General features: G+C 31.4%; 114 protein-coding genes (2 of these 114 cut by a window edge). 67 read left to right on the forward strand and 47 right to left on the reverse strand.

From position 1 onward, the window contains the following. The 5 genes in view from ACTTBI_RS00615 to msrB are tightly spaced (at most 2 nt apart) and all read left to right on the forward strand, a layout consistent with a single transcriptional unit that may run on beyond the window. Positions 1 to 1,240: the 3' portion of an NAD(P)/FAD-dependent oxidoreductase gene (locus ACTTBI_RS00615; protein ID WP_262590326.1), read on the forward strand. Its footprint begins 2 nt before the window's first position; only the last 1,240 of its 1,242 coding nucleotides appear in the window; only part of the start codon is in view: it crosses the left edge, with 1 base visible at position 1; it ends in the stop codon at positions 1,238 to 1,240. Next, entirely contained in the window at positions 1,241 to 2,137 is an 897-nt protein-coding gene (locus ACTTBI_RS00620) for a DMT family transporter (RefSeq protein WP_440652184.1), read from the forward strand. After that, the gene (locus ACTTBI_RS00625) at positions 2,130 to 3,080 is read left to right on the forward strand and encodes a D-2-hydroxyacid dehydrogenase family protein (RefSeq protein WP_262590328.1); all 951 of its coding nucleotides are present in this window, start codon (positions 2,130 to 2,132) and stop codon (positions 3,078 to 3,080) included. The genes ACTTBI_RS00620 and ACTTBI_RS00625 overlap by 8 nt, the downstream gene beginning before the upstream one ends. Before the next feature lie 2 nt (positions 3,081 to 3,082). Then, positions 3,083 to 3,976 (forward strand): histone deacetylase family protein, encoded by an 894-nt coding sequence (locus ACTTBI_RS00630; protein ID WP_440652185.1) that lies wholly within the window; start codon positions 3,083 to 3,085, stop codon positions 3,974 to 3,976. Positions 3,977 to 3,978: 2 nt separating this feature from the next. After that, a complete protein-coding gene (msrB, locus tag ACTTBI_RS00635; RefSeq protein ID WP_075506251.1) occupies positions 3,979 to 4,353 on the forward strand; it encodes a peptide-methionine (R)-S-oxide reductase MsrB in 375 nt (124 codons plus the stop codon). An 8-nt stretch (positions 4,354 to 4,361) separates the two neighbouring features. Here the strand turns inward: msrB and grxC are convergent, their stop codons facing one another. Together grxC and ACTTBI_RS00645 are read right to left on the reverse strand one after the other, a co-directional pair. Next, a complete protein-coding gene (gene grxC / locus ACTTBI_RS00640; protein ID WP_075506250.1) occupies positions 4,362 to 4,619 on the reverse strand; it encodes a glutaredoxin 3 in 258 nt (85 codons plus the stop codon). Between the two features lie 3 nt (positions 4,620 to 4,622). Next, the gene (locus ACTTBI_RS00645; RefSeq protein WP_075506249.1) at positions 4,623 to 4,919 is read right to left on the reverse strand and encodes a TIGR03643 family protein; all 297 of its coding nucleotides are present in this window, start codon (positions 4,917 to 4,919) and stop codon (positions 4,623 to 4,625) included. Between the two features lie 122 nt (positions 4,920 to 5,041). On the opposite strand from ACTTBI_RS00645, the gene ACTTBI_RS00650 reads away from it, so the two are divergent. The 16 genes from ACTTBI_RS00650 to ACTTBI_RS00725 all read left to right on the forward strand — a co-directional run bounded on the left by ACTTBI_RS00650 (position 5,042) and on the right by ACTTBI_RS00725 (position 18,572). Beyond that, a complete protein-coding gene (locus ACTTBI_RS00650; protein ID WP_440652186.1) occupies positions 5,042 to 5,656 on the forward strand; it encodes a LysE family translocator in 615 nt (204 codons plus the stop codon). 84 nt (positions 5,657 to 5,740) lie between these two features. Continuing rightward, complete coding sequence (locus ACTTBI_RS00655; RefSeq protein WP_440652187.1) at positions 5,741 to 6,979, forward strand: amino acid ABC transporter substrate-binding protein; 1,239 nt, start codon at positions 5,741 to 5,743, stop codon at positions 6,977 to 6,979. Positions 6,980 to 7,042: 63 nt separating this feature from the next. After that, entirely contained in the window at positions 7,043 to 7,936 is an 894-nt protein-coding gene (locus ACTTBI_RS00660) for a branched-chain amino acid ABC transporter permease (protein ID WP_075506246.1), read from the forward strand. Then, on the forward strand, positions 7,933 to 8,115 hold the full coding sequence (locus ACTTBI_RS00665) for a hypothetical protein (protein ID WP_440652188.1): 183 nt from the start codon (positions 7,933 to 7,935) through the stop codon (positions 8,113 to 8,115). The genes ACTTBI_RS00660 and ACTTBI_RS00665 overlap by 4 nt, the downstream gene beginning before the upstream one ends. Further along, positions 8,102 to 9,154, forward strand: coding sequence for a branched-chain amino acid ABC transporter permease (locus tag ACTTBI_RS00670; protein WP_075506244.1), 1,053 nt, complete (start codon positions 8,102 to 8,104; stop codon positions 9,152 to 9,154). Before ACTTBI_RS00665 ends, ACTTBI_RS00670 begins: the two co-directional genes overlap by 14 nt. Continuing rightward, positions 9,151 to 9,891 carry an ABC transporter ATP-binding protein gene (locus tag ACTTBI_RS00675; RefSeq protein WP_023854239.1) on the forward strand — a complete coding sequence of 247 codons (741 nt, stop codon included), beginning with the start codon at positions 9,151 to 9,153 and terminating at the stop codon, positions 9,889 to 9,891. Before ACTTBI_RS00670 ends, ACTTBI_RS00675 begins: the two co-directional genes overlap by 4 nt. Beyond that, on the forward strand, positions 9,891 to 10,676 hold the full coding sequence (locus ACTTBI_RS00680) for an ABC transporter ATP-binding protein (protein WP_440652189.1): 786 nt from the start codon (positions 9,891 to 9,893) through the stop codon (positions 10,674 to 10,676). Before ACTTBI_RS00675 ends, ACTTBI_RS00680 begins: the two co-directional genes overlap by 1 nt. Beyond that, positions 10,676 to 11,380 carry an AzlC family ABC transporter permease gene (locus ACTTBI_RS00685; protein ID WP_440652190.1) on the forward strand — a complete coding sequence of 235 codons (705 nt, stop codon included), beginning with the start codon at positions 10,676 to 10,678 and terminating at the stop codon, positions 11,378 to 11,380. Before ACTTBI_RS00680 ends, ACTTBI_RS00685 begins: the two co-directional genes overlap by 1 nt. Continuing rightward, the gene (locus tag ACTTBI_RS00690) at positions 11,370 to 11,693 is read left to right on the forward strand and encodes an AzlD domain-containing protein (protein ID WP_440652191.1); all 324 of its coding nucleotides are present in this window, start codon (positions 11,370 to 11,372) and stop codon (positions 11,691 to 11,693) included. Before ACTTBI_RS00685 ends, ACTTBI_RS00690 begins: the two co-directional genes overlap by 11 nt. Positions 11,694 to 11,733: 40 nt before the next feature. Then, the gene (glaH, locus tag ACTTBI_RS00695; RefSeq protein ID WP_440652192.1) at positions 11,734 to 12,645 is read left to right on the forward strand and encodes a glutarate dioxygenase GlaH; all 912 of its coding nucleotides are present in this window, start codon (positions 11,734 to 11,736) and stop codon (positions 12,643 to 12,645) included. A gap of 34 nt (positions 12,646 to 12,679) precedes the next feature. After that, positions 12,680 to 13,447 carry a pyrroline-5-carboxylate reductase gene (locus ACTTBI_RS00700; RefSeq protein WP_440652193.1) on the forward strand — a complete coding sequence of 256 codons (768 nt, stop codon included), beginning with the start codon at positions 12,680 to 12,682 and terminating at the stop codon, positions 13,445 to 13,447. After that, on the forward strand, positions 13,448 to 14,236 hold the full coding sequence (locus ACTTBI_RS00705; protein ID WP_262590336.1) for an ABC transporter ATP-binding protein: 789 nt from the start codon (positions 13,448 to 13,450) through the stop codon (positions 14,234 to 14,236). Beyond that, positions 14,236 to 14,943, forward strand: coding sequence for an ABC transporter ATP-binding protein (locus ACTTBI_RS00710; RefSeq protein ID WP_262590337.1), 708 nt, complete (start codon positions 14,236 to 14,238; stop codon positions 14,941 to 14,943). The genes ACTTBI_RS00705 and ACTTBI_RS00710 overlap by 1 nt, the downstream gene beginning before the upstream one ends. Before the next feature lies 1 nt (position 14,944). After that, a complete protein-coding gene (locus tag ACTTBI_RS00715) occupies positions 14,945 to 15,955 on the forward strand; it encodes a branched-chain amino acid ABC transporter permease (RefSeq protein ID WP_440652194.1) in 1,011 nt (336 codons plus the stop codon). Between the two features lie 35 nt (positions 15,956 to 15,990). Continuing rightward, complete coding sequence (locus ACTTBI_RS00720; RefSeq protein ID WP_440652759.1) at positions 15,991 to 17,322, forward strand: branched-chain amino acid ABC transporter permease; 1,332 nt, start codon at positions 15,991 to 15,993, stop codon at positions 17,320 to 17,322. A 74-nt stretch (positions 17,323 to 17,396) separates the two neighbouring features. After that, on the forward strand, positions 17,397 to 18,572 hold the full coding sequence (locus ACTTBI_RS00725) for an MFS transporter (RefSeq protein WP_440652195.1): 1,176 nt from the start codon (positions 17,397 to 17,399) through the stop codon (positions 18,570 to 18,572). Between the two features lie 31 nt (positions 18,573 to 18,603). Here ACTTBI_RS00725 and ACTTBI_RS00730 read toward each other — a convergent pair whose 3' ends face one another. From ACTTBI_RS00730 to ACTTBI_RS00770, 9 genes are all read right to left on the reverse strand, one after another. After that, entirely contained in the window at positions 18,604 to 19,794 is a 1,191-nt protein-coding gene (locus ACTTBI_RS00730) for an ABC transporter substrate-binding protein (protein ID WP_440652196.1), read from the reverse strand. Positions 19,795 to 19,886: 92 nt separating this feature from the next. Next, positions 19,887 to 21,368 (reverse strand): aldehyde dehydrogenase, encoded by a 1,482-nt coding sequence (locus ACTTBI_RS00735; RefSeq protein WP_440652197.1) that lies wholly within the window; start codon positions 21,366 to 21,368, stop codon positions 19,887 to 19,889. Then, positions 21,361 to 22,143 carry an alpha/beta fold hydrolase gene (locus tag ACTTBI_RS00740; protein ID WP_440652198.1) on the reverse strand — a complete coding sequence of 261 codons (783 nt, stop codon included), beginning with the start codon at positions 22,141 to 22,143 and terminating at the stop codon, positions 21,361 to 21,363. The genes ACTTBI_RS00735 and ACTTBI_RS00740 overlap by 8 nt, the downstream gene beginning before the upstream one ends. A 6-nt stretch (positions 22,144 to 22,149) precedes the next feature. After that, positions 22,150 to 22,737, reverse strand: a complete 588-nt coding sequence (locus tag ACTTBI_RS00745; RefSeq protein ID WP_440652199.1) for an amino acid synthesis family protein — start codon at positions 22,735 to 22,737, stop codon at positions 22,150 to 22,152. Continuing rightward, positions 22,734 to 24,437, reverse strand: coding sequence for a thiamine pyrophosphate-binding protein (locus ACTTBI_RS00750; RefSeq protein WP_440652200.1), 1,704 nt, complete (start codon positions 24,435 to 24,437; stop codon positions 22,734 to 22,736). The genes ACTTBI_RS00745 and ACTTBI_RS00750 overlap by 4 nt, the downstream gene beginning before the upstream one ends. Next, a complete protein-coding gene (locus tag ACTTBI_RS00755; protein ID WP_440652201.1) occupies positions 24,434 to 25,603 on the reverse strand; it encodes an LLM class flavin-dependent oxidoreductase in 1,170 nt (389 codons plus the stop codon). Before ACTTBI_RS00755 ends, ACTTBI_RS00750 begins: the two co-directional genes overlap by 4 nt. 292 nt (positions 25,604 to 25,895) lie before the next feature. Further along, positions 25,896 to 26,864, reverse strand: coding sequence for a 2OG-Fe(II) oxygenase family protein (locus tag ACTTBI_RS00760; RefSeq protein ID WP_440652202.1), 969 nt, complete (start codon positions 26,862 to 26,864; stop codon positions 25,896 to 25,898). Then, positions 26,861 to 27,814 carry a DMT family transporter gene (locus tag ACTTBI_RS00765; RefSeq protein ID WP_440652203.1) on the reverse strand — a complete coding sequence of 318 codons (954 nt, stop codon included), beginning with the start codon at positions 27,812 to 27,814 and terminating at the stop codon, positions 26,861 to 26,863. The genes ACTTBI_RS00760 and ACTTBI_RS00765 overlap by 4 nt, the downstream gene beginning before the upstream one ends. Before the next feature lie 40 nt (positions 27,815 to 27,854). Next, complete coding sequence (locus tag ACTTBI_RS00770; RefSeq protein WP_440652204.1) at positions 27,855 to 28,322, reverse strand: thioesterase family protein; 468 nt, start codon at positions 28,320 to 28,322, stop codon at positions 27,855 to 27,857. A 43-nt stretch (positions 28,323 to 28,365) separates the two neighbouring features. On the opposite strand from ACTTBI_RS00770, the gene ACTTBI_RS00775 reads away from it, so the two are divergent. Continuing rightward, complete coding sequence (locus ACTTBI_RS00775; protein WP_440652205.1) at positions 28,366 to 28,764, forward strand: GFA family protein; 399 nt, start codon at positions 28,366 to 28,368, stop codon at positions 28,762 to 28,764. 7 nt (positions 28,765 to 28,771) lie between these two features. Here the strand turns inward: ACTTBI_RS00775 and ACTTBI_RS00780 are convergent, their stop codons facing one another. Beyond that, complete coding sequence (locus tag ACTTBI_RS00780; RefSeq protein WP_440652206.1) at positions 28,772 to 29,797, reverse strand: quaternary amine ABC transporter ATP-binding protein; 1,026 nt, start codon at positions 29,795 to 29,797, stop codon at positions 28,772 to 28,774. 119 nt (positions 29,798 to 29,916) lie between these two features. Between ACTTBI_RS00780 and ACTTBI_RS00785 the strand changes: the two genes are divergently transcribed. Both ACTTBI_RS00785 and ACTTBI_RS00790 read left to right on the forward strand, forming a co-directional pair. Then, complete coding sequence (locus ACTTBI_RS00785; RefSeq protein ID WP_440652207.1) at positions 29,917 to 30,648, forward strand: class II aldolase/adducin family protein; 732 nt, start codon at positions 29,917 to 29,919, stop codon at positions 30,646 to 30,648. After that, positions 30,648 to 31,787, forward strand: a complete 1,140-nt coding sequence (locus ACTTBI_RS00790; RefSeq protein ID WP_440652208.1) for a TauD/TfdA family dioxygenase — start codon at positions 30,648 to 30,650, stop codon at positions 31,785 to 31,787. The genes ACTTBI_RS00785 and ACTTBI_RS00790 overlap by 1 nt, the downstream gene beginning before the upstream one ends. On the opposite strand, the gene ACTTBI_RS00795 is transcribed toward ACTTBI_RS00790, so the two are convergent. The 3 genes from ACTTBI_RS00795 to ACTTBI_RS00805 are packed head-to-tail and all read right to left on the reverse strand — an operon-like array spanning position 31,784 to position 35,046. Beyond that, on the reverse strand, positions 31,784 to 33,214 hold the full coding sequence (locus ACTTBI_RS00795; RefSeq protein ID WP_440652209.1) for an aldehyde dehydrogenase family protein: 1,431 nt from the start codon (positions 33,212 to 33,214) through the stop codon (positions 31,784 to 31,786). The genes ACTTBI_RS00790 and ACTTBI_RS00795 overlap by 4 nt on opposite strands. Before the next feature lie 21 nt (positions 33,215 to 33,235). Next, complete coding sequence (locus ACTTBI_RS00800) at positions 33,236 to 34,177, reverse strand: NAD(P)-dependent oxidoreductase (protein WP_440652210.1); 942 nt, start codon at positions 34,175 to 34,177, stop codon at positions 33,236 to 33,238. Then, positions 34,177 to 35,046: a DMT family transporter gene (locus tag ACTTBI_RS00805; protein ID WP_440618128.1), complete on the reverse strand. Its 870-nt coding sequence runs from the start codon at positions 35,044 to 35,046 to the stop codon at positions 34,177 to 34,179. The genes ACTTBI_RS00800 and ACTTBI_RS00805 overlap by 1 nt, the downstream gene beginning before the upstream one ends. 59 nt (positions 35,047 to 35,105) lie before the next feature. On the opposite strand from ACTTBI_RS00805, the gene ACTTBI_RS00810 reads away from it, so the two are divergent. The 6 genes from ACTTBI_RS00810 (at position 35,106) to ACTTBI_RS00835 (ending at position 41,576) form a co-directional block, all read left to right on the forward strand. Further along, positions 35,106 to 35,852: a maleate cis-trans isomerase family protein gene (locus tag ACTTBI_RS00810; RefSeq protein WP_440652211.1), complete on the forward strand. Its 747-nt coding sequence runs from the start codon at positions 35,106 to 35,108 to the stop codon at positions 35,850 to 35,852. Then, positions 35,852 to 37,021: a M24 family metallopeptidase gene (locus ACTTBI_RS00815; RefSeq protein ID WP_440652212.1), complete on the forward strand. Its 1,170-nt coding sequence runs from the start codon at positions 35,852 to 35,854 to the stop codon at positions 37,019 to 37,021. Before ACTTBI_RS00810 ends, ACTTBI_RS00815 begins: the two co-directional genes overlap by 1 nt. 45 nt (positions 37,022 to 37,066) lie before the next feature. After that, complete coding sequence (locus tag ACTTBI_RS00820; protein ID WP_440618131.1) at positions 37,067 to 38,152, forward strand: ABC transporter ATP-binding protein; 1,086 nt, start codon at positions 37,067 to 37,069, stop codon at positions 38,150 to 38,152. A gap of 116 nt (positions 38,153 to 38,268) precedes the next feature. Further along, on the forward strand, positions 38,269 to 39,387 hold the full coding sequence (locus tag ACTTBI_RS00825; RefSeq protein ID WP_440652213.1) for an extracellular solute-binding protein: 1,119 nt from the start codon (positions 38,269 to 38,271) through the stop codon (positions 39,385 to 39,387). A gap of 69 nt (positions 39,388 to 39,456) precedes the next feature. Beyond that, the gene (locus ACTTBI_RS00830) at positions 39,457 to 40,719 is read left to right on the forward strand and encodes an ABC transporter permease (protein WP_440652214.1); all 1,263 of its coding nucleotides are present in this window, start codon (positions 39,457 to 39,459) and stop codon (positions 40,717 to 40,719) included. 2 nt (positions 40,720 to 40,721) lie between these two features. Then, positions 40,722 to 41,576, forward strand: a complete 855-nt coding sequence (locus tag ACTTBI_RS00835; RefSeq protein ID WP_262590369.1) for an ABC transporter permease — start codon at positions 40,722 to 40,724, stop codon at positions 41,574 to 41,576. 2 nt (positions 41,577 to 41,578) lie between these two features. On the opposite strand, the gene ACTTBI_RS00840 is transcribed toward ACTTBI_RS00835, so the two are convergent. Next, the gene (locus tag ACTTBI_RS00840; protein ID WP_440652215.1) at positions 41,579 to 42,706 is read right to left on the reverse strand and encodes a thiolase family protein; all 1,128 of its coding nucleotides are present in this window, start codon (positions 42,704 to 42,706) and stop codon (positions 41,579 to 41,581) included. A gap of 105 nt (positions 42,707 to 42,811) precedes the next feature. Here ACTTBI_RS00840 and ACTTBI_RS00845 point away from each other — a divergent pair, with 105 nt between their 5' ends. Beyond that, positions 42,812 to 45,034, forward strand: coding sequence for a 3-hydroxyacyl-CoA dehydrogenase NAD-binding domain-containing protein (locus ACTTBI_RS00845; protein WP_440652216.1), 2,223 nt, complete (start codon positions 42,812 to 42,814; stop codon positions 45,032 to 45,034). Here the strand turns inward: ACTTBI_RS00845 and ACTTBI_RS00850 are convergent. Together ACTTBI_RS00850 and ACTTBI_RS00855 are read right to left on the reverse strand one after the other, a co-directional pair. After that, a complete protein-coding gene (locus ACTTBI_RS00850; protein ID WP_440652217.1) occupies positions 45,027 to 45,677 on the reverse strand; it encodes a peptidylprolyl isomerase in 651 nt (216 codons plus the stop codon). The two genes, ACTTBI_RS00845 and ACTTBI_RS00850, sit on opposite strands and share 8 nt — an antisense overlap. Beyond that, complete coding sequence (locus tag ACTTBI_RS00855; RefSeq protein WP_440652218.1) at positions 45,674 to 46,402, reverse strand: putative zinc-binding metallopeptidase; 729 nt, start codon at positions 46,400 to 46,402, stop codon at positions 45,674 to 45,676. The genes ACTTBI_RS00850 and ACTTBI_RS00855 overlap by 4 nt, the downstream gene beginning before the upstream one ends. Positions 46,403 to 46,455: 53 nt before the next feature. Here ACTTBI_RS00855 and speB point away from each other — a divergent pair, with 53 nt between their 5' ends. Next, positions 46,456 to 47,415 carry an agmatinase gene (gene speB, locus ACTTBI_RS00860; protein ID WP_440614075.1) on the forward strand — a complete coding sequence of 320 codons (960 nt, stop codon included), beginning with the start codon at positions 46,456 to 46,458 and terminating at the stop codon, positions 47,413 to 47,415. 20 nt (positions 47,416 to 47,435) lie between these two features. Beyond that, positions 47,436 to 48,869: an aldehyde dehydrogenase family protein gene (locus ACTTBI_RS00865; RefSeq protein WP_440652219.1), complete on the forward strand. Its 1,434-nt coding sequence runs from the start codon at positions 47,436 to 47,438 to the stop codon at positions 48,867 to 48,869. Here the strand turns inward: ACTTBI_RS00865 and argE are convergent. Next, positions 48,866 to 50,044, reverse strand: a complete 1,179-nt coding sequence (argE, locus tag ACTTBI_RS00870; RefSeq protein WP_440652220.1) for an acetylornithine deacetylase — start codon at positions 50,042 to 50,044, stop codon at positions 48,866 to 48,868. The genes ACTTBI_RS00865 and argE overlap by 4 nt on opposite strands. Positions 50,045 to 50,072: 28 nt before the next feature. Between argE and ACTTBI_RS00875 the strand changes: the two genes are divergently transcribed. The 8 genes from ACTTBI_RS00875 to ACTTBI_RS00910 are packed head-to-tail and all read left to right on the forward strand — an operon-like array spanning position 50,073 to position 57,525. After that, entirely contained in the window at positions 50,073 to 50,414 is a 342-nt protein-coding gene (locus ACTTBI_RS00875) for a tRNA-binding protein (RefSeq protein WP_440652760.1), read from the forward strand. A gap of 2 nt (positions 50,415 to 50,416) precedes the next feature. Further along, positions 50,417 to 51,010 carry a LysE family translocator gene (locus ACTTBI_RS00880; protein WP_440652221.1) on the forward strand — a complete coding sequence of 198 codons (594 nt, stop codon included), beginning with the start codon at positions 50,417 to 50,419 and terminating at the stop codon, positions 51,008 to 51,010. A gap of 3 nt (positions 51,011 to 51,013) precedes the next feature. Beyond that, positions 51,014 to 53,683 carry an aconitate hydratase AcnA gene (gene acnA, locus ACTTBI_RS00885; protein ID WP_440652222.1) on the forward strand — a complete coding sequence of 890 codons (2,670 nt, stop codon included), beginning with the start codon at positions 51,014 to 51,016 and terminating at the stop codon, positions 53,681 to 53,683. A gap of 1 nt (position 53,684) precedes the next feature. Next, positions 53,685 to 54,329, forward strand: coding sequence for a tetratricopeptide repeat protein (locus tag ACTTBI_RS00890; RefSeq protein WP_440652223.1), 645 nt, complete (start codon positions 53,685 to 53,687; stop codon positions 54,327 to 54,329). After that, the gene (locus ACTTBI_RS00895) at positions 54,322 to 55,620 is read left to right on the forward strand and encodes a PQQ-binding-like beta-propeller repeat protein (RefSeq protein WP_440652224.1); all 1,299 of its coding nucleotides are present in this window, start codon (positions 54,322 to 54,324) and stop codon (positions 55,618 to 55,620) included. Before ACTTBI_RS00890 ends, ACTTBI_RS00895 begins: the two co-directional genes overlap by 8 nt. 2 nt (positions 55,621 to 55,622) lie before the next feature. After that, positions 55,623 to 56,054, forward strand: a complete 432-nt coding sequence (locus ACTTBI_RS00900; RefSeq protein WP_262590382.1) for a hypothetical protein — start codon at positions 55,623 to 55,625, stop codon at positions 56,052 to 56,054. Beyond that, on the forward strand, positions 56,054 to 57,109 hold the full coding sequence (zapE, locus tag ACTTBI_RS00905) for a cell division protein ZapE (protein ID WP_440652225.1): 1,056 nt from the start codon (positions 56,054 to 56,056) through the stop codon (positions 57,107 to 57,109). The genes ACTTBI_RS00900 and zapE overlap by 1 nt, the downstream gene beginning before the upstream one ends. Then, entirely contained in the window at positions 57,106 to 57,525 is a 420-nt protein-coding gene (locus ACTTBI_RS00910) for a secondary thiamine-phosphate synthase enzyme YjbQ (RefSeq protein ID WP_440652226.1), read from the forward strand. The genes zapE and ACTTBI_RS00910 overlap by 4 nt, the downstream gene beginning before the upstream one ends. Before the next feature lies 1 nt (position 57,526). On the opposite strand, the gene ACTTBI_RS00915 is transcribed toward ACTTBI_RS00910, so the two are convergent. The 14 genes from ACTTBI_RS00915 to gcvT all read right to left on the reverse strand — a co-directional run bounded on the left by ACTTBI_RS00915 (position 57,527) and on the right by gcvT (position 72,726). After that, the gene (locus tag ACTTBI_RS00915; RefSeq protein WP_440614084.1) at positions 57,527 to 58,948 is read right to left on the reverse strand and encodes a cryptochrome/photolyase family protein; all 1,422 of its coding nucleotides are present in this window, start codon (positions 58,946 to 58,948) and stop codon (positions 57,527 to 57,529) included. A 5-nt stretch (positions 58,949 to 58,953) separates the two neighbouring features. Continuing rightward, positions 58,954 to 60,084 (reverse strand): diaminopropionate ammonia-lyase, encoded by a 1,131-nt coding sequence (locus ACTTBI_RS00920; protein ID WP_440614085.1) that lies wholly within the window; start codon positions 60,082 to 60,084, stop codon positions 58,954 to 58,956. A 3-nt stretch (positions 60,085 to 60,087) separates the two neighbouring features. Continuing rightward, positions 60,088 to 61,413 (reverse strand): type III glutamate--ammonia ligase, encoded by a 1,326-nt coding sequence (gene glnT, locus ACTTBI_RS00925; protein ID WP_440614086.1) that lies wholly within the window; start codon positions 61,411 to 61,413, stop codon positions 60,088 to 60,090. 17 nt (positions 61,414 to 61,430) lie between these two features. Then, positions 61,431 to 61,580 (reverse strand): hypothetical protein, encoded by a 150-nt coding sequence (locus ACTTBI_RS00930; RefSeq protein WP_428079744.1) that lies wholly within the window; start codon positions 61,578 to 61,580, stop codon positions 61,431 to 61,433. Between the two features lie 60 nt (positions 61,581 to 61,640). Then, positions 61,641 to 61,871, reverse strand: a complete 231-nt coding sequence (locus tag ACTTBI_RS00935; RefSeq protein WP_440614087.1) for a hypothetical protein — start codon at positions 61,869 to 61,871, stop codon at positions 61,641 to 61,643. Positions 61,872 to 61,882: 11 nt separating this feature from the next. Then, a complete protein-coding gene (locus ACTTBI_RS00940) occupies positions 61,883 to 63,283 on the reverse strand; it encodes an ammonium transporter (RefSeq protein ID WP_262590390.1) in 1,401 nt (466 codons plus the stop codon). Positions 63,284 to 63,410: 127 nt separating this feature from the next. Beyond that, entirely contained in the window at positions 63,411 to 63,824 is a 414-nt protein-coding gene (locus ACTTBI_RS00945) for a hypothetical protein (RefSeq protein WP_440614088.1), read from the reverse strand. A gap of 9 nt (positions 63,825 to 63,833) precedes the next feature. Beyond that, positions 63,834 to 65,237, reverse strand: a complete 1,404-nt coding sequence (locus ACTTBI_RS00950) for an FMN-binding glutamate synthase family protein (RefSeq protein WP_440652227.1) — start codon at positions 65,235 to 65,237, stop codon at positions 63,834 to 63,836. Next, a complete protein-coding gene (locus ACTTBI_RS00955; protein ID WP_428079748.1) occupies positions 65,237 to 66,091 on the reverse strand; it encodes a GXGXG motif-containing protein in 855 nt (284 codons plus the stop codon). Before ACTTBI_RS00955 ends, ACTTBI_RS00950 begins: the two co-directional genes overlap by 1 nt. Next, positions 66,079 to 67,023 carry a glutamine amidotransferase gene (locus ACTTBI_RS00960; protein WP_440647515.1) on the reverse strand — a complete coding sequence of 315 codons (945 nt, stop codon included), beginning with the start codon at positions 67,021 to 67,023 and terminating at the stop codon, positions 66,079 to 66,081. Before ACTTBI_RS00960 ends, ACTTBI_RS00955 begins: the two co-directional genes overlap by 13 nt. 37 nt (positions 67,024 to 67,060) lie before the next feature. Beyond that, on the reverse strand, positions 67,061 to 68,530 hold the full coding sequence (locus ACTTBI_RS00965) for a glutamine synthetase family protein (RefSeq protein WP_440652228.1): 1,470 nt from the start codon (positions 68,528 to 68,530) through the stop codon (positions 67,061 to 67,063). Between the two features lie 70 nt (positions 68,531 to 68,600). Continuing rightward, entirely contained in the window at positions 68,601 to 69,929 is a 1,329-nt protein-coding gene (locus ACTTBI_RS00970; protein WP_440652229.1) for an NAD(P)/FAD-dependent oxidoreductase, read from the reverse strand. A gap of 102 nt (positions 69,930 to 70,031) precedes the next feature. Next, positions 70,032 to 70,382 carry a hypothetical protein gene (locus ACTTBI_RS00975; RefSeq protein ID WP_440652230.1) on the reverse strand — a complete coding sequence of 117 codons (351 nt, stop codon included), beginning with the start codon at positions 70,380 to 70,382 and terminating at the stop codon, positions 70,032 to 70,034. A gap of 4 nt (positions 70,383 to 70,386) precedes the next feature. Beyond that, positions 70,387 to 72,726 (reverse strand): glycine cleavage system aminomethyltransferase GcvT, encoded by a 2,340-nt coding sequence (gene gcvT / locus ACTTBI_RS00980; protein WP_440652231.1) that lies wholly within the window; start codon positions 72,724 to 72,726, stop codon positions 70,387 to 70,389. 146 nt (positions 72,727 to 72,872) lie between these two features. Here gcvT and ACTTBI_RS00985 point away from each other — a divergent pair, with 146 nt between their 5' ends. From ACTTBI_RS00985 to ACTTBI_RS01015, 7 genes are all read left to right on the forward strand, one after another. Then, complete coding sequence (locus ACTTBI_RS00985; RefSeq protein ID WP_262590397.1) at positions 72,873 to 73,817, forward strand: ABC transporter substrate-binding protein; 945 nt, start codon at positions 72,873 to 72,875, stop codon at positions 73,815 to 73,817. A gap of 83 nt (positions 73,818 to 73,900) precedes the next feature. Further along, positions 73,901 to 74,278: an MORN repeat-containing protein gene (locus ACTTBI_RS00990; protein WP_440652232.1), complete on the forward strand. Its 378-nt coding sequence runs from the start codon at positions 73,901 to 73,903 to the stop codon at positions 74,276 to 74,278. Then, on the forward strand, positions 74,278 to 74,829 hold the full coding sequence (locus tag ACTTBI_RS00995) for a hypothetical protein (protein WP_440652233.1): 552 nt from the start codon (positions 74,278 to 74,280) through the stop codon (positions 74,827 to 74,829). Before ACTTBI_RS00990 ends, ACTTBI_RS00995 begins: the two co-directional genes overlap by 1 nt. 65 nt (positions 74,830 to 74,894) lie before the next feature. Beyond that, complete coding sequence (locus ACTTBI_RS01000) at positions 74,895 to 75,926, forward strand: quaternary amine ABC transporter ATP-binding protein (protein WP_440652234.1); 1,032 nt, start codon at positions 74,895 to 74,897, stop codon at positions 75,924 to 75,926. Positions 75,927 to 75,929: 3 nt separating this feature from the next. Continuing rightward, positions 75,930 to 78,083: an ABC transporter permease gene (locus tag ACTTBI_RS01005; protein WP_440652235.1), complete on the forward strand. Its 2,154-nt coding sequence runs from the start codon at positions 75,930 to 75,932 to the stop codon at positions 78,081 to 78,083. Between the two features lie 4 nt (positions 78,084 to 78,087). Beyond that, positions 78,088 to 79,566, forward strand: coding sequence for a glycerol kinase GlpK (gene glpK, locus ACTTBI_RS01010; protein WP_440652236.1), 1,479 nt, complete (start codon positions 78,088 to 78,090; stop codon positions 79,564 to 79,566). A gap of 8 nt (positions 79,567 to 79,574) precedes the next feature. Then, a complete protein-coding gene (locus ACTTBI_RS01015) occupies positions 79,575 to 80,537 on the forward strand; it encodes a 2-dehydropantoate 2-reductase N-terminal domain-containing protein (protein WP_440652237.1) in 963 nt (320 codons plus the stop codon). Here the strand turns inward: ACTTBI_RS01015 and ACTTBI_RS01020 are convergent, their stop codons facing one another. Next, on the reverse strand, positions 80,538 to 81,869 hold the full coding sequence (locus ACTTBI_RS01020; RefSeq protein WP_440652238.1) for an NAD(P)-binding domain-containing protein: 1,332 nt from the start codon (positions 81,867 to 81,869) through the stop codon (positions 80,538 to 80,540). Between the two features lie 81 nt (positions 81,870 to 81,950). Between ACTTBI_RS01020 and ACTTBI_RS01025 the strand changes: the two genes are divergently transcribed. The 7 genes from ACTTBI_RS01025 (at position 81,951) to ACTTBI_RS01055 (ending at position 90,209) form a co-directional block, all read left to right on the forward strand. Then, complete coding sequence (locus ACTTBI_RS01025) at positions 81,951 to 83,027, forward strand: ABC transporter ATP-binding protein (protein WP_440652239.1); 1,077 nt, start codon at positions 81,951 to 81,953, stop codon at positions 83,025 to 83,027. A gap of 113 nt (positions 83,028 to 83,140) precedes the next feature. Further along, on the forward strand, positions 83,141 to 84,472 hold the full coding sequence (locus ACTTBI_RS01030) for an ABC transporter substrate-binding protein (protein ID WP_440652240.1): 1,332 nt from the start codon (positions 83,141 to 83,143) through the stop codon (positions 84,470 to 84,472). 47 nt (positions 84,473 to 84,519) lie between these two features. Next, positions 84,520 to 85,779 carry a carbohydrate ABC transporter permease gene (locus ACTTBI_RS01035; RefSeq protein WP_440652241.1) on the forward strand — a complete coding sequence of 420 codons (1,260 nt, stop codon included), beginning with the start codon at positions 84,520 to 84,522 and terminating at the stop codon, positions 85,777 to 85,779. Then, entirely contained in the window at positions 85,769 to 86,962 is a 1,194-nt protein-coding gene (locus ACTTBI_RS01040) for a carbohydrate ABC transporter permease (protein WP_440652242.1), read from the forward strand. The genes ACTTBI_RS01035 and ACTTBI_RS01040 overlap by 11 nt, the downstream gene beginning before the upstream one ends. Further along, on the forward strand, positions 86,962 to 88,218 hold the full coding sequence (locus ACTTBI_RS01045) for an MGH1-like glycoside hydrolase domain-containing protein (RefSeq protein ID WP_440652243.1): 1,257 nt from the start codon (positions 86,962 to 86,964) through the stop codon (positions 88,216 to 88,218). Before ACTTBI_RS01040 ends, ACTTBI_RS01045 begins: the two co-directional genes overlap by 1 nt. Positions 88,219 to 88,269: 51 nt before the next feature. Next, positions 88,270 to 89,421, forward strand: a complete 1,152-nt coding sequence (locus ACTTBI_RS01050; RefSeq protein WP_440652244.1) for an iron-containing alcohol dehydrogenase — start codon at positions 88,270 to 88,272, stop codon at positions 89,419 to 89,421. Next, positions 89,421 to 90,209 (forward strand): type 1 glutamine amidotransferase, encoded by a 789-nt coding sequence (locus ACTTBI_RS01055; RefSeq protein ID WP_440618174.1) that lies wholly within the window; start codon positions 89,421 to 89,423, stop codon positions 90,207 to 90,209. The genes ACTTBI_RS01050 and ACTTBI_RS01055 overlap by 1 nt, the downstream gene beginning before the upstream one ends. Here the strand turns inward: ACTTBI_RS01055 and ACTTBI_RS01060 are convergent. Beyond that, entirely contained in the window at positions 90,201 to 91,886 is a 1,686-nt protein-coding gene (locus ACTTBI_RS01060; RefSeq protein ID WP_440614111.1) for a formate--tetrahydrofolate ligase, read from the reverse strand. The two genes, ACTTBI_RS01055 and ACTTBI_RS01060, sit on opposite strands and share 9 nt — an antisense overlap. Before the next feature lie 124 nt (positions 91,887 to 92,010). Between ACTTBI_RS01060 and ACTTBI_RS01065 the strand changes: the two genes are divergently transcribed. From ACTTBI_RS01065 to ACTTBI_RS01080, 4 genes are read left to right on the forward strand one after another with little or no spacing between them, the layout of a single operon-like run. After that, positions 92,011 to 93,267 (forward strand): sarcosine oxidase subunit beta family protein, encoded by a 1,257-nt coding sequence (locus ACTTBI_RS01065; RefSeq protein WP_440652245.1) that lies wholly within the window; start codon positions 92,011 to 92,013, stop codon positions 93,265 to 93,267. Beyond that, positions 93,268 to 93,537, forward strand: coding sequence for a sarcosine oxidase subunit delta (locus ACTTBI_RS01070; protein ID WP_440652246.1), 270 nt, complete (start codon positions 93,268 to 93,270; stop codon positions 93,535 to 93,537). Further along, entirely contained in the window at positions 93,537 to 96,533 is a 2,997-nt protein-coding gene (locus tag ACTTBI_RS01075; RefSeq protein WP_440652247.1) for a sarcosine oxidase subunit alpha family protein, read from the forward strand. The genes ACTTBI_RS01070 and ACTTBI_RS01075 overlap by 1 nt, the downstream gene beginning before the upstream one ends. Beyond that, a complete protein-coding gene (locus ACTTBI_RS01080) occupies positions 96,530 to 97,117 on the forward strand; it encodes a sarcosine oxidase (protein ID WP_440652248.1) in 588 nt (195 codons plus the stop codon). Before ACTTBI_RS01075 ends, ACTTBI_RS01080 begins: the two co-directional genes overlap by 4 nt. Here the strand turns inward: ACTTBI_RS01080 and ACTTBI_RS01085 are convergent, their stop codons facing one another. The 7 genes from ACTTBI_RS01085 to purE all read right to left on the reverse strand — a co-directional run bounded on the left by ACTTBI_RS01085 (position 97,118) and on the right by purE (position 101,657). Continuing rightward, on the reverse strand, positions 97,118 to 97,969 hold the full coding sequence (locus ACTTBI_RS01085; protein WP_440652249.1) for a DMT family transporter: 852 nt from the start codon (positions 97,967 to 97,969) through the stop codon (positions 97,118 to 97,120). Between the two features lie 20 nt (positions 97,970 to 97,989). After that, the gene (locus tag ACTTBI_RS01090; RefSeq protein WP_440634377.1) at positions 97,990 to 98,430 is read right to left on the reverse strand and encodes a hypothetical protein; all 441 of its coding nucleotides are present in this window, start codon (positions 98,428 to 98,430) and stop codon (positions 97,990 to 97,992) included. A 3-nt stretch (positions 98,431 to 98,433) separates the two neighbouring features. Further along, positions 98,434 to 99,180 carry an aspartate/glutamate racemase family protein gene (locus ACTTBI_RS01095; protein WP_440652250.1) on the reverse strand — a complete coding sequence of 249 codons (747 nt, stop codon included), beginning with the start codon at positions 99,178 to 99,180 and terminating at the stop codon, positions 98,434 to 98,436. Between the two features lie 137 nt (positions 99,181 to 99,317). Continuing rightward, the gene (locus tag ACTTBI_RS01100; protein WP_075506166.1) at positions 99,318 to 99,524 is read right to left on the reverse strand and encodes a cold-shock protein; all 207 of its coding nucleotides are present in this window, start codon (positions 99,522 to 99,524) and stop codon (positions 99,318 to 99,320) included. A gap of 123 nt (positions 99,525 to 99,647) precedes the next feature. Beyond that, the gene (locus tag ACTTBI_RS01105) at positions 99,648 to 100,115 is read right to left on the reverse strand and encodes a GNAT family N-acetyltransferase (RefSeq protein ID WP_440614119.1); all 468 of its coding nucleotides are present in this window, start codon (positions 100,113 to 100,115) and stop codon (positions 99,648 to 99,650) included. Position 100,116: 1 nt separating this feature from the next. Beyond that, positions 100,117 to 101,163, reverse strand: coding sequence for a 5-(carboxyamino)imidazole ribonucleotide synthase (locus tag ACTTBI_RS01110; protein WP_440614120.1), 1,047 nt, complete (start codon positions 101,161 to 101,163; stop codon positions 100,117 to 100,119). A 2-nt stretch (positions 101,164 to 101,165) separates the two neighbouring features. Next, the gene (gene purE / locus ACTTBI_RS01115; protein ID WP_440652251.1) at positions 101,166 to 101,657 is read right to left on the reverse strand and encodes a 5-(carboxyamino)imidazole ribonucleotide mutase; all 492 of its coding nucleotides are present in this window, start codon (positions 101,655 to 101,657) and stop codon (positions 101,166 to 101,168) included. Positions 101,658 to 101,748: 91 nt separating this feature from the next. Between purE and ACTTBI_RS01120 the strand changes: the two genes are divergently transcribed. Genes ACTTBI_RS01120 through ACTTBI_RS01135 form a run of 4 tightly spaced genes read left to right on the forward strand, consistent with a single transcriptional unit; the run spans position 101,749 to position 105,152 of the window. After that, positions 101,749 to 102,714, forward strand: coding sequence for a membrane dipeptidase (locus ACTTBI_RS01120; RefSeq protein ID WP_440652252.1), 966 nt, complete (start codon positions 101,749 to 101,751; stop codon positions 102,712 to 102,714). A 3-nt stretch (positions 102,715 to 102,717) separates the two neighbouring features. Next, complete coding sequence (locus ACTTBI_RS01125) at positions 102,718 to 104,379, forward strand: hypothetical protein (RefSeq protein WP_440652253.1); 1,662 nt, start codon at positions 102,718 to 102,720, stop codon at positions 104,377 to 104,379. Between the two features lies 1 nt (position 104,380). Then, the gene (locus tag ACTTBI_RS01130) at positions 104,381 to 104,992 is read left to right on the forward strand and encodes a DUF3726 domain-containing protein (protein ID WP_440652254.1); all 612 of its coding nucleotides are present in this window, start codon (positions 104,381 to 104,383) and stop codon (positions 104,990 to 104,992) included. After that, positions 104,985 to 105,152, forward strand: a complete 168-nt coding sequence (locus ACTTBI_RS01135) for a hypothetical protein (protein WP_440652255.1) — start codon at positions 104,985 to 104,987, stop codon at positions 105,150 to 105,152. Before ACTTBI_RS01130 ends, ACTTBI_RS01135 begins: the two co-directional genes overlap by 8 nt. Here ACTTBI_RS01135 and ACTTBI_RS01140 read toward each other — a convergent pair. The 5 genes from ACTTBI_RS01140 to ACTTBI_RS01160 all read right to left on the reverse strand — a co-directional run bounded on the left by ACTTBI_RS01140 (position 105,149) and on the right by ACTTBI_RS01160 (position 109,937). Beyond that, the gene (locus tag ACTTBI_RS01140) at positions 105,149 to 105,694 is read right to left on the reverse strand and encodes a hypothetical protein (RefSeq protein WP_075506159.1); all 546 of its coding nucleotides are present in this window, start codon (positions 105,692 to 105,694) and stop codon (positions 105,149 to 105,151) included. The genes ACTTBI_RS01135 and ACTTBI_RS01140 overlap by 4 nt on opposite strands. A gap of 150 nt (positions 105,695 to 105,844) precedes the next feature. After that, positions 105,845 to 107,203, reverse strand: a complete 1,359-nt coding sequence (locus ACTTBI_RS01145; RefSeq protein ID WP_440652256.1) for an aminomethyl transferase family protein — start codon at positions 107,201 to 107,203, stop codon at positions 105,845 to 105,847. Next, on the reverse strand, positions 107,196 to 107,924 hold the full coding sequence (locus tag ACTTBI_RS01150; protein ID WP_440652257.1) for a methylenetetrahydrofolate reductase: 729 nt from the start codon (positions 107,922 to 107,924) through the stop codon (positions 107,196 to 107,198). The genes ACTTBI_RS01145 and ACTTBI_RS01150 overlap by 8 nt, the downstream gene beginning before the upstream one ends. 57 nt (positions 107,925 to 107,981) lie before the next feature. Then, the gene (locus tag ACTTBI_RS01155; protein WP_440652258.1) at positions 107,982 to 108,869 is read right to left on the reverse strand and encodes an ABC transporter permease; all 888 of its coding nucleotides are present in this window, start codon (positions 108,867 to 108,869) and stop codon (positions 107,982 to 107,984) included. Between the two features lie 57 nt (positions 108,870 to 108,926). Continuing rightward, on the reverse strand, positions 108,927 to 109,937 hold the full coding sequence (locus tag ACTTBI_RS01160) for a glycine betaine ABC transporter substrate-binding protein (protein WP_440647566.1): 1,011 nt from the start codon (positions 109,935 to 109,937) through the stop codon (positions 108,927 to 108,929). A gap of 273 nt (positions 109,938 to 110,210) precedes the next feature. Here ACTTBI_RS01160 and ACTTBI_RS01165 point away from each other — a divergent pair, with 273 nt between their 5' ends. The 4 genes in view from ACTTBI_RS01165 to ACTTBI_RS01180 are tightly spaced (at most 11 nt apart) and all read left to right on the forward strand, a layout consistent with a single transcriptional unit that may run on beyond the window. Beyond that, positions 110,211 to 111,398: an aromatic ring-hydroxylating oxygenase subunit alpha gene (locus tag ACTTBI_RS01165; protein WP_440652259.1), complete on the forward strand. Its 1,188-nt coding sequence runs from the start codon at positions 110,211 to 110,213 to the stop codon at positions 111,396 to 111,398. An 11-nt stretch (positions 111,399 to 111,409) separates the two neighbouring features. Then, on the forward strand, positions 111,410 to 112,450 hold the full coding sequence (locus ACTTBI_RS01170) for a homocysteine S-methyltransferase family protein (RefSeq protein WP_440652260.1): 1,041 nt from the start codon (positions 111,410 to 111,412) through the stop codon (positions 112,448 to 112,450). Continuing rightward, a complete protein-coding gene (locus tag ACTTBI_RS01175) occupies positions 112,450 to 114,855 on the forward strand; it encodes a GcvT family protein (protein ID WP_440652261.1) in 2,406 nt (801 codons plus the stop codon). The genes ACTTBI_RS01170 and ACTTBI_RS01175 overlap by 1 nt, the downstream gene beginning before the upstream one ends. Beyond that, positions 114,855 to 115,343 carry the 5' portion of a class I SAM-dependent DNA methyltransferase gene (locus tag ACTTBI_RS01180; protein WP_440614132.1) on the forward strand. Its footprint extends 147 nt past the window's final position, so 489 of the gene's 636 nt are visible here — the first part of the coding sequence; it begins with the start codon at positions 114,855 to 114,857; the stop codon falls past the right edge of the window. Before ACTTBI_RS01175 ends, ACTTBI_RS01180 begins: the two co-directional genes overlap by 1 nt.

The following is a 115,343-nucleotide window of genomic DNA, read 5'->3' on the forward strand; positions in this document are numbered from 1 at the left end:
GAATAAGAACATTAAGGTTGGAATAGTTGGTGCAGGTATCCAAGGTGTTTCAAATGCATTGTTCCTTCAAAAAAAGGGATTTAATGTAACAATATTTGATAGAGATAATCCTGGAAGCCAAGCAGCCTCGTATGGAAATGCAGGACATTTCTCGCCTTATGCTTCACTTTCTTTAAATAGAACTGATGTCTTAGCGGATGTTCCGGCTATGTTATTAAGTTCAACAGGTCCTCTAGCTTTAAAATGGAATTATGTTCCAAAAATGATTCCATGGTTCATGAAATTTATCATGAACACCACAAAAACTAAGATGATGCACACAGCAAAAAATATGCATCAAATTTTAGATTTAGCTCTACCGGCGTATGATGAATTATTTGATGAAATAGATCTTGAAGGATTAGTGGAAAACAAAGGAATACTTTATATCTGGAATGATCAAGATTTAAAAAGTAGGGAATTAGAAATTAGAGTTAGAGATGAATTGGGAGTAAAGCAGCAACTAGTTAATAAAGCTGAAATTCATGATTTAGAACCCCATATTAAACCTTTCTATCATGCTGGAGTTTACTATCCTTATGCAAGACATGCTCGAAATCCAAAAAGAATCCTTTTAAAATTATTTGATCTATTTTTACAAAAAGGTGGAAAGTTTAACAAAGTAAATATTAAAGATATAAAATTTGATGATGAAAAACCTATTTTTAAAACTGAAACACAAAGTTATGTTTTTGATAAAGCAGTAATTGCTTGTGGCGCTTTTTCTAAAAAATTGACTGACAATTTAGATGAACAAATTCCTCTAGATACTGAAAGAGGATATCATGTTCATTTTAAAAACTGTGATCATTTATTAAGCCGACCAGTAATATTTTCAAACCGTGGTTTTGGAATTACACCAATGGAACAAGGATTAAGAGTAGTGGGTACAGTTGAATTTGGTGGATTAGAAAATCCTTTGTCAAAATCTAGAGTTAAAAATTTAATTAATAATGCAAAATATATGCTTGGTGATTTACCCGAGCATGAGGATGAGTGGTTAGGATTTAGACCAACTTTACCAGACTTTTTACCTGTCATGGGGCCATCAAAAAATTATAAAAATGTTTATTATTGTTTTGGACATCATCATTTAGGATGGACTTTAGGCCCAATTTCTGGAAAGATTGTTTCAGGAATGATTGCGAACGAAAATACAAACTTAGATTTAAAACCTTACAGTTCGTTAAGATTTAGTTAAGTGGGTCAGAACGCCAAAGCATATTTAATGTTGGTTTGTGCAACATTATTTTGGGCAGGCAATTTTACAATTGCGAAGTTTGCATACTTGCAAAACATACCACCAAATACTCTTTCATTTTTAAGATGGTGTCTTGTATGGATAATTTTATTTCCCTTTACGTATCAGGAAATATTTAAATTAAAGTATAAAATTAAAGAAAATTTATATTTATTTTTTATCCTTGGTTTTACCAGTGTTTGTATATTTACTTCATTTACTTATAATGCTTTAAATCATACCCAGGTAATCAATGCATCTCTTTTTAATACTGCAATACCAGTTACAATAATTTTAGTTTGTTTTTTGTTAAAAATTGAAAAAACAAATATTTTTCAATTATCAGGCCTGTTTATTTCTGTATTAGGTATTTTAGCTATTATCACACGATTGGATCTTAATATTTTGCTTTCTTTAAATTTTAATAAAGGAGATTTATTTATGATAGGTGCGATAATTGCATGGGGAGTTTATTCAGCATATTTAAGAAAAAGAAATTTTGATGTTTCTTTACTTGCCCTTGTACAAATCATATGCACGTTTGGCCTAATATTTCTTTTGCCTTTATTTTTTATCGATATAATTCAAGATAAAGTTGTAGAGATAAATAGTAACTTTTTTTATATTTTATTTTATATTGCTTTGTTTCCAAGTATTGGCTCTTACTATTGTTGGGCAGGTGCTGTGGCGATTATTGGAGCCAATCGGGCAGGAATTTTTTTATCATTAATTCCTTTATTCAGTACAATTTTTGCAATCATACTTTTTAATGAAAAATTTTTATTTTTTCATTTAATTGGGTCTATTTTAATTATATTAGGTCTATTTTTATCAAACAAAAAAATTAAAAATGCTTAAAGTAGCTATATTAGATGATTACCAAAATGTTGCTCAACAATTTGTTGATTTAGAAAAATTATCTGGAAAATATGAATTTAAAATTTTCAGTGAACCTTTCGTAGATGAGGCAGATGCTATTGATCAATTAGCTGATTTTGAGGCTCTTTTGATAATGAGGGAAAGAACCCCAATTACAAAAAATCTAATTGATAATTTAAGTGATTTAAAATTTGTTATCACGAGTGGATTAAGAAATAGATCTATAGACCTAGAAGCTGCTAAAAAAAGAAAAATTATAGTTTGTGGGACAGATATTAATATCAATCCTACTCCTGAACTAACTTGGGCATTAATTCTTGGCTTAGCTAGAAATTTTAAAGAAGAGTTTGATAATATGTATCAAGGATACTGGCAAACTACTATTGGTGTTGAGCTAAAAGGAAAAATATTAGGATTAATTGGATTGGGAAGAGTAGGAAGTGAAGTTGCAAAAATTGGAAAAGCTTTTGGAATGCAAGTTATGGCTTGGAGTGAAAATTTAAGTTTAGATAAATGCAAAGAGCTAGATGTCTTGCCATGTAGCAAAGATGATTTGATTAAGAACTCAGATGTTTTATCTATTCATGTGCAAGGTGGAGAGAGATATAAAGATTGCATAACATTAAAAGAGTTAGACAATATGAAGAAGACAGCTTTTTTAATTAATACTTCGAGAGGTCCAATAGTTAATGAAGATGATTTAATTATAGCATTATCAACTAATGTAATTGCTGGAGCTGGAATCGATGTTTATGAAAAAGAACCTTTGCCTGAAAATAATAAATTAAGATTTTTACCTAACGCTTTGTTAACTCCACATATAGGATATGTAACAGCAGAAAATTACAGTATTTTTTACAATCAAATGATTGAGGGATTAGAGGCTTGTGTTAATGGAAAGCCAATTAGAGTTTTAGAGTAACCATGGAGTTACCAGTTGTAAATCACGAAGATTATTTTGCAAAAATTGGAGATGATCATAAATTTCCAATAAATAAATTTAGTGAACTTGCAAATTATTTAATTAAAAAAAATTTAGTCAAAAAGTTTCACAAACCTTATCCATGCTCATCTGAAACATTAAAGTTTGCTCACTCTGAAAAATATATAAATGATATCAAAAATAAAACTTTAGATAAAGATGGTGTTAAAAAAATAGGTTTTCCTTTGGTAGATAGTGTTGTTAAGAGATCTTTGGTTGCAACAGGGGGTACTGTGTTGGCATCAAAACTTTCAATTAATTATGGAATTTCTTGTAATACGGCTGGAGGGAGTCACCACGCAAATTACAATGGTGGTGCTGGTTACTGTGTATTTAATGATGTAGCAGTTGCAGCTCATTATTTGCTTAACAGGGGTCTGGCCAATAGAATTTTAATTGTAGATCTTGATGTTCATCAAGGAAATGGCAATTCAGATATTTTTAAAGAAAATAGAAACGTTTTTACATTTAGCATGCATTCAAAAACTAATTATCCTGCAAAAAAATCTATTAGTGATTTAGATGTAGAGTTAGAAGACAACACAGAAGATGATACTTACATCAAAACTTTAAAGCACTATTTAACAGAGTTAAATCAAGAAAATTTTGATTTTGTATTTTATATCGCAGGAGTAGATATTCATTTTAATGATCGATTAGGAAAATTAAATATTTCTGATCAAGGTGTAAAGTTGAGAGATGAGCTTGTTGTAGAAAATTTTTATTCAAAAAGAATACCTTTTTGTGGAGTTTTAGGAGGAGGATACAATAAAGATTTTGAAAAATTAGTGGAATTGCACTCTTTGTTGCATCAAACTTGTGCTAAGTATATTTGAATATGACAAAAAAAATTAACCCCAACCTAACCGCTGAACAGAAATTAATTTTATTTGAGGAAGGCACAGAACTTGCTGGATCAAGTGAACTTAATCATGAAAAAAGAGAAGGAAGTTTTCATTGTGCAAATTGTGGTGAGAAGTTATTTGACTCAAATACTAAATATGAAAGTGGATCTGGTTGGCCATCTTTTTATGAATCTTTACCAGATGTTTTTGAAACAAAAACAGATTATCATTTAGGTTATGGAAGAACAGAGTATCATTGTAAAAAATGTGGTGGTCACCATGGACATATATTCGATGATGGTCCAGAGCCAACTGGAAAAAGATATTGCAATAATGGTGTCTGTTTAGTTTTTAAACCAAAAGCTTAAAAATAATTTTAATTTTTTAACAAATCTTGAAGTTTATTTTCTTTTTCTAGGGCCCTTACTTCATCATAGCCACCTATATGCTGCTCATCAAAAAAAATTTGTGGAATTGTTCTTTTTCCATTTGCTTTTTTAATCATTTCATCCATTGCACCTTCAACTTTTGAAATATCAATTTCATTATATGGAGCATTGTTTCTTGTTAATAATCTTTTTGCAGCCTCACAATAGTTACATAGGGGGCCAGTATACATGGTAATTTTTTTCATAACTTATAGATAGTCACCTTTTTTAATTTTACTAGTGATTTCTTTTCTAGAATATTCAAATTTTTTTCTATGTTTGATACTTTTTTGATTTACTCTTTTTCTCCACAATCTAAATGATGATGGTTTTAAAGATCTTCTCATAATTTTAATTACATCAGATTCTCGCTTCCCCGTTTTTTTCTCAATTTCCTCAAAAGTAATTCTGTCTGCCCATGCCGCCCAAATTACCCAGTCTGGGTCATCAATACTGGGTTCAGGATTTTTAACTTTAGTTACTGGGGTGTAGCCTTTTTTTTTCATAAATCCTTTATATTTGAAAAAAAAATTTAATGCATTTTTTTTACCCTCTGATATTATGATTTAGATAGTCCTTCTTAGCCATCTTTAGCTCCCGGTTTTTAAGGACTATCTTCTCTAAAAATATGCTTCCTTTAGAATTCATACTTTATTTACAGATTATCATTTTTTTATTCATTACTCCCGGCACTCCTAGAATAGTTATAATTTCTTACTCAATGAATTATGGTGTTGGGAAATGTGTTTGGTCAGCGCTTGGAGATGTTACTGCAAATTTAATTCAAGCTACTTTGGTAATTTTTGTAATAGGTTCTTTTTTTTCAGAAAATTCATTAATTCTTAATATTTTTAAATGGATTGGAGTTCTTTACATTTTATATCTTGCTTATGATATTTATAAGTCTCGTCCAAAAAATTTAAAAGATAAGGAAGAAGTCTCAAAAAGTAATTTATCTTTTTTTAGAGATGGATTTTTAGTTGCAGGAACCAGTCCTAAAGCTTGGATGTTTTTTCCTTTTATATTTCCACAATTTATTGATTTTAGTTCCAATCTTTTAGCTCAATTTACAATTTTAATTACAACTTACATTGTATTAGATTTTTTATCCTTGATTGGTTATGCAATACTTGCACAAAAATTGATTAAATGGATTACTGCAAATCCGAAAACTATTAATACAATTTCAGCGAGTGTTTTAGTCATTATTGCTGGAATTATTGTTATTACACAACAGTATTAAACTCATACTAGGTCTTTATTCCCACTTGCATTGTGTGAAAATTGTTTATTTAATTGATTATTAATTAATTAAAGGGGAAATAAAATGAAGTTAAATAAAATAATTTTAAGTTTTGTTTCTGCATTAGTAATTTTATTTTCAACTTCTATTGCATCTTTTGCAAAGGTAGTTGGTGACAAAATTATTTTAGGTGCTGCAATTTCCTTAACTGGTAAGTACTCATCAAATGGTGTTCATACTCAAAATGGTTATAACATGGCCGTTGACAGAATTAATAGCATGGGTGGTGTAAAAGTTGGTGGAAAAACTTATAAGTTTGACATTATCTATTACGATGATGAATCAAACCCTAAGAGAGCTGCACAGCTTGCAGAAAGATTAATTTCACAAGATGGTGTTGAATTTATGCTTGGCCCATACAGTTCAGGTCTTACAAAAGCTATTGCACCTGTAACTGAAAAATATGGTGTTCCAATGGTAGAGGCGAATGGTGCTTCTAGATCTTTGTTTACCAAAGGTTACAAATATCTATTTGCAGTATTAGCTCCGGCAAACTTATATCTTGATGTAGCAATTGAAACAGCAGTTGAGCTAAATGGTGGAAAACCAGTAAGAATTGCTCAAGCATTTGAACAAGATGCTTTTTCACAAGATGTTAGATTAGGTATTTTAGATGCTGCAGAAAGAACTGGATCTAAAATCATCATCGATGACAAACTGCCTAAAGAGTTAAATGATATGGCTGCAACTTTGGTTAAAGTTAAACAAATGAAGCCAGATGTTTTGGTTGTATCAGGTCATACTAAAGGTGCATTGACTGCAGTAAGACAAATTGCTGAAATGAAGGTTGATGTTCCGATGTTGGCTATGACTCACTGTGATGCAGCGAAATTATCAAAACAACATGGTGCTAATTCTCAGTATGCACTATGTGCTTCTCAATGGCATAAATCTCTAACTTATAAAGATGATTTCTTTAAAGATGGAATGACTTATGCTGCAGACTTTGAGAAAGAGTTTGGATATGATCCACCATACCAATCTGCTGAGTCTTCAGCTGCGTTATTGGTGTTCAAAGATGCATTTGAAAGAGCCAATTCTTTTGATCAAAAGAAAGTAAGAGATGCTCTTGCAGATACTAATATGCAAACATTCTATGGAAATATTAAATTTGCACCTGGCGGTCAGAACGTTGATAAGCCAATGGTACTTTTCCAAGTAATGTGTGATGATGCTGGTAAGTGTGAAAACAAAGTTGTTGCTCCATTAAAATGGGCATCTGCTAAATTAATTCACCCAATGCCTAAGTGGTCTGAAAGATAATAATTAAAAATTGAGCCCCCTGGTAATAGGGGGCTTTTTTTTATATAAACCAAAAAAGATTTTATGGATTTTCTTGTATTTCAATACCCAATGATAACTGTTCAAGCTTGCTTGGATGGTATTCTTTTAGGAGTATTGTTCGCATTAATTGCTTATGGAATGGCACTTCAATGGGGTGTTATGAATATAATTAATATTGCTCAAGGAGATCTTGTTATATTAGGAGGATACATTGCGTACTTTATGTATCTTTACGGTATTCATCCAGCATGGGGAGTAATTGTTGCTCCAATTATAATGTATTTCGTAGGTATTGCGATTTATAAACTGGTTATAAATAAAGTAGTCGATAGAGATTTATTTATCTCAATTTTAGCTACATTTGGAATAAGTATTTTATTCATGCAATTAATGAACTTTGCATTTGGTGCAGATGTTGTACTTGCAAATTCACATTATGGTACAACAATGTTGTTTGATAATAATGTTGTTCTTCCTAATTCAAAAATATTTTCAGCATTTATCAGTATTTTATTTGCAGTTTGCTTAGTGATTTATATGAAAAAATCTAAGCTTGGACGAGCAATTAGAGCAACTGCTCAAAATGCACGTGCTGCAAAAATTTTAGGTGTAGATACTGAAAAAGTATACGCAGCAACTTTTGGAATTAATGCTGCTTTATGTGGTGTAGCTGGAGCTTTAATCTCTATAACATTCACTATTCACCCTTATATGGGATTACCTTATACGATTAGATCTTTTATGATTGTAATTGTTGCTGGTTTAGGAAATTTACCAGGTGTTGCAATGTCAGGTATGGGATTAGGAGTTTTTGAGGAATTTGCAGATTATATTTTAGGAACAGAATTTAGAATTGGATCAGTATTTTTATTACTAGTCTTAATTTTAGTTTATCGAAGATTTAAACTTTCAAGAAAGAGAGAGTACTTAAAATGAGAAAAGTTAAAATCAATGATAATCAAGGTCAAACAGTTGAAGTTGACATAGATAAATTTAAAAAACACTTAGATGAATATCATTCATCAGGCTCAAGTGTACATGATGAAGATGGTTATTATTTTACAGTAGATCAAAATTTCAGAGAAAAAATTAATAGTCTATATGAACAAAAATAATTTAATACTTTATATAGGAATTTTAATATTTGGTTTAGCAGCACCATTTATATTTCCAGCATTTAAAGTACAATTATCAATTCTTTGCATTCTAATTGTTCTTGCAACTACTTGGAATATCCAAGGAGGGGAGATGGGATACAACACATTTGGAAATATTTTGTTCTATGGACTGGGTATGTATTTGTGTGCTTCAGTTCAAGTTGGAATGTTTTTTCCATTAGCAGAGTGGACAGAAAGTGGTGGTGAAAAAACATTTGTACATACTCCTACCCAATTTTTCCAAGGTATGGCAATGGGACTTGTTGTTGCCGCAGTGGTTCCAACTATTGTTGCTGGTTTAATTGGTTATGCAATATTAGGATTGAGAGGCCACTATTTTGCTATTTGTACTCTAGGATTAGGAGTAGCTGCTGGTGAAATTTCTGGAGGAATTGAAATTATTGGAGCAGGACAAGGTTTTACAACTCCACCATTTCCTAATGTAGGAGGCTTAGAAGCTAGAGGAGAATTCTTTTACTTTTTAAGTTTTATAGTTTTAGTTTTGACATTTATAACTGTGAAAGCGATTTACTCTACTAGATTTAAGTTAATCCTTAATGCAATCAGAGACAATGAAGACAAGGCTGAAGCTATGGGAATTGCAACAATGAAATATAAAATTATTGGTTGGATGATTTCTGCATTTTTCTGTGGTCTTGCAGGAGGGATAATGGGTGGGCTAGTTGGATATATCGACTCAACAGATGTTGCTTTTGATGGAAGAGAAATGGGAGTGTTCATGGTTTTAATGGCAATATTAGGTGGTAAAGGAACTCTTTGGGGACCAGTTATCGGTGCAACAATATTCCATATTTTTAAAGAAGGATTTTGGACATTCTTCCTAGGCTGGCAGTATGTAGCCTTGGGCGTATTAATTGTGGTGATCGTAATTTATTTCCCTGAGGGATTAATGGGATGGTTAAGAGAAAAATATCCTCACAGATTTGGAGAGGTAGTTGATGAGGCTGATCGAAAGGCTCAGGTAGAGATAAAATGAGTATTTTAGAAGTTAATAACGTTAGTAAATCTTTTGGAGGAGTAAAAGCTAATGTTGATATCTCCATGTCAGTTGAAAAAGGTAAAATAGTTGGATTAATTGGCCCAAATGGATCAGGAAAAACAACTTTATTTAATTCAATTGTAGGCACTTATCCAATAGACCAGGGTTCAATTAAATTTAATGGAAAAGAAGTTTCTGAACTTCCTGTTCCCGTAATAGCAAAGCTAGGTTTATTAAGAACATTTCAACAAACAAGAATATATGGAAAACTGAACTGCATTGATAATATGCTAATTAGCCATAAGGGTAGTGATGAAAATATATTAAAACTGTTTTCAAAAATACCTCAAGAGCTTACAGAAAAAGCAGAAAATTTACTAAATTTTGTTGGTTTATATCAAAAGAGAAAACTTAGAGCAGGTGATTTATCTTTTGGACAACAAAAACTTTTAGAACTTGCTATGGCATTAATGAATGAACCAGAAATGCTTTTACTAGATGAACCAACAGCAGGAATAAATCCAACTTTAATCAATGGAATTATTGATAGATTGATAAAAGTAAATCAAGATTTTGGTATCACTCTTTTAGTTATTGAACACAATATGAGAGTGATAATGCAATTAGCGGAGAATATATTTTGTTTAGCTCACGGTAAAATGTTAGCAAATGGTTCACCAGATGAAATTAAAAACGATAAGCGTGTTATCGATGCATACCTAGGAGCCCAATAATGTCAAATCAATATGAAGTTTTAGGAAAAGCTCCAACACCAGAAGATTTAAAAAAACTATCTCCAAATGAAATACATCTGACAATTAAAAATTTAAATGCTGGGTATGGTAAAATGGAAATTTTACATAATTTTGATTTATTCGTGAACAAAGCACAATCATTGTGTTTGATTGGACCAAACGGAGCTGGTAAATCTACAATTCTTCACTCAATTTATGGATTTACAAACATCTTTTCGGGTCAAATTGAAATAGAAGGAAAAGAAATTACAAATCTTTCACCAGCTGAAAAATTAAAATCAGTTGGAATTGCATATATCTTACAAGACAATTCTGTATTCCCAGATATGACAGTTGAAGAAAACTTATTAATGGGTGGATATATTAAAGATAAAACCGAAGAGTCTTTTGAAGAAGCTGAAAGAATTTTAGAAAAATACGAGAGATTAAGAAATAGAAGAAATCAGCCTGCTAAAGTTTTATCAGGTGGTGAAAGAAGATTGTTAGAAATCTCTAGAGCTTTAGTTATGAAACCATCCGTTCTATTAGTTGATGAACCTTCAATTGGTTTAGAACCAAGATATATTGACATGGTTTTTGAAATTTTGAGAGATCTTCAACAAAATGAAAAGAAAACTATTATATTAGTTGAACAAAATGCCAAAAAAGGACTAGAATTTGCAGACATTGGATATGTATTAGTATCTGGACAAACTGCAATTGCTGGCAAAGGGGATGAGTTATTGCAAAACCCTGATGTTGGTAGACTATTCCTTGGTGGTTAATGATAAATAAAGATTTCTTTTTTAAAGGCTATAAATCAATACTAGCTCACGATAGCCCAGCAATAGCTTTAGGTTGTTGTTTTATTGCTATAGGAGCTCTTTTAAAAAATCTTGGCTTCAATATTCAAGAAAGCATTTTTTCTACCATGCTGACTTATGCATTGCCAGGATCTCTAGTTATGGCAGAGTCTTTATTGGTTGGCGCTTCTTTGTTAAATATTTTTTTAGCAGTTTGGTTTGTTAATGCTCGTTTATATCCAATGGCTGTTTCTTTGTTTCCATTAATGATGCATGAAGATCAACCAAAGTGGAAATATTATTTTTCATGCCATTTCATAGCTGTATCAGCTTGGTTGATTATGAAGAGTAATTATAAGACTATTCCAGAAAAATATAGAATTGATTATTGGATAGGGATTGGATGCGCTACTTGGAGTGTTGCTGTAATTGGGACTTTAATAGGTTTTTATTTTTCAGAATATTTAAACAAAGAAATGATGATGGGTTTAGCTATTTTAAATCCTGTATATTTTTTATGCATGATGGTAGGAGCGTCAAAAACAAGACAAGTAACTTTATCAGTTTTACTTGGAATTATTTTGGGGCCTGTTTTTTATTTTTTTTCACCTGAATGGTCTATTTTATTAGGTGGAGTAGTTGGCGGCACTATTGCTTACTTAATAGGAGAAAAAAATGTCAACTAGTATCGTTTTAGCAATTTTGGTGACATCCCTTGCAACTTTTTTATCCAGATTTCTTGGAGCAATAAGCTCAGAAGGTATAAAAGAAACTTCTAAGATGTTTAAATGGTTTAATTGTTTAGCTTATGCAACTTTGGCAGCCCTAATTGCAAGAACAATAATTTTTCCAGTTGGTGTAATGGATGACTCAAGCTACTTAGTAAGATTTGTTGTTGTTGTACTATCCTTAACTGTTTTTTTTATTTCTAAAAAAAATTATGTTTATCCCACAATTTTCTCTGCCATAAGTATGGCAATATTAGTTAATTATTTCTAAATAAAATTGATTTATTAAAAAACTTAACCTAAGGTTTCTTATGGAAAAAATACCTGGTTTAGAAATTCAAGAACATGATAAATCAAAAAGAATTTTGAATATTAAAATTACTGATGAGATTATTAAGAAATTAGTTTTTCCATTTAATAAATTCGACTTAACAGCTTTAGAACTAAAGCCTTTTACAAGGTTTACAATAGCAAAAAGTTTAGATGATTTAACAGAAAATAAACTTAGTAAACTAATGAACTCAATAATTAGAGATCGTTCAACTGGTTGTTTTATAATTGGACCAAAAAATATTTCACCAAAAATTAATGATAAATTCTTAGTAAAATTATCAACAGCTATTGCCTATTTAATTGGAAATCCTAACCATGATTCAATGGCAGGAAAATACTATGCTCGTTTTCATGTTAAACATGAAGACGCGAGTGACTCTTATTTAAGAAAAGCTTACCGTAATATGGATCTTCATACAGATGGAACTTATGTTAAAGAAATTACAGACTGGTTAATTATGACAAAGTTAGAAGAAGAAAACGTAGAGGGTGGAGAGACCGCGATGTTGCATTTAGATGATTGGGAACATTGCAAAGAACTATCAAATGATCCTGTAGGTAAACAAGATTTTTTTTGGAGCTCACCTAAGAGTAAAAATGTAGATTATAAAGTTGAGCATCCCGTTTTTTCTTCAGATGATAAAGGAAGACCACATATTTCATATATTGACCAATTTCCTGAACCAAAAAACATGGAACAAGGCAATTTTTTACAGAGATTATCTGACGCTCTGGAAGGAAGTGAAAATAAAGTAATTACAAAGTTACCGGTTGGTTGCTCTATAATTGCAAATAATTATTTTTGGCTTCATGGAAGAAAACCTTTCAAAGAAAATAAAGAATTAAGCAGAGAATTGTTGAGAATTAGAGGATCTTTTTTTGTTAATTAATTCAATATAATCAATATAAAGTAACCAAAATATTATGATTTTAGGTTTTATTGGTACGGGTAAAATTGCATCTTCAGTAATAACTGGAATATGTAAATCCAGCCTTAAATATAAAAAAATAATAATTTCTCCAAGGAATAAACAGATTGCCAAAAGTTTAAAAAAAAAGTTCAAAAAAATAGTTATTGCTAAAGATAATCAACAAATTGTTGATCAATCTAATTGGGTATTTTTATCTATTACACCTACGGTGGGAGAGAAGATAATTAAAGATTTAAAATTTAAGTCTAGTCAAACAATTGTTAGCTTTATATCTACAATTACTCTATCACAGTTAAAAAAAGCCATTAAAGTAAAAGCAAAAATAGTGAGAGCAATTCCTTTGCCACCAATATCATTAAAGAAAGGACCAGTTCCAATATGTCCACCAAATTCAAAAGTAAAAGCTTTTTTTAATCATTTAGGAACTACTGTAGAAATTAAAAATGAAAAATCTTCAATAAACTTTTGGTCTACTTCTGGAATGATGGCACCTTTTTATGAAATGCAAAGATTAATGTCTGATTGGTTAATTAAAAAAGGGGTAAAAAGAAATAATGCTCAAAAATATATAACTTCTTTGTTTTTAGCTTTATCAGAAGATGCTGTTATACATTCTAAAGAAAACTTAAGAGAGTTAGTTAAAGAATCACAAACACCTAAGGGATTAAACGAGCAGGGTGTCAATGAATTGACAAAAGCTGGTTTTTATAAATCATTAGAGAAAACTTTAAATAGTATTTACAAAAGATTAGATAAATAAATGTCTGAAAATATTTTAGAGATAAATAATTTATCAAAGTATTTTGGAGGACTTGCTGCAGTTTCTGATTGTTCTATTAAAGTTAAAAGAGGAACTATAACGGGTATAATTGGTCCAAATGGATCTGGTAAAACAACTTTATTTAATTTAATTGCTGGAAATTTAAAATCTTCAGGTGGGAGTGTAACATTTGATGAAGAAAATATCACAGATGTTCCATCTTATGAATTGTTCTCAAAAGGATTGCTTAGAACTTTTCAAATAGCACATGAGTTTTCAAATTTGTCTGTTCTAGAAAACTTAATGATGGTTCCAGGAAATCAATCAGGTGAAAAGCTAATGACAGCATTATTTAAGCCAGGGTTAGTTGCAAAAGAGGAAGCAGAAGTTAAAGAAAAAGCAAAAGAAGTAGTTGAATTTTTAAATTTAGGACATCTGTCAAATGAGCTTGCAGGTAATCTTTCTGGAGGACAAAAAAAATTGTTAGAACTTGGAAGAACCATGATGGTTGATGCAAAATTAGTGTTATTGGATGAAGTGGGAGCAGGAGTAAATAGAACTTTGTTAAAAGATCTCGGCACTGCAATCGAAAAGCTAAATAAAGAAAAAGGTTATACTTTTTGTATGATTGAGCATGATATGGATTTTATAGGGAGATTATGTGATCCTGTAATTGTTATGGCTGAAGGGTCAGTTTTATTTGAGGGTTCTGTTGAGGAAGCTAAAAAAGATGAAAAGGTAATAGAAAGTTATCTTGGCAGAGGATCAAAATTAAAGGATGAAGTTTAATGGCATATTTTGAGGGAATAGAGATGACTGGTGGTTATGGAAATGGACCAGATATAATTAATTCTTGTTCTGTCGAAGTAAACAAAGGAGAAATTGTTTCTATCCTAGGACCTAATGGTGCTGGAAAATCTACAGCTATGAAAGCAATGTTAGGCTTATTAAATTTAAAATCTGGATCGGTTAAAATTGATGGTAAAGATATTTCAAAACTTTCTCCACAAGATCGAGTTAAACAAGGAATTTCATTTGTTCCTCAAACCAAAAATGTTTTTGCAGGAATGACAGTTGAGGAAAATTTAGAAATGGGGGCCTTTTTAGTAAACTCTGAGATAAAAAATATTATTGAGGAAATTTACGAACTATTTCCGATCCTTAGAGAAAAAAGAAACCAAATGGTAGGTGAATTATCTGGTGGTCAAAGACAACAAGTTGCACTTGGAAGAGCGTTAATGATTAAACCAACAGTGTTAATGCTTGATGAACCTACCGCAGGCGTATCACCAATTGTTATGGATGAATTGTTTGATCATATCGTTAAAGTTAAAAGAACTAATGTTGCTATTTTAATGGTAGAGCAAAATGCTAAACAAGCATTAAATATTTCTGATAGAGGCTATGTATTGGTTACTGGAGAAAATCGTTATTCAGGGACTGGCAAAGAATTATTGAACGATCCAAGAGTAAGAAGCTCTTTCTTAGGAGGATAGTATGGATCTTATTAATGCAATAATTCTTTTACTAAATTATATTTTTATTCCAGGACTTACTTATGGTTCTCAATTAGCCTTGGGTGCAATTTTTGTTACTCTAATTTATGGAATTCTGAGATTTGCTAATTTTGCAACTGGAGACATGATGTCATTTGGAACCATGATGACAATTTTATTCACTTGGTATTTTCAATCTTTAGGTATTTCTCTTGGAGTTCTGCCTACAGCTTTAATTGCGCTTCCATTTGGTATTTTTTTTATGATTTTATACATGCTTACAATCGATAAATTTGTTTTTAAGTATTACAGAACTCAAAAAAGTCCACCAGTTCAGTTTGCTATGGTTAGTATCGGTGTGATGTTTGTAACTCAAGCAGTTGTTAGAATTATAATAGGTCCAGGAGATAGAAGGTTTTTTGATGGAGAAAAATTCATTATCAAGGCTAGAGAATTTAAAGAAATGACAGGTTTAAACGAAGGACTTGCCCTTAAATCTACTCAGGTCATTACTATTTTTGTTACAATAGTTTTAGTCTCTTTATTGTTCTGGTTTTTAAATAAAACTAAAACAGGAAAAAGCATGAGAGCTTACTCTGATAACGAAGATCTTGCTTTGCTTTCAGGAATAGATCCTAAGAAAATAGTATTGGTAACTTGGGTAATTGCAGGAATTTTAGCCACTATTGGAGGAGCTTTGTATGGTTTAGATAAAAGTTTTAAACCTTTCACTTACTTTAATAATATGCTTCCTATTTTTGCTGCAGCAATCGTTGGAGGAATTGGAAATCCTTTCGGTGCGTTCTTGGGTGGCTATGTGATTGCTTTTTCAGAAATTTTGTTAACATATGCATATAAGAAATTTTTTATGTACATATTACCTGAAAGTATGGAGCCAGAAGGCTTAGTTCAATTACTTTCGACCGATTACAAATTTGCAGTTTCATTTTCAATCTTGGTGATCGTATTACTTTATAGACCATCAGGGATATTTAAAGGGAAAGTATTGTGAGAAAAAATCTAAACGTTATTGCAGCATATAGTATCATGATGGTTCTAATTCTATTAGTTGGAATTTTTCAATCATGGAATATTGCATTATCAATATTTAATCTTTGCTTAATTTCAGCAGTCATGACCATGGGTGCAAACATACAATGGGGTTATGCTGGTTTAATTAATTTTGGAATAATGGGATACACTGCTTTAGGGGGGCTTGCTGCAGTAATAATTTCAGTTGATCCAGTTCAAGAAGCATGGAGAACTGGTGGATTTGATATTTTAATGTGCTTATGGCTCATCATTGTAATGGTTTTAGTTATCAGATTTATTTTGAAAAATTTTGAAAAATCAAAATTAAGAACTTACAGTATTGCAACTCTAATTATTGCAGCTATCATAATTATCAGAGTTACAGCGGAACCAGGTATTGAAAAAATTGAAGCTGTAAATCCTGCAACTACTGGTTTTCTCGGTGGGTTTGGTTTACCTATCATTTTCTCCTGGATCGTAGGTGCATTATTTGCTGGAGGTTTAGCCTTTATAGTTGGAAAAGTTGCTTTAGGTTTAAGAGCTGATTATCTAGCAATTGCGACACTATTGATTTCAGAAATTGTAATAGCAATAATTAAACATGAAGACTGGTTAACCAGAGGTGTTAAAAATGTAATCGGCTTAAAGAGACCTGCTCCATACGAAGTTGATCTACAGACCACAGATTGGTTTATAAATTTAGTAGAAAAGTTTAAATCTAGTAAGTTAGATCTAATTACTGATTTATCCGAAAGACAAGCAGCATTAAATCAATTTGTAATCGAAGGTTCTTCAATATTTGTTAAACTATGCTACTCAGGTTTGTTTTTAGTTGTTGTTATAGTACTTTTAATTCTTACTCAGAAAGCTCTTTATTCTCCATGGGGAAGAATGATGAGAGCAATAAGAGATAATGAAGAAGCAGCAAATGCTATGGGTAAAAATGTTGTGAAACAACATTTGCTAATATTTATTTTAGGTTCAGCAATTGTTGGAATTGCAGGAGCAATGCTAGTAACTCAGGATGGATTATTTACACCAGGAAGTTATAGACCAATGAGATATACATTTTTGATTTGGGTAATGGTCATAGTTGGAGGAAGTGGAAACAACTTTGGTGCAATTTTAGGTGGCTTTGTTGTATGGTTTTTATGGATTGAAGCAGCACCAATTTCAATGTTTTTAATCAACTTCTTTACTGCAGGCATTCCCGAAACAAATGCTATCAAAGCTCATCTTATTGAAAGTGTTCCTTATTTTAGATTTTTATTGATGGGTCTAGGTTTGTTATTCATTATGAGATACCGACCTAAAGGTATACTTCCAGAAAAAATAGAAATAAAATAATTAAACATGAAATATATTATTTTAGGTGCTGCAATTGCTTGGGCTATGTATATGGCTGATAAGTATATGTTTTAATGAACAGAAATCTTTCGCTACTTATTTCAAGTCAGGTTTTTGGTTTCACAGCAGCCAATGTAACAGTTTTTTTAAGTGGAATAATCGGAAGTCAGCTTTCAACTATTAAATCACTAGCTACTTTTCCTCCCTCAATTTATGTAGTTGGTATAGCAATCTCTACAATTTTTGCTGCAAAAGTTATGTCAATTATTGGCAGACGTTTAGGTTTTGTTTTGGCATCTATAGGTAGCTCTTTAGCTTGTTTACTTGCTGCTTACTCAATCTTTATTAATAGCTTCATAATATTTTCATTTTCTTGTTTTTTACTTGGTACTGGAATGGCTTTCATTCATCAGTATAGATTTGCAGCAGCTGAAACAGTTGAAAAAGATAAAGCACCCAAGGCAGTTTCTATGCTTTTGTTAGCAGGAATTGTCTCTGCATTTATAGGAATTACTTTAGCAAATAAATCAAAAGATTTAATTAGTGATCATGTTTATGTTGGATCGTATATCGCATTAGCATGTCTTACTATCATGCCTGCAATTTTTTTAAGTTTTTATAAAAATTCAAAAATTACTAATAAAAATAATTCAACATATTCCAATGTAAGGACTTACAAAGAATTTGTTTCTGATCCAAAATTTTTACAAGCAATGGTAGCTGCTACTTTTGGTTATGTGGTTATGGCATTTTTAATGACAGCTACTCCAATTAGTATGCATTATGTCCATAAATTAAGTGTAGACAAAGTTGGACTGGTTATCCAATTTCACGTACTTGGAATGTTTCTTCCATCATTGTTCACGGGTAACCTAATAAAGAGATTTGGTTTTTCAAATATAATGTACATGGGAGTTTTTTTTTATGCTTTGACAATATCATTAAGCTTATTTGAACCAACTTTTATAAATTACTTTGCTTCATTGATATTTTTAGGTATAGGATGGAATTTTCTATATATCTCAGGAACTAGCTTGTTAGTTACCACCTACAATGAGCAAGAAAAATTTAAAGCCCAAGGATTTAATGATCTAATAGTTTTTTCTGCTACAGCAATTGGAAGTTTATCAGCAGGAATTTTAATTTCATTGTTGAGTTGGAAAATAGTAAATTTTATGTGTATTCCTTTTTTGATAATTATTTTATTTGTAATTTTGAGAGCAGATATAAAAAAAGCCCTAGCAAACTAATTTACCAGGGCTTTTTAAAATAAGATTTAAATTATCTTTGTTTTTTAGTTTTGAATTTTCCGCCTTTAACTTCTTGCTCTAAGAAAGAACCTTCAGCTTCACCAACTTCAGTAAAAGATACTCCAGTAGCACCTTCGTAATTTATCTTTTTACCTTTTGCTAGTAAGTCTAAACCTTTCTTTAATTCACCTGGGTAGATTTTAGTACCAGGAGCGTTAGCAACATCCATTACATTTTTTGCAATAGATGCTCTGTCAGCAGAATTACCCGCTTGCATTGCAAGAACGATTAAAGCAGCTGCATCGTAAGATTCTCCAGTGTAAGGACCAGATGAATCTATACCACCAGCTTTTGCAACTTCTGCAAATACACCAGCACCTTTGCCAGTAGAACCTGGAAGAGATCCAAATGATTTGCTCAAGTCTTTACCAAATGCATCAACTAATGATTGACCAATCATACCATCTGATAAAATGAAAGTATCAAATGCACCAGAGTCTAAAGAAGCCTGAATAATTCCTTTTCCTCCTTGGTCAAGATAACCAATAACTGCTACAGCATCACCACCAGCAGAAGCAAGAGTTGCTACTTCTGATGAGTAATCTGCTTTACCATCTTCATGAGCAGTTACAGTTGTAACTTTAATACCATGAGCTTCAACTGCTGCTTTATAAACATCAGCTAAACCTTTTCCATAGTCATTGTTAGTATAAGTAATTGCAACACTTTTTACTTTTCTGTCTTTAGTAATGTCAGCTAAGATTTGACCACCTCTAGCATCTGAAGGAGCAGTTCTAAAGAAATATCCATTATCATCTAGAGTAGTTAATCCTGGAGAAGTTGCTGAAGGTGAAATCATTACTACACCGTTTGGTACAGCAACATTTGTTGCAATAGCACCTGTTACACCTGAACAGTCAGCTCCCATAATTGCAACTACACCACCTGAAATTAAACCTTCAGCTGCTGCTGTTGCTGCTGCTGAGTCAACACAAGTTGAGTCTGCTCTCATTGCTTCAATTTTTTTTCCACCAAGTAATGAACCTGAATCTGAAGCTTCTTTAAATGCAAGCTCTGCAGATGCAGCCATAGCTGGAGTAAGAGATTCAATAGGACCTGTAAATCCTAAAATGATTCCCATTTTGATCGAATGTCCGTCTGCCATAACGTTTGAACCAAAGCTTGATACAAACATAAATGCAGCGATAAATAGTTTTCTCATTATCTTCCTCTTTATTGTTAACAATTTATAAAATCTAATTTAAGTATGAATAATCTGAATATTCAATGACAAAATTGGCTTATTTTAAAGTATTATCTAATAGAGAATGGGTCTAAAGATGGTTCATCCGATGTGTAGAACCAAGTTGTTTTTACTCTTGTGTAATCTTTAATTGAGTCAATTCCTGCCTCTTTACCGTATCCACTATCCTTGATACCTCCAAATGGAGCCGACGGGGAAATTAATCTGTAAGTATTAACAAATGTTATTCCAGCTCTAATTGCTTTTGATACTCTCATACCTCTAGATAAATTGCTGGTATATACTCCAGAAGATAATCCATATTGATTGTCATTCATTTTTGAGATAACCTCTTCTTCAGTATCAAATTTCATTACTGATAAAACAGGTCCAAATAATTCATTTTCTGCAACAGGTAAATTATGATTATCACATTCAATTATAGTTGGTGGAAAGTAATAACCTTTATTTGAAAAAGAATGTCTCTCACCACCACATTTAATTTTTCCACCTTGATCAATAGTTTCTTTAATATTTTTTTCTATTGTTTCTAATTGTTTAAAATTACTCAATGGGCCCATTTCAGTTTCAGGATCCATAGGTGCTCCTATTTTGATTTTAGAAGCTCTTTCAGAAAGTTTGTTTAAAAATTCGTCATAGATACCTTTTTGAATATAAAGTCTTGAACCAGCTATACAACTTTGACCACTTGCTCCAAAAATTCCTGCTGTAATTCCATTAATTGCATTTTCTTGCTCGGCATCATCAAAAACAGCCACTGGACTTTTTCCTCCAAGTTCTAAACTCACTTCAGAAAGATTTTCTGCTGAATTTTTAACTATATGTCTTGCGGTTTCTGGTCCACCTGTGAAAGCAATTTTTTCAACTAAATCATGAGTTGTTAAAGTTTTTCCACATGGATCTCCAAATCCAGTTATGATATTTACTACTCCTTTGGGTATCCCAGTTTTTTCAATTAATTTGGCAAATTCAAATAATACCGCAGGCGCTAGTTCTGATGATTTAATTACAACAGTATTTCCCATTGCAAGTGCTGGAGCTAATTTAGTAGCAGTTAAAAACATTTGAGAGTTCCAAGGGATAATGGCTGCCACCACACCTATCGGTATTCTAGTGGTTATTGCTTGAATATTTGGTTTATCAATTGGCAAAACTGTACCTTCAACTTTATCAGCTAAACCTGCGTAGTAATCATAGTATTCTGCAATATAGATTGCTTGTTTTTTTGTTTCTCTAAACAATTTTCCTGTATCTATTGTTTCTATTTCCCCAAGCATTTCTGCATTTTCTCTTAACTGGTCCCCAATAGCTCTTAAAAATTTTGCTCTTTCCTTTGGAAGTAATTTAGGCCATTCACCTTCAAAAGCTTTTTGCGCAGCTTTAACCGCTTTATCAGTGTCTTTAGCACTTGCTTCTGGAACAATTGCCCAAGGTTCATTATTTTCAGGGTTTAAAGTTTCAAATGTTTTATTGTTTTCAGCATCGACCCACTGTCCATCAATATACATTTGATATTTTTTAATTTTACTCATTTTCTTTGATAAAATTGTTTAGAGATGAATTTACATCATCGGCACACTCAATACCACAAAGATGTTTTCCATCCTTGATTATTTTTAATTTGCTTTTTGGTATTAAAGCATTCAATTCTTGAGACATTTTAACTGTAGAGCCAATGTCATATTCTCCAGTCATAACTAAAGTGTGATTTTGAATTTTATTAAAATCCTCATCATTTTGATGTTTTACAAACAGCTCATAAACTTTCAGAAAATGATCCATATTATTAGCTGCTAAAATAGAGCTAATTTTATCATAAATACTTGGATGGTTTTCAATATACTTGTCTGTAAACCATCTTTTAAGAGCTTGTCTTGACAATTTAAGATCTTTCTTTGCTTGTTCAAATCTTTGATTTACAATTTTTTGTTGCTCTTCGGTCCTTTTATATATTGAGCATAAAAGAGTTAGTGATTGTAAATGTGAACTGTGATTGATAGCAAAATTTCTCGCAATCAAAGAACCTATTGAAAAACCAACCAAATGAATTTTTTTTATATTAAGGTGGTTAATTAAATCAATTAATTGATCAGAAAAGTCATCAAATGAAATTATTTCCTTATCTAAAGATGATTTTCCATGACCAAGAATATCATATGCAAGAGTACTATAATCATTAAAAAAATCTAATTGAGGTTTCCAAATCTCGTGGGTTAAACCTACACCATGAACAAATACAATTGGAATTTCTTGGTCTTTTTTTATGTATGAGTAAAAAGTTCCAGAAGCAGTAGTTCCAGTGGTCATCAAGATTTATTTGGGTTCAATTCCCATTTCTTTCATATCTTGATATCGATCACCTGTTCTAGCGTGCGCCCTTCCACTAGATGCTCCACCTATCGCAATTACCACTTCATCGTTAAATGGTGCATCATGTATAGTAAAGTCATGTGTTAGATAATAAGGTCTTAACCCAGAGTCAGTTTTATGCATCATGGGAATAGAAATTTTTGATCCTGCTGGTCCTCTTGTATTTGTAAAACTTAAATAAGATGTGCCTCCCACAGCGTCTCTAAATTTATTTCCAAATCTCAAAGTGTGAATAAAAGCAGATGCATGCTCTATTTCTCCATCCAGTCCAACTACTCCTGCTTTACCATATGCTAGTATTTTTTCTGGAGATCCTATTTCTTTTATTAATTCTGGAACAAGTAAATCACCTAACTTAGGAGCCAGATCTAAAATAGTTGGTCTTAAGTCCTCAACAAATCCTTGACCATGCCATGGATTTTTAAAAACTGCAGCAACAGACACTAATAATACAGGCTCTTTTGCTTCCTTGCCTCCTTCAATAAAAGTTTTGTCTACAAATTTTGTAAATTTTCTTAGTTCTAATTTCATTTTTTAATTCTATGTTGAAAACTATCTCTTCTAAAACTGTATAATGCTTTCGGATCTACATCAACATCAATCACAGAAGGTTTATTGCTTTTAATTGCTGCTCTAACTGCTTCATTTATTTCAGAAACTTTTTTAACTTTAAATCCTTTTGCCCCATATAATTCGGCAACTTTATCAAAAGATGGACTTGTTATATCAGCACCTAAATATCTTTTACCAAAAAAATCTTTTTGATAAGCTTTTTCGGCTCCCCAACTTTGGTTATTCATCACTATAGTTGTTGTATTTATTCCATATTCAACAGCTGTGCTTAATTCAGAAATAGTCATTCCAAAACCACCATCGCCCATCAAACTTACAACTGTTTTTTTGGGTTTTGCAACTTTAACTCCAAGTCCACAAGCGAAAGAGAAACCAACTAGGCCAAAATCTAAAGGTGTAAATAGAGAAGGGGGATCATAGTATTCTAAAGCATCTGTTGCTTGTAAGCACAAGGTTCCTGCATCTAAAGTGATCGCTGAATTTTTAGGTAAAACTTTTCTTAGTTGTTTAAACAAACCTTTTGGTTGGATTGGAAAATTTTTTCCTAAATTTTCATTTTCTCTATTATTTAAAAATTCATTTCTTTCTTTAAAATACAATTCAGTCCATTTTTTTGCATCTAATTTGATTTTTGCTTTTTTAATTTCTTTATATAATTGAACAGTTGCTGTTGCAGCATCTGCATGAATTCCTATTGATACTGGAAAATACTTTCCAATCATTTTTTTTTCTAATTCAATTTGAATTATTTTTGCTTTTTTATTTATATTTTCATAAGAGTAAAATGTTGAATTAAATCCTAGTCGAGTACCGATAGCCAAAATAACATCTGCTTCTTTGACTAATCTTGATGCAACAGGATTGCCTCTTGGTCCCATTTGCCCTGCATTTAATTTATGATTAAATGGTATGGCATCTCCATGACCTGCGGCTGTAACAATTGGAACATTAAGCAATTCTGCCAATTTAATAACTTCTCTATATTTTGAGTTATATTTAATTCCAGCCCCAACAATTATTGTTGGATTTTTTGATTTCAGTAGCAATTTAGTTGCTTTATTTATTCTCTCTTTATTTCCTTTAAGATTACTTTCACTTGAGAACGAAGGTTTATTTAAATTAATATTGTAAGTATTTTTTTCCACCAATATGTTTCTTGGAAGATTGATACAAACAGGTCCTCTTCTTGGTTTCATTGATAAATCAAATGCATCGCCAATTACTTTAGGAATAATCTTAGAATTTTTTACAGTCCAAGTCTTTTTTGTAATTGGAGCAAACAAGGATTGTTGATCTAGGCCTTGAAAAGCATCTTCCATTTTATCTTTTGTTGAGTAAGAACCTGCAATCGCAACTACAGGGGAGAAAGCGGCTTTTGCTTGCGCTACTCCAGTTACTAAATTTGTTGCACCTGGTCCATTTTGGCCTGCAATAATTACACCATGCTTATTAGATGCTCTTGCATATCCATCAGCCATATGTGTGCCTGTTCTTTCGTCTCTAACTCCAATAAATTTTATACTTTTTTCATGATAAAGAGCATCAAACATTTCCATTGTTGCAGAACCAATTAAACCAAAAACATGTTTAGTTTTTTCTCTCTTAAGAGCTTTAACGGCAGCTTGACCACCGCTTATTTTTTTTTTGGAATTGATCACGAAACTTTTTTAACTTCAGTACCTAAATCATCTTGAAAATGAGGCATAACTTTTTCTGTAAAAAGTTTAATACTTTTCATACAATCTTTATGTTTCACTCCAGGGAAGTTTGACCAAACTTGTAAGTTTTGTAAATTTAATTCAGATTTTAATTCATGAATTTTATCAATCACATATTCAGGCGTTCCAAATAACATATTTCTTTTGTGTAAAAATTCATAATTTAATAAATCCAGCTTACCTTTGGTTTCTGGAAGTTCTTCATCTGGATCCATATGATTGCCTAGACCACGCCAATGACAAACCCAACGCATATAATTTACCATGTGTTCACCAGCTTTTTCTTTAGCTTCTTCCATTGTATCAGCTACAAACATATCTCTAACTAGAGATACACCTTCACCTAAAGGAATATTTTTTTTGGTTACCTCAGATCTTTTATTTTTATAAGCTTCAAATTTTGCCTTTAGAGCTTTTACTGTTGGTATCCACATTATAATATTAATATTGTTCTCAGCTGCCCACTCAATTGATCTAATTCCATCAACTACTTGATGAATAGGAGGATAAGGTTTCTGAAAAGGTTGTGGTAAAACACTAATTTTTTTCATCGTGTTATCTTCCATATTCATAAATTCTTCACTTGGTGGACTCATATCATGTTGCCAAACATAATTTGGAGAAGGATATGTATAAAACTCACCTTGATGACTAAAAAACTTTTCACTCCATGCTTTTTTTAGCACTTCAAGTGTTTCAGCAAACAATCTGAAGTTTTTTGCCTGGTCTTTAAGATCAGCTTCTTTGTTTAAATTGATTGCTTCTCTACCGTAAATTCCTCTAGCAACACCTACTTCAACTCTTCCTTTTGAAAGTTGATCTAGCGTAGCAATATCCTCTGCCAATCTTATAGGATTGTGAAATGTAATTACATTTGCAGCTTGTCCTATTCTAATATTTTTTGTTCTTGCAGCTGCATCTACCCCCATCATTATTGGGTTAGTGCATGACTCCATTCCTTCATGATTAAAGTGGTGTTCAGTAAACCAAATAGAGTTCCAATTATTTTGATCGCAATATTCTGTGATTTCTTTAGTTTCGTCTAATAATTGATGATATGGTTTGTGTGTCCAGTTAGTGGTATTGCAAAAATAACCAAATTTCATAAAGCCTCCTTTAAAAGTTAATTTAAAGACGACCGATCCCACTTTCGTAAATCTTTGATTTTAACGACGAGTTATGTATCGCTTTATTTTTGTTTAAAACCCTATATTATTTTTAATCAATTGAGAAGACTTATTCGTTGAAGTGAGTTTGACGAATTTTTTTGAGTTTTTTCTCAAAAATAACATCAAAATAACATTCCTTATCCTTGTCTCAATGTCTCAATGTCTCAAGCTGTTTTTGAACCAGACAAAAATAATAATTAAATAAGTATAAAAAACGACTTAAATTATTTTAACGCTGGTATTCGATAAATTTTTTTAAAGATTGATGTAAAAATTTTTCATAAATCTGACCTGTGTTAGAATATTTTTTTGAATTAAGGAAAGATTTATTCATTTTAAAGTCATAAGAGGGCTCAAAGAAGAATGGAACGGAAAGTCTCTTGCTTTTATTCCATAGTACTCTGTGATTTGTAGCTTTAAATTTACCTTTACTTAAAAACTCTAAAGCTCTTCCTGTATTTACTACCAAAGCTTTTTTATTAAATGGTACATCATACCATTTTTTCGTTTTTCTATTCTGTACTTGAAGACCACCTTTTTTATCTTGATATAGAACTGTAAATATTCCACTATCTACATGCGTTTCACATCCAAGTGCAACTCCATCTTGTTTTGATATCTCCACTGGCCTTGTTTGATTTGGATAATAATTAAATCTTAAAGTACTTAAAGTTTTTAACCTTGAAAAAGCTTTGTTTGAAATATTTGGATCAAGTTTATTTAATTTAATTACACTTTTAAACAAAGTTTCACTTAAATTGTAAATATTTTCAAAATATTTATTCAAGGCCTCAATAGAAGTTTTGTTAAAACATTTATTTAGATCTAAATATTCAATATATTGGTTTCTGGTTTTTGAAGAATATTTCTTGGTAATTTTTAAATCTCCTATATCTAAACCTTCTTTTCCATTTACATCATTTGGAAAATAACCTCTGTAAAGATTGTTATTTTTTTTATTCCATTTTTTTGGTGATAATTTTCTTTTTTTACTGTCTGATAAATTGAAAAATTTGTTTCCTATTTCACATATTTTTTTAATTTCTTTCAAATCAAGCTCATGTCCTATCACTTGGAAAAAACCAACATTTACACAAGCTTTTTCAATTTCTTTAATTGTCTTTAATGCAGATTGAGTTTCAAAATTATTTTTAATTAGTGAAGAGACATTAATTGTTGGAATATAATTTTTGGTCATCTTCTAACAGGTGTTTCTGTAGCAATGTATTGCTCTCTGACTTTCTCTCTTAAATATATGTATATTCCAGCTGCTATTATACACGCAACACCTAGAAATGTTCTTCCAGATGGAATCTCGTTAAATAGGAAATACCCTGGTATCATCGACATTATAATTAGAGAGTATTCAAATAAAGAAACAACAGATGGAGATGCAACTATATATGCAGAAAATATACAAAGAAAAGCAATTGATGCTGCTACACCAAAAAATAATATAAATTTCCATGTGTAATCAAAGTTAGAAAACCATTCTCTAAAAATAAATTGAGTTGTAGGATCAAAATTAGAATTGTTAAACTGACCATTGCCCATAAACAGATAAATAACTCCACATAATATGAGTGCAATTAAATAAAAGTAAAACAACTGAGTGTTTACGTCATCTTTGTCTGAGGTATATTTTGTTATTGTCATAGAGGCTGCATAAAAAAATGCACATCCAACTGGAAGTAGACTTTTGTATTCAAAATCTGAAAAATTTGGATCTAAAACTATAAACACACCAATAAAACCAAATACAATTGCAGACCATCTTCTAATTCCAATAAATTCCTTTAAAAAAAATTTAGCAAAGATTGATACAAAAAAAGGGCAGGAGAAAAAAAGTGCATTAGCTGTTGCTAATGGCATGTAAGTTAGAGAAATAAAAAATGCAGAAAAAGCTAAAAAATGTAAAATTACTCTTACCAAAGTTAATATTGGATAATGCGTTTTTAAACTAACCTTTTGCTTTTTAAATTTGATGTAGCAAAACAGTAAAATTGCAGCAACAAAGTATCGGCCAAAAAAAATTTCATATAATGCTGCTTTTTCAAATATAAATTTGATTAATGAGTCCTGCATTGCAAATAAAGTCATTGCAATAATAATAAGAACAATTCCTTTAGAGTTATTATTGGTACTCATTTCGCACCTATACCAAAATAAGATAATGAATTATATTTATTTATTTCTTCAGTTTTGAAGAGAACAAAAGATTTTCACTTGAAAATTCAGCTTCATTTTCCTTTATAAAAGCATCCATCAACTTTAACTTTTCTTCCTCGAATTCTGTTACCTTTCTTTTGCTGAGATCAATATATAGAGATATCCATTCCATTGATGCCGAGATTTTTTTTGTCTCTTTTGCAATCATTTCCATTTTTAAGTGTAATCTTTTTTTATCATGGTCAAAATAAGTAAGGTTTATATCAACAGTTTCACCTTCTTTGACCTCATTAAGATATTTAGTGTTTGTCTCGACAACCATAGTGCTTCTATTAAGATTTTTTGCTGCACTTGCTCCCATTTTAAACTTTTCAAGTGCTACTTCCCATGCTTCATCAAATATCAAAACATAATAGGCCATGTTCATATGATTATTATAATCAACCCAGTTATTTGTGATCGTGAAACTTTTAAGAAAAACTGACATTTAATTTTTTAATTTAATATTAATATCATATAATAAAGTTTTTATGAAAAAAGTATTAACAGCTAGTTGTTTATGCAAAGGTGTAAAATTTAAAACACTTAATAAACTTAGAAGTGTATCAAATTGCCATTGTATTCAATGTAGAAAAACTCATGGTGTATTTGGCGCTTATACAAACATTAAAGACAAAGAAATTAAATTTTTAAACAAAACTACTTTAAAGTGGTTTAAGTCATCTAAAAATTCCAAGAGAGGTTTTTGTAATAAATGCGGAGCAAGTATATTTTTTAAGGTTGATAAATCTGACAATGTTTCGATTTCTGCAGGAATGTTTGATGGTAAAACAAAACTAAAAACTTTTAGAAATATATTTGTAGGTTCAAAGTCAGATTTTTATCAAATCAATGACAAACTTCCAAAATATAAAAGATTTGCTAAATAAAATTATTTTAAGATTTAGTTAAAGAAGACTGTAATTCTTGATTAGTAATATAGCCCTTAATATTACCATTCTTATCAACTACTTCACAATTTGAATCTGAACAAACTATTTGAGGTAAAAATTCCTCAATAAATTGATCTTCATTCACTTTAACAACGTTTGATTTATCTATATTTTCAGATTCATTTAAATTTTTCATAATTATTTTTGCTTTGATTACCTTTGCTCTATTAACATCTTTAACAAAAGCTTTTACATAATCATCTGCAGGGTGCATTATAATTTCTTCTGGAGTTCCGACTTGTACCAATTTTCCTGAATTTAAAATTCCAATATGGTCACCTAGTCTCAATGATTCATCAAGATCATGAGTAATAAATACAATTGTTTTTTTTAATTCTGATTGAAGATCAATAAGTTGTTTTTGCATATCACTTCTTATTAGTGGATCTAGAGCGCTAAAAGCTTCATCCATTAACATTATGTCTGTATCTGTTGCTAATGCTCTTGCTAAACCAACACGCTGCTGCATTCCACCAGATAATTGATTTGGATATTGGTTTTCAAATCCATTTAATCCAACAGCATCAATTTTTTCCATTGAGATTTTATTTCTCTCATCTTCTGCTTTGCCTTGCATTTCCAAACCATATCCAACATTTTGCAAAACTGTTTTATGTGGGAATAAACCAAATCTTTGGAAGACCATACTCATTTTGTGTCTTCTAAACTCAATTAGCTTTTCTTTATCTAGCGACATCACATTTGTGCCCTCAACCAAAATTTCACCATCAGTTGGATCTATAAGTCTATTTAAATGTCTAATTAATGTAGATTTTCCTGAGCCTGAAAGACCCATGCAAACAAACGTTTCACCTTCTTCAATTTTAAGAGAAACATTATCTAATCCAACTGTATGCCCAGTTTTTTCTAATATTTCGTCTTTAGTTGAACCTTCCTTCACCATTGGAAGTACTGATTTTGGATTATTACCGAAGATTTTATAAACGTTGTTGATTTCGATTTTTGACATCAATTAAGTTCTAACAGTTCATGGCGCACAATGTAAAACAATTTCTATACAACTTTTAATTGATTTTCCAAATTCGATTTTGTTTGATTTTGTTAGTCATTTAAATAATCATTTAATTTATGAGCAAATCAGATCATGATGTTCGATGCGAACTATCAGCACTTTATAGAATTTTACACATGTATGGGATGACTGATTTAGCTAATCAATGTGCTGGAGCTAGATCAGCTGAAGATAAAGATTGTTCTTTTGTTCATCCTTATGGAATGTTTTATGAAGAGATTACAGCATCATCTTTAGTAAAGATTGATAAAGATGGAAGAAAAATAAATTCAGATGGACCATGGTTAAATGATGGTTGTATCAATCTTGCACAATGGATTTTTAATTCACGTTCTGATGTTAACTTTTATGTCCACGGTCACGCAAATGATGTTATGGCAGTTGGAGGAACTAAAGAAGGTTTAATGTGCCTTTCACAAGCAGCAGTCTATTTAAATCATTTAATTGGATATATCGATTACGAATTTGTTGAGGATAAAGATTTTGGAAAAAAATTTGAAAATCTTATAGGCAAGCACGATATTTTAATTACAAGAAATCATGGGTACTACACGGTAGGTAAAACTGCTGCAGAAGCTTTTTTCAGAGCTTATTATTTAGAACAAGCATGTACTGTTCAAGTTAAAAATTTATCAATGGGATTAAGTAAACATGAAATAGACAAACAAAAAGCTGCTTATTTTTGGGACAATATGAGTAGTTCAGATGATTATAATTATGATGGAAAAACAGAGTGGGCTGCATTATTAAGAAAATTAGATCGTGAAAATTCAAATTATAAAAGTTGATGGAACAAAATTATAAAATTGAAAATATAACTAAAAATTCCACTAATTTAGAAGTAGATTGGAGTGATGGAAAAAAAAGTAAGTTTAATTATTTATGGCTAAGAGATAATTGTCCTACAGCACATGACAAAGACTCTCGTCACAGAATGTTTAATATTCTTAAAGTATCTCAAGATATAAATCCTAAAAAATTTTCTTTGAACGATGATGGTAAACTCAAAATTGAGTGGAGTGAGGGAGATCATATTAGTTATTATGATCAAAAGTGGCTGAGAGATAATTGTTATACAATTAAAAACAATTTAGAATACATATCACCCTACAAGCTTTGGGATAATTCTCTCCAGGATCACTTAAAAACTGTAGAGATTGATCATGATGAGATTATTAATTCAGATGAAGGATTGATAAAATGGTTGGAACTTTTGCATCATACTGGAATTGCAATTGTAAAAAATGCACCGACAGATGAGAACTCTGGGTTTAAAGTTTTAAATAGAATTAGTCATACTAGAGAAACTTTTTTTAAAACTCCATTTGAGGTAATCAATATTCCAAAACCAAATAATTCTGCTTACACAGCTCATGCTCTTAGAAATCATATGGATTTACCTTGGTTTGAAACACCTCCAGGTTATCAATTTCTTCACTGTTTGGTTAATTCTGCAAATGGTGGAGACTCTTCAGCTGTAGATGGATTTGCAGTTGCAGATTATTTAAGAAAAAATGAAAAGGAAATTTTTGATACATTAGTTAATGTTCACCTTAAATTTAGAGACATGGATTATACCCAAGAATCGGTAAGAAGTTATTATGCGCCAGCAATTTCTTTAACTAAAGATAATGATTATCATGACATTAGATTTAGTGTTGCAACTATGGATGCTCTAGATTGCCATCCTGATTTAATGGATAAAGTTTACAAAGCTCATCATCGATTTGGAAATTTATTACACGATGATAAATTTCAAATTAAATTTAGATTAGGGCCAGGAGATATATTTACTTTCAACAATAGAAGGTTGCTTCATGGGAGAACTGAATTTGATCCGAACTCAGGACATAGGCATCTTCAGGGTTATTATATGGATAGAGATGAGATTATTGGAAGATTGAAATATTTGAGAGATTTAAATTAATTCCACCCAGTTACATTTTTTACTTCTAAAAATTCTTCCAATCCCCAAACTCCTCCTTCTCTCCCATTTCCAGATTGTCTGTAACCACCAAAAGGAGTTCCAACATCAGCTGCGTTACCGTTTATGTAGACACATCCTGATCTTAATTTTTTTGCAACTCTATGTGCTTTTTCTTTATCATCAGTTTGAAGATAATTTCCTAAACCATAAGAAGTATCGTTTACAATTTTCACTGCTTCATCTTCAGTATCAAACGGAATAATTGATAAAACAGGCCCAAAGATTTCTTCCTTTGCAATTCTCATCTCATTAGTAACATCTGTGAAAATAGTCGGTTTGATAAAATATCCTTTATTTAAACCATTTGGCAATTCTGGCCCTCCTGCAGCTAAAGTTGCTCCCTCAGAAATTCCACTTTCAATAAGATTTATAATTTTATCGTACTGAACTTTTGAAATTACAGGGCCAATGTGATCTCCTTTTTTAGTTGCTTGATCTACTTTAATTTTGTTTGCTTCATCAACCGCTTCTTTTACTGCTCTTTCATAAATAGATTTTTCAACCAACATTCTTGTAGGCGCATCACAAGATTGTCCTGAATTGCTCATTACATTTCTGATGCCATCTCTCACTGCATCTTTGTAACTGTCAGCAAAAACAATATTTCCACCTTTGCCACCTAGCTCAAGACAAACTCTTTTAATTGTATCAGCGGCATTTTTAGAAATTAATTTACCAGCTCTTGTTGAACCAGTAAAAGAAACCATATCAATATCTGGATGACTTGAAATGTCTGTTCCAACCCCAGCTCCATCACCATTTACTAAATTAAAAACTCCTTTAGGAAAACCAGCTTCATGGATCATTTCAGCAAACAACATTCCCGATATAGGAGCAATTTCTGAGGGTTTTAAAATCATTGTACAACCAGTTGCAAATGCCGGAGCAACTTTAAGAGCAATTTGATTTATTGGCCAATTCCAAGGAGTTATTAATCCACAAACTCCAATTGGTTCATAACAGATATGGTTATTTGATTTTTCATCAAAATGTTCTTCAAAGTTAAAATTTTTAAGTCTTAGTATAAAATCTTCTAAATGATCTCTACCTGACGCAGTTTGAACATCAGTCGACCAATCCATTGGAGCACCCATTTCTAATGAAATAGCTTCTGCCATTTCATTAAATCTTTTTTTATAAATAGTTAATAATTTTTCCAATAATTTAATTCGTTCCTCTTTTGAGGTTTCTTTCCAAGTTTCAAATGCTGTTTTTGCAGCTTTTACAGCTCTATTTGTATCTTCAGTGGATCCTAGAGAAATTATTGCGCAAGGATCTTCATTACATGGATTGATAACATCAAAGTCATTTTTTTTAATTGGATCTACCCATTCACCATCAATATAAAATTTTCTTTTATCTAACATGATTTTATTTTAGCATACTATTTAGATTTCATATCCTTTTTCCTCAGGCTCGTTATCAACTAATTCCTCTGGAAAACCTTTAGCTCTAAAATCAATATTGTTTAAATCTTCCATTCTTTTTACAATCATAGAAGACCACGCTCTAGACCCATATTTTTTTTGTCCATCTTTAAAAATTTCAACAACTTTTGGAGATATCTCCAGCGGAGCATTTAATTTTTTGGCCAGATCATCAAATAAACCTGTATCTTTTAAAACTAAATCCATTGTAAAATTTATATTATAAGAACCATTCAAGATTACCTGACTTTCTGTTTCATGAACAAATGAATTTCCTGATGATGCAGCTATTCCTTTGAATGTTTTTTCAAGATCTAGATTAGATTTTTTAGCAACTGTCCAAGCTTCTCCCAAAGCAACCAGATGTACTGAGGCTAAATAATTTGTAATTACTTTAAGAGTACTTGCTGTGCCCAATTCACCAGTATGTAAAACTTTTCTTCCCATGACTATTAAGACAGGTAAAATTTTTTCAAATGCTTTTCTCTCACCACCTACAAAAATTGCAATATTTCCTGTTGCAGCTCTATGACAACCACCACTTACAGGACCATCTAAAGGTATAGCGTTTTTTGCAATTACTTTTTCTCCAATTCTCTTAACCTCAGCTTCATCAGTAGTACTCATTTCAAGCCAGATTTTATTTTCAGAAAGACCCTGAAGCACTCCATCTTCAGCTTCCATAACTTCTGCGCTTACTTTTAGTGATGGTAAAGAAGTAATTATAAGATCAACTTGTTCTGCAAGTTCTTTCCCAGAGTTTGCAACTTTTGCACCAGAACTTTTAAATTGATCTGTTAAATTTTGATCTACATCTCTTACTGTTAAGTCAAATCCATTTCTTAATAAACTTCCTGCAAGTTTAGCACCTACATTTCCTAGACCAATAAAACCTATCTTCATTATTTTACCTCTTCTTTTTTATTTTTTGTAAAAACTATTAATATGACACCAATAATTATTATTACTCCACCAATGAACAATTCTTTTGTCGGTTCTTCTCCTAAAAGAAAAATTGCAGCTAATAATCCTGTTGGAGGAATTCCCATAGTTACAATTGGTAGAACTTTATAAATTGGATTATTTTTTATGACATAATAAAAGCAACCATATGTAACTGGCTGCATTATAAAACCAATGTAGATTGCAATTATCCAATGATTAATTTCTGCGTTAGCAAAATATTCAATAGTATTTCCATCAATGATTGCTGATAATAGAATTAAAATTGGACCAGAAAATAATGCCATCCAAGCAACCAATGCTAAAGGATTAATTTCTTTACTCAAAGGTTTCACCATTACTTGTCCAAGAGCCCAAATAGCAGAGCCTAGTATGGTCAATCCAATACCAATAATTTTTCCATCTAAATTTGGTGATCCAGTTAAAACGTAAACACCAATAAACGCTATACCAATACCAATTAGTGCTCTAACTGTTGGTTTCTCTTTAAGCATAAAGTAAGCAAAAATAACTCCAAACGGCACTTCCATTTGTACCAACAAAACTGCTGAAGATGCATCAATCAAGTCTAAACCAGAGTAAGTAATACTGTACTGCAAAGTATTAGCTATTAAAGATGCTATGAATATTTTTAATAAATATCCTCTTGGTATTGGAAACCACCAGACTAAAATTGATGCTGCAAATATAAATCTTAAACCCATTAATAAAATTGGTGGAAAAGACTCGAATGCTGGTTTTGCAATGACAAAACCAAAGCCTAAAAAAATTGGAACCAGCGATGCGATGAAGGTATCTTTTAAATTCATTTCGTTAATTTAATATTAATGATTATTAAAGAACTTCTGATATATTCATCTTTTAAAATATGAATTCAACAAAAATAGATCCAAAATATATTAGTAAATCAAATCCAAGAGTTGGTTTAATAGCTCTTGCAAGTGATTTTATGATTGAGAGAGATTTCATTAATGTCATAAAAGACAGAGAAATTGATTTTTTTGTTAATCGTATCGAGTGTTACAATCCATTAACTCGAGAAAATCTGATTAAAATGTCTAATAAAGTAACTGAGGTTGCAAAAGATATTTTACCAGATCAAGATATTGATTGTGTTGTTTATGGCTGCACTTCTGGTGCCATTGCAGCCGGATATAATTCTATTGAACAAAAAGTAAAAGCAGCAAAACCAATGGCTGATGTAACAACGCCTAGCACTGCAGCAATTAAAGCTTTAAAAAAATTAAATATAAAAAAAATTTCTTTGTTCACACCTTATAGTAAAAAACTAAATGACGAGGTTTTAGATTATTTTATAACTGAGGGATTTGAAATTACCTCTAATTCTTACTTTGATATCGAGGCTGATTATGACATTGGTAAAGTAGATCAAGATTATTTATATGAAGTATTATCTAAAATTGATTTAAATGGGGCAGAGGCTTTGTTTGTTTCGTGTACAGCATTACCTGTGTTACCAATTATTGATAAACTTGAAAAAAAATTGAACACAGTAGTTTTATCTAGTAATCAAGCATTAATTTGGGATACACTTGTAAAAATAAATAAAAATAATTCTGTTGAGGGATTTGGAAAATTATTTGAGGTAAACTAATGTCATTTACCAAAGAAGAATATAAACAAAGATTAAAAAAAGTTCAAAAAATGATGCAAGAAAAAGGCATCGAACTTTTAATTTCTCATGACACAAATAATTTATATTATTTAACTGGTTATGATGCATGGTCATTCTATTATGCTCAATGTGCAATCGTTCATGTAAATGCGGATGAGCCACTGTGCTTTGTAAGAGCTCAAGATGCAGGTGGGGCTTATATAAAAACTTATTTAAAAGATGAAAATATTTTAGTGTATGATGAAGAGTACATTCATACTTGGCCAAAACATCCTTACGATAGATTAGTTGAAATAATTAAAGAGAGAAAATGGGACAATCTATCAATCGGATTAGAGATGGACGCTCACTATTTTACAGCCTTTTGTTATGAAAAAATAAAACAAGGTTTGCCAAATGCTAAAATCAAAGACAGTGATCGATTGGTGAATTGGGCAAGATTCACAAAATCTGACGCAGAAATAAATTACATGAAGTCTGCAGCAAAAATTTCAGAACAAGGAATGAAAACTGCAATGGAAGTTATTAAACCTGGTGTAAGGCAGTGTGATGCGGTTGGTGAAATTCAAAAAACACTTTTTTATGGAACAGAGGAATTTGGTGGTGAATATTCAAGTATTGCAACCCTACTTCCAACAGGAAAAGGTACTTCTGCTTCACATTTAACTGCTACTCAAGATAAATTTGTTGAGGGAGAGGCAACAATTATTGAACTTTCTGGAGTTTATAAAAGGTATCATGCGCCAATGGCGAGAACAGTTTTACTTGGAAAACCCAATCAATTAAAAATTGATACGATGAATAAAACTATTGAAGCCTTAAACTCTGGTATTAATGCAATTAAAGCAGGAAATACTGTAGATGACGTTGCTCAAGCTTTTTGGAAAATACTTGATAAATACGGTATCGAAAAAAGATCAAGAACTGGTTATTCAATAGGAATTGGTTACCCTCCTGATTGGGGAGAGCATACTCTTAATATATATAAAGGTGATATGACAGTTCTTGAGCCTAATGTTTGTTTTCATATGATTGCCGTGATGCAATTTGGTGACTGGGGTGTTGAAGCATCTGAGGCTATTAGGGTTACAGAAAACGGTTCAGAGTTATTTTGTAATTTTCCAAAAGATCTTCATATCAAGAGTTAATTTACTATTGAAATCTACTTTCACAAATGTTTAATAATCAAATTTATGTCTAAAAATCCAGAATTCGTAAAATTTGATAAAGTAGATAAAAGTTATGACGGTAAAGTACTCGTCGTTAAAGATCTTCAATTAGATATTGCTGAAGGTGAATTTATAACGATGCTTGGACCATCTGGTTCAGGTAAAACAACTTGCCTAATGATGTTAGCTGGATTTGAAACCCCAACAAATGGAGAAATTTTATTAGACGGAAATATTATTTCAAACATTCCACCTCACAAAAGAGGAATTGGAATGGTTTTCCAAAATTATGCACTGTTTCCACACATGACAGTTTATGAAAATTTAGCCTTTCCTTTAAGAGTAAGAAAAGTTGAAAAAGATGAAATTGATAAAAAAGTAGACAAGGCTTTGTCGATGGTTTCTTTAAATGGATTTGAGTCTAGAATGCCAGCACAACTTTCTGGAGGACAACAACAAAGGGTTGCTGTTGCAAGAGCGCTTGTTTTTGATCCTGCTGTTGTTTTAATGGATGAACCACTTGGTGCATTAGATAAAAATTTAAGAGAGAGCATGCAGTATGAAATTAAACATATTCATGAAAGCATTGGTGTAACAGTTGTTTATGTAACTCATGATCAAAGTGAGGCTCTTACTATGTCAAACAGAATAGCTGTATTTAACGACGGAAAAGTTCAGCAGTTATCTGATCCGGCAGAATTATATGAAAAACCAGTAAACTCTTTTGTTGCAGAATTTATTGGTGAAAATAATACATTTAATGGTGAGGTCTCTGATATAGATAAAGATAAATGTAAAGTTAAATTAGGTAATGCAGAAATATTAGCTAACCCTATTTCGGTAAAATCAAAAGGTGAAAAAACTACAGTATCTTTAAGACCAGAAAGAGCATTGATAAATCCAACTGATAAAATGGATAATATGTTCACTGGAAAAATTGAGGAAGTAATTTACCATGGTGACCACACAAGAGTTAGATTAGACTTACTTGGTAGTTCTGAGTTCATTTTAAAAGTACCAAACAGCACCTCCAACCTTGAGCTAAAAGTAAAAGAGGATATCAACATTGGTTGGAACAGTGTTGATGCTAGAGCTTTAGATCCTAAATAATTTTAATTAAATATCCAAAATAATATTAGCTAAAATGAGCTGTTGACTTCACTTGCTCATTTTGGTGTACTTTCATTATATAAATTAATTTATATTAACGTTTAAACGGAGGAATAATGAAAAAATTAAGTAAATTATTACTTGCTCTTTCTTTTGCTCTTTCAATAACTTCATCAGCATTTGCAGTTACTGTTGCATCTTGGGGTGGAGCTTATACAGAATCTCAAAAGTTAGGGTATGGTGATCCAACTGCTAAGGCACTAGGAGTAGAAATCAACTGGGTTGATTACTCTGGTGGTTTATCAGAAATAAAAGCACAAAAAGAAGCAGGTGCTATTACTTGGGATATCATAGACTTATTTGCATTCGATACAATTAACGGATGTGATGAAGGTTTATTTGTTAAATTTGATTTTGACAAAGACTTCCCAGCTGCACCAGATGGAACTCCTGCAAGTGAAGACTTCTTCACTGAAATGCCTAGTGAATGTGCTGTAGGAAACATCTTATATTCTTGGAACTATGCTTATGATACAAGAGCTTTTAGTAATCAGACGCCAAAAACTATTAAAGATTTCTTTAATACTAAAAAGTTTCCTGGAAAAAGAGCAATCTATACTAGTGCTTTGACTAATTTAGAAATTGCGTTAGCTGCGGATGGCGTGAAGTTAGGTGACGGCGGAACTAGAGTTTACAGAAAACTTTTAGAAGACGGTGGAATCGACAGAGCGTTAGCTAAAATTGAAAAACTATGTACAGATCCAAATGGTGGATGTGTATTCTGGTCTGCAGGTGCTCAACCACCTGAATTATTAGTTGCTGGCGAAGTTGTTATGGCAACTGGTTGGAACGGAAGATTCTTCAATGCTGAAGTTGGTGAAGGTGCTCCAATTAAACAAGTATGGGATGGTCAAGGTCTTGACTACGAATACTTTGCTTTAGTTAAGGGTGGTCCAGATGAAGCGAATGCTAAAAAAGCTTTAGCTATGATGACTAACACAGAAATGTTAGCTGGAAGCGCGAAGTACATTGCATACGCTCCATGGAGAAAATCTTCTCTTGATGTAATCACTGCTGGTGAGCCATGGTACAAAGATGGCAAAACAGAAATGATGCCTCAAATGCCAACTGCTCCTGCTAACACTAAAAACTATTTCTTAGTAGACCCATTCTTCTGGGCTGACTATGGAACGGAGATTGGTGAGAAGTGGGAAGCTTTCAAAGCAGGCCTATAATTTCAGTTTTAATCACTGAATTTATATAATATATTTAGGGCGGTTATTAATTAACCGCCCTATTTTTTTATGAGCTCTGAAGCAAAACAAATTTTAACAACTGACGGAATACCATTAGAAGTCAGTTTGAAGAAAGCCGAACGGAAGAATAAGGTTAAAGCCTTTCTTCTAGTTGCTCCTTTATTATTATTTTTAGTCATCACTTATATATTTCCAATTGGAGAAATGTTTACGAGAAGTATTGATGACAAGATGATTACAAATATGCTTCCTAAAACATTTAAGGAAATGGAAAATTGGGATGGACAAGAACTACCTCCTGAAGAAGTTTTTTCTGCTTTTTATTATGATTACAAAGCTCTTGTTGAAAAACAAGAACATGGAAAACTTGGTCAAAGATTAAATAAAGAAAAAAATGGTTTTAATTCAACAACCAAAAGATTGTTTAGAAATATTAAAAGAAAAAAGATAGATGAAAGCGCTAGTTTCAAAGAACAGATGATGAAGGTTCATAAAAATTGGGGAAAAGTCGAGTACTGGCAAGCTATAAAAAGAACAGCGCCACCATATACATTAGCTAAATATCTAAAAGGTATGGATATGTATTATGCTGCTGATGGAAGCATCGCTCAAGTAGATGAAGATAGACGAATTCATAGAATTTTGTGGCTAAGAACGCTTGAAATTGCTTTTTTCGTAACTCTATTTTGCTTTGCAATGGGTTATCCTATTGCTCATTTATTAGCTACATTGCCAATGAAGTACTCAAATCTATTAATGATTTGTGTTCTTCTCCCATTTTGGACTTCATTATTGGTCAGAACTGCAAGTTGGATGATTTTATTACAGCAACAAGGAGTCGTTAATGATTTCTTTGTCATGATAGGATTAGTTGCAGACGATAACAGGCCTGAAATGATGTATAATAAAGTAGGTACTTATGTGGCGATGACACAGATATTATTGCCATTTATGGTTCTTCCACTTTACAGTGTTATGAAAACAATCTCTCCTAGTTTAATGAGAGCTGGAAAATCTTTAGGAGGAACACCTTTTGTTGCTTTTTGGAAAGTTTATTTCCCATTAACTATTCCAGGTATAGGAGCAGGATGTTTATTAGTATTTATATTGGCAATTGGATATTACATTACTCCAGCATTAGTAGGAGGCGCCTCTGGAACTTTGATAAGTAACCAGATTGCATACCATATGAAAACAACTTTAGACTGGAGCTTTGCATCTGCAATGGGATTGATGTTGTTAACTGGAGTTTTAGTTGTGTATTGGATTTATAACAAATTAGTTGGAGTTGATAATATTAAATTAGGATAAAGATGGCATTACCAAGTTATACAGAAACTCGTTATAGAATTTGGCATTATGTTTATTTAGCTATTTGTGCTTTTGTATTTTTCTTTTTAGTTGCACCTTTATTCGTAATATTTCCATTATCTTTTAATGCTGAAGAATTTTTAGTTTTTTCTGAAGGAATGAAAAATCTTGATCCTGATGCCTTTTCTCTAAGATGGTACAAGGATATGGTTTATGGAACCAAAAACCCATGGGGACTAGCTGCAAAAAATAGTTTTATAATTGCAATATTTGCAACGATAGGATCGATAATACTTGGGACATTGGCTGCGTTAGGTTTAAGCAGTAGGCACATGCCTTACAAGGGAATTATAATGGCTACTTTAATTTCACCAATGATTGTTCCGTTAATTATATCAGGTGTTGCAATATTCTTTTTCATGGCCAAAGTTGGTTTAGCAGCAACACATACTGGAATAGTTTTTGCTCATATAATCCTAGGAACTCCATTTGTTGTAATTACTGTAACAGCAACATTATCAGGATTTGATCATAGTGTAACAAGAGCGGCATCTAGCCTAGGAAGCAACCCCGTAAACACTTTTATGAAAATTACTCTTCCTTTAATATTACCAGGTGTAATTTCAGGAGGTCTATTTGCATTCGTGACTTCATTTGACGAGGTAGTTGTTGTTTTATTTCTTGCTGGTTTAGAAAATACTACAATTCCAGTGCAGATGTGGACTGGTTTGAGAGAACAGCTTAGTCCAACAATTTTAGCTGTTGCAACATGTTTAATTATTCTTTCAACTTTAATATTAATTAGTGCAGAACTATTAAGAAGAAGATCTGAAAGATTAAGAGGAATTAATAGATAAAATTAAACTGATTCAATTATTGTTGCAATTCCCATTCCTAAACCAATACATTGAGTAGCAAGAGCGTATTTTTTATTTTCTCTTTTTAAAAGTTGTGCAGCTTTTCCTGTTATCCTTGCACCTGTTGCTCCCAAAGGATGTCCTAAAGCAATTGCACCACCATCTAAATTTACTTTATTAATATCTATTTCTAAATCCTTGATGCAAGCTAGTGATTGAGATGCGAAAGCTTCATTTAACTCCACAATATCAATGTCTTTTATTGAAATTTTAGCTCTATCCAAAGCTTTTTTAGTTGCTGAAATTGGTCCTAAGCCCATATAGTTTGGATCACATCCTTCAACAGCAGTGGATTTTATTCTACCAAGAATTTCTAAATCATTATCTTTAGCAAAATTTTCTTCACATATCAGTGTTGCAGCAGCTCCATCAGTTAGAGGAGATGAAGTTGCAGCTGTTACTGTTCCATTTTGATCAAATACCAACTTTAAACTATCTAGTTTTTCCATTGAGCTATTAGGTCTAATATTTTCATCAGTCTCACAATTACCTATCTTAGTAATTTCATTTTTAAATTTATTTTTTTGTTGGGCTTCATTTGCTTTTCTATGACTTTCTAAAGAGAACTTTTGTTGCTCTGTTCTTGAAATATTATATTTTTTTGCAACATTCTCAGCAGTAATTCCCATTGATAAATATAAATGTGGATTTTGTTTTTCTTCATTAGAATAAGGGTAGGGTAAAGGATCAAAGCCAGTTCTAACTCTTGTCATGCTTTCAACACCTCCACAAATAAATATCTTACCTGACCCCATTGCTATTTTTCCTGCAGCAATATGAATTGCCTCCATTGAAGATCCACACCATCTATCTACAGACATACCAGGAACTCTAATATCTAGATCTGATAAAAAAGTTACTAATCTTCCAATATTAAAGCATTGTTCACCAACCTGAAAAGCGCAACCAATAACAACATCATCAATTTCTTTTGGATTAATTTTTGATTGTGAAACAAGATTTTTTATTACTTCAGCTAGCAGATTAACTGGTTTTACATCTATTAATTTTCCTTTATTTGCCATTGCAAAAGGTGATCTGGAGTAACCAGCTATTACTGAATTATACATTTTTCTCTTTAATATTGTGTTAATTTATATAGCTTACCAATTTAATTAATCAGGAAATTTGTCTTATTTCAAGTTTTTGATTAATTCAATAGAAGTTAATTTATTATGGATATTAAAAAAGTAGTTGTTATTGGATCTGGTACGATGGGTAGTGGAATTGCAGCGCACCTGTGTAACGCAAATGTACCTGTAACTCTTTTAGATTTAACGACAGAAATATCTGAAAAAGCTAGAGACAGAATTCACAAATCAAGACCTCCATTACTTTTAGATAAAACCAAAATTGAAAATATTAAAGTTGGAAATATTAATGATAATTTTGATGTAGTAAAAGAAGCTGATTGGGTTGTTGAGGCTGTTGTTGAAAGAATTGATATAAAGCACAATATTTATGAAAAAATATTTAAGAATAGAAAACAGGGAGCAATTGTTTCATCAAACACATCATCTATCCCAATTAAAGTTTTATCAGAAAAATTAACTGAAGAAGAAAAAAAAGATTTTTGCATTACTCATTTCTTTAATCCAGTTAGATACATGGGTTTACTTGAAATTGTAAAAAACGAAAATAATGATTTAAATAAAATTAATTCTCTTAAAAAATTTTGTGAAATTGAATTAGGTAAAGGAGCTATTGTTTGTAATGACACTCCTGGTTTTTTAGGAAATCGAATAGGTGTTTATGCAATGCAGGTAGCAATGACAGAAGCATTTAGAATGAAATTATCAATTGAAGAAGCCGATGCAGTGTTTGGAAGACCAATGGGTATACCTAAAACAGGAGTTTTTGGCTTATATGACTTGATTGGAATTGATTTGATGGCTGATGTTTTAAAAAGCTTTATTAAAGAACTTTCTGATAATGATGAATTTCAAATTGTTGCAAAAGAAATTCCGTTAGTAAAAAAATTGATTGATACTGGTTACACTGGACGAAAAGGAAAAGGTGGTTTTTACAGAATAAATAAAAGTGGAAACCAAAAAGTATTAGAAGCTATCAATTTAGAAACAGGTGAATATACAACCTCAAAAAAAATAGATTTAGGAGTTGAGACTGTAGATATTAATAATTTAATTAATCGAAAAGATAAATATGGAGAATATGCCTGGGAAGTAATTTCTAAAATAATTAAATACGCGTCTTCTTTAGTTCCAGGAATTACAGACAAATTCAACGATATAGATGAAGCAATGAGACTTGGTTTCAATTGGGCAATGGGTCCTTTTGAAATGTTAAAATCAATTGGAGTTGAAAACTTTTTTTCAAGGATAGATAATTTTGAAAATAATAAATTTTTAGAAAATTTATCTAAATCAAAAGATGAAAACTTTTATGGAGAAAGACAATTATATACTGATATCGAAACACTAGGAAAAATTAGACCAACAGCAATAAAAGTAGATAAAAATAATTCTGCTGAAATTCACCGTTTTAAAGATTTTAATATTGTCGAATTTACTACAAAAGCTTGTGCATTAGATTACGACTCAATGGATGCATTAAAAAATGCAACTGACAAACCGCTCATTGTTATGAATGAAAGTATGCAATTTTCTGCGGGTGTGAATTTGAGTTATACGATGAATTTTGCAGACAAGAATGATTTCAAATCTATAGAAAAATTTATTAAATACTTTCAGGATACTTGTAAAACATTAAAATATTCTAAGTACCCAGTAGTTTCTGCACCTTCAGGTCTTACTTTAGGCGGTGGTTTTGAGGTTTTAGTTCAAAGTAACTTTGTTGCATCACACACAAATATTGTAGTTGGTCTTGTAGAAACAATTGTTGGATTAGTGCCAGCTGGAGGTGGATGTAAAGAAATGTTATGGAGATGGTCACAAACTAATGAGGCAAAATCTGATCCTGATTATGCTCCTTTAAAAGTATTTGATATTATTGGATACGCAAAAACTGCAACTTCTCCTGTAGAAGCAGAGCCTTTAAAATACTTAAAACCTGAGGATAAAAAAATCATGAATAGAAACAGTCTTTTTGAAGAGGCGAAAAAACTTATTCATCAAAATAACGATTTTGTTCCTCCAGAAGAGTGCAAATTTAATTTATCTGGAAAACCTTTGAAAGAAAAGATGATTAAAGTTTTAGAGAAATTATATAATGATAAAATAATATTAGATCATGGAATGCATGTTGGAACTGAACTCGCAAATGTTTTAAGTGGTGGTGATACAAATTTAGATAAAACTTTATCAGAGGATGATCTATATAAATTAGAGTTAGATTCTTTTATGAGATTGATAGAAACCAAGCAAACTCAAGAAAGAATTAAACACACTCTTTCAACTGGAAAACCTTTAGTTAATTAGTCTCTAACATTCTAAAAGTGTTTATATAATCAGGTCTTAGTACATAGATTGCTTTATTCCCTGTTTTAATTTTCTTAAGAATATCCAGACCAAACTTTACTTTTCCAAGTGGAGTGTATTCTCCTTGATAAATTGGGATATCTTTCAAGGTAATAAAAAATTCACTATCTTCAGAGTCAAATTCTGTTGATCTTGCAAATCCAACACTACCTTCAGTAAATTCAAAATCATCACTAAGTTCTGATTTTAATAATCCTAATCCTGATTTTCCACTTCCAATTTTTGAGTAATCTAAATATTCAATGTTTCCAAATTCAATATCACCAGCTTGTACCAAAGTATTTTCAACCACCATATAGAAAGCTGAACCATCATACATTTTTTTTTCAATTAATATTTTAAATCTTTCAACAGCTTTTGGAGAAATTTCAGGATATAACTCAATAATAACGTTTCCACATTCTAAATTCATTACCGCAATATTATCTGGGTTTTTAAAGTTTAATGTTTTTAAATCATTATTGTCTATAAATAGACATTTATTTTTTAATAAAAAAAAAGACGAAAAAGCAGAAACAGCTAAAACTATTAAAAAAATAAATAAAATTTTTTCTGATTTTGATGCCTTAATTGTTTTAATCATAAAATATTTTCATCGATTTTAGATATATGTAATTTAATAAAATTAACCTTATTATTTAATATAGAGTCGCTTTTTATTTTCTCTTCAATCAAATCTTTATTAAGCATTAAAAAAGAAAAGATTTCAGCCATATCTTCTGATGGAATTGATTTAGAGTATTCTGTTAAAAAACCATTAGTATTTTCATATAAATCTAAATTTAATCTATCTGAGCAAGTGGAACATTCAGCGTATTCAAAATCAGAATTATTAAATAAAGAAAATTTTTGATCATTAAAATCATCCTCATAACTATTTTGAATCATGTGAAAAATCTCATGATGAATCATTCTTTCAAAATATTTTTCGTTAAAGTTTATGTCTAATATTAAAGTTCTATTTTTATTATCTGGTATTCCGCCAGTATTGATGTTCGAAATAAATAAACCTTCACAAAATACAACATATTTTAAATTTATTTTTTTAAGAAATTTAGAATTGTATCTTTTAATATTTCTCTCAATCGTTGGAAATTTTGTATTAAGATTTTCTTGATTTGTCTTATTGCAAGTAATGTTGTCATCTACTCCTATTTTAAAATCTCCTTTTGCATTTAAATAACGGATATTGTTCTCATTTTTTAGTTTATAGATTTCCAAGTTCGGAATTTTGATGAGATTGTATATTTCATCAGCATTTACCTGTGAAAACTGAAATATTAAGATGAATAAAATAATAATTTTCATTAATTTATTATAGACGAATTAGATTAGATAATATTATCTTAGATTATTAAAAAATGACAAAAGAAAGAAACAAAAATCCTATTCAACCAGTAAGTGGAACAAAAGTACCTCGATATGCTGGTCCAAGTACTTTTGCAAGATTACCAGAATTAAGAGATGTCGAGAGCTGCGATGTAGCGATTGTTGGTGTTCCGTTTGATGCTGGAACCAGTTATAGACCAGGAGCGAGATTTGGTCCTCAGAGTATAAGACAAGCATCTAGACATTTAAGAACAAATTATCATCCAAGTTATGATGTGGAACCTTTTAAAATTCAACAAGTTGCAGATGCAGGAGATATTTCGTGTAATCCATTTAGCATTGATGAAGCTATTAAACAAATAGAAGAGGGAGCAACTGATCTATTAAACAAAGTAGGTGGAATAATTAGTTTAGGTGGCGATCATACAATTGCAGTGCCATTGTTAAGAGCAATTAATAAGAAAAATAAAGGACCAGTTTCTCTAGTTCATTTTGATGCTCACTTAGATACTTGGGATACTTATTTTGGTGCTCCATATACACATGGAACTCCATTTAGAAGAGCAAGAGAAGAAGGTTTATTTTTAGATGATGCTTCAATGCATGTTGGTATAAGGGGACCTCTTTATAGTAGAGATGATATTAAAAATGATGAAAGTTTTGGTTTTAAAATAATTCACTGTGATGAATTTCAAACTGAAGGAACAGATAAAATTGCAGAAAGGATTAGAAAAAGAGTAGGAGATAACCCACTTTATCTATCTATAGATATAGATGTTTTGGATCCAGCTTTTGCACCTGGTACAGGAACACCAGAGATAGCGGGAATGACCACACGAGAAATGGTAAATGTTTTAAGGGGGTTGTCTGGATTAAATTTAGTTTCAGCTGATGTAGTAGAAGTTTCACCAGCATATGATCATGCTGAAGTTACATCTCTTGCAGCTGCAACAATAGTTTACGAATTAACAAATTTATTTGCAAAATCATAAGGAAAGGATAATTTTAAATCATGTTAGATAAAAAAAATTTTTATATTAATGGAGCATGGGTTAAACCAAATAGTGCTGAAGAAATTAAAGTAATCGATCCAGCTACAGAAGAAAACTGTGCTGTAATTACTTTGGGAAATAAAGCAGATGTTGATTTAGCAGTTGCTGCAGCAAAAGATGCTTACGAATCTTGGGCCTTTTCCTCTAAAGAAGAAAGGATCACATTATTAGAAAAACTTTATGAAAATTATAAAAAAAGATGGGCAGATATTGCAGAAGCCATAACTCTTGAAATGGGTGCACCAAAAGATTTTGCCACAAAATTACAAGCAGGAACAGGAGCAAGTCATATTAAATCATTTATCAGATATTTGAAAAATTTCGAATTTGAAAAACCATTGGGTGAACACGCTCCAAATCAAAGATTAATTTATGAACCTAAAGGTGTTTGTGCATTAATAACACCTTGGAATTGGCCAATGAACCAAGTTTGTTTAAAAGTAATGCCAGCAATTGCGGCAGGTTGCACAATGGTATTAAAGCCATCAGAATTAGCGCCACTTTCATCAATGATACTTGCTGAAATTATTGATGAGGTAAAATTTCCAAAAGGTGTGTTTAATTTAGTTAATGGTGATGGAGCAACAACAGGCGATGCTCTTACAAGCCATCCAGATATTAATATGATCTCTTTCACAGGCTCAACAAGAGCTGGAGCTTTGATTTCTCAAAACGCTGCTAAAGATTTTAAAAGAGTAAGCTTAGAATTAGGTGGTAAAGGGGCAAATATAATTTTTAAAGATGCTGATCCAGAAGCAATTGAAAGAGGTGCTTTAAGATGTTTTAGAAATTCTGGACAATCTTGTAATGCCCCAACAAGAATGTTGGTTGAAAAATCAATGTATAATGAAGCTATAGAGAGATTAAAAAAATATACTGAAAATTTTGAAGTGGGTGATCCTAAAAAAGAGGGCGAACACATAGGTCCAGTTATTTCAGAAACTCAATACAATAAAATTCAAACTTTAATTCAAAAAGGTATTGATGAAGGAGCAAAATTAGTTGCTGGAGGAATAGGTAAACCTGATGGATTAGATAAAGGTTACTTTGTTAAACCAACTGTTTTTGCAGATGTAAATAACGATATGGATGTTGCAAGAACTGAAATTTTTGGACCTGTTCTATCTGTTATCCCATTTGAAACAGAGGAAGAAGCAATTAAAATTGCAAATGACACTTCTTATGGATTAACAAACTATATTCAAACTCAAGACTCTGAAAAAGTCCAAAGAGTTGCCAGAAAATTAAGATCTGGAATGGTGGATGTTAACGGAGCTGGTATTGCTGTTGATGCACCATTTGGAGGTTTCAAACATTCTGGTATCGGTAGAGAAGCTGGCGAACATGGCTTAGAAGAATTTTTGGAAGTAAAAGCTGTGGGTGGTTGGAGTTAATTTACTGATTTATCTTTTACACCTTCTAAAAATTTAAGGCATTTTTTCATCTCGTTTAATTCTATGAACTCATCAATTTTATGAGCTTGTTCTATGGATCCAGGTCCACAAACAACTGTACTAATTCCTAGTTCTTGAAATAAACCGGCCTCTGTTCCAAAAGAAACCACTTCCCTTGAATTATCACCAGTTATATTTGATACAAATTCACATGCTTCAGATTCATCTAATCTATTAAACCCAACTACTTCACCAATCGTTTCCTTTTTTATATAAGAATCTGGAAATACTTTTTTCATTTCTGGTAAAAGTACTTCATTTGCATATTTATCAATTTCATTTGTTACAAATTCCCCATCTTCTTTGACAACTGGTCTTGTTTCCCATTCAACAATACATTTGTCTACAATAACATTATGAGCAATACCACCTTTGATGCCCCCAATTGATAAGGTTGAATGTGGAGGATCAAAAATACTATTTTCTTTAACTCGTTTTTTTAACTGTTCTCTTATTTCTAAAAGTTTTCCAACATACCTAGTAGCATACTCTGCAGCATTTACTCCTAAATGTGGTTTCGAACTATGTCCCGCTAGTCCTCCAAAGTGAACTGTGTATTCATTCATACCTTTGTGGGCATCTATAATTTTCATTGTAGTTGGTTCACCAATTATACAAATTCCATTTTTTATATCTCTTTTTTTCAATTCCTCTATTAATAAAGGAGCTCCAATACACGCAGTCTCTTCATCAAATGTGTAACAGAAATGCAAATCTCTATCTAAATTACTTTCTTTAAAGATTGGTGCATAAGCAAGTGTACATGCAATAAAACCTTTCATGTCACATGAGCCTCTTCCATAAAGTTTATCTTTTTTAATTGTTGCAACAAATGGATCGGTGCTCCAACCTTTAGAAACTGGAACTACATCAGTGTGTCCTGATAGAATGATTGGTTTTTTTGTACTTTGATTTTTTGCTTTTAAAGTTCCAAAAAGATTAACTCTTTTTTTATCATCATCGTAAACTTTAAAAGTATCTATTCCGATGTTATTTAAAATGTTTTCACAATAATCAATCAAATTACTATTATCTTGGCCTGAGATAGTTTTAAATGCAATTAAGTCAGTTAAAATCTTGATTGATTTTTCATATAAATTGTTATCTATACTCATAAACTTAAAACACTATATTATTATAATGATTAAAGAGCAAATTACCTATGACACTTTTGACAAAGTAGATATTAGAGTTGGCACCGTAATTTCAGTAAAAAAAAATGAAAAGGCAAGAAAACCATCTTTAGTAGTTGAAGTTGATTTTGGAAGTGAAATTGGCATTAAACAATCATCAGCACAAATTACTCATTATTATAACGAAGAGAATTTAAAAGGAAAACAAGTTATTGCAGTTTGTAATTTTCCTGAAAAAAATATTGCTGGTGTAGTTTCACAAGTATTGGTTTTAGGAGCAATAGATGCTGAAGGGAAAGTTACTTTAGTACACCCATCACAAAAAGCTGAGAATGGTTTACCAATTGCTTAGCAATGCATCCTGAAATTCTTTCGATAACTTTATTTGGAATTGTTGCTGCATTTACACCTGGTCCTAATAACTTTGTAGCTTTTTATTCTGGTTTTAACTTTGGTATAGTTAAAACACTTCCACATATAATCGGGGTTACACTAGGTTTTCCATTTTTATTATTATGCCTAGCTTTAGGTTTGATAAATATATTTAAGCTTTATCCTTTAATTCAAGAAATATTAAAATATTTAGGAACTCTATTTTTGATTTATTTAGCTTATAAAATTTCTTTTTCAGGTCCATCAAATCAAGAAAATAAAAATAAAAATCCGATTAAATTCCATGAAACTTTTATCTTTCAGTTTCTAAATCCAAAAGGTGTAATTGCATCTATAATTCTTGTATCTACTTATATAAATCCAGGAGAAACATTTGTGAGTTATACGACTCAAATTCTTGTTATGGCTTTACTAGTTTCAGTAACGAGTATAACTCTTTGGACATTTTTGGGTAAATTCTTTAGGAAATTTGCGACAAATCAGAAATTTATTAATTATTTTAATTATGCTATGTCACTGCTTCTTTTAACAAGCATAATAACTTTTTATTTATAAAATATGACACCAGGAAACAAAAATTCTTATAATTCTCTTAAAAAAATTAACATCAACAACAAAGAGTATAATTATTATTCATTAAGTGAAGCAGAAAAAAATGGGCTAGATGGAATTAATAAACTTCCAAAATCTCTAAAAGTTTTATTAGAAAATTTATTGAGATACGAAGATGATTTGAGTGTTACAAAATCTCAAATAGAAGCAATTAAAAATTGGCTGGAGTCAAAAAAATCAAAAACAGAAATTGCATATAGACCTGCTAGAGTTTTGCTTCAAGACTATACAGGAATTCCTGCTGTTGCAGATTTAGCTGCGATGAGAGAGGCTGTTAAAGAAAAAAATAAAGATCCCAATACAATCAATCCATTATCAGCAGTTGATCTTGTAATTGATCATTCTGTTCAAGTTGATCAATCTGCAAAAGCAGATTCATTTGAAAAAAACGTAGATATAGAATTCAATAGAAATGGTGAGAGATATTCATTTTTAAAATGGGGACAGCAAGCTTTTGATAATTTTAGAATTGTCCCTCCAGGAACGGGAATTTGTCATCAGGTAAATTTAGAATACTTATCTAAAGTAGTTTGGTCTGAAGAATTTAAAGGTGAGAAATATATATTTCCAGATACACTTGTCGGCACAGACAGCCATACAACGATGGTTAATGGACTTTCTGTTTTAGGCTGGGGAGTAGGTGGTATTGAAGCAGAAGCAGGAATGTTAGGCCAACCTATATCTATGTTGATACCTGAAGTGATTGGTTTTGAAGTTAAAAATAAAATGCCCGAAGGTACAACGGCAACAGATCTTGTTTTAACAGTGGTTAAAATGTTAAGAGATAAAGGTGTTGTTGGAAAATTTGTAGAATTTTATGGAGATGGATTAAAAAATCTAACTCTTGCAGATAGAGCAACTATTGCAAATATGGCTCCAGAATACGGTGCTACTTGTGGTTTTTTTCCAATAGACGAAGAAACTTTAAAATATCTAAAATTTTCAGGAAGAGATCAGCACACTGTTGAAGTAGTTGAAAAGTATGCGAAAGAACAAGGTTTGTGGGCAAGTAATGATTTAGAATTTACTGATGTAATTTCATTAGACATGTCCACAGTTGTACCAACTATTTCTGGTCCAAAAAGACCTCAAGATAAAGTTTTGTTAACTGATGCACCAACTTCATTTAAAAAAGTTTTATCAGAAGCAACTAATAAAGATCAAAAATCAATATCGAAAGTTTCAAATACTGATTATGAAATTCAAGATGGTTCAATTTTAATTGCTGCAATAACTTCATGTACCAATACTTCAAATCCAAATGTTTTAATTGGAGCAGGTTTGCTCGCTAAAAAAGCTGTTGAGCATGGATTAGAAGTTAAGCCTTGGGTTAAAACATCATTAGCACCTGGATCTCAAGTAGTAACTGACTATTTAGAAAAAGCTGGTTTAAATACTTATTTAGATCAATTAGGTTTTAATTTAGTTGGATATGGATGCACTACTTGTATTGGAAACTCAGGACCATTACCTGAAAACATAGTAGAGGCAATTCAAAAAGAAAATATTCATGCTGTTTCTGTTCTATCAGGAAATAGAAATTTTGAAGGAAGAATTTCTCCTCATATTAAAGCAAACTATTTAGCTTCTCCACCATTGGTGGTTGCTTATGCAATTGCTGGGCACATGGAGTTTGATTTATACAAAGACCCTCTTGGAAAAAGTAAAGATGGAAAAGATATATTTTTAAAAGATATTTGGCCTTCAAATCAAGAAATAGAGGATACTTTAAAAAAATCTTTGAATGCTGATATGTTTATCCAAAGATACTCAAATGTTTCTGATGGTCCTACTCAATGGCAACAAATTAAAACTGAAAAAAGCAGTATTTACAAATGGGACGAAGGTTCAACTTATGTAAAAAAACCTCCATTCTTTGAAGGTTTGTCTGATGAGCCAGAAGGATTTAAGGAAATTAAAGATGCAAGACCGTTATTAATATTAGGTGATATGATAACAACAGATCACATTTCACCAGCTGGAAGCATACAAAAAGATAGTCCGACTGGAGAATATTTCATGGAACATCAAATTTTACCTAAAGATTATAATTCTTATGGTTCAAGAAGAGGGAATCATGAAGTTATGATGAGAGGAACTTTTGCAAATATTAGAATTAGAAATGAAATGGCACCAGGAACTGAAGGTGGATTTACAAAATTATATCCTGAAGAAAAAGTAATGCCTGTTTATGATGCAGTTGTTGAGTATAAAAAGAGAGGAACTGATTTAGTAGTAATAGGTGGTAAAGAATATGGAACTGGCTCTTCGAGAGATTGGGCTGCTAAAGGAACTAAACTTTTAGGAGTAAAAGCAGTTATTGCTGAAAGCTTTGAAAGAATTCATAGATCAAATTTAATTGGAATGGGAATTTTACCACTGCAATTTAAAGATGGAGAAAACAGAAAAAGCTTAAATTTAGTTGGTTCAGAACTGATAAGTGTAGTTGATATTGAAAAAGGCATAAATCCTTCTGATGAAGTTGTTATAGAGATCAAATATATCTCTGGAGAAATTAAAAAAGTGAAGACTTTATCTAGAATAGATACTAAAAATGAGCTGGAGTATTATAAAAATGGAGGAATTCTCCAATATGTGCTAAGGAACATGATTTGATATGGATGAAGATTTATCAATAATAAATGCAAATACTAGAAACGAAAAAATTAAGAACTTTTTTGTTAATAACAAAAAGGTTCTAATTTCTTCAGTTATTGTTTTAGTTTTGGTTGTAATAGGTGTTTACAGTTACGATAAATATACAACTGATAAAAAAAGACAGATATCTGATAATTTTAATGCAATTACTATTGATCATTCAGAAAGTTCTAAAGATACAACTTTAAATAAATTATTGGAGATAATTAATCAAAAAGATCCAACTTATTCTCCGCTCTCTCTTTATTTTATAATTGATAACAATCTACTTTCTGATCAAAACGAGGTTAATAATTTATTTGATGTCATAATCGATGAAACATCACTAGATAAAGAAATTAAAAATTTAGTTATTTACAAAAAGGCACTATTTAATGCAGATCAGGCAAATGAAGCTGATTTACTAAATATGCTAAATCCATTAATTAATTCAGAAAGTGTATGGAAATCACATGCATTATACTTAATGGCTGAATATTTTTATGCACAGGATCAAAAACAAAAAGCAAAAGAATTTTTTCAACAAATAACGACTTTAGAAAATCCAAATCCAGATATAAGAATAGAATCAGAGAAAAGATTAAACAGAGATTTGAGTGATTAGACTATTAGCATTATTTATTACATTTTTTCTTCTAAATAATTGTTCTTTCAATGAAAATTCAAGAATTTGGAAAGATAAGGAAAAAGATTTATCAGAAAAAGAAAATGTAAAAAAAATATTTGCAGAGGAAGAGGTAAAAGCCTCTGAATTTAATCAAGAAGTTAAACTTGATTTATCTGGATTAAGAACAACCAATAAAATAATAGATAATACCAATAATTACGGTGCTCAAAGCTATGATGGCCAATTACAAAAAATAGGTAATTTTAAATTTTCTAAGTTAGATGAAATAAATAATCTTAATTACAAACCAATTTTTCTATCAGATGGATTAATTTTCTTTGAAAAAAAGGGTACAATTATTAGATACGATAATAATAAAAAAGTATTATGGAAAAAAAATCATTACACTAAGTCAGAAAAAAAATTAAGACCCAAGTTAAATTTCGCAATTAAAGAAAACAACATTTTAATAACGGATAGTATTGCAAAATACTACTCAATTAATCTTGAAACTGGAGAATTGAATTGGTCAAAAAATAATACCTATCCATTTAATTCAGATATCAAAAGTTACAAAAATAAAATTTTTGTTGTTGATTATAAAAATACTTTGAGATGCTATAAAATTGAAGATGGATCTGAATGTTGGAATTTGCAAACAGACGATTCTTTTACAATATCAAATGCAAAATATTCATTAATTATAATTGATGAGATGGTAGTATTTAGTAACTCAATTGGAGATATCACAGCAGTTGATATTGAAACAGGATTAATCACTTGGCAATTACCAACTCAAAGCAGTAGCATAATTAATGAAACTTATAATTTCAAAATATCAAAACTAGTATCAGATGGAAAATCTATCTTTTTTTCAAATAATAAAAATGAATTTTATTCGGTAGATGTAAAAACAGGGGTAGTTAATTGGATAAATGATTTAAATACTAACATTACTCCAATAATTACTGGCAATTTAATTTTTACAGTTTCGAATGATGGATATTTGTATGTAGTTGAAAAAAAAATAGGCAACATACTTAGAATTACAGATCTTTTTAATAATTATAAAATTAAAAAAAGAAAAGAAATTGAACCAGTTGGTTTTGTGATAGGTAATACCAATCTATATTTAACAAATACTGATGGAAAAATAATAATTGCTGATTTAAGTGAAGGAAAAGTTTTAAACGTAGAAAAAGTTTCTGGAGACATTGTTTCAGAACCATTTATATTTAATAATAATTTGTATGTAGTTAGAAACGGTTCTATCGTACAATACAATTAAATATGATCTTGAAATTTTTAGAGAAGATCGGAAGAAAAAAAGTAGTTCTAGATAGAGGACCATCACACCCAAAATTTGATCAAGCAAAACCGTGGATGAATAGATATTATGTGATATTCAGAAATAGACCTAAATGGTTTCCATTTAATATATTAATTCACGAAATGTTAGATGATGACCATGGTGATGGGGTGCATAACCATTTATGCCCATATATTACAATAATTTTAAGAGGAGGGTACTGGGAAACAACAAAAAATGGAAGGTTTTGGAGAAAGCCTGGATATATTGGTTTCAGATCTGCAAATGCTTTTCATAGAGTTGATTTAGAACCAGGCACAAAACCAATGACAATATTCATTCCAGGACCATTTGGTTTACGAAAAGGACCACGATCAGAATATGGTATCGATTTTAAAACTAAAAGAAGTTAATGACTCTACCTTTTGAAAAAAAATTTATATCTCACTGTAAAAAACAAAATTTAGAAATTAATCCCAGTCAGATAGATTTAGTAAAAAAATTACAAGAATACTACGAGGGTAATTTCCAATCATTAATATCAAAAATTTTTAAAAGCCAATCTTCTAAAAAAGGATTTTATTTATATGGTGATGTTGGTGTAGGCAAAACAATGATTTTAGATTTCTTTTTTGATCAATTAGATCATAAGAAATTAAGATTACATTTTAATGAGTTTATGTTGAGTTTCCATGATTTTGTGCATGAAAGAAAAGGTAGCAATCAAGAAAATATTATTAATGAATTTGTTAAAGACTTAAAATCAAAAGCAATGATAATTTACTTTGATGAGTTTCAAGTAACTAACATTGTTGATGCTATGATTTTAGGAAAATTATTTGATCAAATCTTCAAAGAAAATATAAAAATAATCGTAACCTCAAATATTCAAATTTCTGAGCTTTACAAAGATGGTCTTCAAAGAGATCAGTTCAAACCATTCATAAAAATAATGGAGGATCAATCTTTTCAATACGAACTTGTAATTGAAGATGACTATAGAAAATCTAATAATTCTCAAGATAGATACTTTTTTCCACTTGATGAAGAAACTAATTTTAAAATAAATAAATATTTTAGAACTATTACTAAAGATAAAGTTAAAACTGAGAAAATAATTAATGTAAAAGGAAGAAATTTTAAAATAGAAAATTTTTATGAAGGGGTGGCTAGATTTGATTTTAAAACATTATGTGATCAGAATTTAGGTGCAGATGATTATTTAGAAATTATTAAAAATTGTGTTTTTATAGTAATCGATCAAATACCACAGTTTAATAATTTTAATTCTAACCAACAGCAAAGATTTATAACTTTATTAGATATAATTTATGATAATAGTGTTCCAATTGCTGTAACAGCTAATCAAAGTTTGGATAAATTTACATCATCAAAACTATTAGAAAAACCATTTGAAAGAACAATCAGTAGATTATACGAATTAACATCTAAAGTGATGAAATCATGAAACAAGAATTTTTTAATCTTCAAATAAACACAAGTGGTCAAAAGTTATATGAATTTACAGATCAAACTCTTAATTGGATAAATGAAAATAATTTTAAGAATGGAATTTTAAATTTAAGTATTCAGCATACAAGTGCGTCTTTAATTGTACAGGAGAATGCCGACCCAGATGTACAAACTGATTTGATTAAATATTTTGATAAGTTAGCACCAATGGATAATTCGCTTTATGTTCATACAACTGAGGGTAAAGATGATATGCCAGCTCATATAAAATCTGCATTAACGAATAATCAAATTTCTCTTAGTATTAAAAATAAAGAATTACTACTGGGAACTTGGCAAGGTCTCTATCTGTTTGAACATAGGTTAGAGTCTCAAAAAAGATCTATAATTCATCATTTTTTGGGAGAATAAGTTATTTTTTCTTCAGAGATTGAAATGCATCCAATGCAGCAGCTCTTGCTTTTTCATGAATAACTATTGGTTGTGGATAGTCTTTACCTATAATTGTTTTAATCGCCTCTTGATATTTGATTTCCATTTCCCAAGGTTTGTGGATAAATTTTGCAGGAACTTTATTTAATTCAGGAACCCATTTTTTTACATAAATTCCTTCCTTATCAAATTTTTCACCCTGAAGAATAGGATTAAAAATTCTAAAGTATGGCGCAGCATCAGCTCCACAGCCTGCAACCCATTGCCATTGTGCTACATTATTTGCTTTATTAAAATCAAGTAAGCAGTTTCTAAAATGCTTCTCTCCCTCTATCCAATTAATTCTCAAATGCTTTACTAAAAAGGATCCAACAACCATTCGAATTCTATTATGCATCCATCCAGTTTCGTATAACTCTCTCATACCGGCATCAACTATTGGATACCCTGTCATACCTTTTTTCCATGCTTTTAAAAACTTTTCATTTTTAGCCCATGGGAATTTGTCAAATTCTTTTCGAAAATTGCCTTTTAAGAATTCAGGAAAGTAATTAATTAGACTATGAGAAAATTCTCGCCAACCAAGTTCGTTTATATATTTTCTATACCCTATTCCTTTTGATTTTAGCTCACTACACTTTTTCCAAATTGTATTCACATGAATTTGACCAAATTTTAAATATGGGGATAACCTAGAAGTACCATTTATAGAAGGGATATCTCTATTAGTCCCATAATCTTTAATTTTATTTTCTAATAAATCTTTTAGAATCTTTTGAGAAACATTTTCTGAAACTTTCCAATATTTATCAAATTTTTCATACCATTTTTTATTTGGTAAAATATTTTTGAGATCTAAAGAATTCTTAAAAAAATTGATGGCTTTAGTTTTCTTTTTTACAGTGTAATTTTTACTTGGCGGTTGATTAAGATAAATTTGTTCAGCAGTTCTCCAGAAAGGTGTAAATACTTTAAATGGTGTACCGTCATTTTTAGTTACTTCTTGAAATTCATTTAAAATATTTCCTTTAAAATATTTGTATTCTATTTCGTTTTTTATAAATAGATCTCTTATTTTTTTTCCTTTAGATATAACATCTGGTTCATAAATTTTATTCCAATAGATGCATACATTATCTTTTTTTTTCAGTTTTGATAAAATATCCAACTCATCACCTTTTAAAATTTCTAGATTGATTTTAAATTTTGAAAGTTCTGTTTTTATTGACTCTAATGATTTAAATAACCACCATTTCTGAGCTTCTCTTTTGTTATCAAATTCATTATTATTATAAATATATAACGCAACCACATTCTCATGATTATTAGTTGCAAAGGAAAGAGCTGGATTATTATCAATTCTAAAATCTTCTCTAATCCAAAATATTCCAGTGCTTTTCATGATAGTTATTTTTGATTTACTAATTTTTGATACATTTCTTGATCGGTATCACCCTCGCAACCAAAAATTAATACATTAGAATTTTCATTAAGATCAATTTTTGTCTTAATTGTTTCATCTTCGCAGCTTGCAATTAAACTAATTACACCTGGTGCAGCATTTTCACCTGCAATTATACTCTCTTCACTAAAGCTTGCATTTCCAAGTAATTTCATAGTTTTTGCAATATCATCATCTGGTAAACTTATACAGTGTTTAACTGAGTTTTTTAAGATTTCCCATGGCACAAGTGACACTTCTCCACATGACATCCCGCCCATTAAACTTTCTCTTTTAATATCAATTTTTTCTATCTTTCCAGTTTTAATGCTTTCCATAACACAAGCTGCACTATCTGGTTCTACGACAATTACTGTTGGAATATTATCTAAATATCTTGCTATCCCAGCTACCATTGCACCAGCCATGCCACCAACTCCAGCTTGTAAAATAATATGAGAAATTTTTTCATTATTAATTTGTTCAGCTATTTCCTTCATCATGACTGAATAACCAGCCATTGTATATTTGGGTACCAGCATATAATCTTTCCAAGCAACATCCTGAACAATTTGCCAATTATTTTCTGTAGATTGTTTTATGCATTCAATCAAAGAATTTTCGTAATTGCCTTTAACCTTTATAACTTCTGCACCAAGTGCTTCCATAGCTTTGCCTCTTGCATCACTTACAAATTCACTTATGAAAATTTTACATTTTAAACCTAATCTTTTTGCACCCCAAGCAACAGATCTACCATGGTTTCCAGCGGTAGCAGTCGCTACAACTATTTCTTTATTTCCTTTAGTAACTTTTTCAACTGCATAAGCTCCCCCTAGGGCTTTAAAAGATTTTAAATTAAATCTTTTATTTTCGTCTTTATAAAAAATATTTTTTAAATTTAATTCTTTAGATAATTTGTTTAATTTAATTAAGGGTGTAGGGGAGTATCCTTCCCATTTTGAGATAGAATTGTAAGCATCATCTATATCTGTTGAGGTTAATGAGCTTAAAATTTGATCTTTATCAAATGAATATTTTTTATTATCTACAAATTCAGTTAATTTCCATTGATGACCGTTAGATAAAATACTCATAAACTAACAATCTAATGTATTATTTTTTTCCCACTTAGTGACTGCTTTGGTTTTATCAAAACTTTCTTTTGATTTAAATTCTTTAATTTCTGTATCTCTTAATTTTATATAACTTGAAATAACACCTGATCCAAAAGCTTCATTCATACTTTTATTATCTTTTAATTGAGAAAGTGATTGATCTAACTCATCTGGTAATTTTGGTAAGTCAGGATATTTTGCAAAGTCTTCGTACATATTGCAATGCAAAGGATTACCGGGATCGATTTTATTTTTGATGCCATCTAAGCCAGCAGCCAAAATACTAGCTTGTAATAAATATGGATTTGCTGATCCATCCATTAATCTTAATTCAAACCTTCCTGGATCAGGAATTCTAATCATATGTGTTCGGTTGTTCCCAGTGTAAGAAATACTACTTGGTGACCATGATGCTCCAGATTTTGTAGGTGGTGCATTAATTCTTCGATAACTATTAATTGTTGGATTAAAGAATGCTGACAACGATGATGCATTTTTAATTACTCCACCTAAAAAATTATATGCAATTTTACTTAATCCAAGTTTATCAGACTTATCTAGAAACTTATTTTTCTTACCTTGCCAAACTGAAACATGAGCATGACACCCATTACCTGTTAAATTGTTAAAAGGTTTAGGCATGAATGTTGCTCTTAATCCGTGTTTTTCAGCAATTGTTTTAACCATGTATTTAAAAAAGGTATGTCTGTCTGCAGTTTCTAAGCAGTCAGAGTAATCCCAATTCATTTCAAACTGTCCGTTTGCGTCCTCATGGTCATTTTGATAAGGACCCCATCCCATTTCAATCATACAGTCGCAAATTTCTTTAATTAAATCATATCTTCTCATCAATGCAGATTGATCATAACAAGGTTTTGATTGAGTATCTCTTGGATCTGCAATTGACTCTCCATCAGGTGATATTAAAAAATATTCACATTCAACACCTGACTTCATTGTTAAATTTTGTTTTTTAAGTTTTTTAATTTGATTTTTTAACATTACTCTTGGCGATGCTTCCACTGGTTTACCGTTCATCCATAAATCAGATGCTAACCATCCAACTTCTTTGTTCCATGGCAATTGAATCAAGCTATCAGGATCAGGGATCCCAAACATATCAGAGTCTGCTGGCGTCATATCTAGCCATGCCGCAAAACCAGCAAAGCCAGCACCTGCAGTTTGCATTTCTTTGATTGCATGAGCTGGAACAAGTTTTGATCTTAAAACTCCAAAAAGATCGACAAAGCTAATTAAAAAATATTTAATTTTTTTTTGTTTTGCAATTTTAAATAAGTTTTTAGCCATTAACTAGCTTAACATAATTATTTAAAAAAAGATAAGATAGTTTCTTTATAATAAATTAGATTTACAACTATAATAATTATTATTGCTAAAATTACACCGTATTTAGCTTTAGGAAATACAACTCCTCTCATTTTTGAGGGTCTTAATTCTTCATTTTCATCTGTCATAAAAAATTTAAATTAAAAAGGGCGCTATTAATTAAAACAGCGCCCAAATTTTTATTTTAATTACCAATCGGTAATATTGCTTTTATGATCATTAGCACCATGTCTCTTCTTTGCTAATCTTGAAAGTTCATCACTTTCAGATTTTGCAGTTAAGACGTGCCAACCAATCCATAAAATAATAGCAATGATTACCAGTATACCTTCACTAGATCCAGCACCAGGGTAAACAGCGCCAACTACTTCTTCAGCTGGCTTGTTAAGGTGATCTATCCAGTTTGTTACTGTAGCCATATATTTCTCCTTTACCTGGTTGCAGATGAAACTGCTTTTTCATCTTCTTTAGCAGCCTCCATCATTTCATAATCTAGTCCAGCTATTTCTACCTCCCGAGGGATTCTTAATTTACCCATACCGTGAAGCACTTTAGCTATGACATAGCCTGGTATTAGTCCAAGAACAACAAACATAATTATTGCTCCGATGAACTGTCCAAGAGGATTGATTGTTGCATAAGTAGTTCCATCCCACATAGCACCCACACTATAACCAGATGAAGGGTAGCCCCATAAAACAAAACCACAAATTACAAGACCAACAAATCCCGCATAACCGTGAACTGCTACTGCACCAACTGCATCATCGATTTTGAACTTTCGTTCAACCCAGTAATGTAGTTTGTATGCAATCACAACACCAATCATACCAATGATCATTGATTGAATTGGATGATATAAGTCATTTCCAGCTGAAGCACAGATAACACCTGCTAGTCCACTAGAGTATGTCCAGAAAGGATCACCTTTAGCAATCCAATATCCAGCCAGTAATCCTCCTGATAATGACATCAAGAAGTTAAAGGTAATGCCACTAAGTGTAGTAGGAGTTACGTAAATGTTTGTAGCTGTCCAATAAGATATACCTTCCATTCCATATTCTGGACCTAAGTCAAAAATTGGAATGTTACATGCAGCATAAAATCCCCAGAAACCAGTGTAAATTAAAAATAATCCAACTGTTACTAGCCAAGGATTTCTAGGCCCAATGTTTCTTGGCTCACCACTTGATGAGAATTTTCCAATTCTAGGACCCAAAACCACAAGAACACCTAAAGCAAATCCACCTGCAATTGCGTGAATTACTCCTGATGCATATGCATCATGATATCCTAAAAGTTTTAGCATCCATCCATCAAAGTGCCATCCCCAAGCAGCATCAATTGTCCAAAATACAGATCCAATTGCAATTGCTAAAATACCAAATGCAAATGTTGTAATTCTTTCAATGATTGCTCCTGAAACGATAGAAGCAGCTGTCCAAGAAAACAGAAGGAAAGCAGCCCAGAAGACACCAGAAATGTGATCCCCTAGATTGATTGCCATAAGTTCACTTGTAGCTGTATACCAAGTAGCACTAAACGCAGACTCATCTGTGATTAGAGCAGTACTCTCATTCATTATTGAAGGTGCTAATCCAGGTCCTGTTGGAAAAGCCCAGTAAATCCACCAACCAAATAAAAACCAAGTTACTGTTACCAAAGGTATCAGCATTGTGTTTTTCATAAGAGTATGTTGATGGTGTTTATATCGAGAAGCTCCAACTTCATACATACAGAATCCAACGTGAATTAAGAACATCAGCACCACTGTTACCCAGTAGTAGAACTCTGTAAATATGGTAGTAAGAGCAGCTAACTGATCAGTCATATTCTCTCCCCATATTTGTTATCCTAAACCCTATAAAATTATTAGGTTACTTACAAATATAAAGATAAACTAAAAACCTAGTGTGGTCACTAGGTTTTTAGAATTGAAATCAACTATTGATTGTTATTTAAAATTTTAGATATGCCTTTTTCAAATCAACAAGAGGATGTTTTGGAGACATTTGAAACTTAACCAGAAGCTCTCTTGCAATCATATCTCTGTCTTGTTGATTGTTAGGAAGTTTAATTGATTTTGGAATTGTTACCCATCCATTTGCATTTCTGCAAAACACTGCAGGTCTTCCTTCTTCGTAACCCATGTGTACATCTTCCAACCAATTTAAATCATCCCATCCCATTGCCTCAATATATTTTTTTAAGAATGGAGTTATTTTATTATAATCAGGCAACAGGTTAACGTCGTATCTATAACCAATCGACTGGCCTATCATTTTTTCTCTAGCAGTTTGTTTTTTTACTCCAAACTTAACTTTTGAAACTTTAGCTTTCGATTTAGTTTTTTTAGTTTTCTTTTTAGCCATCGTTACCTCTTATATTTTGTGATAGTTATCAACACCTACAGTGTAGTTTGTACCTGCAAGTGGAACTTTCGCTAATGCAGAAGCTTCAGAAGTTAAAGCCGCTAAATCTTCTGGTTCTAACGAATGAATATTCGTCTTACCACAAGCTCTAGCTAACAATTGAGCTTCCAAAGTCATTGAGTGTAGATAGTTATATACTCTCAACGCTGCATCATCAGGATTTAATCTTGCTCTTAATTTTGGATCCTGAGTAGCAACACCAACTGGACATCTTCCAGTATGGCAGTGATAACACTCTCCAGCTTTTACACCCATTTCTTTTTCGAAATCAGCCTCTGGAATATCTTTATTACAATTAAGTGCAATCATTGAACCAGTACCAATTGCAATTGCATCAGCACCAAGTGCTAAAGCTTTAGCCATATCAGCACCATCTCTTATTCCACCTGCATAAATTAATGTTACTTTTCCAGTTTTACCTACATCATCAATTGCTCTTCTTGCTTCTCTAATAGCAGCAATTCCTGGAATTCCAGTATTTGCAGCAGCAATGTGAGGTCCTGCTCCAGTAGATCCTTCCATACCATCTAGATAAATAGAGTCTGGATCACATTTTGCAGCCATACGTACATCGTCGTAAACTTTTGATGCACCAAGTTTTAACTGAATGGGAACTTTATTTTTTGTTAACTGTCGTAACTCTTCAACTTTTAGAGCTAAATCATCTGGACCTAACCAGTCAGGGTGTCTTGCAGGTGATCTTTGGTCAATACCAGAGGGTAATGATCTCATTTCTGCAACTTGGTCAGTTACTTTTTGACCCATTAAATGCCCACCCATACCAACTTTTTGTCCTTGTCCAATAAACACTTCAATTCCATCTGCTAATTGAGCATGATGTGGATTGAAACCATATCTTGATTGAATACATTGGTAATACCATTTCTCTGAATATCTTCTTTCATCTGGTATCATTCCACCTTCACCTGAACAAGTAGCACTTCCTGCCATAGTAGCTCCTCTTGCTAAAGCAGTTTTTGCTTCATATGAAAGTGCACCAAAACTCATTCCTGTAATGTAAACAGGTATATCTAATTCAATTGGGTTCTCACATCTTGGACCAATTACAGTTTTAGTTTCACACTTTTCTCTATAACCTTCGATTACAAATCTTGTAAGTGTTCCAGGCAAAAATACTAAATCATCAAATGTTGGAATCTTTTTCATTAATGCCATTCCACGCATTCTGTATCTTCCTAATTGAGATTTAATGTGAATGTCGTCTATAACTTCAGGAGTAAAAATAGCATTATGTCCTAGTAGACTTTTATTTCTTTTTCCTTCTTCATGTACATGGACATCAGCTTTTCCACCAACGCCTTTACCATTCTTTTTACTTTTTTTCTTAGGCATTAAATTGCTCCCTTCTTCTCTGTAGGTTCTAAATTATCGTAATTCCAAAGTTTTTTACCAGCTACAATTTTTTTCATTTTACTTACATCAAAATTTTCACCAATTTCTGCAACTTTTAATTTTCTTTTTAACCAATCTTGGTCACTATCTGTTAGTTCAGCGTCTACTGCATCACTTCCGTAAGATCCAATTTCACCACCAACAAAAATAGTTCCATCGTACATCGAGTCTCCTAAATTAATTCCAACATTACCAAGAATTATTATTCTTCCTCTTTGCATCATGAAACCAGTGAATGCACCAGCATCTCCACCAATAATGATAGTTCCACCTTTCATATCAATACCAGTTCTAGCACCAACGCTACCTTTGCAGATTAAATCTCCACCTCTGATAGCCGCACCAAAACAAGAGCCAGCATTTTTTTCAATAACTACTTTTCCAGCCATAAGGTTTTCAGCACATGACCAACCAACTCTTCCATTAATTCTAACGATTGGACCATCGCACGAACCCATTCCAAAATACCCTAAACTTCCTTCAAAAATTAAATTAAGTTTATTTAAAATACCAACACCTAAACTGTGTTTTCCTTGAGGGTTTTTGATTACAATTGTTCCGTAACCTTGGCTCATTAAATTATCAATTTCCTTGTTAGCTTCTGGAGCTGTCATATCTTTTACATCAAGCTCAGTTCTTTTATTAAAATCTACATCGTATGTTCCAAAATAATAAAAGTTTTCAGCTTCATCAGGATTAAAGAATTTTTGTTGAGTTCTTCCTGTTAAAACCTCAGTATGCATACCCATTGATTGGGCTTTAGATTTTTTAGATACAGTTTTTAGATTTGCCATACTTTTACCTCCCCATCAAATGGATCATATGTGTCTATTTCTTGTGGTAGCACAGATCTAATAGCTATTTCTTCTGATCCCATTGCAACTAAATCATCTGACTCATATAAAACTAAAGGTTTTGCAGCCATAGTATCTTTTGCCATACCTAAAGAGTCTTTTGTCGCTACAAAGTAAGTAAATACTCCATCTAAACCAGTTAAGCTCTCTTTCATACCTTCCTCTAAAGTTGCTCCATCTCTCATTTTTTCTGCAAGATATACTGCGATTAGTTCTGAGTCACACTCAGACATAAATCTCATTCCTTTATTTTCCAATACTCTTCTATTATTCCAATAGTTAGTTAACTGACCATTGTGAACTACAGAAACGTCACTGAAAGGATAGCCCCAGAAAGGGTGGGCAGATTTGATATCAACACCAGACTCAGTTGCCATTCTAGCATGACCTATCGCATGAGTTCCAACAACCTTATCTAGACTATATCTATCACAAACCATTTTTGCGTTACCCAAATCTTTAATAACTTCTAATGATTTACCCATAGATAAAATCTCTACACCTGGAATACTTTCTATTCTTTGAGAGAAATCTAACAAATCTTTTGCGTTGTAATCAATTTCATATCTTAAAGAGTAGGGAAGTGTTCTTTCTTCCTTAACAACTTTAGCTCCCATTTCTGCTAAAGTTTGATCTACAACTTTTTTTCTTTCATCGTATACAGAAACATCTTCCATAACTGATGAGCTTCCTTCACCAACATTCTCACCAACCTTAAAACGCATGATGAAATTTTTGCCATCTGTATCTCCATATAAAGCATATCCAGTAGAGTCTTCACCTCTATGTTTTAACGCTTGAAGCATTCCTTGTAATTCGCTTCCAACATTTGAGGATTTTCCTCTATGAATTAATCCTGCTATCCCACACATATTCTTTATACCCTTTCTATCTATATTAATTAACGACCTACGGTAAGCAATCAAGATAAGTATCCAGATCCCATTGAGTTGTAGCACCCAAGAATCTTTCCCACTCATCGTTTTTGTACCAATGGAAAACTTTATACATTTCATCCGGCATTGCAGATTTAATTACTTCATCTTCTGCAAGTCTAGCCAAAGCTTCACCAAGACTTAATGGAAGTTTTTTAACATCTTTACCAGCCTTTTGAGCTTCGTAAATATTTCTAGACTCAGGAGCAGCTGGTTTTAATTTTTTACTAATTCCATGATCACATGCTTTTAGTAACGCTGCGCCTAATAAGTATGGATTATGCATAGAGTCTACTGATCGGTATTCAAATCTACCTGGTGCAGAAACTCTTAATCCACAAGTTCTATTTTGGTATCCCCAGTCAGCATAAACTGGTGCCCAGAAACCTTGGTCCCATAGTCTTCTATAAGAGTTAACAGTAGAAGATCCTAATGCTGTTAGTGCTGGCAAGTGTTCCATGATACCCGCAATTGATTGCAAACCAATTTTACCTGGTAATTGCATATCTTTAGTATCAGGCATAAAAGTATTTGTTCCACCTTCAACGTAACTAAATACTTCTTCAACACCTGGAAGTTTTTTGTTTCCAAGTTTGTTTACTTTAACTTTTCCACCTTTCCATAGAGACATATTTGTATGACATCCACTTGCAGAAACTCCCATGAAAGGTTTAGTCATAAAGCAAGCTATCAAGTTATGTTCTCTTGCAACTTGAGCACAAATTTGTCTGTATGTTGATAATCTATCTGCGTTTCTTAAGACGTTATCGTAAGTCCAGTTTAATTCTAATTGACCTGGTGCATCTTCGTGGTCTCCTTGAATCATATCAAGTCCCATCGCTTTTGCATATTCAATTACCTTCATAAATACTGGTCTTAACGACTCAAATTGATCAATGTGATAACAGAATGGTTTTGAAAAACCTTTACCAGTTGGGGTTCCATCCTCATTTTTTGTTAACCACATCATTTCAGGCTCAGTACCAACTCTTAATTCTAGACCATGTTTTTTCTTAAATTCATCCATGAAAATTCTTAGATTTCCTCTGCAGTCTGAAGTTAAGTGACCACCTGGATTTTCTCTTTCTTCTCTGTTTCTAAAACATGTTACAAAAACTCTTCCAACTCTTTTGTCCCAAGGTAATTGCACAAAAGTATCTGGATCAGGAATTCCAACAAGTTCCATGGCCTCTGGACCATAACCAATATAGTTATTGTGACGATCTAAGAATAAGTTTGCTGTTGCTCCGTAAACTAATTGAAATCCTTTTTCTGCAGTTCTTTCCCAGTGATCTGCAGGTATACCTTTACCTACGACTCTTCCTGTTACAGAAATAAATTGATAATAAATATAAGTTATTCCAAGTTCGTTAATTTTTTCTCGAACTTTTTTTACTAATTTAGCTCTACCTGGTTGGTTAACATGTTTTTCTAGATCCGTCATTTTCACCCCTCAATGAATTATTAATTATTCAAGCGTAGCTGAAAACTTTATTCGTGTCTAGGCTTAGAGTTTAACTCCAAGGGAACGGACTGTTAGAAGTAGGATGAAGTTCACCCTTCTCGTAACGGTTGAATCTAAACGGCTTCAATAAATCACTTTCAGTACCAAGAATTTCTTTTGCAACAAGTTCACCAACACCAATCATTTTATATCCGTGATTAGCATCAGCAATCATGTAAACGTTTTCAAAAAATCTATCGAAGATAGGAAAAGAGTCTGGTGTCATACATCCTAAACCACCTGATGGTCCTTTTCTGTATAAGTCTGATTTTCCTTCAAATCTTTTTTGGCAATGTGCAAGTGCTGAACACCACATTTCACTAAAAGCGTCTGTTGTTTGATACTCTGGAGACTCAATTCCATAAGGGTCAACGTTTACTTCATCAAAATGTTTTTTAACAATGTAAGGAGAAGTTCCACCTTGTACACCTAAACCTTCAATATCAGGTTTATAATAAATTCCCCAAATTTTATCTGTTAATAATTTTTTTGTTTTGTCAGAGTATAAAGGTGCCGTCGAGTCAACGTGAACTACAGGTGGTTGTTTTCCATCATTTGTTTTTAAGAAATCTGGCTCAACACCGATAACTCCTTCTTGAAGCATCCAGTAAGTCCACATATCAGTTTCATGCATCTTACCATCTTTACCTTTTATGTGAGCTGTCTTTGGTAACTCTAACATATTCCAAAAATCTCTTGCCCATGGTCCTGCACCAACAACTACTTGTTCACACTCAATAGTTCCTTTGTCAGTTTCAACACCAGTTACTGCTTGACTGTTACTTCCTTTTTTAAAACCAGTCACTCTTACACCTTTCATAACTTGGACACCATTAGATGTAGATTTGTTCTCTAGGGCTTTAATTGAATCTTTATTAAAAGCGTATCCACCTTTTTTTTCATGAAGTACAGAAGTGATACCTTGAGCTTGCCAATCATCAAAAATTCCCTTCATGTAATTTGTGCAATCTTTTTCACCTTCAATAAAAACTGATTCATATCCAATTGCTTTTTGTTGTTCATAAATACTTGCAACATCTTCATGCATTACTTCTGGAGATATTTGTAAGTATCCAACTGGATTATATTTAAACGCTTTCGGATCACTTTCCCAAACTGAAACTGAATGAGCCATTAATTCTCTCATTGCTGGCTGAAAATAATTATTTCTTACAACTCCACATGCAATTCCACTTGCACCAGCAGCTGTATCTTTTTTTTCTAATACAACTATGTCACCAGGATTTTTATAAGTTTCTGAAAGTTTCCATGCAGTACTTAAACCGTGTATACCACCACCGATTATCACTACTTTTGCTTTTGAAGGTAATGTCGTCATATCAAAACATTATTTTTTGATAATGTTAATTAATATAATTATTTATAGAAGTAAAAATTATATATAAAAATTAGATACTTTTTATATCAGTCAAAAAATTAATTAATAACTGATGTTTTTTAGCGTTTCTAAGTAGTTATTAAATTCTTTAATAAATGACTCACTTGGGACTATATTTTTAATTCGCTGGTCAGTTGAAGTTTTTTCAAGTTTAAAGAATCCTTTTTCACAAGCCTCTGTAATTATTAAAGCTGATTTTGGCCTAGATGTTTTAAATAATTTTGTTTTTAATTCTTCAACAGATATTTTTGTTCCTTCTTTAAAAGCTGACATAACTAATAACATCATGTGATAGTGAGAAGGTGACTTTCTGAAAAAATAATTACTAGAAGTATGAGATTGTTTCATTTGTTCTTCCCAAAAATCTAATAGGGTTTTTTTTTCTTTCGGCATTTTTTTACGATCTTACTCTAGACTTAGTTGGATCGTAGAATGGGAAGCCAACAACTTTAGCACTAATTCTTTTTTGGTGACCATCAATTTTTCCAACTTCAACTTCAGTTCCAATTTCTGAATATTGAGCATCTATTCTGCAAAGAGCTACATTTTTATTTAGAGTTGATGATAGACATCCACTTGTAACAATACCCACTTGAGCTCTACCAATATGAACACAATCACCATGACCTGCAATTTCTTTTCCAATCAATTCTAAGCCAACTAATTTTTTTTGAGGATTGTTTTTTCTTTTAATTAATTCTTCTTTACCAATGAAGTCTTCTTCTTTAGTTTTCAAAGGAACCGCAAAACCTATCCCTGCTTCAAAGGGATCTTGTTGACCATCAAATTCATTTCCAAATAAAATTAATCCAGCTTCTATTCTAAGCTTATCAAGAGCAGCAAAACCAGCAGGAATTAAACCGTCATCTTTTCCTGCTTCCATTAATTTATCCCAAACTTCAGGAGCATGGTTTGGATGACACCATACTTCATAACCAAGCTCACCTGTATAACCAGTTCTAGAAACAACTAGTGGAATACCTTGTAATTCTTCTATTCTACAAATTGTAAATCTAAACCAACCTAGCTCATCAATAGATGGTTGGGTGGGTGGTGTAAAAATTATCTTTTTTAAAATTTCTCTACTTTTTGGACCTTGTATAGAAACATTACTGATTTGGTCTGTTGAATTTTTAACATTTGCATTAAAATTTTTTTTCTTCGCTATTTCTTTTAACCATTCTCCAGCATACTCATCACCACATATCCATCTAAATCCTGTTTCGCTTAATCTTAATAATGTTCCATCATCAAACATCATTCCATTTTCATAACACATTGCAGAATATACAACTTGGCCAACTGATAATTTTTTGATGTTTCTTGTAAGTGTGTAGTTTAATAATTCCTCAGCATCTGGACCTATTATTTCAAATTTTCTAAGTGAAGATAAATCAATTAATACCGCATCGTTTCTACAGGCATTATATTCATTTACTATTCCGTGTTTTGTATAATCATTTGGAAGCCAAAAACCTCTTGCATCAACAAAATTTCTAGTAAGTTGAGATGTACGTTCGTGGAAACCTGAATTTCTTGTTAATTTTTTTTCTGAGTCTGTTTTCATTCGAAAAGCAAATGACTTTCTAAATTCTTTATTTTTGTCATAAGTTCTAACAAAAATTTCAGTAGGATTCCATGAATTACAAGCATCAATATCACTAGGACAAGCCGTAGTACCAATTGTTAAATTTTTTAACGCTCTAAACATTACATAATCACCAGGTCTAGAATAAGATTCGTCAGATATTACTGAATTTAATCCAGCAGCCGATGTATTAAAAAATAAATTAATTGCATGCCATCCTTTTTGTTTTTGAACTCCATATTTAGACATACTCTCAGTTAAATTATCTGAGCAGTTAGGATGACCAAAGTAACCAGCATCTTCATAATATTTTGAAGTACATGCAAGATTAAAAGTATCATGTTTACCAACTGTATCTCTTATTACCTCTACTAAGGGTTCGTGATCAGTATCATAAAATTTTGAATGTAATCCAGGACCAGGAAAAGTGTTTCCCATAAAAGTTCTAGTTGTTTGCCAATCTAATCCTTTTTCAATTCCTTTTTCTAATTTTCTTGTATCAAATGCTACAAAGTCTGAACATTGTCTCCCAGTTGGACTTATGACTTGAATGTAATCTCCTTCTTTAACTTGGTAAGATGTTGAAGTTTCTTTATCTATGTTTTCTTCATAAAGTGGTTCAAAAACTGGATCAGGTATAACGCTTAGCTCTTTATCATTTATAATTTTTGCTCTTTTAACAAATATAGTTAAATCTGTCGGTGGATTTTGCTTGGTAACATCCATATCTTCACCAGGTGCAGCAAAGATTGCATAACATTTATCTTTTGATTTAAGTTTAATCTTTTCCTCAGCTTTTGTATCAAGATCAAAAATTATGGATGATTTAGATTCTTTTATATTTAAGTTTCTTTTTTTTAATTGATAATTTGTTGCTAAGATTGTTTCATCTTTTCCATTTAAAATGTCTCTTATGAAATTTTTTTGACTGTTTTCTTTTAAATTTAAAATTCCTAATTCTGACTTTCCATCTTTATTAAAACAAATTATTTCACAAATTTGATTTCCTTCATCGTTGATTATTTCTATTTCATCATCTGGAAAAATTTGAAAAGCAGTAAGAGCACCACCATTTACAATATGTCGTTCAACTCCAGGTGGTAAAATATTTAGTCCAGGATTTTTAATGTCTTTACTTGTTCCAAACATTTTTAAAATTTTTTAATATTGATATATTTTTTATCACCATTTTTATTGATTAAATATATATATATTTTTTAGAACTAATAATTCTTTACCTAGCTATTTGTTTTAACATAGAGTGTTAATATTAATATTAATAGAGGGGAAAAAAAATGAAAAAAATAATGTCATTATTATCTGCTCTAGTTATTTCTGTAGTAAGTTTCTCAGGAATTTCTAACGCTGATAGCAAAAAGCCCATCGTAATCCCAACTCATAACTGGTCATCTCAAATTGTGATGGCTTACGTTATTGGTGGAATTTTTGAAAGCATGGGTAACAACGTAAAATATGTAAACGCTGACTCACAAGCAGTTTATGAATCAATCAGAATTGGAGACGTAACTATTTCTCACGAAGTATGGGAGTCTGCATTCGGTAAGTCATTTACTACTGCTCTAGATAAAGGTGGTTTACTTGACTGGGGTGATCATGAGGCAAGAACTCTTGAAGATATGGGTTACCCGAACTGGGTTGTTGAAAAAGGTTTGTGCCCAGGTCTACCAGATTGGACAGCTTTAAAAAATCCAGACTGTGCTAAAAACTTTACAACACCTGACTCTCCAGATGGAAAAGGAAGAATGTTGGAAGGACCTCAAAGTTGGCATGGTGATTTAATTCCGCAAAGAGTTGAAGCTTTAGGTTTAGGTGATCTTTGGTGGGTTAAATTTGCTGGAGGTGCAGATGCACTTTGGGCTGAATTAGCAGCTGCTGAAAAAGAAGGAAGAGGAACTATAATCTTCAACTGGACACCAAACTTTACAGATGGTGCTGGTTTTACATTTATTGACTTCCCTCCATACACAGCAGGCTGCAGACCAGAAGATGGTGGTGATGGTAAATGTGGTTCTCCTGATGGATACTTGAAAAAAGCAGTTCATGAGGATTTCCCAAAAACTCACCCAGACGCAGCAGCAGCATTTAAAAAAATGTCATTCTCAACAAGTCACATTGGTGCGATGGCAGCTTTAGTTGATGTTGATAAAATGACTCACGAAGATGCAGCTAAAAAATGGTTAGCTGACAACGAGTCAGTTTGGAAACCTTTTACTAAATAAGGGTAAAAGTTAAAAAAATTAAAATCTCCCCCAACTTGTTTGGGGGGGATTTTTTTTTATTCTAATTTGTGTAAAGTGACAAAATGAAAAAATTTCTAATTTTCATATTTTTAATTTCTTTAATTAACTCATCTGCATTTGCTCGAAGTACAGGATGTAAAGAAGGAAACTGTGAAAATGGTTTTGGCAAATGGATTTATACCGACAAGACAACTTATGAAGGTGATTGGGTTGCAACAAAAAAAGAAGGTCAAGGAGTTGAGACATGGCCTAACGGATATATTTACAAAGGTGAATTTAAAAATAGTCAATGGAGTGGAAAAGGAATTTTAACTTTTCCTGATGGATCTACTTATGAAGGTGAATGGTCCAACGGTTTCATGAATGGACAAGGAACATTTACTTGGGCAGACGGTAAACAAAAATCAGGTACTTGGATAAACGGAAAGTTACAAGAGTAATGTCGAACGAAAATAGTTTAAATAAAACTGAGGACAATTCAAATTCAACAAAGCAATTTATTGGTTTAGTTATTGTTACTGCAATAGTGATAGCTTTTTTTGCTGTTTTAAATGGAATATTTGGAGGGGGAGACGAGCTGGTAGAAAAAATGAAATTGGAAGAACAAAGAATTGCTGAAGAAAGAAAACTAAGTGAATTAATATCTAAATTACCTTCAGGAATTTTAGTATCCTTCGATGGAACTGACCACTATAGATTAACTGATGACGTATATGAGCAAGTATGTAAAGCTACGAAATTAATTCCACAAAGAGCAATTATGGGTGCCAATTTTTTAAATTTTAGAGCACATGAGATTTATACAATAAACGGAAATAAAATTGATGAAACTTTTGTCAAATGGGATCAAGAAAAAGGCAAGTGTTATGCAGGTTTTACGGTAAGTGGAAACAATGTTGGGGTAGATGAAACTATTACTGTTAGTGGGGAAGCTTTGAGTTTTTTAAGTACAGGTATTGATACTAGAGTTTACTATATTAAGAATTTTTAATGATGAAAGGTTACAATAATTAACATTTAAATTTTATTGAATTTCATATAACTTTGAGAAGATTTATGTCTGAGACCGTTATTAAGTGTGAGTCAGTTTATAAAATTTTTGGTGAGAATGCCAAAAAAATGCTTGAAGAATCTAACGGTAATGTAGATGCAAAAACATTTCAAGAAAACGGCTGCATAGTTGGAGTTAACAACGCTTCGTTTGAAGTTGCAAAAGGAGAAATGCTAGTAGTAATGGGTTTATCTGGTTCAGGTAAATCAACATTACTAAGATGTATTTCAAGATTAACAGACGCAACTGGAGGAAAAATTTTCATAGAAGGTCAAGATCTACTTCAATTGAATAATAAAGAATTAATTGAGCTTAGAAGAAACAAAATGGGAATGGTTTTCCAAAGCTTTGCCTTGTTGCCTCATAAAACAGTCGTAGAAAATATTGCTTTCCCACTTCAGATAAAGGGTATTAAGACTGAAGATAGTATTAGCAGAGCAATGGAAATGGTTAAACTAGTTGGACTTGATGGAAGAGAAAATTATTTTCCAAGAGAGCTTTCAGGAGGTCAACAACAAAGAGTTGGGATTGCTCGATCTTTAGCAGTGGAACCTGATATTTGGTTTTTAGATGAACCGTTTTCAGCATTAGACCCACTAATAAGAAAAGAAATGCAAGACGAGTTTTTAAGATTGCAAGAAAAATTACAAAAAACAATTATGTTTATTACTCATGATTTTGACGAGGCTTTAAAATTAGCTGATCGGATTGCGATCATGAAAGATGGCATTATAGAACAGTTAGATACACCTGCCAACATTGTTTTAAATCCAGCTACAGAATATGTAAGAAAATTTACCGAAGAAGTTCCAAGAGAAAAAGTTTTAGTCATTGAAGATGTAATGGATAGTTCAAATAAAGATAATTTAGGAGATATAAAAGTTTCAAAAGACGACATTATCGAAAATGTTGCAGAAAAAATTCTTACTCAAGAAAAAATTGTAGGAGTGGTTGACTCTAATAACAATATTATTGGTTCAATAAAACCTTCAACAATTATTGATACAGTTTTTGGAGGAAGAAAAAATAGTAGCTAGACCATGGAATATTTAAAAAAATACCCAAAGTTGTTTCAATGGATATTTTTGTTGGTTGTATTTTTTGCTCTATGTTTTGCAATTGAAGTTCCTGAAACTTATAAATTCATAAGAGGCCAAGCAGAATTTGTAAAAGATCCTAACCAAAGTGTTTATTTTTTTCTAGGTAAAGAAGTCCGATATTATGCTTTCGATGTATTTTGGAGATTACCACCTTTACTTGGGTGGCTACCTATTTGGATAAACGACACTTTATTTTTCTTGATGAACGAGTGGATGCCAATGGAGTTTTGGAATGAAGATACTCAAGAGTTCAAAACAAGACCACTGTTATTAGAGATTAGTAGAAATTTGACGTCTTTTATGACGTTTTTGATTGAGTTGATTAGAGAAATTTTGCTTGGAGGTTTAGAAACTATAGTTGCATTCACGAGCTGGGATTTTATTGATGCTTATCCTTGGTTAGAATTACCAGGTTTACCTTGGACTATCGTTGCAGCCGGAGCAACAATACTTGCATATAAACTGAGTGGTATAGGACTTGCTTTATTTGCAGGTTTAACAATGGTCTATATTTCAATCTTTGGTCAGTGGAAACCTTCAATGCAAACACTTTCTTTTATATTAGTGGCTGTTCCTTTGTCATTTGCATTCGGTATCAGTTTAGGTATTGCTGCTTACAAAAGCAAAAGAGTAGAAAATGCTTTGTATCCAATTCTTTTAGTGATGCAAACCATGCCTCAATATGCAGTATTAGTTCCTGCGCTTGTTTTATTTGGTGTTGGTGATCATGCAGCTGTAATAATCACAATGGTAGTAGCAGTTCCTCCAATGATTTTATTAACTATTCTTGGACTACGAGCAGTTCCTCCAGAAGTCATCGAAGCAGGAAGAATGAGTGGTTGCACAAATTGGCAGTTAATGACCAAAGTTCTTATCCCAACCGCAAGAAGAGATATTTTAATTGGTGTTAACCAAGTTATTATGGTTTGTTTTTCTATGGCAGTGATCTCTGCTTTTATTGGTGCTAAAGGATTAGGATTTAATCTATTGCTTGCTTTGAACCAACTTAACATTGGGTTAGCTCTTGAGGCAGGTTTATGTATTAGTTTGATTGCAATTCTATTAGATAAAATGTCATTAGCGTGGGCAAATCAACAACAAGATTATTTCGGCAATCTTACTTTTTTCCAAAGAAATAAAAATATTATATTTTTTGGTGGATCAGTAGTTGTTGGAGCTATTCTTGCTTATATCGGAACATTTATTTTTAAAGATACATTTAATTATTTATTTGAAGTTCCACACAACAAAGGATTTTCAACAGCTGATTTTTGGAACAAGGGTGTAGATTGGATTTTTGATACATTCTTTGTTTACATAAAAGCATTTAATACATGGTTAATTACAGAAGTGCTTCAACCAATGAGAGCTTTATATTTAAGAATGCCAGCAGTTGCCACTTTAGTATTAGCTGTAGGCGCTGGTTATCTAATTGGAGGAATTAGATCAGCGTTAGTTGTTGCCGCTTTAACTTTATTTATAGCATTAAGTCCATGGTGGGATAGAGCATTGGTTACATTATACATGGCAACTTTTGGAGTAGTTGTTTCTTGTTTAATAGGTTTTACAGTTGGAACTTTATGTTTTCAAAACAAAAAGTCTGCAGCGTTTATGTTAGGGGTTTGTGATATTTTTCAAACGTTCCCATCGTTTGTATACTTAATTCCAGTAATGATGTTATTTGGAATTACAGATACTTCAGTTTTAATTGCTGTAATTGTTTACGCAACAATTCCAGCAACCAGATATACTATTGAAGGGTTAAGAAGTGTACCTGCTGGTTTGCATGAAGCAGCAACGATGTCTGGTGTTAATAAATTTCAAAGATTAACTAAGATTGAATTTCCATTAGCTTTCCCACATATGATGCTTGGGATAAATCAAACAATCGTATTTGCTTTATTTATGGTGATTATTGGAGCTTTTATTGGAACAGAAGATCTAGGCCAGTACATTTTAAAGGCATTGTCAGATAAAAATGGAGCAGGAATAGGTCTAACTCTAGGTATCTGTGTTGCTTTCATAGGATTGATTTTTGATAATTTAATTAGAACTTGGGTTGAGAAAAGAAAAAAACACTTAGGTATAGCTTAGTCCATTGAAAAAATTTATTATTTCCATTGATCAAGGAACGACATCTTCAAGAGTAATTTTATTTGATACAAGTGGCAATATTGTTTTTGTTTCACAGTTTGAATTTAAACAATATTTCCCAAAAAATGGCTGGGTAGAACATAATCCGAATGAGATCTGGTTCACAACACTTAAAGCTTTAAAGCAAGTAATAAATAAAGCAAAAAAATTAAAAGGTCACATACTTACAATTGGAATTACAAATCAAAGGGAAACAACAATTCTATGGAATAAAAAAACAGGAAAGCCAATTTATAATGCGATTGTTTGGCAAGATAGAAGAACTCAAGACTACTGTAAATTACTTAAGAAAAAAAATTATGAAAATTCATTTAGAAATAAAACTGGATTATTTATAGATCCATATTTTTCAGCAACAAAAATTAAATGGATTTTAGACAATGTTAAAATTTCAAAAAAACTTCTTAGTTCAAATAATTTATTGTTTGGTACTGTAGATACATTTTTAATTTGGAAATTAACAAAAGGTAAGCAGCATTTAACTGAAGCATCTAATGCAAGCCGAACAATGCTGTATAATATTAATAACAATAAATGGGACAAAGAAATTTTAAAAAAACTAAATATTCCACAAAAGATTTTACCAGAAGTTAAAAACTCAGCAGATAATTTTGGAAAAACAGATAAAAAAATTACAGGAGTTGAAATCTCAATTTCTGCAGTTCTTGGTGATCAGCAGGCTGCAGCATTTGGACAAACTTGTTTTGAAAAAGGATCTATAAAAAGTACATATGGTACTGGTGCATTTGTTATTATGAATACCGGTCTAAAAAAAATTAATTCAAAAAACAAATTACTGACTACTATCTGCTATCGATTAAATAACAAAAATACTTACGCCTTAGAAGGTTCAATTTTTATAGCGGGGGCAGGAGTACAATGGCTAAGAGATAAAGTAAAATTTATTAAAAAAGCACCCGAAACTGAAAAGATTTCAAAATCCTCTAAAATTAATGATGGTGTTTTTGTTGTACCAGCTTTTAGTGGAATGGGGGCACCTTATTGGAGACCAGATGCAAGAGGAGTAATCACAGGACTAACAAGAGACAGTGATTGGAAAAGTATAGTGAGAGCAACAGTAGAATCTGTTGGATATCAAAGTTTTGATTTGTTTGATTCAATGAACAAGGATGGTTTGAAACCAACAATAGTTAAGGTAGATGGTGGAATGGTTGCAAATAATTGGTTCACACAATTTTTAGCCGATGTTATTAATTTAAAAGTAGTTAGAACAAAAATATTAGAGACAACTGCTTTGGGTGTAGCTTTATTAGCTGGACTTCAAATAGGAGAATATAAATCTTTAAATCAAATTAAAAATATGTGGAAAAAAGATCGTGTTTTCTCACCAAACATTAAAAAAACATTAAGAAATGAACTTTTAGCAGGATGGAAACTAGCAATTAAAAAAACTTTAGCGTAACTAGTCTTATGAAAAAAGTTTTAATAATAGGAGCGGGTGCTATGGGTGCTGCATTCACTTTTCCCCTTGCTGGCAATAATCATAAAGTAACTTTAACCGAGCCTTACAGTAAAGATCTATTAAATAAATTAATAACAAAAAATAAATTTCATCCAGCATTAAAACTTAAGTTATCTAAAAGAGTTTCTGTCAAAAAATTTTCATCAGACTTACTTAATGAAAAATGGGACTTAGTTGTTGTTGGAGTAAGTTCTATTGGAATTGAAATGGTTAGACAGCATTTAAAAAATATAAAGAGAAAAGTTTCTATTCTCGTTTTGACCAAAGGTCTTAAATATGATCGAAATAATAAAAAAATTATTACTATGTCGGAGCAGCTAAACAAAGGAAATCAAAATTTAAATATTTCAGTTTTAAAAGGACCTTGTCTGGCAAAAGAGTTAGCAAAAAAAATCAAAAGTTACACTGTGATAGCAAATAAGGATATTAATATTGCAAAAAATATAGGAAAATTAATCTCAACTAAATACTACAAAACAGAATATTCAACTGATGTAAAAGGTGTTGAATTTTCATCTGCAATTAAAAATATATATTCAATGATCATTGGATCGGGTGAAGGTGAAAATACTGCTTCAGCTTTATTTAGAAAATCATTAGATGAAATGGAATATTTAATAAAATATTTTAGAGGTAAAAAAGAAACAGTTCATGGGTTGGCTGGAGTGGGCGACTTATATGTTAGTGCAGTTGGAGGAAGAAACAGTAAAATGGGTGAATATTTAGGAAAAGGTTTTACTTTTAAAGTTGCAAAAAATAAATTTATGAAAAATGATACGGTAGAGGGCGCTGATCTAGCTAAAGAGATTGCACCCTACATATTGAAAAAAATTAATAAAAATAAAATACCACTTATGCATGCACTATTAAGTGCAATCACAAAAAATAAAAAATTAAAAGTTAACTATTAATTATTTATTTAAAAAAGTCTTCATCGAGTCATCCATCGCAGTTTCCCATGGAGTATGGTGTATAGGTGCAACAGAACCCGTGACAGGTGATGAAAACGATTTATTTCTGTAAGTTAAGATATTTTCTACTTTATGATGTTCCCATTCTTTGAAATGTTTTCTAATTAATTCAAAATCTATTTTTGGATAATCAGACATATCATGAAGTTCTTTCGTGTACTCAGTTTGAAAATCAATCATTTGATCTGGGTTTTCTAATTTTTCCTCCATAGCAACCCATTTATTGATATCTTTATTGATATCATCAGCACTTGGCATTTTAATTTTCCCCATGATCACATCTCTTGCAAACCAAGCTTGGCAATCAAACATATTAAAAGTATGGAATTGGTCTTGCATACCAAGATATAAAAGTTTGTGATTATCTTGCCAAACAACTCCTTTATATAATTTCGGTGGATACAATCTGTTATGTGTTTTTAACTTTATGCTTTCATCTAAAAATGGAAAATGATGCAGGTAACCAGTGCACAAGATTATTGCATCTGCATCTTGTTCAGTACCATCTTTAAAAATTGCTTTTTTTCCTTCCAATCTATCTAGATAATGAACTTCTTTCATACCTTTAGGCCATTTAAATCCCATAGGTGCATTTCGATATCCAATAGTTACACTTTTGGCCCCATATTTATTACACTGTAGAGCAACATCCTCAGCTGAATAACTGCTTCCCAAAACTATCACATCTTTTCCTCTAAATTCCTCTGCATCTCTAAAATCATGTGAGTGCATTATTCTTCCTGGAAAAGAATTCATTCCTTTATATTCAGGAATAAAAGGAACTGAGAAATGACCAGTTGATACAACTAAATAATCAAATGTATCTTTTAAAATTTCGTCTTTAGCTTTGTCTTGATAAGTAATTTCAAATTTTTCATTACTGAAAGTTACATTTGTAACTCTTGTGTTTAGTTTTATTTTATTTTTAATTTTGCCTTTGCTTACTCTTCCAAGAATATAATCTTGCAAAACTTCTCTTGGCGGAAAAGAAGGAATTGGTTGTCCAAAATGTTCATCAAAAGAATAATCTGCAAACTCTAAACATTCTTTAGGGCCATTTGACCACAGATATCTATACATACTATTATGAACTGGGTCTCCATATTGGTCACTACCTGTTCTCCAATTATAATTCCACAAACCTCCCCAATCTTCCTGTTTTTCAAAACAAACTATTTCGGGAATTTTTTCACCTTTATTTTCTAAGTGTTCGAATGCTCTTAACATTGATAGACCGCAAGGTCCTGCTCCAATAATTGCAATTTTGCTCATTGTGTTTTCTCCAGTTTATAAATATGCTAAATAAATATAATCAAATATAAACTGAAAATACAATATAAATATTAATTTAAGATGGCTAAGATAAATATTTCGAACATAAATAAATCTTTTGGATCTACACATGTGATCAAAGATGTGTCTCTAGATATTAAGAGTGAATCTTTCACTGTATTAGTTGGACCAAGCGGATGTGGTAAATCAACAATGTTAAGAATGATTGCAGGCTTAGAGGAGATCAACTCAGGAACAATTTCAATAGATGGACAAGTTGTGAATGATCTTCCTCCTAAAGAAAGAAATATCGCAATGGTATTTCAATCTTATGCATTGTATCCACACATGACTGTTTTTGATAACATGGCTTTTGGATTAAAGATTGAAAAAAAATCTAAAGAAGAAATTACAGAAAGAGTTATGGAGGCTGCTAAAATTCTTCAAATTGAAGAATACTTAGAGAGAAAACCAAAACAATTGTCAGGTGGACAAAGACAAAGAGTTGCAATAGGAAGAGCCATTACAAGAAAACCAAAAGTATTTTTGTTTGATGAACCTTTATCTAATTTAGATGCAGCTTTAAGAGTTCAGATGAGAGTAGAATTAGCTAAATTGCATGATCAATTAAATGCAACAATGATTTATGTTACACACGACCAAACAGAAGCAATGACACTTGCAGATGATATAGTTGTATTAGATCAAGGTATTGTTTCTCAAAAAGGATCACCTTTAAAACTTTACAATGAACCTGAAAATTTATTTGTAGGTGGTTTTATTGGTTCACCAAAGATGAACTTTATTAATTCTAAAGTTATAAGTTCTAATAATTCTGGAACTGAAGTTGAAATTTCAGGACAAGGAAAAATTATCGTTCCAAAAACTTCAGATAAAGTTTCACCTGGAGATAATGTAAAGATTGGTATCAGACCTGAGCATATCTTAATAAATAGTGGTGAAAAATGTTGGGAGAGTAAGGTATTCGTGATTGAAAAATTAGGTTCATCTACTTTTTTATATCTAGAAAAAGAGGGAGAGCCATTAGTAGTCCAAACTGATGGTGCCAGTAAAGTCAACGTTGGAGATAGTCTTAGTTTGGGATTTGATCTAAGCAAATGTCATTTGTTCGACAGCAATAATTTAGCCTTTAAATAAAGGTTTTTTTAAAAATTCTTGAAATTAACCCATTGCAGGGATGACACTATTGCATAAGAAATTTTTTCTAAAAAATATTAAGGTTTAAAAAAAATAATTAAGAAGAGGTAATTATGTTTAAAAAAACTTTAATACTATTATCTGCTGTAGCATTTTTTATAAACAATGTTGCTTTTGCAGATATCAAGTTTTGGACAACTGAAACTCAACCAGCAAGAATGGCTAAGCAAGAAGATATGGCTAAAGCCTTTGAAGCAAAAACTGGTATTGCAGTTGAAGTTATTCCAATCGATGAAAAAGAATTAGGTAAAAGAGCAACAGCTGCAGCTGCAGCAGGTGATTTACCTGATGTAATTTATCATACACTACAGTATGTATTGCCATGGGCTGAAGCAGGAATTTTAGATGTTGATGCTAACAATGATGTTGTTAAAGAATTAGGTAAGAAAACTTTTGCACCTGGTGCTTTAAATATGGCTAAGCAAGGATCAAAAATTGCTGCTGTTCCAGTTGATGGTTGGACTCAAATGATCGTTTATAGAAAAGATCTTTTTGAGAAAGCTGGTTTAGAGCCACCAACTAGTTATGCAAATATCACTAAAGCAATAGAAACACTATCTTCAAATGATATGTTTGGATTTGTTGCTGCTACAAAAACGGACGAAAACTTTATGAGTCAGGTTTTAGAACACGTATTATTGGCTAATGGAGTTAACGTAGTTAAAAAAGGTGGTATCAAAAAACAAGGAAACAAACTTAAAAAAGCTTTAGAGTTTTACAAAACAATTGCAAAAGCTAGTCCAGAAGGCGAATTATACTGGAAACAATCTAGAGAACTTTATTTTGCAGGTAAAACTCCAATGATTATTTGGTCTCCATTTATTATGGATGAGTTAGCAGGGTTAAGAGATTCTGCTCCTCCGACAATAAATGATGATCCAACATCAAGTGAGTTAGCATCAAAAACTGGTTTCATCACAAACTTTAGTGGACCGAACAATAAAAAAGGTGCTGCTTGGGCAGACGTAAGATACTTTGGTATAACAGCCGATGCAGATACGGATGAGGCTAAACAGTTTATTCTTTATTCTATGGATGAAGGATATACTTCAACTTTAGCAATTGCTCCTGAAGGGAAATTTCCTGTAAGAAGAGGTAATGCAAGTGATCCAGCTGCATATACTAGAGCTTGGTCAAAACTTCCAGTTGGAGTGGATAGAAAAGCTCCATTAACTGATCTTTATTCAGCAGATGTTATCGATAATATTGTAGCTGGTTTAGATACTGCTAGCAGATGGGGAGTTAAAGAAGGTGAACTTTCTAGAGCTTCTAAAGTTATCAATTCTCAATTCATTAATAGAATAACAAGACTATATATTGATGATCAAATTGATGTTGATGAAGCAGTTGATATGATCAATACTGCATTAGCACAGTTCAATTAATTTTAATTTTATAAAAAAGCGGATAATATTAATTATCCGCTTTTTTTATGAGTAACTCACTTTCAAAAATAGAAAAAAGAACTGCTTATGCTTTAACCTTGCCAGCAGTTCTAATTGTATTTGCAATAGTATTATTTCCAATATTTTCAAATGTTTGGATTAGTTTTAAAGAAGTTCAATTAAAAGATATAAGAATTCCAGAGCCAAGAGCAAAAAAAATAGTCAAATCAATTAAAAACGAAGATACAAAAATTAAGATTATCTATAAATTAAGAAATAGTTCCTTAATTCAAGATATTAGAGATGTTAAATTCCAGGATAAATTCCCAAGTAATGTTAAACCAATTGATTTAGATCAGAGATGTAAGTTTCTATCAAATAAAGTTCAGTGTAATTTTGGTAATTGGTCAAAAAAATACAGAGAGCAATTTGTAATTTTTTTTGAAACAAAAAGTGGTGAAAAAATTGATAAAAAACAATTTAAATTAAATAAACCCAATTTAAAAGGAAAAGCAGATAACATTCTTTTGACAAGTGATTTTACTTTGTCAAATTTTAAAAAAGTAATCACAAACTATGAATTTAAAGATTTATTATTAACAACATTTTATTATACTTTTTTTGGAACAGTGGGTGCAATTGTTTTTGGAATTTTGTCAGCCCAAATGGTAAATCAAAAGTTTATAGGTCGAAGCTTTGTTAGAAGTACTTTATTGTTTCCCTATGTAGCTCCAGTTGTGGCTTTGGCATTTACTTGGGAGCTTTTATTAGATCCTAATAGTGGTACTTTAAACAACCTGCTACTGAATTATAATATTATAGATAAGCCAATAAATTTGTTAGGTCAAAAGTATGTATCTATTTTTGTTTTCGGTTTTGAATTTAAATTAAGATTAGCGCTAACAACTGTTATTATCTTTGAAATCTGGAGATATTTTCCCTTAGCTTTTCTTTTTATTTTAGCAAGACTTCAAGCAGTTCCTAAAGAACTTTATGAGGCTGCAGATATTGATGGAGCAGGCCCTTACACTAAATTTATGAATATAACATTACCGCAGATTACAGCAGTGATTTCAATTTTATTTATGATTAGATTTATTTGGAATTTTAACAAGTTTGAAGATATTTTTCTATTAACAGGTGGTGCATCAGGTACCAGAACACTGCCAATAAATGTTTATGAACAGGGATTTTCAATAGGAAATATTGGTATGGGATCTGCTGTATCAATGGTGATTGTACTATTACTTTTATTTTTCATGTTAATTTATTTTAAGCTGATAGGGAAAAAAGCCAATGAGAGTTAAATCAATTATCACTTTCAGTTTAATTTCTTCATTTTTTTTATTTTCTTTAATATCTATTTGGAAAATTCTTTCTACTTTACAAGGAATTGAAATTAAAACTTTAAATTTCAATTTTTATTTTTTAAGTGGAATTATAATTTCTATTATTTCAATTTTCTTAAGTAAAAAATTAAACAAGTTATTTAAAGTAATTTTATTAGCATCTATATTTGTATTGATTGATTATTTCATTAATAGTTCTTTACCTATTTGGCATTATATAGGTACATTTCTAATCTTATTATTTTTTGTTAATAAGCTATTTAATTATAACAAGAAACATTTTAGTTATGATTTTTCAGCACAAATTATATTTTTTGATTTTTTAACTTTGTTTGGAATAATCTTTTTTTCTTTTGTAATTTTATTCCCATTTTATTTGATGCTAGTAACAAGTTTCAAAACCCAAGCTCTTTTATTAATTAATCCTTTAGATTTCAGTGTTGATTTAACACAAGATATAAAAACCTTATTCAAATCCTATATTGTAGTTTTTACAGAATATAATTTTGGTAAGTATATGCTTAATAGTTCAATTGTGTCAGTTGGTACGGTTATAATTACATTATTACTTGGGATCCCAGCCGCTTATGCAGTTGCAAGATTAAATTTTTTTGGAAAACACTTTTTGTCTACTTCTATTTTAATTATATATATGTTTCCTGCGATTGTGCTTGTAATCCCTCTCTACACTGTTTTTAGCCAGTTAGGTTTAAGAAATTCTGTATTTGGATTATTGATTATTTATACAGCTACAACACTGCCAGTTGCAATTTATATGCTCCAAGGATATTTCAAAAGTATACCAAAGGAACTTGAAGAAGCAGGTATAATGGATGGACAAAATTGGTTTGGAATTATTGTTAAAATCATTTTACCCTTAAGCTTACCAGCAATTGCCTCTGTAGCATTATATGTATTTATGATTGCCTGGAATGAGTTTTTATTTTCACTAATGTTTTTAGATAGCCCTAGCTCATTTACATTATCAAGAGCAATACAGTTTTTAAATGTAGGGGCTGAAACGCCTAGACAATATTTGATGGCTGGTTCAGTTGTTGTAACCTTACCAATTTTATTTATTTTTGTTTATTTTGAAAAATATTTAGTTAGTGGATTAACATCAGGGAGCGTTAAGGGTTAATGAGTTTGTTAAAAAGAGAAGCTGAAAATATTTTATTAAATAATAGGTGTGAGGGATATACTCTGCCCACAAATAATAAGTTATACCCAGCACAATGGAATTGGGACTCAGCATATATAGCACTCGGTTATTCTTATTTTAATAAAGAATACGCAATAGTTGAGCTAGAAAAGTTGTTCGAGGGACAATGGTCTGATGGTATGGTTCCTCATATTTTATTTCATCTTAAGGATGAAAATTATTTTCCCAATCATAATACTTGGCAGTGTGGTGATAAAATTCCATCATCTGGAATAACTCAACCACCTATAGTCTCAAGTATTTTAAAATTAATGTTGGATAAGCATAAATTTAGTTCTAGTGAAATGGAAAGAATTTTGAATTTAGTAAAAAAAACAAAAAATTATTTAGAATGGTTTTACAAATTTAGAGACCCAAATGATACTGGTTTAGTTTCTATATTACATCCATGGGAAAGTGGCACTGATAATTCACCTTTATGGGATTTTCCTTTAAGTAAAATTTTAATTGAGGAAAATCTTGAATACAAAAGAAGAGATTTAGATGTTTCAAGCAGTGACGTACGACCACTTAAAAGAGATTATGATTGTTACATTACTCTTTTAAATCAGTTCAGAAATGAAAAATATAATCCTGAAAAACTCTATGATATTTCAATGTTTAATGTTGCTGATATAGGTTTTAACTCTTTATTTTTGAAAGCTTGCAAAGATCTAGTCTATATTGCAACAAAAAATAATATTGAATGCACATTTATACAAAAAAAAATAACACAAACTGAGAATAAATTAATTAGTTTATATAACAAAGGTGATAATTCATTTTACTCATATGATGTTTTAAATAAGCAAACATTAGAAATCCCTTCTATTACAAATTATTTTATTTTGTTTGCAGATATTCAAAATAAAGAAATTAATAATTCGATAATTCAAAGTTTAAAAATGTATAATTCTAATGAAAAATATTTCTTTTCGTCAATAAAGCCTGATAGCAAATATTTTGAGGAGATAAGATATTGGAGAGGACCTGTTTGGATTAATTGTAATTGGATTTTATACAAAGGATTGTTAGAAAAAGATCCTGAACTTGCCAATAAAATAAAATCACACACATTAGATTTAATGCATGAAAAGGATTTTCATGAATACTACAGTTGTAAATCAGGAACTCCTTATGGAGCTAATAATTTTTCTTGGTCTGCTGCATTATATTTAGATTTAATAAATGATTAATTTTTAAGTGATTAATTAATCAAATAAATATATTCTTTTTAAATAAATATTATGAATTGGAATTATCCTACTACTATTTGGTGTGGAGCAGGTAAAATAGAAGATCTTGCAAACGCCTGTTTGAACTTAAAAATTAAAAGTCCACTTTTTGTAACTGACAAGGATCTTATAAATCTACCAATGACTTCAAAAGTAATTGAAAAATTAAAAAATGACTTTGATCATTTACAAGTATTTTCACAATTTTCAGGAAACCCAACTGGAAAAAACGTAATGGAAGGAGTCACATTATATATAGCAAAAAACTGTGATGGAGTAATTGCCTTTGGAGGAGGTAGTGCATTAGATGTCGGAAAGGGAATAGCTTTTATGTGTGGTCAAAAAAGACCTATATGGGATTTTGAAGATATAGGTGATTATTGGACAAGAGCTGATGGAAATAAAATTTCTCCAATTATAGCGGTTTCAACTACTGCAGGAACAGGCTCAGAAACAGGAAGAGCTTCAGCTATCATTAATGAAGAAACAGGAATAAAAAAAATAATTTTTCATCCAAAAATTTTACCTTCTATTGTAATTTTAGATCCGAATTTAACCAAAGATCTTCCACCAAGAATAACAGCTGCAACAGGAATGGATGCACTTGCTCATAATCTCGAGGCTTTTTGTGCACCTGGATTTCATCCAATGGCAGATGGAATTGCACTTGAGGGTATGAGATTAATTAAAAATTCTTTAATAGAAGTTTATAAAAATGGTAAGAACATAGAAGCTAGATCTGAAATGTTAGCGGCATCTAGCATGGGCTCTACTGCTTTTCAAAAAGGTCTTGGTGCAATACATTCTTTAAGTCATCCAATAAATGCACAGTTTGATGTACATCATGGTTTAAGTAACGCTATATTTATGCCTTATGTCCTAACTTTCAATAAATCAGTTATTGAAAACAGAATTAAGTCTATTTGTAATTATCTTAATCTAAATAGTACATTTGAAAGTTTTTTAGAATGGATATTAAATTTGCGTAAAGAATTAAATATTCCTCATAAACTTTCAGATGTTATGGACTGTAATGAAATTGATTTAGAAAAACTCTCTTTAATGGCATTTGAAGATCCATCTACAGGAGGCAATCCAAAAAAAATAACACAAGACGATTTAAAAGAAATGTATAAAAAAAGTATTTCAGGAGAATTATTTTAATGAAGAAAATTTTGGTAGTAGAAGGTAATTTACAAGAGGAAAATCAAAGTTTTACAGAAGCAGGTATTCAAACTCATACTGAAAGCTTAAAACATAGTCTTTCTCATTTTACTGATCAACTAAATATAGATGTAGTTAATCCATCTTCAGATGAAAATATAAGCGAGAATATTGATCCATTAGAAAGTTATGATGGTCTTATTTGGGGTGGAAGTAGTTTAAATATTTATAACAAGACACCTGAAATTTTAAGACAAATAGAATTTATGAAAGAGTGTCAGAAAAAAATTAAAAAAGTTCTAGCGATTTGTTGGGGAATGCAAGTTGCAGTAACTGCCGCTGGCGGTGAGGTAAAAAAAGCTGAGAAGGGGTCACACCGAGGGATTGCAAGAGATATTGAAATTAATGAAAATGGTTTAAATCATCCATTATATAAAAACAAAAATAAAAAGTTTAATACTCCAGCATTTAATTTTGATGAAGTTGTAACTCTTCCAGAAAATTCAACACTGCTCGCTTCGAACCCAATTAATAACGTTCAAGGTTTAAATTTTAAAATTGGAAATTGTGATGTGTGGGGCCTTCAGTATCATCCAGAAATTACTTACAACAAGATGATTAACTTAATTATTTTTAGAAAAGATAGACTTATAGAACGTGGTGCTTTTGAAGACCAAAATCATATCGATGATCACATTAAAAATATAGAAATAGAAAATAAAAAATTAGATAAAATTTCCAGAATGAGAGAATTAGAGAATTGGTTAAATTATCTTAACTTAGAATAATCCTTCAATTTCACCTTTTTCATTAAGTTTAATAGAGTCAGCTGCAGGAACTCTAGGTAATCCAGGCATAGTCATGATTGCACCACAAATAACCACAATAAACTCTGCTCCTGATGATAGCCTTACTTCTCTCACTGGTAAAGCATGACCTGTCGGTGCTCCTTTAAGATTTGGATCTGTTGAAAAACTGTATTGAGTTTTAGCAACACAAATTGGTAAATCACCATATCCAGCTTCTTCAAAGTTTTTAAGTTGATCTCTAATTTTTGTATCAGCAATTACTTCATCTGCTCTATAAATCTCTTTTGCAATAGTCTCTATTTTTTTAAACAGAGGTGTTTTGCTTTCGTATAAAAATTGAAATTTAGCTTCATCTTTTTCACACAATTCTGAAACATGAGCTGCTAATTCTTTTGTACCTTCACCACCATTTGCCCAATGAGTACATAGACTAGCTTTAACACCTAAATTATCACAAAAATCTATAAGCGCTTTCACTTCATTATCAGTATCTTTTATAAAGTGATTAACAGCTACAGCCACAGGTAAACCAAATTTTTTAACATTTTGAATATGTCTTTCTAAATTTACTAAACCTTTTTTTAAAGCTTCAACATTTTCATTCTTTAAATCATCTTTAGCAACACCACCGTGCATTTTTAAAGCTCTTATAGTTGCAACAATTACTACACAGCTTGGTTTTAAATTTGATTTTCTACATTTAATATCTAAAAACTTTTCTGCACCAAGGTCAGCACCAAATCCTGCTTCAGTTACAACATAGTCTGCTAATTTTAAACCAGTCTTAGTTGCGATAACGGAGTTACAACCATGAGCAATATTCGCAAATGGACCACCATGAATAATTGCAGGATTGTTTTCCAAAGTTTGTGTAACATTAGGTCTGATAGCTTCTTTTAAAAGAACTGTCATAGGACCTTGAGCATTTAAGTCTTTCGCATAAACTGGTTTTTTATCTCTAGTATACCCAATAGTAATATTTCCAATTCTTTTTTCTAAATCTTCCAAATCATTTGATAGGCAAAAGATTGCCATTATCTCTGATGCAACTGTGATATCAAAACCATCTTCTCTTGGAAAACCATTTGCTACACCACCTAAATTTATATTTATAGATCTTAACGATCTATCATTCATGTCCATAACTCTTTTCCAAACAATTCTTCTAACATCGATATCCAGTTTATTTCCCCAATAAATATGATTATCGATTAATGCTGATAATAAATTATGAGCCGATGTAATTGCATGAAAGTCACCAGTAAAATGCAAATTGATTTGTTCCATTGGAACGACTTGTGCATAACCTCCACCAGCTGCTCCACCTTTCATACCAAAAGAAGGACCTAAGCTTGGTTCTCTAAGACATACGATAGATTTTTTTCCAATTTTATTTAAACCATCATTCAATCCAACCGAAGTTGTAGTTTTTCCTTCTCCTGCGGGGGTTGGAGTAATAGCAGTTACTAAAATTAATTTTCCATCTGGCTTATCTTTTAGTTGCTCTAAATATTCTAAATTTATTTTTGCAATATGTCTGCCCATAGGACTAAACGCAGAGCTTTCATCAGGTACATTTATCTTTGCTAAAATATCATTTATTGGTTGCATTTTAGCTTCTCTAGCTATCTGTATATCTGATTTTACTTCGCTCATTCGTTATCCTTTATTGTAAATTTTTTTGCATAATAATTATCTTATTTGAGATTTTTCGAAACTTCTAAAATATATATATAAAAAAAATAAGAACTATTTAAATTCATTAATATAAAATTCTAATATGCAAAAGTATTCTATTTTTAGCTTGGTTAAAAATGCATTAACAGGCCATCAAAATTGGGATTTAGCTTGGAAAGATCCAAATCCTAAAGAAGAGTACGATGTTGTTATCATCGGAGGTGGTGGTCATGGTTTAGCTACAGCGTATTATCTAGCTAAAGAACATCAAATTACAAAAGTAGCTATCATTGAAAAAGGATGGATTGGCGGTGGAAACGTTGGTCGTAACACTACAATTATCAGATCAAATTACATGCATGATGAAAATGGTCTTTTCAGTGAGTTTGGAATGGATCTATGGAGAAAGATGAGTCAGGACTTAAATTACAACGTAATGTTTTCTCCAAGAGGAATTATTAATCTTGCACACTCAGATGCACAAATGAATGCATACGCAAGAAGAGGAAATTCGATGAGATTAAACGGAATTGATGCAGTTCTTTTAAACAGAGAAGAAGTAAAAGAATTAATTCCAATGGCTGACTTTTCAGATAACGTAAGATTTCCAATCTTTGGTGGATTGATGCAACCAAGCGCTGGAACTGCTCGTCATGATGCAGTTGCCTGGGGATATGCACGTCAAGCAGACTCAATGGGAGTAGATATAATTCAAAATTGTGAAGTTACAGGTTTTGATGTTTCTGCAGGAAACATAAAAGGGATCAGAACATCCAGAGGAAATATTAAAGCAAAAAAAGTAGGTCTATGCGTTGCTGGTAGTACAAATATTTTAGCTGAAAAATTAAATATGACTTTGCCAATTGAAACGCATCTTTTACAAGCTTGTGTTTCAGAACCAGTGAAACCAGTTTTAGATAAAGTCGTAACTTTTGGTGCAGGTCACTTTTATATTAGTCAATCAGACAAAGGTGAAATGGTAATGGGTGGAGACCTCGATGGTTACAATAGTTACGCTCAAAGAGGTAATCTTCCAACATTACAACATGTTTTAACCGAAGGAATTGCGATGATGCCATTTTTAAGTAAATTAAAAATGCTAAGAACTTGGGGTGGGATTATGGACATGTCAATGGATGGTTCACCAATAATTGATAAAACTCATATTGATGGTTTGTATTTAAATTGTGGATGGTGTTACGGAGGCTTTAAAGCAACTCCAGCATCAGGATGGACATTTGCACATACTATTGCTCAAGATAGAGTTCATGAATTAAATGCAGGATACAGTTTGAACAGATTTAGTACTGGTCATCTTATTGATGAAAAAGGTCTTGGTACAAAAACTTGGATTTCATAAATGTTACATATTAAATGCCCACATTGTGGAATGAGATCTCAAAATGAATTTTCTTATGGTGGAGATGCTACTGTTAAAAGACCAGAACTAAATAAAGAAGTTACAGATCAAGAATGGGATAACTTCGTATACAATAGAGTTAGTCCTAGAGGAAAACATTTAGAACTTTGGCAGCATTTGTCTGGTTGTAGACAGTGGATTAAAGTTCAAAGAGATACTGCAACACACGAAATTTTTAAAACTTACAAAGCTAACGAAGAAATTGGTTAATGACTCAGAGTTATCGAATAGAAACAGGTGGCTTAATAAATAGAAATAAAAAAATTTCTTTTAAGTTCAACGGTACATCTTATTTTGGGTATGAGGGTGATACATTAGCTTCAGCTTTACTAGCAAATGGTGTTCATTTAGTTGGTAGAAGCTTTAAATATCACAGACCTAGAGGGTTTTTTGGTGCAGGAGTTGATGAACCTTATGCAGTTGTTCAACTTTATAGAAATGGTGAAACGGAGCCAAATATTAAAGCAACTGAACAAGAATTATTCGAAGGATTAGAGGCAAGCAGTGTTAATTGTTGGCCAAGTGTTAACTTTGATATTGGAGCAATAAACAATTTTTTAAAAATATTTTTACCAGCAGGATTTTATTACAAAACTTTTATGTGGCCAAAAAGCTTTTGGTATAAAATTTATGAGCCGTTTATAAGAAAAGCAGCTGGATTAGGTGTAGCATCAACAAAACATGATAAAGAAAGATACGAACATAAATACGAGTATTGCGATCTTTTAATTGCTGGATCTGGACCATCAGGTTTAGCGAGTGCGTATTCTGCAGCGAAAAATGGAGCCAAAGTAATTTTAGCTGAAGATAAACCAAGATATGGTGGTTCATTATTAACAAGTGATGTGAATATTGGTAACCAATCTGGAAAAGATTGGGCGGACGGTATTATTTCAGAATTGAAAGAGATGCCTAATGTAACCGTAAAAAATAGATCTCAAGTTTTTGGATACTATGATCACAACATGTTGGTAATGTCTGAAAAAGTTAGTGATCATTTACCTAAAACTAAAAAATATCATCCAAACAAAAGACTTTGGTACATTAGAGCAAAAGAAGTTCTAATTTCATCTGGATCAATCGAAAGACCAATTGTTTTTGGAAACAATGATACTCCTGGAGTAATGCTTTCATCTGCAGCTAAAGAATATTTAAAAGTTTATGGCGTCTTAGTTGGAAAAAAACCTTTGGTATTTACAAACAATGATAGTGGCTATGAAACTGCAATTGAATTTAAAAAATATGGAGTTGAGCCTATAGTTTTAGATTCAAGATCAAATCCACAATCAGAAATTATTGATGAAGCAAAAAATTTAGGAATTAATATTAAAGATTCATATGTAGTAGTTGCAGCACAAGGTTATAAAAAAGTAAAATCAGCTGATGTGGCAACTATTTCTGAAGACAAGAAAACACTTGGTAAAATAGAGAATATAAATTGTGACTGTATATGTGTTTCTGGATTTTGGACACCTACAATTCATTTGGCATCACAATCAGGAAATAAAACTAAATTTAATGAAGAGATAGACGCGTTTGTTCCAGGAATTTCAAAACAAAATGAAACAACTTTGGGAGCCGCTAATGGTGTGTTTACTCTAGAAGAAACTTTAAAAACATCATTTGAAAAAGGAAAGGAATTATCAAAAAAAATTACCGATAAAGATAACGAAATATCTATTCCAAATGTAGTTGAAAAAAAATATTCTAAACATGATAAGTTTTGGTGTGTTCCATTACCAAAAGGTAAAAGTTATAAAAGATTTTTAGATTTTCAAAATGATGTTTCTGTTTCTGATGTAGAGATTGCATTAAGAGAAGGTTATAGATCAATTGAACATGTAAAAAGATATACCACTCTAGGTATGGCAACAGACCAAGGAAAAACAAGTAATTTAAATGGATTACAATTAGTATCTGAGATTGAAAATAAAGTTGTTCCGTCCGTTGGCCACACAACTTTTAGACCTCCTTATACACCTATTTCAATAGGTGCTATTGTTGGTAGAGAAGTAGGGAAGCATTCAAAACCAACAAGAAAATCTCCAATTCACAATTGGCATGAAGAGCATAACGCTGTTTTTGTTGATGCAGGAGTTTGGTTAAGACCAAGATACTATAAAAGAGGAAATGAAACTTTGTTCGAAGCTTCAAAAAGAGAAGCGAAAAATGTAAGAGCAAATGTTGGTGTTTGTGATGTAACAACACTTGGTAAGATCGACGTTAAGGGTCCTGATGCTGCTGAATTTTTAAACAGAGTATACACAAATGCATGGTTAAAGTTACCTGTTGGAAAAGCAAGATATGGAGTGATGTTAAGAGAAGATGGGATAGTGATGGATGATGGTACAACTACTAGAATTTCAGAAAACCACTATCACATGACAACAACTACTGCTCAAGCAGCAAATGTGCTTTCGCATTTAGAGTATTATTTGCAACTTGTTTGGCCTGAACTTAATGTAAATGTAGTTTCAACAACTGAGCAATGGGCAGGAGCTGCCATAGCTGGTCCTAAATCAAGAGATTTATTACAGAAATTGTTCCCTAAAACAGATGTATCTAATGAAGGTCTTCCGTTTATGGGATATGTCGAGGGTGATTTATTTGGTGTTAAAGCTAGAATATTCAGAATTTCATTCTCAGGTGAATTAGCTTACGAAGTTAATGTTGAGTCTGATAACGGAACATTTATGTGGAAAAAAATAATTGAACTTGGAGAAGAGTTTCAAATTCAACCATATGGAACTGAAGCACTGTCTACACTTAGAATTGAAATGGGGCATGTTGCAGGTTCTGAATTAGATGGAAGAACAATTCCTTACGACAATGCATTAGAAGGGTTAATGAGTAAAAAGAAAGATTTTATTGGAAAAAGATCACTACAGAGATCAGCTTTTGTAGCTGAAGATAGACAGCGAATTGTAGGCGTTGTTCCATTGGATAAAAAAACTAGTATACCAGAAGGTTCACACTTAGTTAAAGACGCTAACGCTCCTTTGCCAAATAAAAAATTAGGTCATATCTCAGCTTCTTGTTGGAGTGTTGAGCATGATAATCCATTTTCATTAGCAATATTAAAAGATGGAAAAAATATGATTGGAGAAAAATTATTTGTAATGTCTCCATTAAAAAACAAAGTTATTCCTGTAGAGATAGTTTCATCACATTATGTGGATCCAAAAGGAGAAAGAGTAAGATCATGAGTTTAATTTCAGCCTTAAATAATGTGCATGTAAAAGGTCAATTTGGAGATTTTGAAGGTAAAGATGATAAAAATTTAATTTCAATATCTGAAACTACTAATTTATTAATTGTACAGATAGTTCAGTATAAAAGTTCAAACTCATCATTAGAAAACATGCAGGTAGATGGTCTAAATTTAAGAGACAATCCATCTTTAGTTAGCTCCAATGATAACACAAGAATACTTTGGAACGGTCCAAGAAATTGGATTTTAGTTTCTAAGAAAAAGGATATTTTAAATGAAATAGAGCAAAAATTTAATGATAATGAATTTGCAATAACAGACATATCTCATTCAAAAGCAATAGTTGAAATTGAAGGTAAGGAAGCCAAGGAAGTTTTAAAAAAAGGATGCCCATTTAATTTTGGTGAGCTAGAAAAAAATCAATGTTTAAATTCTACTTATAACGGAATGTCAGTTACTATTGATATGCTTGATGATGATCCAGATAAATTTAGAATATTTGGATTAAGAAGTTTTGGTGAATCTCTTTATCACTCAATAACAGACGCATCTTTAGAATTTGGATATATTGCAAAGTAATTATTTTTCTCTAGTAGCAATATAAACACCAATAGTAGCTATAAAAAATCCTAAAAGATCTAAATTAGATAATTTCTCATTTAAAAATAACCATGCCATGAATGCAGATGTAGGAGGAATTAAAAAAAATATTGAAACTGTTTTGCTTGCAGAATTTTTTTTAATTAAGAACATAAGTATTGTGAATGCTCCAAAGGACACTAAAAAAATTTGATGACTCATTGCAATTATAAATGTTTTTGAAAATTCAATGTAAGGATCAGCAAAAAAAATTATAATTAACAAATGAAATGAAAAACCTCCAAGTGCTTGGTTCATATTACTTATTGATAAGGGTAGGTTGTTGCTTATTGTTTTTTGCCAAAGAGTTGAACTTGTTATTGCTATCAAAGCTATAATAGTTGCAATTAATCCAGCAGTTGGAATTTTTGATCCAATTTCAAAACCTAGAACCAATGATGCTCCAATAAATCCTAGTAAAACACCTATCCATTGTTTAATAGAAACCTTCTCTTTAAGTATTGGTCCACTTAATGCATTAGTTAGTATTGGCTGAAGAGTTACAATTAAAGCAGCAAGGCCAGTGGGCATTCCAATAGAAATTGAATAAAAAACACCTCCTAAATAAAACCCATGAAAAAGAACTCCACTAAAAAAAGATTGTAAAAAATTTTTTTTACTTACAATTATTTTCTGCTTTGAAAAAATAGAATAAATCAAAAAACCAAATGCTACTAGTGCAAATCTAAAGGCTAATGCAGCAAAAGGATCGCTGTAATCAATGATTGGTTTTGTAGTTATGAATGCTGATGACCAAAGTAAAATAAATATAAATGGGAATACCTTAATCACTGTAGTTATTAATTTTAAATTTAATCAATTAAATTTAATTTAATCAAATTTTTTTGCTTAGTTTCTTTACACCACATTTCGTAACTTTCACAAACTCTCCAAAGATGATTAAAGGCTCTTTGAGATAATTCCAGAGGGAAATGGGTTTTTGTGTAGTATAATTTTGGTATTTTAAGCAAAAATTTAACCATAGAATCCTTTTGAATATCTAAAAGTCTTAATGTTTCTTCATTAATTTTCTTACCAGTAATTTTATCAATAAAATTGTTATCTTTTAATTCTGATATCCAATTTTCATGAAATTCTCCTGAGCTAATAAAATCATAATCTTTTGTTGTCATGAAAATCTCGAATGCTTGGATGTTATTAACTTCAGGATTTTGGTTTTTTATCTCAATAATTTTAGAATATATTAGTTCTGCAACTCTTAAAACGTAGGGCTTATCAATTTTAGATGTCACTGTTTATCTTTTGTGTTTCTGCATTGCAGAGCGTGCAAGAATTAAATTTGGATCTAAAAATATCTTTGAAGATTTAATATTCTTGAATGATTTAAAAGCGAATATTGCAATTGGCAACTCAGTACAACCTAAAATTATTTTTTTACATTTCATTTTTAGCAAATATTTTATAGCTGGTTTGATAGCTTTTTCAGCAGCTCTAACATTGCCCATTTTTACAAACTTGATTGCCTTATTTACTGAATTTTTTTGAAGATTTTCAGACGGATTAACTAATTGATAGGTCTCGTCAAAAAATTTATTATACACTCCAGTTTTTAAAGTACCTTCAGTGGCCAATAAACCAACTTTTGAATTTTTTTTACAGTTCTTTTTTGTAAATTTAAAAACTTCTTTTGGCATATTTATAATTGGAATATTGATTTTTTTTTGTAGATCATCAAACCAATAATGTGCTGTGTTACATGGAATAACAATAAATTTGCATTTATTCTTTTCTAATAACTTACATCCTTCAAGAAGACTTTTTAATACTTTATTATATTTTGTTTTATTAGATTTGTTTGTATTTAGATTTGATAAGTTTTTTGTTTGAGTTCCTATAGACTCTGGTCTTCCAGGAATATTTGATTTATTATACAAAACAAATAAAGGATACTCTTGATCAATTTTACCTCTATTTAGCACTGCAAGCTTATTACAAAAATCAAGACCAGCTTGAGTACCCATTCCACCTAAAATTCCGATCATAAATTTTTTATTATTTTAAATACAACTTATATAATTAAATTTTTTGACTAAAAGTTGTTTTTTATAAGATTTGGTACTGGCTGAATAAAATTGTTTATTAAAAAATAAAATTTTTTCAGCCAATAGGAAGTGTGAAATTATGCAGTTTTTAAGTTAACTGCTGAAGGACCTTTAGGACCATCTTCAACATCGAAAGTCAAAGCTTGACCCTCATCTAAACCGTTCATACCAGCATCTCTTACTGCTGAAACATGTACAAACACATCTTTTTCTTTATCTTCTCTTTCAATAAAACCAAAACCTTTGGTTGGATTGAACCATTTTACTTTACCTGTTAGACTCATATTATTTCTTCTTACTTTTTGTTATATTAATTATTACTTAAAATTTATAATTAAGTAATCTTGGCTTTTTTTAGATTTTAATGGGTTTTGTCAACAAAATAGAGAAATTATTCGATCTTATTGTCAATCTGTAGCAATCAATTTAGTCAAATAAACAGAATTAACATCTTCTTTATAATGAGCAAAAGGTTCACAAGGCTCAAAACCACAAGATTTAAAGAGTTTTCTTGCAGGAATAAAAAAATTTCCAGCACCTGTTTCAATACTTAATCTTTTAATATCTAATTTTTTTGCCTCACTTATTAGATGATTAATAACAATAACACCGTGTCCTTTTTTTCTAAAATTGTCATGAATTCTAATTGATTTAAATTCTCCGTGACCCTCATCTAAAAATTTTAATGCACCACATCCCATTAATTGATCGTTGTTATATAAACTCCAGAATTTAATCGATGGAACTTTAAGACCAGGGATGTCTAAAACATGAGCACTTCCCTCTGGTGAGGCAGCTCTAAGTTCAACAAAATGCTTAGTTAAAAGCTTGTGAACTTCTGGATCATCGAAATTTCCTTCAATTGATTTTAACATTTTATTCTAGAATAGTGATGTGACCCATTTTTCTTTTATCTTTAATTTCTTTTTTTAAATAATCAAAAAAGAATTCATTATCTTTAAGTTTTGGAGAATTTCTATAGTGAGATATTTGATCTCCTAATAGATTTATCATTTTTGCATTTGATAATTTTTTTAAAGGTATCTGTTCAAGTCCACAAACAGCTCTGATGTGATTTTCAAATTGACTTACATTAAAAGCATTAATTGTTAAATGCCCAGAATTATGAACCCTTGGAGCAATTTCATTTACATAAAGATTATCATTTCTATCTATAAAAAATTCTACACATAGAGTACCGACATATTTAAGCTCTTCAGCAATAAGAATTGCCCAATCTTTGGATTGATTAAATATTTTTTCATTTATATCTGCAGGTATCTTGGAATGTTTTAAGATCTGATCTTCATGGGTATTTTCGATAGGTTCATAGATTTCATATTTATTATTACTAAACCTAGTTATGATAATTGATATCTCTTTTTTAAGTTTGACCAATTTTTCTAAAATATATCCTCTTGATAAATCCAATTTAAGATTTTTTAATTCTTCTAATGATGAGACAGGGTGTTGCCCTTTACCATCATAACCTAACGTTGTAGTTTTAATTATACCTGGTAAAAAATCTTCAAGGACATCAATATCAGATTGATTTTCAACTGAGACGTATCTAGTTGTTCTTATATTTAATTTATTTACAAAATCTTTTTCTGCTAACCTATGTTGAATTAATCTATTTACTGAAGGTTTTGGTAAAACTGGTTTTAACTTATTGATATCATTTAATGTTTCATATGGAATGTTTTCGAATTCATAAGTTACGATATCAACTTTGTTTACAAATTCATTTATTTTTTCTTTATCATCATATTTTGCACCAATAAATTCATCACAAAAATTTTGAGCTGGTGCTTCCAAATCATCACAAAAAATTATTATCTTTATCCCCAATTTTTTTGCAGCAATTGCAAGCATACTTCCTAATTGGCCACCTCCAATAATCCCAAGAGTAATATTAGACATTTTTATTTTGGAGTTCTTTTAACAGATTTAGTTTGGTTTGATCTCCAACTTTTTAACTTATTTTTGATCGATGAATTATTAATACTCATTATTTCAGCCGCAAGTAATGCAGCGTTAATTGCGCCATCTTCTCCAATTGCTAAAGTACCGACAGGAATTCCTTTTGGCATTTGAGCAATCGAAAGCAAACTATCTAAACCTTTTAATTTTTTACTTTCAATCGGTACACCCAAAACTGGAATTTGAGTTAATGCAGAAATCATTCCTGGCAAATGTGCTGATCCACCAGCTCCAGCAATAATTACCCCTATATTATTTTTTTCTGCTTTTAATGCAAAATCGTACATTCTCTTTGGAGTACGATGAGCAGAAACAATTTTAGTTTCAAACGAGACACCTAATTGTTTAAGAGTTTTTTCAGCTAATTGCATAGTTTTGTAGTCTGATTGACTACCCATAACTATCGAAACTTTTTTATTAGTATTTTTTTTCATGAAAATAGCTTTATTGTTTATTTCAAAATTAATCAAAAATTTCAATAAAATTAATAGTATTTCAATTTAGATTGATTAATCTTATTTCGTTATGAATTTTAAAATCGATAATTTGCAATATTGCAATTGGTCTAGAAAAATTTTTGAAACAAACAGAGCTGCAGGTTTAGATGCAGTTCATGTAACTATAGTTTATCATGAAGATTATGATGAGCTACTAATAGAATTAAATAAATGGGAAAAGATTTTTGAAGCGAATTCTGATCTTATATTTCCAGGGAAAGATTTTAAAGATATTGAAAAAGCAAAGCTTGAAAACAAAACTGCAATATTTTTTGGTTTTCAAAATTGTTCACCAATTGAGGATGACATAGGTTTAGTTGAAAAAGTTCATGAACTTGGGTGTAGATTTATGCAGCTTACTTATAACAATCAATCTCTACTTGCTACTGGTTGCTATGAAAAAATTGATAGTGGAGTAACTAATTTTGGAAGAGAGGCAATAAAAGAAATGAATAGAGTAGGTATTGTTATTGATATGTCTCATTCTGCAGAAAAAAGCACAATGGATGCAATTGAAATTAGCGAAAAACCAATTGCGATTACACACGCAAACCCTTCTTTTTGGCATGCTGCAAAAAGAAATAAGTCTTCAGATTTGCTTAAGGCACTAAGTGATAGTGGAGGAATGTTGGGTTTATCTTTATATCCTCATCACCTGAAAAATAATACTAATTGTACTCTTGATAGTTTTTGTGAAATGGTAGCAAAGACTGCAGAAATTATGGGAGCAAGCAAAATTGGCATAGGTTCAGATCTTTGTCTTGATCAACCAGACAGCGTAGTTGAGTGGATGAGAAATGGTACTTGGACCAAAACTAAAAATTATGGAGAAGGATCAAAAAATAAACCAGGATTTCCAAAACAACCTGATTGGTTTGAAGATGCTAGAGGATTTCCAAATATTGAAAAAGGTCTCAAAAAGATTGGATTTTCTGAGGATGAGACACATGGGATACTAGGAAATAATTGGTACAATTTTTATAAATCAATTTAAGTTATGCAAGTAGAACTAAGAGATCCAAATACTATTATGAAATTATCCCGTTTAGGATCTTTTCATCAATCTAAATTATCTTTTTTAAGAAGTTTTTTGAATGAATTTAAAGACTGGGAATATAAACAAGATTTGTTTAATTTAGATGAAAATGGTTATGGTGAAGCAGTATATTCATTTAAAAAAGATAAAAGAATTTATTCATTAGTTTGTTTTGCAAACTATATTAAAGATGAGGAAAGATCAGACAGAGTTATAGCCACTAAATGGGATGCAGCTTTTACTCTTTATGATGGAGTACCAGGCAAAAAAGATATTGAAAGATTAAAAAATGAAGTTCCCAAACAAGAAGTCGGAAGACTTTCTTATAAAGAACTTACATTATCAAGAGCGAATAAATCTGTACGTTTATTTAATCATGTAACAGAGAGTTTAAGTCAAGGATTGCAACCAGATTTGAATTTATTATCAAAAGTTGGTTATTTATACAGAACTACTGCTGTTTATGGATCGGGTAAATTTGGTTTAGCAGATAGATTTAGAATAAAAAATCGTGAAGAAATTAACGGACCATTTAGATTAGAAATGATGCTAGTTTATCTTGTAAGACAGTTCACTTTTGACCAAGTAAATCATGTTGCTTATCATAAGAACCCAAAAAAAGCAGTCAAACTAGACGAGCAAATCTCTAAAAATCTAGGTATTGGAAATTCTACTGGATTAGGAATGGCCCCCTTTATTGTTAATCATCCAACACTTTTAAATAACTGGATTTTAAGTAGAGAAATAGCTTTAAAAAAAATTAGAGAAATTCAAAATGTAAATAAAAAGGATAGTGAACTTTTTATTGATTGTGTAAAAAAATCACTAACAAACATTACAAGTTGGAACACTGATAGTGAATATCAAAAAAATAAAATTAATAATCTACTAAAAGATGTTCAAAAATTTTTGAAATTCATTGAGAATGATTTTGATTTTACAGGAGAATATCCTTTCAACAGTATTTATAAGTGGCTTGAGAAAGAAACATGTGAAGAATGTATTGAATACATAGTATCCATTATGATGGAACCATATAGTGAAATAACTGAACCTTTAGTAAAAGAAATGAGCTCTGATGAAGAAAAATTTTTTAATATACCAACTCATAGGACTGTTGAAGATTTAAGAAATATAATTGAGAAAAAATATCAAAATATTTTAGAAATAAATTTTGAAAAAAAAGAAAATAATCAAAATTTTTGGTTTATCTCAAAAAATAAAGAAGAGCCAAGATTAGCTGATAGATTTGAAGAACACGGCTCAGAATTAGAGCAACCTTTAGCCATAGCCAGAGACATAAAAAAACTTTACGAAATATTATTGGTTTCTAAAAATAGTCAAACCGTATCTGACTTTTTAATAAAAAACTCTGATTTAAGACATGTTATTAGAAGGGTTTTTATAGTTGAAAAATTTCCTTATTCAGAAATTCAAGATAATACAATTGGTAAAAACATAATGCCTATTGATATGTTGAGATTGAAGCTATCTTTCTTTGGGGCGTTAAAATTTGACCCAAGATCTGACAAGTGGTTAAGAATTTGTATGTTTCAAGGAGCACCATTACCTCATGAATTAAAAAATTATGATGAGCAGTGGGTTTATAAAACTAAAATTTAATATGAAATCATTAAGTGAAATCGAAACCACTGTTAAAAGAGCAACTAAAGCTAGCGGATATTCATGGGGAGTTGCTGAAGAAACAGCAAAGTGCGTAAGACTATTAGAGTCCTTTGGTCTTCCAGGTGTAAAGCATATAAATAAATATTTTTCTGAAAGAAAAGAAAATAGTTTTCAAAATTTAAATCTAATATTAGAAAAAAATCAAACTTCAGTAAAACCTTATTGTCCAATTATTCTTGGAATTAGTTTTTTAGACCAATCAAAATCTTTGGAATTCTTAAAAAAAATTGAACTAAATAATGTTGCTTACCCTTCAATATTTTTAGCTTTTGTAAGCAGAGCATCAGAAATTATTGGTAAAAAAATTCATATAAATCTAGATAAAAAAGAAATTATTTTAAATCTAAATTTAAATATTTATTCTAATATTCCTAATAACGAATTTCCGTCTATTGCAAATCATTTAGAGGTCAGTTTTCTAGAAAATATTGATAACTTTTTGGAGGAAGAGTGGAAGAATTTGTACAAATTATCTGAAGATACTTTTGTTGAAGAGTCTGAGAGTTTAAAACAAGGTGGGGCAGGTGCAGGCCTAACAGATAATGACTGATAATTTTGATGAAATTAAGGATCAAGATAACAGTGAAGATTTAAATAATATTTGTGATGAGTGTAAAGAAGAGGATGAGAGTGTATCTCAAAATTTAATTTTAACTGACTTTAAAATTTGTAAATCGTGTAGAGTTTCTAAAACTATTTTCCCAATCTAGCTAATCTGATTAGTTGGAAGCATGTTCATTCTACTCATTACGAATGTAATTGAAAGAAAAGCTATTATCAAAAAAGATAATAAGACTATACCAAAAGATTTAAAATTAGATTTTAAATTTAAAATTTCTTTTGTTGAAATGATTAAACCTGCAAAAATCCAAAATTGAGTAAGAAAAATTATAGGTATCATTAAATCTGGAGTTACTGCAAAAAATCTTAGTAAACCAGGAGCATGAGCAAAACCAACTGCAGTTAAAACTTTTTTAAATGATACTTTGGTTTGTTTATCTGGAAAAAGTTTAACACCTATCACAAAAATAAAGATCGCCCATATTAACCAAGTAACTATTGCTGTTAGACCAGACATTCCTATTGCTGTTTTAATGACAGTGTTAGCTGCTACTGCACCAGCAACTCCATCTAAAATCATTATCAGTCCCGCAAAATATATGGAAGCTTCACCAAAATTTCTGTTATCAGAATAAAGTGTTTTATCTAATTTTATTGATTTGAAAATTATATTTAAAAATTCACCAAACATTAATTTTTATCTCTTTTATTTTTTTGAGCTTTATATGAAACAATTAATGGAAATACTATTAAAGCAATCGCAATAATAATGCAAATTGCTATTAAAAACCCTTTTGTCATTGAAATTTGGGGGAGTTTAAATAACTCCCCCTAAATAAATTTAGCCTTTTACAACTTCTCTTGTGTTTGCGTTGAAAGACTCTTTGAATGGAATATCCACTACTACAGCATCAACAGGTGTTCCTGGAGTTTCTGAATATTCTGCAGGTAGATGAACTTTATATTTAGTTCCCACTTTTCCTTTTGGAAAACCATTTGCATTTAATGTTCCATCGAACGGAACATATCCCATTGCAATGTTTGTTTTCTTTTCAGGATGCCACCATGGTGACGTTAAAAATCCTACCGGATCTCCACCACTTTCAGGAGAAACTAACCAAAAGTCAGGTGCATAATTATCAATAGGTTTACCACCTAATTCCATACCAACTAGTTGGAGTTTGTATGGTTTTTTACCTGCTTTTAATTCCTCTTTCATTTTTTCTAGTGCAGCCTTACCAACATAATCAGCGGTTTTGTTCCATTCTCCTTTTCCAGACAAAGAAACTTGATAACCTAAATTACATTGGAACGGATTGTGTTGTTGATCCATGTCTTGTCCCCATGAAAGAATTCCTGCTTGAATTCTTCTGTGGTGAGCAGGAGCAATAACCATTAAGCTGTGTTTTTTTCCAGCTTCAAGTACAGCATTCCACATATCCTCAGCATATAAAGTAGAGTTTCTTAGATAAATTTCATAACCAGCTTCTCCTGAGAAACCAGATTGTGAAATCACAACATCTCTTCCACCAACTTTTGCTTCAGCTAATCCGTAGAAAGGCATATTATCGAAATCTACTTGATCTCCACATAAATCTTTCATTAATGCTTTTGATTTAGGACCTTGAATTTGAACTGGGCTCACATCAATTTCTTCAATTTTACAATCAAATCTTCCATCTGCGTTTACACCTTGAAGATATAAACCAATATCAGAGTCTGATAATGAAAACCAAAATTCATCTTCAGAAATTCTTAAAAGAATTGGATCATTCAAAACCCCACCATATGCATTACATAGGATTACATATCTTGCTCTCATTGGTGAAATTTTAGTTGCATCTCTAGTGATCACATAATCAGTAAATTTTTCTGCATCTGGACCTTTAACTCTTATTTGTCTTTCAACAGCAACGTTCCACATTGTTACATGGTTTACGATAGCATCGTATTCAACCATAGCTCCACCATCTTCAGGTTTTACATAACCTCTTGGGTGATAAATACGATTGTATACAGTTGCTCTCCAACAACCTGCCTGCATTGATAAATGCCAATAAGGTGATTTTCTTACCCTTGTTGAAATTAACATTTCAACTTTTGTTGGCCCACTTTGTCTTAAGTTATATGGTACTTCTCTGTCTGATTGATCAACAGAAGCAACATGTTTTAATTTAGTATAGTCAAATTCATTAGACATAACTATTCTCCCTCAACCACTTGTTAGTTTCCTTCAAGCCGCCGAATGTATAAATGTGGAAGTTATCAGTGTGCGATTTAACTTTCCCAATTAAATCATTAGGGTCTTTAGGTTTCAATAAATCTAACGCCTTACTAAAATTAGATTTAAGAAAGTTTAAGGAATTTTTTGCCCCAACAATATTAGCAAATTTAATTAAGCTAGATATTTTTAAGGGCCCAGTGATTCCAACATGCACTGGTACGCTTTGTTTAGAAATAAAATCAATAATAGGCTGAGGATCTAATAACCATTGAGTTACTATATAATCAGCGTAAGGCTTTTTATCTATCATTGCTTTTTCTAAATCTGTGTCGGATATATCAGGACTCCCTTCAGGATGTCCAGCTATTCCTATTTTCATTTTTTCAAAATAACCTGTTTCTAAAAGTTGAAATGAACTATCAAATTTCCCAAGAGGCTCTCTTCCTCCTCCAATAATTAAAGCTTGCTTCACTCCTCCATCTTTGCATCTTGTAACATAATCTTTAAGCTCATTTTCATCATGCATTGACCTTGCTGGAAAATGTGGAACAGGATTAAATCCTTTTTTTACAAGCTCTACCGCTTTATCTGCTGTTTCTTTATAATCTCCTCCTGGAAGCATAGTGATATAGACATCACTTAATGGAGGTAAAGTTTCAAGATCTGTTTTTGGACCAATCTCCAAAGAAAAATTCATATTTCGGATCTTTATTGATTTTGAAATATGAGTCTAGAAAATTCGTTTGCGCTAAAATTACTTCTTAAGCTGACCTCTGTGCTTTTGAATTCTTTGTCCGTACTGCTGAGTAACCCTGTCGAAGATAATTGCTAAGGCTACGATAGCTAAACCATTCATCATTCCTAATGCCAAATATTGGTTAGAAATTGCTTGTAAAATAGGCACTCCAAGACCTTTTACACCTATCATAGATGCAATCACAACCATTGCTAAAGCCATCATAATCGTTTGGTTAATTCCAGCAAAGATTGTTGGAAGCGACAACGGAATTTGAACTGATTTAAGTTTCTGCATTGGAGTTGCTCCAAATGCCTCACTTGCTTCTAAAGTTTCTTTATCTACTTCTCTGATCCCCAGATTTGTTAGTCTTACAATTGGAGGTAAAGCATAAATACAAACTGCTAAAAGCCCTGGAACTTTTCCTATACCGAGCAACATAATAATTGGAATTAAGTAAACAAAACTAGGTATAGTTTGCATCATATCTAATATGGGCAAGATCGCTTTTTCTGCTCTTTGAGATTTAGACATAACAACACCAATTGGAATTCCAACCGCTATGCAAACAAGCGTAGATACAGATATTATGGCTACAGTTGCCATGCAATTTTTCCACATCCCAAAATAACCAATAATTAAAAAGCATACCACTGTACCTATGGTTAATTTTATACTTCTAGATCCAATCCAAGCTAGCAATGCAAATACACCTATTACTATAGGCCAAGGACTATTTATTAATAATTTTTCTAGCCAGATTAAAAAATATAATAAGGGATCAAAAAAACTTTCGATACCTTCTCCATAAGCTCTTGAAAATTCCTTAAAACTAAAGTCGATTCCTTTTTTAAGCTCTCTAAGAGCTACTCTGTCCATTACTGGTATTTTACTAAAGAAATCCATAAATTCTTTTTATTTAAATCGAACCCGTTTTACAACGGGTTCGATAATTTTATTTAATTAAAGTGCTTTTTTTATTTTTGCAGCAGCATCACTTGAAACCCATTTAGACCAAACACCTTCTTGTGTTTTAAGGAATTCAATTGCAGCATCTGCACCTTCAGCTTGGTTTTCTCCCATCCATACCAACATCGAGTTCATAACTGGGCCTGGGTAAGTTCTTTTTTCCAAGTAACTCATACCTTCTGCACCAGCAGTTTTTTTGTAGTTGTCGGTAGCGATAGTAAATACTTCAGATTTTACCCATGAAGATTTTTTAGGAGTACCACATTCTTGTTCAGGTTTTACAAGACAATTATCCCAATTCTCTTTTCCACCCCATTCTCCCATGTCAACTGACTGAAGATTGTATTTTCCTACTAAAGAAGTTGGTGACCAGTAATAACCAAACCAGTTTTCTCCTCTTTCAGCAGCTTTAGCAATTGAACCATCAAGTCCTGCAGCAGAACCAGTTTCAACAATTGCCCAACCTTTTTCCTCCATACCCCAAGCTTTAAAGTGTTGCTTGTTAATTAATTCACAAGCCCAACCTGGAGGACAAATGTGGAAGCCACCTTTTGAAGGATCTTCAGGATGAGGGAATAGATCAGGTCTTTCTAAAATTGCAGCAGCTGTTGTTAGTTCAGGATTTTTTTCTAGAGTAGCAGGTAATACCCACCATCCTTCACCTAAACCAGTGATTGGAGCTGTATTAATGGAATGCATTTTGCCTTCATCAACAGCTTTGTTCAAAGCAACTATTGCAGCGTTAGCCCAAAATTCTGGAGCAACATCTGGCTCACCTTTTTCTTGCATAGACGTAAAAGTAGGCATTGTTGCACCTGGCACCAATTCTACAGAACATCCATAACCTTCTTCTAATATAATTTTATCAACTTCAGCCATAAAGTTTGCTGAGGCCCAGTTCATATTAGCGATAGTAATATTTCCACAAGCAGCATTAGCTACACTTCCAAAAGAAGTAAGACCAAAAACAACGGCTAGGGAAAGAAGTATTCTTTTAATTTTCATTATATCTCCCAATATTTGATTCATTTAGAAATCAAGTTGAACATATTGAGAGAAATATTGCAAATTAAATTCAATTATGAGTTGAAGTCAAATTGTCTTTAACTATGCAATAAATTTAGTTATGGTTTTAACATGAAATTTTCTGCAAATTTTTTTTTCAAAGAGTTTGTTTATATTTTAAATTGCAAAACAGTTTTTCAGCAAATCATTATTAGAGAGTCGTAATTTTTAAACCCTAAATTAATTTTTTAATTAATTAATTAAAGGAGGTTTATGAATTTAAATAAAAAATTATCAGACATCTTAGATCCTAAAAAAATAGAAGTTGTTAAAAATCCTATAGAGAAAGCTCACGGATTACCTAATGAATGCTATTTGAATGACGATTATTTAGAATTTGAAAAAGAAAAAGTTTTTAAAAATAATTGGACGATGGTTGGTGTTGCAAGCTCTGTTCCAAATCCTGGTGATGCAAAGCCTTTTAATCTTTTAGATATTCCAATATTAATAGTTAGAAACAAAGAGAATGAGATAAAAGTTTTTCACAATGTTTGTAGTCACAGAGGTTTCAAATTAGTAGACCAAGAATGTAAATTAAAAAATGTAATAAGATGTCCTTATCATTCATGGTCTTATGATTTTAATGGTAAATTAACTGTTACTCCTCATATAGGAGGACTAGGGAAGTATGATGTAGAAGGGTTTGATAAAAATAATAGCAACTTAAAAGAAATTAAATCAAAAGTTTGGATGGATTTAATTTTTATTAATATTAATTTTAATGCAAAACCATTTGAAGAATTTATTAAACCTTTAGAAGATAGATGGTCTAAATTTATTTCTAAAAAAGATCAGCAATTAATAAGACATGCTTCTGACAATGGTTACTTTAATATGAAAGTAAAAAGTAATTGGAAATTTGCTATTGAGAATTATTGTGAAAGCTATCATTTGCCATGGATACATCCAGAATTAAATAGAGTTTCAAATATTGCAGATCATTATCATATTGAAGATGAAAATTTTAATTTTTCTGGACAAGGAAGTGATAAATATTCACAACAGTTTGATGGAAATATAAAATTTAAATGTTTTCCAAATTGGCCGGCAGAACTTTCTGAAAAGTCAGAATATGTATCATTATATCCAAATGTAATGCTAGGAATTCATATTGACCATTTTTATGCGTTTTGGTTAGAACCAATTTCAAACAATCAAACAAAAGAACACTTTGAATTATATTATATCGGAGATGAAAGTGCTTCGAGTGATGAGTTTAAAGGTATACGAGAAAAAAATTTTGCATTTTGGCGCGAAGTTATGAATGAAGATGTAACTGCAATAGAAGGAATGCAAAAAGGGCGAAGTTCACCGGCTTACAATGGTGGAAATTTTTCGCCTGTAATGGATACGCCTACTTTGATGTTTCACAAATGGGTTGCAACAAATTTAACAAAATGAAAGGATAAATTATGAAAAAAGATTTAATTACAAGGTTAAATGAGGGTCCTATCATGTGTGCAGAAGGATACCTTTTTGCAATGGAAAGAAGAGGTTATCTTTCAGCAGGTCCATTTGTTCCTGAGGTTGTGTTGGAGCATCCTGAAGTAGTAACTCAATTACATAGAGAGTTTATCAGAGCTGGTTCAGATGTAGTTCAGGCATTTACTTATTATGGTCATAGAGAAAAGCTAAGAATAATTGGTAAAGAACATTTGTTAGAACCAATGCAAAAAAATGCTCTTAAAATTGCAAAAGATGCAGCAGCTGAATTTAAAGATTTAGATTTGATGGTTTGCGGAGATGTTGCAAACACAAACGTATTTGATCCTGGTGATGCAAATACTCATAAGCAGTGCCAACAAATGTATGAGGAGCAAGTTGCTTGGGCAAAAGAAGCTGGAGTTGACTTTGTAATTGCCGAAACAATTAGTTGGACTGATGAAATGAAAATTGCATTAAAAGCAATTAAGGATGCTGGACTAATTGCAGTTTGTAATTTTGCAATTCCAAGAGGTGACAAAACTAGAGAAGGACACAGTGCTGAAGACGCATGTAAGATGATGGAAGATCTAGGCGCCGATGTAGTTGGATTAAATTGTTACAGAGGACCAGAGATGACGATGAAACTTTTAAAAAAAGTTAGAGACAAAGTTTCTTGTCATGTATCAGGGCTTCCAGTTCCTTACAGAACTACTGAGGGAGAACCTGGTTTTTTAAATATTACTGATCATGGTTGTGATTGTATTCCTGGTGGGAATGCATTCCCCGTAGCTTTAGATAATTTATTTTGTAACAGATTTGAAATGGCAGAATTTGCAAAAGATTGTGTTCAGAATAAAATAAATTTTATTGGGATTTGTTGTGGTGCTGAAGCTCATCATGTCAGAGAAATGTCTGTTGCAATTGGTAAAAAACCAATTTCAATGAAATACATGCCAGACATGAGTAAACATTTTCATCATGGTACTGATAAATCTTTAAAAAAAGTAAATAAAGAAATTAAATATTAATGGAAAAGCATGCCAAAGTTGTAATCATAGGTGGTGGTGTCGTAGGATGTTCTATTCTTTACCACTTATCAAAATTTGGATTAAAAGATTGTATTTTACTTGAAAGAAATGAACTAACATCAGGTTCTTCGTGGCATGCTGCTGGAAATGTTCATGTAATTTCTTCTGACCCAAATATCTCTCGGATGATGGCTTACACAATTGGTTTATATAAAGAGATTGAAAAAGAGTCTGGTCATTCAACAGGATTTAAACCTAGTGGAGGTTTTTACTTAGCTTCAAACGAGGTATGGGCTGATTATTTAAAGAGAGAAAGATCAAAAGCAAGATACATGGGGCTAGACCAAGAATTTATTTCTTTAGAAGAAGTAAAAAAGAAACATCCGTTAATTGATCCTTCTAGATACTTGTTAGCATTATGGGATCCTATTGATGGTGAAGTTGATCCATCAGGAGTTACTTATGCTTTTGCAAAAGCTGCAAAAGTTCATGGTGGAAAATACTATACCCACACTGTCGTAAAAGACACAAAACAAAAAGAAGATGGAACCTGGGATGTATTTACTGAAAAAGGAAACATTAATGCTGAAATAGTAATTAATGCGGGTGGTTTATGGGCAAGAGAAGTTGGTCAATTAGCAGGATTAAATCTTCCAGTTCAGCCAATGGAACACCACTATTTAATCACTGAACCTATTCCAGAAATTGAAGCTATGGGTGACCAAAGATTGCCTATCGGAACAGATTTTGAAGGAAATATTTATTTTAGACAAGAAGGAAAAGGAATGTTGCTTGGAACTTATGAACCAAAATCTACTCCCTGGAAAGTACAAGGGACACCAATGAATTTTGGTCATGAATTATTGGAACCGAAATTAGATAATATTGAAGATCGATTAGCAATTGGGTTTGAGAGAATGCCAGCATTAGAGCGAGCAGGAATAAAAAATATAGTTAATGGACCATTTACTTTTGGTCCAGATGGAAGTCCATTGATTGGTCCAGTGCCTGGAATGAAAAATTATTGGGTTGCAGTTGGTGTGATGGCTGGATTTTGCCAAGGGGGTGGTGTCGGAAAATGTATTGCTGAATGGATTATTGACGGTGAACCTTCAATTGATGTTTGGGCAATGGATGTTGCAAGATTTGGAGATTATGCATCCCCTCAATATGGAACAATAAAATCTTCAGAAAATTATGAAAGAAGATTTATTATGACATTTCCCAATGAAACTTTACCAAAAGGAAGAAAACAAAAAACTACAGCACTTTATGATCGTTTTGTTAATCAAGGAGCTGTGATGGGAGATAGTTTTGGATTAGAAAATGTTTTGTGGTTTGCAAATAATAAAGAAGATGCTCATGAAGAACCAACTATAAAAAGATCTAGATCGCATGACTATGTTTCAAAAGAAGTTATTAATGTAAGAGAAAACGTTGGTTTGATTGAAGTTGCAAATTTTTCAAAACATGAATTCAAAGGCCCAGATGCGAGAAAATTTTTAGATCATATAATGGCTGGAAGACTTCCCAAACCTGGAAGAATATCTTTATCACCAATGTTATCTTATAGAGGAAAATTGTGTGGAGATTTAACAGTTGCTTGTTTGGACGAAAATGAATTCATGGTATTTGGATCTGGTGCCGCTCAAGAAATGCACAGACGTTGGTTTGAAAGTCATTTAGATAAATTTAATTTAAATTATAAAAATAGATCTGATGAGTTTCATGGATTATCAATTGCAGGACCTAACTCAAGGAAAGTTTTAGAAAAAATTGTAAGAGACGATGTTTCAAATGAAAAATTTAAGTTTAGAGATTCTAGAAGAATGTTTGTTGGAGGAGTTCCTGCATTAGTAAATAGAATTTCATTTACTGGAGAACTTGGCTACGAAATATATGTAGCACCTCATTATCAATTAAAATTATACGAAGAACTAGTTGAAGCTGGAAAAGAATTTAATATTAAACCCTTTGGTGGAAGAGCATTAATGTCGATGAGGCTTGAGAAAAATTGGGGAGCTTGGACATTAGATTATAGACCAGATTTTACTGCTAAAGAAACAGGATTAGATGTTTTTATCAATTGGGATAAGGAATTTATAGGTAAAGAAAATGCACAAAAGGAAAACTCTTCAAACAAACTTATACCTTTAATTGTTGAAACTAATGATATTGATGTAACAAATAATGAAGCTGTTATGAATGGAGATCAAAGTATAGGTTATGTTACTTCAGGTGGTTTTGCACATTTTGTAAACAAGAGTGTTGCCTTTACTTTTGTAGATCAGGATAAATTTAAATCTGAAAATAAAGTGCAAGTAGAGATAAATGGAGATTTATTTAATTGCTCAATTATTAAAGAACCACTTTATGATCCAAGTGGTCAAAAAATGAGAAGTTAATGCCTGATCAAGAAAAAGACGTATCTAAAAATTTAAACATTTATAAGTTGGACAAAACAGAAGACGTGATGAATTATTACGCAGATTGGGCAGAAAATAACAAATATAATAAGGACATGATTGATTGGAATTATACAGGTCCAAAAGAAACAGCTGCAGCTTTTAAAAAACATCAGCAAAATAAAGATGCATTAATACTCGATGCAGGTTGTGGTACAGGGCTAGTTGCGCAAGAATTAGAGAAATTTGGGTTTAATAATTTTCATGGAATAGATTTATCGCAAGATCTTTTAAATTCAGTTCCAAAAAATCTTTACAAAAAATTAAGTAAATTAGATTTAAATAAAGAAATTCCTGAAGCAGATAATACTTATGATAGTGTGTTATGCGTTGGAACCTTCACATTTGGTCATGTCAAAAATAATGCTTTAGATGAGTTTTTAAGAATCACTAAGTCAGGTGGTTATATAGGTTTCACTATAAATGAG

The sequence above is a fragment of the Candidatus Pelagibacter sp. HIMB1542 genome (assembly GCF_052047835.1).
Taxonomy (GTDB): domain Bacteria; phylum Pseudomonadota; class Alphaproteobacteria; order Pelagibacterales; family Pelagibacteraceae; genus Pelagibacter.

What these genes read in the sequence shown, in the direction of transcription:
- ACTTBI_RS00625 (WP_262590328.1), top strand. Translation starts at nt 2,130, where the DNA reads ATGCTTAAAGTAGCTATATTAGATGATTACCAAAATGTTGCTCAACAA.
- ACTTBI_RS00630 (WP_440652185.1), top strand. Translation starts at nt 3,083, where the DNA reads ATGGAGTTACCAGTTGTAAATCACGAAGATTATTTTGCAAAAATTGGA.
- msrB (WP_075506251.1), top strand. Translation starts at nt 3,979, where the DNA reads ATGACAAAAAAAATTAACCCCAACCTAACCGCTGAACAGAAATTAATT.
- grxC (WP_075506250.1), bottom strand. Translation starts at nt 4,619, where the DNA reads ATGAAAAAAATTACCATGTATACTGGCCCCCTATGTAACTATTGTGAG.
- ACTTBI_RS00645 (WP_075506249.1), bottom strand. Translation starts at nt 4,919, where the DNA reads ATGAAAAAAAAAGGCTACACCCCAGTAACTAAAGTTAAAAATCCTGAA.
- ACTTBI_RS00650 (WP_440652186.1), top strand. Translation starts at nt 5,042, where the DNA reads ATGCTTCCTTTAGAATTCATACTTTATTTACAGATTATCATTTTTTTA.
- ACTTBI_RS00655 (WP_440652187.1), top strand. Translation starts at nt 5,741, where the DNA reads ATGAAGTTAAATAAAATAATTTTAAGTTTTGTTTCTGCATTAGTAATT.
- ACTTBI_RS00660 (WP_075506246.1), top strand. Translation starts at nt 7,043, where the DNA reads ATGGATTTTCTTGTATTTCAATACCCAATGATAACTGTTCAAGCTTGC.
- ACTTBI_RS00665 (WP_440652188.1), top strand. Translation starts at nt 7,933, where the DNA reads ATGAGAAAAGTTAAAATCAATGATAATCAAGGTCAAACAGTTGAAGTT.
- ACTTBI_RS00670 (WP_075506244.1), top strand. Translation starts at nt 8,102, where the DNA reads ATGAACAAAAATAATTTAATACTTTATATAGGAATTTTAATATTTGGT.
- ACTTBI_RS00675 (WP_023854239.1), top strand. Translation starts at nt 9,151, where the DNA reads ATGAGTATTTTAGAAGTTAATAACGTTAGTAAATCTTTTGGAGGAGTA.
- ACTTBI_RS00680 (WP_440652189.1), top strand. Translation starts at nt 9,891, where the DNA reads ATGTCAAATCAATATGAAGTTTTAGGAAAAGCTCCAACACCAGAAGAT.
- ACTTBI_RS00685 (WP_440652190.1), top strand. Translation starts at nt 10,676, where the DNA reads ATGATAAATAAAGATTTCTTTTTTAAAGGCTATAAATCAATACTAGCT.
- ACTTBI_RS00690 (WP_440652191.1), top strand. Translation starts at nt 11,370, where the DNA reads ATGTCAACTAGTATCGTTTTAGCAATTTTGGTGACATCCCTTGCAACT.
- glaH (WP_440652192.1), top strand. Translation starts at nt 11,734, where the DNA reads ATGGAAAAAATACCTGGTTTAGAAATTCAAGAACATGATAAATCAAAA.
- ACTTBI_RS00700 (WP_440652193.1), top strand. Translation starts at nt 12,680, where the DNA reads ATGATTTTAGGTTTTATTGGTACGGGTAAAATTGCATCTTCAGTAATA.
- ACTTBI_RS00705 (WP_262590336.1), top strand. Translation starts at nt 13,448, where the DNA reads ATGTCTGAAAATATTTTAGAGATAAATAATTTATCAAAGTATTTTGGA.
- ACTTBI_RS00710 (WP_262590337.1), top strand. Translation starts at nt 14,236, where the DNA reads ATGGCATATTTTGAGGGAATAGAGATGACTGGTGGTTATGGAAATGGA.
- ACTTBI_RS00715 (WP_440652194.1), top strand. Translation starts at nt 14,945, where the DNA reads ATGGATCTTATTAATGCAATAATTCTTTTACTAAATTATATTTTTATT.
- ACTTBI_RS00720 (WP_440652759.1), top strand. Translation starts at nt 15,991, where the DNA reads ATGATGGTTCTAATTCTATTAGTTGGAATTTTTCAATCATGGAATATT.
- ACTTBI_RS00725 (WP_440652195.1), top strand. Translation starts at nt 17,397, where the DNA reads ATGAACAGAAATCTTTCGCTACTTATTTCAAGTCAGGTTTTTGGTTTC.
- ACTTBI_RS00730 (WP_440652196.1), bottom strand. Translation starts at nt 19,794, where the DNA reads ATGAGAAAACTATTTATCGCTGCATTTATGTTTGTATCAAGCTTTGGT.
- ACTTBI_RS00735 (WP_440652197.1), bottom strand. Translation starts at nt 21,368, where the DNA reads ATGAGTAAAATTAAAAAATATCAAATGTATATTGATGGACAGTGGGTC.
- ACTTBI_RS00740 (WP_440652198.1), bottom strand. Translation starts at nt 22,143, where the DNA reads ATGACCACTGGAACTACTGCTTCTGGAACTTTTTACTCATACATAAAA.
- ACTTBI_RS00745 (WP_440652199.1), bottom strand. Translation starts at nt 22,737, where the DNA reads ATGAAATTAGAACTAAGAAAATTTACAAAATTTGTAGACAAAACTTTT.
- ACTTBI_RS00755 (WP_440652201.1), bottom strand. Translation starts at nt 25,603, where the DNA reads ATGAAATTTGGTTATTTTTGCAATACCACTAACTGGACACACAAACCA.
- ACTTBI_RS00760 (WP_440652202.1), bottom strand. Translation starts at nt 26,864, where the DNA reads ATGACCAAAAATTATATTCCAACAATTAATGTCTCTTCACTAATTAAA.
- ACTTBI_RS00765 (WP_440652203.1), bottom strand. Translation starts at nt 27,814, where the DNA reads ATGAGTACCAATAATAACTCTAAAGGAATTGTTCTTATTATTATTGCA.
- ACTTBI_RS00770 (WP_440652204.1), bottom strand. Translation starts at nt 28,322, where the DNA reads ATGTCAGTTTTTCTTAAAAGTTTCACGATCACAAATAACTGGGTTGAT.
- ACTTBI_RS00775 (WP_440652205.1), top strand. Translation starts at nt 28,366, where the DNA reads ATGAAAAAAGTATTAACAGCTAGTTGTTTATGCAAAGGTGTAAAATTT.
- ACTTBI_RS00780 (WP_440652206.1), bottom strand. Translation starts at nt 29,797, where the DNA reads ATGTCAAAAATCGAAATCAACAACGTTTATAAAATCTTCGGTAATAAT.
- ACTTBI_RS00785 (WP_440652207.1), top strand. Translation starts at nt 29,917, where the DNA reads ATGAGCAAATCAGATCATGATGTTCGATGCGAACTATCAGCACTTTAT.
- ACTTBI_RS00790 (WP_440652208.1), top strand. Translation starts at nt 30,648, where the DNA reads ATGGAACAAAATTATAAAATTGAAAATATAACTAAAAATTCCACTAAT.
- ACTTBI_RS00795 (WP_440652209.1), bottom strand. Translation starts at nt 33,214, where the DNA reads ATGTTAGATAAAAGAAAATTTTATATTGATGGTGAATGGGTAGATCCA.
- ACTTBI_RS00800 (WP_440652210.1), bottom strand. Translation starts at nt 34,177, where the DNA reads ATGAAGATAGGTTTTATTGGTCTAGGAAATGTAGGTGCTAAACTTGCA.
- ACTTBI_RS00805 (WP_440618128.1), bottom strand. Translation starts at nt 35,046, where the DNA reads ATGAATTTAAAAGATACCTTCATCGCATCGCTGGTTCCAATTTTTTTA.
- ACTTBI_RS00810 (WP_440652211.1), top strand. Translation starts at nt 35,106, where the DNA reads ATGAATTCAACAAAAATAGATCCAAAATATATTAGTAAATCAAATCCA.
- ACTTBI_RS00815 (WP_440652212.1), top strand. Translation starts at nt 35,852, where the DNA reads ATGTCATTTACCAAAGAAGAATATAAACAAAGATTAAAAAAAGTTCAA.
- ACTTBI_RS00820 (WP_440618131.1), top strand. Translation starts at nt 37,067, where the DNA reads ATGTCTAAAAATCCAGAATTCGTAAAATTTGATAAAGTAGATAAAAGT.
- ACTTBI_RS00825 (WP_440652213.1), top strand. Translation starts at nt 38,269, where the DNA reads ATGAAAAAATTAAGTAAATTATTACTTGCTCTTTCTTTTGCTCTTTCA.
- ACTTBI_RS00830 (WP_440652214.1), top strand. Translation starts at nt 39,457, where the DNA reads ATGAGCTCTGAAGCAAAACAAATTTTAACAACTGACGGAATACCATTA.
- ACTTBI_RS00835 (WP_262590369.1), top strand. Translation starts at nt 40,722, where the DNA reads ATGGCATTACCAAGTTATACAGAAACTCGTTATAGAATTTGGCATTAT.
- ACTTBI_RS00840 (WP_440652215.1), bottom strand. Translation starts at nt 42,706, where the DNA reads ATGTATAATTCAGTAATAGCTGGTTACTCCAGATCACCTTTTGCAATG.
- ACTTBI_RS00845 (WP_440652216.1), top strand. Translation starts at nt 42,812, where the DNA reads ATGGATATTAAAAAAGTAGTTGTTATTGGATCTGGTACGATGGGTAGT.
- ACTTBI_RS00850 (WP_440652217.1), bottom strand. Translation starts at nt 45,677, where the DNA reads ATGATTAAAACAATTAAGGCATCAAAATCAGAAAAAATTTTATTTATT.
- ACTTBI_RS00855 (WP_440652218.1), bottom strand. Translation starts at nt 46,402, where the DNA reads ATGAAAATTATTATTTTATTCATCTTAATATTTCAGTTTTCACAGGTA.
- speB (WP_440614075.1), top strand. Translation starts at nt 46,456, where the DNA reads ATGACAAAAGAAAGAAACAAAAATCCTATTCAACCAGTAAGTGGAACA.
- ACTTBI_RS00865 (WP_440652219.1), top strand. Translation starts at nt 47,436, where the DNA reads ATGTTAGATAAAAAAAATTTTTATATTAATGGAGCATGGGTTAAACCA.
- argE (WP_440652220.1), bottom strand. Translation starts at nt 50,044, where the DNA reads ATGAGTATAGATAACAATTTATATGAAAAATCAATCAAGATTTTAACT.
- ACTTBI_RS00880 (WP_440652221.1), top strand. Translation starts at nt 50,417, where the DNA reads ATGCATCCTGAAATTCTTTCGATAACTTTATTTGGAATTGTTGCTGCA.
- acnA (WP_440652222.1), top strand. Translation starts at nt 51,014, where the DNA reads ATGACACCAGGAAACAAAAATTCTTATAATTCTCTTAAAAAAATTAAC.
- ACTTBI_RS00890 (WP_440652223.1), top strand. Translation starts at nt 53,685, where the DNA reads ATGGATGAAGATTTATCAATAATAAATGCAAATACTAGAAACGAAAAA.
- ACTTBI_RS00900 (WP_262590382.1), top strand. Translation starts at nt 55,623, where the DNA reads ATGATCTTGAAATTTTTAGAGAAGATCGGAAGAAAAAAAGTAGTTCTA.
- zapE (WP_440652225.1), top strand. Translation starts at nt 56,054, where the DNA reads ATGACTCTACCTTTTGAAAAAAAATTTATATCTCACTGTAAAAAACAA.
- ACTTBI_RS00910 (WP_440652226.1), top strand. Translation starts at nt 57,106, where the DNA reads ATGAAACAAGAATTTTTTAATCTTCAAATAAACACAAGTGGTCAAAAG.
- ACTTBI_RS00915 (WP_440614084.1), bottom strand. Translation starts at nt 58,948, where the DNA reads ATGAAAAGCACTGGAATATTTTGGATTAGAGAAGATTTTAGAATTGAT.
- ACTTBI_RS00920 (WP_440614085.1), bottom strand. Translation starts at nt 60,084, where the DNA reads ATGAGTATTTTATCTAACGGTCATCAATGGAAATTAACTGAATTTGTA.
- glnT (WP_440614086.1), bottom strand. Translation starts at nt 61,413, where the DNA reads ATGGCTAAAAACTTATTTAAAATTGCAAAACAAAAAAAAATTAAATAT.
- ACTTBI_RS00930 (WP_428079744.1), bottom strand. Translation starts at nt 61,580, where the DNA reads ATGACAGATGAAAATGAAGAATTAAGACCCTCAAAAATGAGAGGAGTT.
- ACTTBI_RS00935 (WP_440614087.1), bottom strand. Translation starts at nt 61,871, where the DNA reads ATGGCTACAGTAACAAACTGGATAGATCACCTTAACAAGCCAGCTGAA.
- ACTTBI_RS00940 (WP_262590390.1), bottom strand. Translation starts at nt 63,283, where the DNA reads ATGACTGATCAGTTAGCTGCTCTTACTACCATATTTACAGAGTTCTAC.
- ACTTBI_RS00945 (WP_440614088.1), bottom strand. Translation starts at nt 63,824, where the DNA reads ATGGCTAAAAAGAAAACTAAAAAAACTAAATCGAAAGCTAAAGTTTCA.
- ACTTBI_RS00950 (WP_440652227.1), bottom strand. Translation starts at nt 65,237, where the DNA reads ATGCCTAAGAAAAAAAGTAAAAAGAATGGTAAAGGCGTTGGTGGAAAA.
- ACTTBI_RS00955 (WP_428079748.1), bottom strand. Translation starts at nt 66,091, where the DNA reads ATGGCAAATCTAAAAACTGTATCTAAAAAATCTAAAGCCCAATCAATG.
- ACTTBI_RS00960 (WP_440647515.1), bottom strand. Translation starts at nt 67,023, where the DNA reads ATGTGTGGGATAGCAGGATTAATTCATAGAGGAAAATCCTCAAATGTT.
- ACTTBI_RS00965 (WP_440652228.1), bottom strand. Translation starts at nt 68,530, where the DNA reads ATGACGGATCTAGAAAAACATGTTAACCAACCAGGTAGAGCTAAATTA.
- ACTTBI_RS00970 (WP_440652229.1), bottom strand. Translation starts at nt 69,929, where the DNA reads ATGACGACATTACCTTCAAAAGCAAAAGTAGTGATAATCGGTGGTGGT.
- ACTTBI_RS00975 (WP_440652230.1), bottom strand. Translation starts at nt 70,382, where the DNA reads ATGCCGAAAGAAAAAAAAACCCTATTAGATTTTTGGGAAGAACAAATG.
- gcvT (WP_440652231.1), bottom strand. Translation starts at nt 72,726, where the DNA reads ATGTTTGGAACAAGTAAAGACATTAAAAATCCTGGACTAAATATTTTA.
- ACTTBI_RS00985 (WP_262590397.1), top strand. Translation starts at nt 72,873, where the DNA reads ATGAAAAAAATAATGTCATTATTATCTGCTCTAGTTATTTCTGTAGTA.
- ACTTBI_RS00990 (WP_440652232.1), top strand. Translation starts at nt 73,901, where the DNA reads ATGAAAAAATTTCTAATTTTCATATTTTTAATTTCTTTAATTAACTCA.
- ACTTBI_RS00995 (WP_440652233.1), top strand. Translation starts at nt 74,278, where the DNA reads ATGTCGAACGAAAATAGTTTAAATAAAACTGAGGACAATTCAAATTCA.
- ACTTBI_RS01000 (WP_440652234.1), top strand. Translation starts at nt 74,895, where the DNA reads ATGTCTGAGACCGTTATTAAGTGTGAGTCAGTTTATAAAATTTTTGGT.
- ACTTBI_RS01005 (WP_440652235.1), top strand. Translation starts at nt 75,930, where the DNA reads ATGGAATATTTAAAAAAATACCCAAAGTTGTTTCAATGGATATTTTTG.
- ACTTBI_RS01015 (WP_440652237.1), top strand. Translation starts at nt 79,575, where the DNA reads ATGAAAAAAGTTTTAATAATAGGAGCGGGTGCTATGGGTGCTGCATTC.
- ACTTBI_RS01020 (WP_440652238.1), bottom strand. Translation starts at nt 81,869, where the DNA reads ATGAGCAAAATTGCAATTATTGGAGCAGGACCTTGCGGTCTATCAATG.
- ACTTBI_RS01025 (WP_440652239.1), top strand. Translation starts at nt 81,951, where the DNA reads ATGGCTAAGATAAATATTTCGAACATAAATAAATCTTTTGGATCTACA.
- ACTTBI_RS01030 (WP_440652240.1), top strand. Translation starts at nt 83,141, where the DNA reads ATGTTTAAAAAAACTTTAATACTATTATCTGCTGTAGCATTTTTTATA.
- ACTTBI_RS01035 (WP_440652241.1), top strand. Translation starts at nt 84,520, where the DNA reads ATGAGTAACTCACTTTCAAAAATAGAAAAAAGAACTGCTTATGCTTTA.
- ACTTBI_RS01040 (WP_440652242.1), top strand. Translation starts at nt 85,769, where the DNA reads ATGAGAGTTAAATCAATTATCACTTTCAGTTTAATTTCTTCATTTTTT.
- ACTTBI_RS01045 (WP_440652243.1), top strand. Translation starts at nt 86,962, where the DNA reads ATGAGTTTGTTAAAAAGAGAAGCTGAAAATATTTTATTAAATAATAGG.
- ACTTBI_RS01050 (WP_440652244.1), top strand. Translation starts at nt 88,270, where the DNA reads ATGAATTGGAATTATCCTACTACTATTTGGTGTGGAGCAGGTAAAATA.
- ACTTBI_RS01055 (WP_440618174.1), top strand. Translation starts at nt 89,421, where the DNA reads ATGAAGAAAATTTTGGTAGTAGAAGGTAATTTACAAGAGGAAAATCAA.
- ACTTBI_RS01060 (WP_440614111.1), bottom strand. Translation starts at nt 91,886, where the DNA reads ATGAGCGAAGTAAAATCAGATATACAGATAGCTAGAGAAGCTAAAATG.
- ACTTBI_RS01065 (WP_440652245.1), top strand. Translation starts at nt 92,011, where the DNA reads ATGCAAAAGTATTCTATTTTTAGCTTGGTTAAAAATGCATTAACAGGC.
- ACTTBI_RS01070 (WP_440652246.1), top strand. Translation starts at nt 93,268, where the DNA reads ATGTTACATATTAAATGCCCACATTGTGGAATGAGATCTCAAAATGAA.
- ACTTBI_RS01075 (WP_440652247.1), top strand. Translation starts at nt 93,537, where the DNA reads ATGACTCAGAGTTATCGAATAGAAACAGGTGGCTTAATAAATAGAAAT.
- ACTTBI_RS01080 (WP_440652248.1), top strand. Translation starts at nt 96,530, where the DNA reads ATGAGTTTAATTTCAGCCTTAAATAATGTGCATGTAAAAGGTCAATTT.
- ACTTBI_RS01095 (WP_440652250.1), bottom strand. Translation starts at nt 99,180, where the DNA reads ATGATCGGAATTTTAGGTGGAATGGGTACTCAAGCTGGTCTTGATTTT.
- ACTTBI_RS01100 (WP_075506166.1), bottom strand. Translation starts at nt 99,524, where the DNA reads ATGAGTCTAACAGGTAAAGTAAAATGGTTCAATCCAACCAAAGGTTTT.
- ACTTBI_RS01105 (WP_440614119.1), bottom strand. Translation starts at nt 100,115, where the DNA reads ATGTTAAAATCAATTGAAGGAAATTTCGATGATCCAGAAGTTCACAAG.
- ACTTBI_RS01110 (WP_440614120.1), bottom strand. Translation starts at nt 101,163, where the DNA reads ATGTCTAATATTACTCTTGGGATTATTGGAGGTGGCCAATTAGGAAGT.
- purE (WP_440652251.1), bottom strand. Translation starts at nt 101,657, where the DNA reads ATGAAAAAAAATACTAATAAAAAAGTTTCGATAGTTATGGGTAGTCAA.
- ACTTBI_RS01120 (WP_440652252.1), top strand. Translation starts at nt 101,749, where the DNA reads ATGAATTTTAAAATCGATAATTTGCAATATTGCAATTGGTCTAGAAAA.
- ACTTBI_RS01125 (WP_440652253.1), top strand. Translation starts at nt 102,718, where the DNA reads ATGCAAGTAGAACTAAGAGATCCAAATACTATTATGAAATTATCCCGT.
- ACTTBI_RS01130 (WP_440652254.1), top strand. Translation starts at nt 104,381, where the DNA reads ATGAAATCATTAAGTGAAATCGAAACCACTGTTAAAAGAGCAACTAAA.
- ACTTBI_RS01135 (WP_440652255.1), top strand. Translation starts at nt 104,985, where the DNA reads ATGACTGATAATTTTGATGAAATTAAGGATCAAGATAACAGTGAAGAT.
- ACTTBI_RS01140 (WP_075506159.1), bottom strand. Translation starts at nt 105,694, where the DNA reads ATGTTTGGTGAATTTTTAAATATAATTTTCAAATCAATAAAATTAGAT.
- ACTTBI_RS01145 (WP_440652256.1), bottom strand. Translation starts at nt 107,203, where the DNA reads ATGTCTAATGAATTTGACTATACTAAATTAAAACATGTTGCTTCTGTT.
- ACTTBI_RS01150 (WP_440652257.1), bottom strand. Translation starts at nt 107,924, where the DNA reads ATGAATTTTTCTTTGGAGATTGGTCCAAAAACAGATCTTGAAACTTTA.
- ACTTBI_RS01155 (WP_440652258.1), bottom strand. Translation starts at nt 108,869, where the DNA reads ATGGATTTCTTTAGTAAAATACCAGTAATGGACAGAGTAGCTCTTAGA.
- ACTTBI_RS01160 (WP_440647566.1), bottom strand. Translation starts at nt 109,937, where the DNA reads ATGAAAATTAAAAGAATACTTCTTTCCCTAGCCGTTGTTTTTGGTCTT.
- ACTTBI_RS01165 (WP_440652259.1), top strand. Translation starts at nt 110,211, where the DNA reads ATGAATTTAAATAAAAAATTATCAGACATCTTAGATCCTAAAAAAATA.
- ACTTBI_RS01170 (WP_440652260.1), top strand. Translation starts at nt 111,410, where the DNA reads ATGAAAAAAGATTTAATTACAAGGTTAAATGAGGGTCCTATCATGTGT.
- ACTTBI_RS01175 (WP_440652261.1), top strand. Translation starts at nt 112,450, where the DNA reads ATGGAAAAGCATGCCAAAGTTGTAATCATAGGTGGTGGTGTCGTAGGA.